The sequence below is a fragment of the Bifidobacterium platyrrhinorum genome (genome assembly GCF_010667645.1).
GTDB lineage: Bacteria > Actinomycetota > Actinomycetes > Actinomycetales > Bifidobacteriaceae > Bifidobacterium > Bifidobacterium platyrrhinorum.
In genome coordinates, this window is record NZ_WHZV01000001.1 from 322,925 (window position 1) to 438,267 (window position 115,343).

Here is a 115,343-nt window from a genome sequence, read left to right on the forward strand (position 1 = left end):
GTGCAGTGGAGCCTCATCCCGGTGACCGCCAGCTCGAACCCGACCTTCACCGAGCTGCTGTTCCCGGCGATGGTGCTGGGATCGGTCTCCATGGCCTACATCATCCGCCTCACCCGTTCCGAGATCTCCTCGAACATCGCGCAGGACTACGTGCGCACCGCGCGCGCCAAGGGCATGTCCAACGGATCCGTGATGACCCGCCACGTGCTGCGCAACTCGCTGATCCCCGTGGTCACGTACCTCGGCCAGGACCTCGGCGCCCTCATGGGCGGCGCCATGATCACCGAGCAGATCTTCAACATCCACGGCGTCGGCTTCCTCACCTACCAGAGCATCCTCAAGGGCGAAGGCAACCTCGTCGTCTCCATCGTCACGCTGCTGCTGCTCGTGTTCGTGATCTGCAACCTGATCGTCGACATGCTGTACGCGGCGCTCGACCCGCGCATCCGCTACGAGTGACGAGGGAGGAAAGGACCATCATGACCGACGAAACCAAGCCTTCCGTCTACGAGACGCTGCCCGGCCAGGAGCGCTACGTCGCCCCGATCGACGAGACCCCGCTGCAGGACGTCGACAAGGTCGACGAATCCGCCCCGGCCACCAGCATGTGGGCCGACGCGTGGCGTACGCTGCGCAAGAACCCGCTGTTCATCATCTCCGGCCTGCTCATCGTGTGCATCGTCTTCGTCGCGCTGTTCCCCGGCGTGATCACCAAGGTCGACCCGAACTACTGCAACCTCGACAACTCGCTCGGCGAGGCCGAGGCCGGCCATCCGTTCGGCTACGACTTCCAGGGCTGCGACGTGTTCGCCCGCACCGTGTACGGCACCCGCACCTCGCTGTCCGTGGGTCTGCTCACCACGATCATCGTCGTGGCCATCGGCACGCTCATCGGCGCCGTCGCCGGCTTCTGCGGCGGCTGGGTCGACGCGCTGCTGAGCCGCATCATCGACATCTTCTACTCGATCCCGTTCCTGCTGGGCGCCATCGTCGTGCTGCAGATGTTCCGCACCTCCAGCTCCATCTGGAAGGTCGTGCTCGTGCTCGCCCTGTTCGGCTGGGTGTCCACCGCGCGCATCGCCCGCGGCTCGGTGATGGAGGCGAAGAACCTCGAGTTCAACACCGCGTCCACCGCGCTCGGCTCCACGCCGATGAGGAACCTGTTCCGCCACATCATCCCGAACGCCCTGGCGCCGATCATCGTCATCGGCACCACCTCCCTCGGCTCCTACATCGTGTCCGAGGCCACGCTGAGCTTCCTCGGCGTCGGCCTGCCGACCACGACCGTCAGCTGGGGCGGCGACATCTCCCAGGCTCAGGTCAACCTGATGACCAACCCGATGGTGCTGTTCTACCCGTCCGTGGCGCTGGCCATAACCGTGCTGAGCTTCATCATGATGGGCGACGCCGTCAAGGACGCCCTCGATCCGAAGAGCCGCACGGCCTGAGTGTGAGGTAGGAAGACAAATGGAAAACACGAACGATGCCAAGATCGTCGAGATGCAGAAGGCCCACGGCCCGCTGCTCGAGGTGAAGAACCTCGCCATCGACTTCACCACCGACGACAAGCGCGCCGTGCACGCCGTGCGCAACGCGTCATTCTCCGTCTACCCCGGCCAGTGGGTGGCCATCGTCGGCGAATCCGGCTCCGGCAAGTCCACGTCCGCCATGGCCGTGCTCGGCCTGCTGCCCGGCACCGGCCACGTGGTCGGCGGCTCCATCAAGCTCGACGGCCAGGAGCTCACGGGCCTGAAGCCCAAGGACTTCGACAAGCTGCGCGGCGACAAGATGGGCCTCGTCCCGCAGGACCCGATGAGCAACCTCAACCCGGTGTACCGCATCGGCACGCAGGTCAAGGAGGCGCTCACCGCCAACAACATGGACGTGGCGCACGAGAAGCGCTCCGCCCTCGCCAAGGCCCTGGCCGGCGAGGAGGCGGACGTCGAGCTCAAGGGCAACGACGACGAGACGTTCATCGGCTCCGCCGAGCTTCCCGCCCTGCTCGACGCCGCCAAGGCCGCGCTGGCCGAGGCCGGCGTGGGCGAGGAGGCGGCCGCCAGGTCCATGGACTACTTCAAGGGCGAGTGGGTGCCCGGCTCCGAAACCCGCTGGCGCGTCGCCGACGACCTCATCAAGGCCGGCGTGGGCGAGGACAAGGCCTGGGCCATCGCCAAGGCCCACGTCACCGGCTCCACCATGGACGACCGCATCGCGGGCCTGCTGAGCGAGGCCGGCCTGCCCGACGCGGCCACCCGCGCCCGCCAGTATCCGCACGAGTTCTCCGGCGGCATGCGCCAGCGCGCGCTCATCGCCATCGGCCTCGCCTGCCGACCCGATCTGCTCATCGCCGACGAGCCGACCTCCGCGCTCGACGTGACCGTGCAGAAGAAGATCCTCGACCACCTGCACATGCTCACCGACTCGCTCGGCACCGCCGTGCTGTTCATCACCCACGACCTGGGCCTCGCCGCCGAGCGCGCCCAGCACATCGTCGTGATGTACAAGGGGCAGGTCGTCGAATCCGGCCCGTCGCTCGAGGTGCTCCAGCACCCGCAGCACCCGTACACCAAGCGCCTGGTCGCGGCCGCCCCGTCGCTCGCCTCCCAGCGCATCATCTCCGCGCACGAGCGCGGCGAGGACGCGGACGCGCTGCTCGAACACCACGTCGTCGGCGAGGACAAGCTCGAGAAGAGCGAGAACGTCATCGTCGTCGACCACCTGACCAAGGAGTTCAAGCTCCCGCGCAGGAAGGAGATGTTCAAGGCCGTCGACGATGTGTCCTTCTCCGTCAAGCGCGGCTCCACGCTGGCCATCGTGGGCGAGTCCGGCTCGGGCAAGTCCACCGTGGCGAACATGGTGCTCAAGCTCCTGACGCCCACCAAGGGCAAGGCGCTCTACGAGGGCAAGGACATCACCGCCCTCACAGGCAAGGAGCTCCTCGAGTTCCGCCGCCACGTGCAGCCGGTGTTCCAGAACCCGTACGGCTCGCTCGACCCGATGTACTCCATCTACCGTTCCATCGAGGAGCCGCTGCGCATCCACGGCATCGGCGACAAGACGAGCCGCGCCAAGCGCGTGCGCGAGCTGCTCGACATGGTCGAACTGCCCGAGTCCGTGATGACCCGCTATCCGAACGAGCTGTCCGGCGGCCAGCGCCAGCGCATCGCCATCGCGCGAGCCATGGCCCTCAACCCGGACGTGATCGTGTGCGACGAGGCGGTCTCCGCCCTCGACGTGCTCGTGCAGGACCAGGTGCTGCGCCTGCTCAACGACCTGCAGGCCGAAAAGGGCCTGAGCTACCTGTTCATCACCCATGATCTGGCCGTCGTGCGCCAGATCGCCGACGAGGTCGTGGTGATGCAGCATGGCCGTCTGGTCGAGCACGCCACCACCGACGAGGTGTTCGACCATCCGAAGATGCAGTACACCCGCGACCTGCTCGACGCCATCCCCGGCGGCAAGCTCAAGCTCGGCCTCGACTGAGCGCGTCCGTCCCGCGACGAAAGGCTCCTTCTCTCCTTGAGAGGGAGCCTTTCCCATATGGCGTATAGTGAGCCGCATGATCACCATCGCGACATCGAACATGAACGGCATCCGCGCGGCCAGGCGCAAGGGCGTGGAGGAATGGGCAAGACGCAACACGCCCGACGTGTGGTGCATGCAGGAGGTGCGCGCCCCGCAGGACGAGCTCGATCCGATTCTCGACGGCCTCGCCGCCGATTACGCCGAGGCGGGGCGCGTCGAGGGCCCCGCGGCGCTCAATCGCGTCAACGAGGTGTGCCGCGTCAAGGGCCGCGCCGGCGTGGCCATGCTTTCGGCGCTCGAGGTCACCGCCGTGAGGCACGGCCTGCCCGGCCTCGACGAGGACGTCGACTCCGGCCGCTGGATCGAGGCGGACGTCGTCACCCCGCAGGGCTATTCGATCACCGTCGCGAGCGTGTACGTGCACGCCGGCAACGCCGACGACGAGACCAAGATGGCGCAGAAGTACCGGTTCCTCGACACGATGCTCACACGCATGGGCGAACTGCGCGACGAGGCGGCGAAGGGCGGGCGCCAGGCCGTGCTGTGCGGCGACTTCAACATCGCCCACACGCCGCTCGACATCAAGAACGCGAAGGGCAACGCGAAGCACGCCGGCTTCCTGCCCGCCGAGCGCGCCTACGTGGACCGCTGGCTCGACGAGTACGAGTTCGTGGACGTCACGCGCGACCTCGCCGGCGGGATCCAGGGACCGTACACGTGGTGGAGCCAGCGCGGCCGCGCCTTCGACAACAACGTCGGCTGGCGCATCGACTACCAGTTCGCCACGCCGGAGCTCGCCGAGACCGCCCGCGGCTTCGTCATCGACAAGGCCCCCACCTATGAGGGCCGCTGGTCCGACCACGCGCCGCTGAGCATCCGCTACGACGTGTGAGACGTATGGGACGTGCGGAGCGTGCGAGGGGACGGCGGGCCGGCCACGCCTCGGGCGCCGGCCGGCGCACGTGGCGCTCACAGGCAAACGCAAGGCCGGGTGCTAGGCTTTTGAGGGTTGCAACCGTAAGCACATGAAACGAGGAACCATGGGACTGTTCGGATTCGGCAAGAAGAAGGACAAGGCCGAGGCGAAGCCCGCCGAGGTCCAGGACGAGGACGCCAAGGCGGCCGCCGCCGCGAACGCCGCCGCCAAGGCGGACAGCGAGACCGCGGAGGAGACCGCGGCCGCCGCGCTGCCCGAGGCCAGCTCCGAATACGAGGGCCGCGGCGAGGAACGCGGCCCGTGGGACGTGAACGACGAGGACGTGCCCGACTACGACGACTACCTCGATCTGGGCGCCTACTACCTGCCGTTCATGCAGCACATCGAGCTGCGCATCAAGGCGAACCGCGCCACCCGAGCCATCCTCGGCTCCACCATCACGTACGGGAACTCCAGCCTGGAGATCGAGGCGTACGCCGCGCCGAAGACCCTCGGCCTGTGGGAGGACTGGCGCGAGGACTTCCTCGCCGCGAACAAAAAGGCTTCCGCGGCCGACGGCGTGTTCGGCACCGAGGTGCGTCTGCCCGTCGAGGTGAAGGGCGGCAAGACCGTGATCACCCGCATCGTCGGCGTGGACGGCCCGCGTTGGATGCTGCGTGGCATCTTCTCCGGCGTGGCCGCCACCGATTCGGACGCCGAGGAGACCAAGGCGCTCAACCGGTTCTTCGCCGACATCGTCGTCGAACGCGGCGAGGAGCCGCTCGCGCCGCGCGACCTCATCCCCATGCACCCGCCGGTCGGCCCCGCCGAGCGCAAGGCCGCGAAGGCCTCCGCCGAAGGCGAAGGCCAGGCGGAAGGCAAGGAGCACCTCAAGGACGTGCCCACCCGCCCGGACGGCCCGCTGAGCCAGGACCAGCAGACCGAGGTCAAGACGACCCTGTCGCGCGGCCCCATGTTCTCCGAAGTCCGCTGACGGTGTCCGACCAGAGGAAACGCACCGGCCTGGGCGCGCTCGCCACGGCCGGCGCCGACGAGGACTTCTCCGTCATCGACGCGATCGGCGGTCCGCGCGGCGTCGTCGAATCGATGCTGCCCGGCGTCGTGTTCGTCGTGCTGTTCATCGCGACGAACGACCTCAACCTCACCATCGGCGTCTCCGCGGCGCTGGCCGTCGTGCAGGTGCTCGCGCGCCTCGTGCAGCGCCAGTCGGTGATGGGCGCGGTCAGCGGCCTGATCGCCGTGGGCATCTGCCTGGTGTGGGCGTGGAAGAGCCACGAGGCCCGCAACTACTACATGCTCGGATTCATCACCAACGCCGTGTACGCGGTGCTGCTCGGCGTCTCGTTGGCGGTGCGCGTGCCCGGCCTGGGACTGGTCATCGAGTTCATCCGCCAACTGCCCACCGAACGCTTCGGCGCATGGTTCCACGGCTGGATGGACGACCGCGACCTCAAACGCGCGTACATGGCGATCACCGGCCTGTGGCTGGGGCTGTTCGTCCTGCGCCTGGCGGTGCAGGTGCCCCTGTACGTCACCGACCACGTCGCCGCCCTGGGCGTGACCCGCCTGATCATGGGCATCCCGTTCTGGGCGCTGGCCATATGGGTCAGCTATCTGGTCATCGCCACGCCGCTGCACCGGCACAAGGCGTCCGCGGCCGCACATGCCGCCGCTTCGCACGAACCGCCGGCCCCGTCCCCATCCGCCGGCTGAGCCCGCAAGCCGACAAGCCGAAAGGAACCCATGGAAGCTGAAGTCCGCATCGAACGATACGCCGACCAGGGCCGTTGCGTGGCCCACATCGACGGGCGCGTCGTCTTCGTGCGGTTCGCCCTGCCCGGCGAACTCGTGCGCGTCAGGCTCGACGAACCCCACGACCGCGACGACCGGTTCTGGACCGGCGAGGTCGTCGAGGTCGTCGAACCGAGCGAGGACCGCGTCGAACCCGCATGGCCGCTCGCCGGGCCCCTCGCCATGGGCGGAGGCGTGGGAGGCGCCGACCTGGTGCATGTCTCCCTGCCCGGCCAGCTTCGATGGAAGGCCGTCACCGTCTCCGAACAGCTCGGCCGCCTCGGCCATGTCGACATCGCCGTGCCCGTCGAGCGCATGGACGGCGACGAGGAACTCGGCGGACTCAACTGGCGCACACGCATCGAGATGATCGCCGACGAGGACGGCAGGCCGTCCATGCGCCGTCGCGGCACGCACGTGCGCGTCCCCCTCGACACGATGCCGTTGGCCACGGGAACGCTGCTCGACGTGGCGTCCTCCCGCGGCGTGTGGGACGGCGGGTTCGAACCGGGGTCGCAGATCCGCCTGTCCGTTCCCGAACCGCGCGGCGGCGAGACCCCGTCCGACGACTACGCCGTCCTCGTCGACGGCGAGCTGAAGGCCGGTTCGCGCACGCTCACCGAACGCGTCACGGTCGGCGGCATCACGTTCACCTACCATGTCGACGCGAACGGCTTCTGGCAGATCCACCGTCAGGCGCCCGTCGCCCTGGCGAACCACGTCATCGACCTGGCGCGCCGCGAACTCGACGGCCGCGACGACGCCGTCATCTGGGACCTCTACTCCGGATCCGGCCTGTTCACGCTGCCGCTGGCCACGCTCGTCGCGGAGCGCACGCGCATGCTCAGCGTCGAGGGAGGCCGCGACGCGGTGTCCAGCCAGCAGCGCAACCTGCGCCGGCTCGGCCTGTCCGAAGTGGACGTGCGCTGCGGCGACGTGGCCAGGACGCTCGCCCGCGTACCCGCGCACCTCGGGCGTCCCGACCTCATCGTGCTCGATCCGCCGCGTGCCGGCGCCCGCGCCAAGGTCTGCCGCCAGATGGAGGCCTCCGGCGCGCGATCGATCATCTACATCGCCTGCGACCCGACCAGTCTCGCCCGCGACACCGGCACGTTGCGCGAACTCGGCTACGAGCCGGTCGACGTGCGCGCCTACGACATCTACCCGATGACCCATCACGTCGAGACGGTCGCCCTGTTCCGCCGCGGCTGAATGGCGTTGTTGACATGGGGACGCGCGGGAACACGTATATCGGAAACCGGATGATGACGACGAAGGGGATGGCCATGACGACGCGACGGCCGCGCCGATGGGTGCGCATGGTCGGCGCCGTGGCATGCGTCGCGTGCTCGCTGTCGCTGGCCGCGTGCACGCCGCAGGGCGCGGCGGTCGGCGACACGCAGGATTATGCGCCGCGCGTCGCCCACACGGGCACCGTGCGCGACGACGTGGTCATCGGCCTCGTCGGGTCGAAGCAGGCCACGGCGGACGGTCCCGTGCTGGACGCGCTCTCTGACGCCGATTTGGAGACGGCGTACGTGTCGGTGAAGGACTCCGGCGGTTCCGGTTCCTCCGAGGCCGCGGCGGTCGCGGCGCACGCCCAGCAGCAGGGCGTGCGCGACATGGTCTCGCGCGTCGTGAGCCTGGTCGTCGTCGCCGACATCGATGCCACGGCCGACAAGGACGGTTGGGATTCCGCATTGAGGGACGCCCGCGAGGCCGGCATCCCCGTCGTGCTGCTTTCGCCCGTGCACGCGCCCGCCGACGCGCGTCTCTACGCGGGCACGTTCACCGTCAACGACCGCGCCGCCGACGCCACGCCCGTGGACGACGCGGTGATGGCGGTCGTCAACGACGAACCTCACGCCCGGGAGATCATGGTCTCCACCGTTCGGTAGGGGATAGGGGAGTCGCGGCGTCGCCCGCGTGCCGTTTTCGTGCCGGCACTGGCCTCAAGCGATGTCAATGGCATGGCCTGGTTGCGGAAGCGTTGCGGACGGGGCCTCCCGGAAGCGCCGCGCCACGCGTATGACCGGCGGCAGCATTGCGATGGTCAGCACGAACGTCATCGCCAGGACCATTCCCGCCGGGAAGGTGCTGTATGCCCAGCCGTATGTGACCTGTCCGAGGGGCTGGGCGCACATGCTCGTGGAGAGCGCGAGCGACATCACCTTGCCGGTCATGTCCTCGGGGCAGCCCAGCTGGACCGCCGGCACGGCGATGAGATTCGCGAGGGTGATGGCGACCATGGTCCCGCAGGTGCCCGCCGTGAGCACCGCAAAGCGCAGATCCGCGCCCATGGGAAGGATCATGGCGAACGCCTGGGGCAGGATGGTGAGTGAGAAGGCGGCGATCGCCGTCGGGAAGCGTCGCATGGCAAGCGATTTCGCGGCCCGTCCGCCGGCGAGTGCGCCGAGCAGCCCGGACGCGCCCACGAGGCCGTATGCGAGTCCGTACGCCGTCGAGCCGAATCCCAGCACGGTCCGTACCATGTAGGGGAAGCCGACCTCCGCGTATCCCGTCACCAGGAAGTTGAGCGCGGCGCAGATCAGCACCAGGTGCAGCATGGAAGGGCGTTCGTGCGTGAGGAAGCGTCCTGCCGCGCGCAGGTCGTCCAGGGCGGAGGCGTGCCCGCCGTCGCCGCGTTCCGGTGCGCCGAGCCGGATGAAGCACTCCACGACGGCGGCCGTGCCGAATCCCGCGATCGCGACGCCCATCATGGGCATCACGCCCACCATCGCGTAGAGCACGCCGCCGAGCATGGCCGGCACGAGCATGCTCGTCTGGTTCACCACGTTCACCATTGCCATGGCGCGGCGCATCACGTCCTCCCCGTGGGAGCGGAACATCTGCGGCAACGCCGCTTGCACTGTGGGCGTCTCCATGGCGTCGAGCACGGCGAGCGCCACCTGCATCATGGCGATCGCCGCCAGGTTGAAGCCAGTGAACGAGAAGACCGCGGCGCAGACGAGCACCGTCGCGGCGGAGAGCGCGTCGAGCGCCACCATGACGGTCCGGCGGTTCGTGCGGTCCGCCACAACGCCGCCGAGGGGCGAGAGCAGGATCGTGGGCAGGATGCTCGCGGTGAGGATGGAGGCGAACGCCGCCGCCGAGCCGGTCTCGTCAAGCACCCACATGGACATGGCGAACCGCAGCATGAGGTTGGCGAAGAGCGATATGCCGAGACCTGCGACAAGCAGATGGAAGTCGCGCGTGCGTAATGGGTTGGTGGCTTGGCCCGTTTGCGGTCGGGCCGTGCATTCGGATGCGTTCGTCATCGTGGATCTCCTTTTCCTGATTCCTGTCGGACAGCTGTTTTCAGACCGACCGTCGGTCTGTATAGGGCAATGAAAAGCGCCCATGCGAATGGATCGGGAACGTCCCCATTGCGTGGGCGCCGTAATCGGTGGGGTATGCCTGGATGCCGGCCTATGCGGACGCTTCACCCTCCGGCGCCAAGGCTGTGAGGCCCTTGACCGCCCGCGAGATGAGGGTCTCGTCGAACACCGGCACGCCGATGGCGTCGAGCATCGTGGCGAGGCAGCGGATGCGGCGCTCCATGTCGGCGCGCTCGGCGGGGTAGAAGCAGGGCATGAGCCAGTAGTTGCCGAGGAGTGAGAGCAGCTGCGCCGCCTCCTCGGGATACGTCGTGGGAATGGAGCCGTCCCGCACCCCCAGGTCGATGAGCGAGCGGAAGGACTTGGGCAGTCCCGTCGACCAGAAGCGCATGTTCGCGGTGAAGAACGCGGGATCCTTGAGCAGCGCCAGCTGGGAGCGGACGAGGTCCAGATGATCGGGGGCGTCCACGGCGGAGACGATGAGCATACGCAGTTTTTCGATCGCGCTCATGTCCTTGCGGCCGATGAGCTCGTCGAGGAGGCGTGCGGTGACGGCCCACTCGTCGGCGTTCAGTTGCTCGAGGATCGCCTCCTTCGATTTGAAATGGTGGTAGAGCCCGCCTTTGGACAGGCCCAGGTCGTTCAGGATGTCCTGGATGGACGTCTTCTCGTAGCCTTTCTCGGCGAAGAGCCTGCGCGCGGAATCGAGAATTCGCCGTTCGGTGTCCTCGTGATGCGGATGGTGCTCCATGGCCTCCTCCTTTCGTGTTCTTCCTCAGAGCATACCGACCGTCGGTCGGTCTGTCAAATGGTCAAAAAGCCGGACGAACGATTTCGCAGAGTCGGCAGACGTGCTCGCGGATCGCGGCGGCCACTGCGTCCACCGGTCAGAAGTCGAAATCGTCCGGGTCGGCGCCGTTGCGGCGTCCCGTGTCGATCGCGTTGATCGCGGCCATGTCGTCGGCCGTGAGATCGAAGTCGAACACGTCGAAGTTCTGGCGGATGCGCTCGGCATGCGTGGACTTCGGCAGGACGACCACGCCACGCTGGATGTGCCAGCGGATGACGACCTGCGCCGGCGACTTGCCGTACTTCGCGCCGATCCCGGTCAGGCGCGGGTCGGCGAGCAGCGTGCCGCCGGTGCCGCCGAGCGGGCTCCACGCCTCGACCGTGATGCCGAGGCCGCGTGCGAAGTCCACGAGCTCCTGGTTCGCGAACTGCGGCGACGATTCGATCTGGTCGGCCGCGGGCGTCACGTCGCTGTCCTTCAACAGCTCCTCGAGGTGATGGCGCTGGAAGTTGCTCACGCCGATCGCCTTCGCGCGGCCGGAGGCGTAGATCTCCTGCAGGTCGTCCCACGCCTGCCTCCAGCCTTCGGCCGGCCAGTGGATGAGATACAGGTCGACGTAGTCGACGCCGAGGCGGTCGAGGCTTTCGGCGAACGCGTCCTTCGCGCGGTGCGCGCGGATGTCGTCGTTCCACAGCTTCGTCGTGAGGAAGATGTCCCCGCGCGGCACGCCGGAACGGCGGATGCCCTCGCCCACGGACCCCTCGTTGCCGTAGATCCTCGCCGTGTCGATGTGACGGTATCCGGCTTCGAGCGCCGCGGTGACCGCGTTCACCGTCGTGTCGCCGTCCGGAGTCTGGAACACGCCCAATCCCACCTGCGGGATGACCGTGCCGTTGTTCAATGTGATCGTCGATTGGATTGCCATGACGCTTCCCTTCGTCGCGATGGTGTTGACGCAACCATTGTATGGGGCGATGCACGGTAGGGTAGTGGACATGAGTGCGATTTCAGCGACCGGCGTGAGGAACGGCGGGAACGACGCAAACGGTTCGGACGGTACGCCCGCCTCCGTCCCCTCCACGCATGCCATGCCGCAGGTGGACGAGACCGGTCTCGAGGCCGCCGAGGTGCGGAAGCGCGTCGCGGCCGGCGCGGTCAACAGGGTGAAGGACTCCACGTCACGGTCCGTGAAGGACATCGTGCGCGCCAACGTGTTCACGCTGTTCAACGGCATCATCCTCGCCGCGATGGTCCTGGTGCTCGCCACCGGCTCGTGGAAGGACGCGGTCTTCGGCTTCGTCATCATCATCAACACCGGCATCGGCATCGTCACCGAACTGCGTGCCAAGCGCACGCTCGACAGGCTCTCCATCCTCGTCGCCTCCGACTATCTCGTGCGCCGTGACGGGCGCGACGTGACCGTGCCGCACGACGGCATCGTCATGGACGACCTGCTGTGGGTGCGCGCCGGCGAACAGGTGCCCGCCGACGCCGAGATCGTGCGCGACTGGGGGCTGGAGCTCGACGAGTCGATGCTCACCGGCGAATCGCGCACCGTCCGCAAGCATGAAGGCGACGACGTCTACTCCGGCTCCACCGCCGTCTCCGGCATGGCGCTCGCACGTGTCACCGCGGTCGGCGCGCGCTCGTACGCGGCCACGCTCACCGCGAAGGCCAAGGTGTACAGGAAGACCGTCTCCGACCTCAACAAAGGCATCAACACGATCCTCAAGTTCATGACGTTCCTCGTCGTGCCGCTGTGCGTGCTGCTCATCCTCTCCCAGATCCATACGGTCGGCGGATGGTCGGTCGCGCTCGCCACCGGGCAGTGGCGGCAGGCGGTCGTCTCCGCCGTGGCCGGCGTCGTCGGCATGATCCCCGAAGGGCTCGTGCTGCTCACCTCGCTCAACTTCGCGGTCGCCGCGATGCGCCTCGCCCGGCACGATACCCTGGTGCAGGAACTCGAATCCGTGGAGACGCTGGCGCGCGTCGACTGCCTGAACCTCGACAAGACCGGCACGATCACCGACGGCGGCATCGCGCTCGACCGGGTGGTCATGCTGGACGGCGATGGTGACGGCGTCGATGGCGGCGACGGCGGAGACGACGTGACTCCCGGGGAACGGGAGGCGACGCAGGCGCTCTACGATCTCGCGAACGAGGAACAACCGAACGCGACCGGCCGCGCCGTGCTCGACGGATTGGCGAAGCGGGGATACACGGCGGGCGAGGTCGTCTCGCGCGTGCCGTTCTCGTCGGCGCGCAAATGGAGCGCGATTACGGACGCCGATGGGGCGACATGGTATCTGGGAGCGCCGGAGGTGCTGCTCGCGGCGTTGGACGGCGACCACGCGGCGCTGCTGGAACGGGTCGGGACGTATGCGAAGGAAGGAAGCCGCGTGCTGCTCGTCGCGCGGGTGCGTGCCGGCGGGGAGCGGGACGTACCGGACGAGCCGACGCCCGACCCGCATGCCGAACCCGTCGCCCTGGTCCTATGCTCCGAACGCGTTCGCGGCGACGCGGCGGCGACGCTCGCATGGTTCCGCGAACAAGGCGTGCGGTGCCGTGTCATCTCGGGCGACAACCCCGTCACCGTCGGCGCGATCGCGCGTAAGGTGCGGCTCGCCGGCGGGAGGGCCCCGCGCATCATGGACGCGCGGCTGCTTCCCGACGATCCGGCCGAACTCGGCCGCGTCCTCGAGGACGTCGACGTGGTCGGCCGGGTCCTGCCCGACCAGAAGAAGCTCATCGTCGACGCGTTGCACGCGCGCGGCTACACGGTCGCGATGACCGGAGACGGCGTCAACGACGCGCTCGCCCTCAAGGAGGCGGACCTCGGCATCGCGATGGGCAACGCCGCGCCCGCCACCAAGGCCGTCGCCCAGGTCGTGCTCGTCGATTCGAGGTTCTCCCACCTGCCCGACGTGGTCGCCCGCGGCCGGCAGGTCATGGCCAACATGGAACGCGTCGCCGGGCTGTTCCTCGTCAAGACCGTGTACTCGGCGCTCATCTCGCTGGGTGTGGTGCTCACGCAGATCCCGTACCCGTACCTGCCTCGCCACATCACCTACATCGGCGCGCTCACCATCGGCATGCCGGCCTTCATCCTTGCGCTCGCACCCAACACGCGCCGCTACATCCCGGGATTCCTCAAACGCGTCGTGCGTTTCGCGCTGCCCGGAGGCGTGGCCACCGCGCTGTCCGTGCTCATCACCGCATGGACGCTGCCCCGCATCATGGGCTGGGACGTGGCCGGCTCGGCGGCGGACCTCGCCTCGCTGCGCGCCACCGAGGCGATCGTCCTGTTCGTCATGGGCGTGTTCGTGCTCGCCCGCGTCGCGCGTCCCCTGAACGGTTGGCGAGGCGCGCTCGTCGCCGTGTTCGCCGCGGCCGGCGTCGTCGGCATGCTCATCCCGTTCGTCGCACGGTTCTTCGCGCTCGTCGTGCCCACCGGCAGGCTCGTCGCGCCCACGCTGATCGCGCTCGCCGGCGCGGCCGCCGTGTTCGCCGTGTGCCTCGCCGTCGTGCCGTGGGCGTCGCGCACGGCGCTCGGCAGGTTGCTCGGCCGTGCCGCGGGAGGCCGGGCGGACGCGCGTCCCGTCGGTCGCGCGGACCGCCGCGACGGGAAGTGAGCGTTCACGGCACGGTTGCCGGCAGGGCGGCGTATTGTCTCACGTTTCAAGCCGACACGCCAGAGGGAAAGTTACGTTCCCGTACCATTCCAAGTGGATAATCGGCGACATCAAGCCGGTCCAATGATTCGGAGGAAGCATGTCCCTACGTGACGACCAACTGGCGACCCTCAACGCCGCCGGCAAGGATTTCGACTACTACAAGATCGCCGACCTGCCCGGCATCGACCACCTGCCCTACTCGCTGAAGGTGCTGGTCGAGAACCTGGTGCGCAACATCGACGGCGCCAACATCACCGACGACCACGTCAGGGCGCTCCTCGACTGGGATCCGAAGGCCGAACCCAGCCATGAGATCCAGTTCACGCCGTCCCGCGTCGTCATGCAGGACTTCACCGGCGTGCCGTGCATCGTCGACCTCGCCACCATGCGCGACGCCGTGAAGAACCTCGGCGGCGACCCCGAGGTCATCAACCCGCAGGTCCAGTCCGACATGGTCATCGACCACTCCGTGCAGATCGACAAGTACGCGCTGCCCAACGCCGTCGAACTCAACATGGACATCGAATACCAGCGCAACGGCGAACGCTACCAGTTCCTGCGCTGGGGACAGCAGGCGTTCCGCAACTTCCGCGTCGTGCCGCCGGGGACCGGCATCATCCACCAGGTCAACATCGAGTACCTCGCCAAGGTCGTCATGACCAAGGCGGGGGAGCGCGGACGCCGGCTCGCCTACCTCGACTCGTGCGTCGGCACCGACTCGCACACCACCACCGAAAACGGCCTCGGCGTGCTCGGCTGGGGCGTCGGCGGCATCGAGGCCGAGGCCGCCATGCTCGGCCAGCCGATCTCCATGCTCGTGCCGCGCGTCGTCGGCTTCAAGCTCACCGGCTCCATCCCCGAAGGCGTCACCGCCACCGACGTGGTGCTCACCATCACCGACATGCTGCGCAAGCACGGCGTCGTCGGCAAGTTCGTCGAATTCTACGGCGAGGGCATCGCCTCCGTGCCGCTCGCCAACCGCGCCACCATCGGCAACATGAGCCCCGAATTCGGCTCCACCTGCGGCATCTTCCCCATCGACGACGTCACGCTCGACTACCTGCGCCTCACCGGCCGCTCCGACGAGCAGGTCGCGCTCGTCGAAGCCTACGCGAAGGCCAACAAGCTGTGGGGCGACGCCAAGGATCCCGACTACGTCGAACCCGAATACTCCGAATACATGGAGCTCGACCTGAGCGACGTCGTGCCGTCCATCGCCGGCCCGAAGCGCCCGCAGGACCGCATCGTCCTGTCCGAGGCGAAGAAGACGTTCGAAGAGACCCTGCCCTCTTACGAGACCGAGAAGACCGTCAAGGAGCCGGTGCCCGTCTCCACCGACTTCCGCGGCGACTTCAAGCTGAACAACGGCGACGTGGCCATCGCCTCGATCACCAGCTGCACGAACACCTCCAACCCGTCCGTCATGATCGCCGCAGGCCTCATCGCCCGCAACGCGCACCTCAAGGGCCTGAGCCCCAAGCCGTGGGTGAAGACCTCGCTCGCGCCCGGCTCGCAGGTCGTCGCCGACTACCTCAAGGCCGCCGGCCTGCAGGACGACCTCGACGCGCTCGGCTACCAGCTCGTCGGCTTCGGCTGCGCCACCTGCATCGGCAACTCCGGCCCGCTGCTGCCCGAGATCAGCGAGGCCATCAACGCGAACGACATGACCGTCACCGCCGTGCTGTCCGGCAACCGCAACTTCGAAGGCCGCATCAGCCCGGACGTCAAGATGAACTACCTCGCCTCGCCGCCGCTCGTCATCGCCTACGCGCTCGCCGGCACGATGGACTTCGACTTCGAATCCCAGCCGCTCGGCGTGGACCCCGATGGCAACGACGTGTACCTCAAGGACATCTGGCCGACCAACGAGGAGGTCGCCGCCGTGGTGAACGGCACGGTGAGCCGCGAGATGTTCCTCAAGGACTACGCCTCCGTGTTCGAGGGCGACCGCCGCTGGAAGGGTCTCGACGTGCCCGAGGGCGAACTGTTCCAATGGGACCCGAAGTCCACGTACGTGCGCCGCCAGACGTTCTTCGACGGCATGAGCGCCGAGCCGGCCCCCGTCGCCGACATCCACGGCGCGCGCGTGCTCGCCCTGCTCGGCGACTCCGTCACCACCGACCACATCTCCCCGGCCGGCGCGTTCAAGGCGTCCAGCCCCGCCGGCAAGTACCTGACCGAGCGCGGCGTGGAGCCGAAGAACTTCAACTCCTACGGTTCGCGCCGCGGCAACCACGAGATCATGGTGCGCGGCACGTTCGGCAACATCCGCCTGCGCAACCTCCTGCTCGCCTCCACGGGCAACGAGGTCACGCCCGGCGGCTACACCTACGACTTCACCACCGGCAAGCCGTCCACGATCTTCGACGCGTCCCTGAACTACAAGGCCGCGGGCACGCCGCTCGTCGTGCTCGCCGGCAAGGAGTACGGCACCGGCTCCTCGCGCGACTGGGCCGCGAAGGGCACGCTGATGCTCGGCGTGAAGGCCGTCATCACCGAAAGCTTCGAGCGCATCCACCGTTCGAACCTCATCGGCATGGGCGTGCTGCCGCTCCAGTTCCCCGAAGGCGAGTCCTACGCGTCGCTCGGCCTCGACGGCACCGAGACCTACGACATCGCCGGCGTCGAGGAGCTCAACTCCGGCGTCACGCCGAAGACCGTGCACGTGACCGCCACGAAGGCCGACGGTTCGACGGTCGAATTCGACGCGGTCGTGCGCATCGACACGCCCGGCGAGGCCGATTACTACCGCAACGGCGGCATCCTCCAGTATGTGCTGAGGAACCTCATGCGCAAGTAGGCGCCCGGCGCCGATCATCCGCGCGAGGGCATGTGAAGAGCCCCGGCCCATATAGGGCCGGGGCTCTTCACATGCCGGGCCGCGGATTATGGCACGGAGATTATGGCACGGAGATGGACGGAAGCCGCCGCATCCCTGAGGAAGGCACGGCACCGGTTCGCATCCGGCCCCGGAAGACCCGGAAGCCACGGCGGACGCAGCGGACCTACGCCGCCTGCTGACGGTACCGCTTCCAGATCTCCGACAGTTTCACGCCGTCGGACGTGCGCTTCCACACATCCAGGCCGCCGCTGGCCTTGCCGCCGGCCGCCGCCTTCGCCGCCGCGGTGGGGGAGGAGTGCTCGGAACCGTCGTCGAGACGGAACCTGCCGGTTTCGGTGACGGTCGCATACCAGCGTTCGCCCTTGCGCGGACGGTCCCATACCAACCGCTCACCCGGAATGAGAAGACCGGCCTTCACCACCTGACGGATCGTCACGCGGCGCGAACCGTGGACCGGCTTCGGTGCGACGTCGGCGATCGGGTCGGCGTCCTGCGCGGTCAGGTCGGTGTGGTTCTCGTCGTAGCGGATGCCCCAATATTCGGCGATGAGCCTGATCGTCTCCTCCTGACGGTGCCTGAGCATCGCCGGCGTGCACTCGTTGAAATCCTTCAGCCCGCCGGTCAGCGGGAACCTGCGCGAATCGGCGCGCATGAGGATGCGGTCGCGGCGTTGCGCGTATTCCGGCATCCTGTCGAGCTGGTCCTGCGCGCCCTGCGCGAGCACCATGTTGCCCAGACGGTACATCCAATAGTCATGATCGTCCTGCGTCCAGTTCGCGAACGACGCGGACCGTTCGACGTCCAACGGCATGATGGTCAGCGCGCTGAGCTTGCGGGGCCGGGCGAGATGCGCCCCCGCCGCCTGTTCGTTCGCGCGGATGAGCAGCAGGCGTATCAGCTCCTCGTCGCCCTGCATCTCCCCGTGGAGGCGGACGAGCGCCCCGGTGCGGTCGTCCGCCCTGATGGACAATCCGCGCACCAGATTCGTCGGATACCCCTTGTCGAGATCGCGGATCGCGGCCGTTGCGTGGCCACGACGGACGAACGAGCCCACACGGTTGAGCGTGTCCACGCCGGTGACGCGTTCCAGGGCCGTGAGCACGTCGACGAGACGCCGCGCGTCGTGGGCCCCCAAGGTCTCGGCCGTGGCGTTCGTCCGCGCGGCGCGGCTGCCGCGCGAGGCGAACGGCGAGACGTCCGGGGAGCCGAGATGACGGTACGAATGGACGAGCACCCACATGGCCACGGCCTTCCACTCGTGGTTGCGGTAGTCGTTCAGCGCTTCCAGCAGCGTCTTCACCTCGTCCGGCAGCACCGTGTCCGGTGCGTGGGCGATGACCTGCCATGCCGCCGCATAGGGTGCGAGCGTCCGGTCGATGAACCCCGGCACCGTGCCGGCGTCGATGTGCCGTTGCAGCACGTCGGAGAGGAACTCCTCGATGAGCTTGTCCGTGGAGTGCTTGTGCGTGAGGATCATATGCAGCGTGGCGAAGAACTCCTCGATGGACTGCGGGTCGTCGCCGAGCGGGTCCATGATGTCGTCCCATCGCGCCGCGTACGCGTCGAGCTCCGCCGGCTTGAGGGCGGAGGTGGCACGGGCCTTGAACACGTCGGAGGCGGTGAGCGGCAGCCCCCGCATGTTCATCACGTCGAAGATGCGGTGCGCGCCGTCCAGATCGTCCGTGGTGACGATCACCAGCGTGACCATCTTGACCATATACGAGGCGAAGGCCCGGCGTTCCTCCTCGCCCAGGGACGACAGCTCGTCGTAGACGCGTTTCGTGTTGCGCGTGATGTTGCGCTGCGCCGTGGTGGTCCAATCCTCGTCGGTCAGATCGAACAGGGCCTCGAGATTGCCTTCCTGCACGTATTCGCGGAAGAACGCCGCGTCCCGCTCGCGCAGGGTGAGCCGCGGCTCGTTGGCGATGCCGCGCAGCTTGTCGCCCGGGTCGACGATGAGCTTGTCCAGCAGGCCCATCCATTCGGGGTCGAGCTCCAGGTCGCGCAGCGCGGCGATGATGATCGACAGCGACACCAGGCGCTGCTGGCCGTCGATCACCTCGAAGCGCGAGTCCCCTTCGCGCACCAGGATGAGCGAACCGAGGAAATACGGGGTCTGCGGCGTCTTGCACGCCTCCAACAGGTCGTTCACCAGCTGCAGGATGTTCTCCGGTTTCCAGATGTAGGCGCGTTGGAACGAGGGGATGGACAGCCGGTATTCCGGCGTGAACACATCGCCCAGCGGCAGTTCCTTGGCGTTGATTCCCATGATGGTTCCTTTTCCCGTGAGGAGGCGCGCGCCCGGCGGGGCGCGTTGCCACCAAGCCTAGCAGCGGCGGACGGAACCGGTAGATATCTACCGGTTCCGGGATCGTGAGGCGTGTCGTGGCGGTTCCGTCCGCCGTGCGCCCCGTCGCACGGGGCGCACGCCACGCATCCTCCCACCCCGGTCAGTCCGCCGCCGGCAGGTCGGCGCGTTCCACCAGACGCGCCATCTGCACGCGTCCCATGGCGAGCTTGTCCGCCGCGGAGGACAGATGCGCCTTCGCCGTGCGCTCGGAAATGAACATGCGCGAGGCTATCTGGGCGTTGGTGAACCCCTCCGCGGCGAGCAGCACCGCCTCACGTTCGCGTTCGGGCAGCGCGTCGAGCATGGCGCGGGCCTCGTCGCGTCGCGAGATCGGGCGTTGCGCGGCGAGGCCTCCGATGAGCTGCCGCTGGCTGGCCGTGTTGAACTGGGGCGCGTCCCCGCATACGCCGAGCACGCGACGGATGATCTCGCCGGGCGCGTCCGTCTTGGACACGAAACCCTCGACCCCCGCCTCCACGGCTCGTTCCACCGTGTTCGAGGGGCTCAGCGAGGTGAGGATCATCACATGGGGCGGGTGGGGCAGCGCGCGCAGGCGGCGTGTGGCCTCGATGCCGTCCATGCCCGGCATGGCGATGTCCATGAGCACCACGTCGGGCCGTTCCGATTCCGCGCGCAGCACCGCGTCGCCGCCGTCGGTGGAGGTGTACGCCACCTCGATGCGCCCGTTGGAATAGTCGGTGAGGATCAACGCCATGGCCTGGCAGATCATCGGGTCGTCGTCCACGACGCAGACCCGCACGATTCCCGCGCCCGCCGTTCCGCGTTCCGGCTTCTTCTCTTCTTCGCTCACAATGCCATCCTATTGGCTCCAACGCCGCCCGATGTCGCCGTGTCACGCCAGCCAGGGCATGGTGACGTCCACGTGGAAGACGCGACGGTCGTCGAACCCGTAGCGGCACACGCCCCCGGCCGACCGTACGCGTGCGGCCAGGCCGGCGAGACCCGCATGCGCACGGTCCGGGTCCATACCCGCTTCGCCGTCCACGCCCACGGCCCCCGAACCGGGCGGCGGCGTGGGGTTGCTCAGATGCACATGCACGCCGGCGACGGGGTTCGCCGTGACCTCCAGGGACACCGGCGCCCCCGGCGCGTGTCTGCGCGCATTGGTCAGCCCCTCCTGGACCGCACGGTATGCGACTTTGGCGCGGACGTCGTCCAACACGCTCAGATCCCGGATGTCGATCCAGGTGTTGATGGTCATGCCGGCGTCGCGCGTCTGGCCGATCAGCGCATCCAACGACTCGCGGGTCAGGGCGGTGTCGTCCGACGGGCCGAGTTGCTCCCACGCGTGCTGGGGATGGCGCAGCATGTCGATGATCTGATGGGCCTCGTCCAGGGCGCCCGCCGCCTGCCTGCGGATGTCCTCCGCCTTACGGGAGATGAGCCGCGACTGGTCGGACGGCGGAAGCTTCATCGTCTCCGCCTGCAGGGCGCTGGCGTTCAACGCGAGCAGGGAAAGCGAGTGGGCGAGCGTGTCGTGGGCCTCGGCCGCGATCGCGTCCGCGAGCTGCTGGCTGTCGAGATCGGATTGCAGCGTGGCCGCATGGGACGTGGCGGCGTTCGCGCGCGCCTGCGCGGTCGTCAGCGTCGCTCGCGAACGGATGTGCAGACCCGTCAGCACGGCGATCAACGAACCGATGAGGCCGGCCGCCGCGGCCGTGGCGATGACCGGCGCCTCGCCGGTGAGCATCACGACGGGCACGCCGTCGACGCCGGTGCCCGGCTCGGCGAAGAACATATGCCATACCGAGGCGTCGGCGGGGTGCAGCGCGTCGCGAAGCTGCGCCCACACCGCGACCGGGGCGCCCGCCGCGACCGCCCGTATGGTCCTCGCCTTGCCGGACCGGCGGGCCAACAGCGACGTCATCGCCATGAGTTCCAGCAACGGATCGTAGGGGAACACCGCCGTCACGGCGCAGCAGAACCAGAACACCGGTTCGGGATGCCGGTCTCGGGCGAGCAGGATGAACGGCACGCCCAGTGCGAACACGGTGGCGAACATCATCCACGCATAGGCCGGGCCATCGGGATCGTCGACGACGCGTTGCGCAGCGAACGAGCACTGCGCCAGGCACATGAAGACGGCGCAGGGGATCATGGCGAACGCGCACCACCGACGGGTGCGCACCGGCACCTCGTCCTTCGGCACGGCGGGGGCCTGATGTGCGAAAGTCATGCATCCCACTGTATTGCCGGTCCCATTCCGGCGCCATTGGACATGCGGGCGGAGGCGCATGCGCCGTACTGCCCGATGGGGCGTACGGAAACGTCCGTTCGTACACTGACGGTCCGAACCATGACCGGATAACGTCGTGACCACAGCGGCATCAGGGCCGCATGGAACAATTAGAAAGGGAGAGGACATGGACAGGACCGGCAGGAAGGGAAAACCTCTGTTCAAAAAATGGTGGTTCTGGGTCGTGGTGGTCGTCGTAGTGCTGGCCGTGGGCGGCGCCATCGGCGGGGGATCGTCGAACGGTTCGGACGGCGCATCCGCCACGTCGACCGCAACGCGGAAGGACGGCCGATCCTCGGATGGTTCGTCGTCGGAATCCTCTACGGACGATAAGGCCTCCGAGGACGGCGCGTCGAAGGCCGCCGGGACGGAAAAGACCATCGAACTGCAGGCCACCGCCACCGGCAACGGCACCGTCATGTGGTTCAAGGACGGTTCGAGCAATACGGAGCAGTTCAGCGGAAGCTGGTCGAAGACCTTCACCGGCGACGAGGCCAAGGACCTGAACAGCGTGAGCGTCTCGGGGGATCTGCTCGGCGACGACGCCCAGAAGGTCACCTGCAAGGTGATCGTCAACGGCGAGGAGAAGGAGTCGAAGGAGGCGAGCGGCGCCTCCGGAAGCGCCTACTGCACCGTACCCTGGCTGTGACCGCGATCCATCGCGTGCGGTCCGGGCGGTGAAGGTGCCGGGCGGCGGCACCGCCCGGCGCGGGGCCGCGCGCGCATGGGGCCGGTGGCTGTGGGCTGAATTCCCAGACAACGCCAATGTTCTCGCGTAGGATGGGCGATACGTCAACGAGAAGGAGCGAACATGACATTCGGTCAGCAGCCCCAGCCCAATCCCAACTACGAGCCGCAGGGCGGCAATACGATGAACGCCGGCTACGGAGCGCAGCCGCAGTACCAGTACGCGGACGCGGGACAGCGTCCCTACGGACAGCCCCAGTACGCCTACGCCGGCGACGGCGCGGGCGCCGCGGCCATCAACGGACAGGTCGCCTACTCCTATGAGGAGGCGCGCCGCGTCTCCATCACCAAGGCCTACGGGGAGATGACCATCGGCCTTGTCGTCACCGCCGTGGTCGCCGTGCTCGCGCAGCTCACCGGCGCCTACTATTACTTCCTCGCCGCCACCGGGACCATCGGCCTGATCGGTCTGTGCGTCGTGCAGGTCGCCATGGCCGTCATCCTCGGCGCACGCATCATGAAGATGGGAGTCGGCGCCGCACGCGTCATGTTCTACGTGTACGCCGCGCTCATGGGCTTCACCCTGAGCTCCATCTTCTGGGTGTACGATCTCGGCTCGATCGGCGTGGCGCTCGGCATCACCGCCGCGTTCTTCTTCGCGCTCACGATGTTCAGCCTGACGACCAAGTTCGACATGCTCAAGCTCGGCCCGATCCTCATGGTCGGCCTGATCGTGCTCATCATCTCCCAGCTGGTGCTCGCCTTCATCCCCGGGGTGAGCGGCATGACCAAGCTCATGTGCGCCGTCGGCCTGATCCTGTTCGCTGGCATGACCATGTACGACGCGCAGTCCACGCGCGCCCTGTTCGAGGCGTATGAGTCGCAGGGCCCGGAGATGATCAAGCGGATTTCCATCCTGTGCGCGCTCAACCTGTACCTCGACTTCGTGAACATGTTCCTCTACATCCTGCAGCTGTTCGGCAGCAGGGATTAACGCGGACACCCGCTCCCGACCGGGGACTCCCGGCGGGGAACGCCGCGGAGGAGTCGCGGAGAGCAGACGCCCCCATGGAAAGGCCCGACCACATGATGGTCGGGCCTTTCCATGTCATGCGCATCCCGCACTAGGTTGGACGCTTATGAGAAGACAGGACATCGTGGGAATGCTGTGCCTCGTCACATGCGCGCTCATCTGGGGATTCGCGTTCGTCGCGCAGGTGCAGGGCATGGACGCGGTGACGCCGCTGTTCTTCAACGCCGCCAGATTCACGCTCGGTGCGGTGTCGCTGCTGCCGATCCTTGCCGTGCGGCGCGCCCGCCGTGCGCGAAAGCCGCGCCGCGAGTCCTCCGGCGCATCGGACGCTCCGGTTCCCGCCGGGGGACCCGGGCGGTCCCGCATCCCCTCGGGCGCACTCGGGGCCCTTGTGGTCGGCGTCATCTGCGGCACGGTCCTGTTCGCCGCGAGCACGTTGCAGCAGTACGGCATCCTCTATGGCAAATCCGCCGGGCGCGCCGGCTTCCTCACCGCCCTGTACATCGTCATGGTGCCGCTGCTCGCCTTCGCCTTCCTGCACCGGCGCATCGGGCCGCTCGTCGGCGTCGCCGTCGTCCTCGCGGTAGCCGGCTTCTACCTGCTGTGCGTCACCGACGGGTTCGGTTCGATAGGGGCGGCGGATCTGCTGCTCCTGTTCACCGCCGTCCTGTTCGCCGTGCATATCCTCGTCATCGACACGTTGGGGGCGAAGGTCGACGCCATCGCATTGTCGTTCGTGCAGTTCTGCACCACCGCCGTGCTCAGCTGGGCTGGTTCCGTCATGGAGGGATCCATCGACTTCTCCGGCGCCGCCGCGGCGTGGGAGCCGATCGTCTACGCCGGCATCGGTTCGGTGGGCATCGCCTACACGTTGCAGGTCGTCGGCCAGCAGTGGGTGCCCCCCACCAGGGCCAGCCTGCTCATGAGTCTCGAATCCTTCTTCTCCGCGGTGGGAGGGGCCGTCTTCCTCGGTGAGATGATGACGCCGCGGGGTTATCTGGGATGCGCGCTGATCTTCGTCGGCACGCTCCTCGCCCAGGCCCCGGCGCGGCTGCCCCGTGTGATGCGCCGCGATCGCGGATCCGACGCGGACGCATAGTCGACGGCCCGTCCGTAGGACCACGGTCCTACGGACGGGCCATACGGATATGGAATCGTCATCGGATGTGGCCGGGACTTACCCCGGCCACATCGTCAGTCGGTGGTCTTGGGGGTCTGCTCGACCACGGGCGCGCCGTTGATGTCGCGGTGGATGTTCTGCATCTGCACCTCGATGTTCTGCAGGCTGCGGGCGCAGTCGAGCAGCGTCTGCGAATGTTCGTTGAGCCGGGCGTCCGGCAGATCGGTCTTGTAGCGCAGCGCATGCTCCAGGCTCGCCCAGTAGTCCATCGCGATGGTGCGGAACTGCACCTCCACCGGCGTGTAGTGGGCGCCGGACGAGAGGAACACCGGCACCGCGTAGATCACGTGCAGGGAACGGTACCCGTTCTGCTTGGGGCGCTTGATGTAGTCCTTCACGCGCAGCACCTGGATGTCCGACTGCGCCGACAGGTAGTTCGACACCGAATACACGTCGTCGCGGTAGTTGCAGATCACGCGGATGCCCGCCACGTCGAACAGGTTGTCCTTGATGGATTCGACGGCGATCGGCAGCCCCTTGCGCTCGAGTTTGCCGATGATGGAGTTCACCGACTTGAGGCGCCGCTCCATGTGATGGATCGGATCGTGGGCGAACCGCACCTGGAACTCGTTGTCGAGGATCTCCAGCTTCGTCGAGATCTCGTACATCGCCCCCTCGTAGACCTGCATGAGATCCACGAACTCGGTGATCTGGTCGGCGGTGAAGATGCTGTCCGACAGATTGAGGCCCTTCAATCGGGCCTTCAGGTCGGCGCTGCTCAATCTGGAATGTCGGTCAAGTATCACGCACTCCAATATACCCGCGGGGCTTTCGGGTTCCCGTGCGTCCCCCGGGGTTCTCCTCACGAATTCTCCCCATGACGCGTCGAGGCCGGCGCCCGCGCGTTCGGGCGGGACGCCGGCCCTCGGCCGCTTACCATGCCGTGACATGCCGTGACCCGGCCGTCCCATAGAATGGAACGCTGTGAACGAAGACATGATGACCGAGGCGGAGCGCGCCTCGCTGGACGTCGAGACCGCCGAGGCCGCCGCCCTTTCCGGGCACCGGGGCAAGGGCGTGTTCCACATCGACACGTTGGGATGCCAGATGAACGTGCACGATTCCGAGCGCATCGCCGGCGTGCTCGAAGCCGACGGCTACGTGCCCGCCACCGAGGAGCAGGTCGCCGCCCGCGACCTCGACCTCATCGTGCTCAACACGTGCGCGGTGCGCGAGAACGCCACCGAGAAGATGTACGGCACGGTGGGGCGCTACAACCGCGTCAAGCTGCACCGCCCGAACCTGCAGATCGCCGTCGGCGGCTGCATGGCGCAGATCGACCGCCGGAAGATCGCCGACAAGGCCCCGTGGGTGTCGGCCGTGTTCGGCACGAAGAACCTCGACGTGCTTCCCAGGCTCCTCGACCAGAACCGCATGACCGGCAAGCCGCAGGTCGAGGTCTCCGACGCGCTCGAAAGCATGCCCAGCGACCTGCCCGCCGCCCGCGCCTCCCGCGTGAGCTCCTGGGTGGCGATCTCCGTGGGCTGCAACAACACGTGCACGTTCTGCATCGTGCCCACCACCCGCGGCAAGGAGCGCGACCGCCGCCCCGGTGACATCCTCGACGAGGTCCGCCGTTGCGTGGAGGCGGGGGCCAAGGAGGTCACGCTGCTCGGCCAGAACGTCAACTCGTTCGGCTACGGCATGGGCGACCGGTACGCGTTCAGCAAGCTGCTGCGGGCCTGCGGCGACATCGAGGGACTGGAGCGCGTGCGCTTCACCTCGCCGCACCCGGCCGCGTTCACCGACGACGTGATCGCCGCGATGGCCGAGACGCCGAACGTCATGCACCAGCTGCACTTCCCGCTGCAGTCCGGCTCCGACCGCATCCTCAAGGCCATGCACCGTTCCTACCGTTCCGCGAGGTTCCTGGACATCCTGGGACGCATCCGCGCGGCCATGCCGGACGCGCAGATCTCCACCGACGTGATCGTCGGCTTCCCCGGCGAGACCGAGGAGGACTTCCAGGCCACGCTGGACGTGATGCGCGAGGCGCGCTTCTCCAGCGCGTTCATGTTCATCTATTCGCCGCGCCCCGGCACGCCCGCGGCCGCCATGGAGCAGCTGCCGCACGACGTCGTGCAGGAGCGGTTCGAGCGCCTCGTCGCGCTTCAGGAACGGATCACCGAGGAGAACCTCGCCACGTTCGAGGGCCGCGACGTCGAGGTGATGGTCACCGGCCAGCAGGGCAAGAAGGACTCCGACACGCATCGCGTCACCGGACGCGAGAGGACCGGCGTGCTCGTCCACATCGGCGTGCCGGAGGGGGAGCCGACGCCTGCCATCGGCGATTTCGTCACCGCCACCGTCACGCATGCGGGCCGCCACAACCTCATCGCCGACCCGGATCCGAGGAAGGGGCAGACCTATCATGTCCGCCACTGAAGCAGGTTCGGCCCCCTCCGCCGAGAACGGAACGTCGGCCGCCGAGCCCCGCGTCGTCTCGATCGTCGGTCCCACCGCCTCCGGCAAGACCGGGCTCGGCATCGCCATCGCCGAACGGCTCGCCGAGGCGGGGCAGAGGGCCGAGATCGTCAACGCCGACGCCTACCAGATGTACCGCGGCATGGACGTCGGCACCGCGAAGGCGACGAAAGAGGAACAGGCGCGCGTGCCGCACCATCTCATCGACATCATCGACCCGGACGACACGATGACCGTCGCACGCTTCCAGAAGCTCGCGCGCGACACGATCGCCGACCTCAAGGCGCGCGGCGTGCGCCCGATCCTCGTCGGAGGCTCCGGCCTGTACGCGCGCGCCGCCATCGACGACATCTCGTTCCCCGGCACCGATCCGGACGTGCGCGGACGACTCGAGGAGCGCGAGAAGGCGGAAGGAGCGACCGCGTTGTTCGAGGAGCTCAAGGAGAAGGACCCGGAGGCGGCCTCGCGCATGGACCCGCGCAACCCGCGCCGCACGATCCGCGCGCTCGAGGTCATCGAACTGACCGGCAGGCCGTATTCGGCCAGCCTGCCGCGTTACCGCTACGTGATCCCGTCCGTGCAGATCGGCCTCGACCTGGACCGTCGCGAACTCGACCGGCGCATCGGCATCCGCACCGCGCGCATGCGCGAGGACGGCTTCCTCGACGAGGTGCGCCGCCTGCGCCCGCACCTGGGCTTCACCGCCGGCCGCGCGCTCGGCTACCAGCAGATGATCGACCTGCTCGACGGCATGTGGGACGAGGAGGAGGACGCCTGGGCGGACATCGCGCAGAAGACGCGCCGCCTCGCCCGCAAGCAGATGGGATGGTTCGGCCGCGATCCGCGCATCCACTGGCTCGAGGCGTCGAACCCGCGGCTCGTCGACAACGCGATGGCCGTCATCGCGCACGCCGATGCCGGCGACTACGACGCGATCGACGCGCATGCGGACGAATACGTCCAGCATCATCTCGGCGACATCGCCTGAACGGCGGGTCCGGCGATACGCGACAAGGGCTTGGGGCCGTCCCTACGGGAACGGCCCCAAGCCCTTTGGACACGGGAACGACCGGGGGCGAATGGACAGGCGCCGCCGCGGCGTCAGTGCGCGGGGCCCTGCTCGAACCCGGCGATGAGGAACACCCGCGTCGGGTTCGCCGGCCGGACGATCGCGGCGAACATGCGCTCGAACCCGGACGTGTCGCCGCGATAGGCCGCATGCTTCGCCGCCTTGTACGTCTCGCGCGTCACCGGGCCCCAATCCAGGTCCCATCCCGCATCGTGCGCGAGCCGTGAGGCGAAGACGCGCAAGGTCATCGCGTTGCCCCCGCGGAACGGGTGCAGATAGCCGAGCTCGTCGTAGATGTGGGCGAGCCGGTGCGTGAACACGTCGCGGTCCAGCGCCTGCAGGTTGCGCTGCTCCGCCAGCTCGGTGGCGATGTTGAGCGCGCCCGTCTCGATGAGACCGGCAGGGAAGAACGCCTCCGGGTTGCGCGCCAGACCGGCCTCGCGCGTGACGCCGCGCGTCGTGTCCGACGTACGCAGCCGGCCCGCGTCGTCGAACACGCCCTCGAACAGCCCGCGGTGGATGGCGGTCAGCTCGTCCAGGTCGCCGCTCGGACGCCACGGGCGCTCGACCAGCAGCACGGTGCGCGCGAACACGCTCGCCGCATGGTCCCGCGCATGGTCGTCGAGCGACCCGTCGGCCAGCCGGTTCGCCCCCACCACGCGCGAGGTCTCCCCGTCCGCCACGTCGATGAGACCGGCCACATCGATGCGCCCCGCCTCATAGTCGGCCGCGGCGCGCATCGTCGCGTCGCCCGGCGTCATCGATTCCAATGCGCAGTTCCTCAGTGCAAATGCGACTGCGCCCGCACGTTCCGCTGGAGTCATACTCCACTATGATAGACCAGCGCCGGCGGCGCGGCGGCGCCGCGACCGGGCACACGCGGGCGGTATGGGGAAACTTCGCGAGGGTCGCGCCCGGCCGCGCGCGCGATACGCGGGATTCGGTAGATTGGATGCGTTATGGCACAGAGAAGAACCAGTGGGGGCGCCGGCGGCGCGAAGGACGGGAACACCCGTCGCATGGATCCGGTGGACGGTATGGACGAGCCGTGGTGGAGGAAGGCGCTGCTCGCCGTGCCACGGGGACTCGGCTCGATGGTCCGGTCCGTCTCCGGGGTGGGGGAGTTCGACCCGGCCTACCGGCGCGACGGCCTGTGCTTCGTCCTGCTCGTGCTCGCCGTCCTGTTCTGCGCGTCCGAATGGTTCCGCGTGCACGGTCCGTTCGGCCTGTTCCTGCACGCCGTGGCCTCCGGCGTGTTCGGCCTGATGAGCGTCATGCTGCCGGTGCTGCTGTTCGTCGTCGCGATCCGCCTGATGCGCAACTCCGGCAAGGGGTCGAACAACCCGCGCGTCGTCACCGGATGGATCCTGCTGCTGTGGTCGGTCTGTTCGATCATCGACGTCGCGCTCGCCGCCGGGACGCCGGGCTTCGACTGGGCCGCCATCCAGGGGGCGGGCGGCCTGATCGGCTTCGCACTCGGATCCCCGCTGGCATGGGGGCTTTCCCGTGCGTTCGCGATCGTGGTGTTCGTGATCGTCGCCCTGTTCTCCCTGCTGCTCATCTCCGGTCTGCACGTCACCGACCTGCCCGGTCTCGCCGAACGCGTCGCGGACCGCGTGCGGGGAGGCGACGGGCATCGGTCCCGTGAAACCGGGCATGACGACGACCAGTTCCCGAACGAGGTGCGTGTGGGCGACGACACGCTCGCCTTCGCCGACGGCGTGCCCGCGCATGACGGCGACGACGAGGAGGACGGAGCCACGCGGACCCCCCGGAAGGGCAACTGGCTCACCCGACTGTTCTCGCGCGCAAGGAAGGACGACGGCCGCGCCCTCGACCGGTACGACGGCGACGATCCGTTCCGCATGGCCGCCAGGCATCACGGCGACGCCGCCGAAACCGCCGTCATCGACCCGGACGAGCTGCACATGCCCGCCGTGTCGGAACCGTTCGGCGCCGTCACGGACATGGCCGCCGGAACGGCCGGGGACGCGGCCCGGACCGCGACCGGATCGTCCGCCGCCGGTGCGGACCCGTGGGCGCCGATCGCCTCCGTCGCGAACGCCGCCACGACCGCCATGCCGTCGCCGGCGGACGTCGAACCACAGCCGGCGACCATCGCCATGGGTGCGGGCTCCGGCGCGTACGGCACCGACACCGGCGAACAGGACGCGACCCCCGCGGTGCAGGTGACCCCGTCCCCGCTCGACCCGAGCGTCGACCCGGATTCCGGCGAGATCGTCGCCGACGGCACGGCCGCGACCGGCGCCCCGCCCGAGGCGGCCGAACCGCCGTACCGCCTGCCCGATCTCAACCTGCTCGTCAAGGGGCAGCCGCACGCCGCGCGCACGCCCGCCAACGATCGTGTGATCCGCGCCCTGACCTCCACCTTCCAGCAGTTCAAGGTGGATGCGAAGGTCGTCGGATTCCTGCGCGGCCCCTCGGTCACCCAGTACGAGGTCGAGCTCGCCCCCGGCGTCAAGGTCGAGAAGGTCACCAACCTGCAGCGCAACATCGCGTACGCGGTGGCCAGCTCGGACGTGCGCATCCTTTCGCCGATCCCCGGCAAGTCCGCCATCGGCATCGAGATCCCGAACGAGGACCGCGAGATCGTGCATCTGGGCGACGTGCTGCGCTCGCCGGGCGCGGTGAACGACCCGAACCCGATGCTCACCGGCATCGGCAAGGACGTGGAGGGCAAGTTCGTCACCGCCGACCTCACCAAGATGCCGCATCTGCTCGTCGCCGGCGCGACCGGCTCCGGCAAGTCGAGCTTCATCAACTCGATGCTCACGTCGATCATCATGCGCGCCACGCCCGATCAGGTGCGACTCATCATGGTCGACCCCAAGCGCGTGGAGCTGTCCGCGTACGCGGGCATCCCGCATCTGCTCACGCCGATCATCACCGATCCGAAGAAGGCCGCGCAGGCGCTCGAATGGGTGGTCAAGGAGATGGACGCGCGCTATTCCGACCTCGAGTACTTCGGCTTCCGCCATGTCAAGGACTTCAACAAGGCGGTGCGCGCCGGGCAGGTGCACGCGCCCGCCGGCTCGAACCGCAAGGTCGCGCCCTACCCCTACATCCTCGTGGTCGTCGACGAGATGGCCGACCTCATGATGGTCGCCAAGAACGACGTGGAAAGCTCGATCCAGCGCATCACGCAGCTGGCGCGAGCCGCCGGCGTGCACCTGGTGCTCGCCACGCAGCGCCCGTCCGTCGACGTGGTCACCGGCCTCATCAAGGCGAACATCCCGTCGCGCCTCGCGTTCGCCACCTCCTCGGCCACCGACTCGCGCGTCATCCTCGACACCACGGGCGCGGAGACGCTCATCGGCCAGGGCGACGCCCTGTTCCTGCCGATGGGCGAGGCGAAGCCGAGACGCGTGCAGGGCTCGTGGGTGTCCGAATCGGAGATCCGCAAGGCCGTGGAATCCGTGCGCACCCAGCGCAAGCCCAAGTACCGCGAGGACATCGAGCAGATGGCCAAGGAGGCGGAGAAGAAGGGCGCCGAGCCGGACGAGGAGATCGGCGACGACATGGACGTGCTGCTGCAGGCCGCCGAACTCGTCGTCACCACGCAGTTCGGTTCCACCTCGATGCTCCAGCGCAAGCTGCGCGTCGGCTTCGCCAAGGCGGGCCGTCTCATGGACCTGCTCGAATCGCGTGGCGTGGTCGGTCCCTCGGAGGGGTCGAAGGCCCGTCAGGTGCTCGTCCAGCCGCAGGACCTGCCCGCCGTGCTCGCGTTCATCCGCGGCGACGGCCCCGCGCCGCAATCGGCGGGCGCGGCGCAGGCGTGACGGTCCCGCAGGCGAGGGCGCGACGCGACGGGAAGACGGAAGACGGCCCGGCCTCTGCGGATTCTCCCAGAAGTCTGTCAGGCCGTTCCCTTTGCGAGGTAGAGCAGTGAGGGTAACGTGAAGACCATGACCGACGAACAGATCGTAGAAAACAAGAAGCCGTCACTGCTGGACGGATGGAACGCCCCGCCGAACCTCGTCACCTATTCGCGCATCGTCCTGGTGGTGGTGTTCCTGGCGCTGTACATCATGGCCGGCGCCTGGGGCGCGGACGACGAGGCCAAGCGCTGGGCCGCGGCGATCATCTTCATCATCGCCGCCTCCACCGATAAGCTCGACGGCTGGATGGCGCGCAAATACAACCAGGTGACCGAGCTCGGCAAGCTCATGGACCCGATCGCCGACAAGCTGCTCACCTGCGGCGCCCTCATCGTCGCCTCCGTGTTCGCCGAATTCCCGTGGTGGGCCACCGCGCTGTTCCTCATCCGCGAGATCGGCATCACGGTGATGCGCTTCTTCGTGATGGAACGCCCCGGCGGCAAGGTGATCGCCGCCGCCTGGCCGGGCAAGCTCAAGACCCTGTTCCAGTGCATCGGCCTGGCCATGCTGCTGCTGCCGCTGTGGGTCTTCGACGAGGGCCAGTCCACCCCCGTGTGGCTGCAGGGCTACTACTTCCTCACCTACGCGCTGCTGTACGTGGCGCTCATCCTGTGCCTCTACTCCGGCGGCGTGTACCTGTACAACACGTTCATCGGCTCGAAGAAGCGCTGATCCGTGCAGCGTGACACCTTCGCCGCCGCGATCCTGAAGACCTGCGAGTCGCATGGCCTGAGGATCGCGTGCGCGGAATCGCTCACCGCGGGGCTCCTCGCGGATGCGTTCGTGCGCATCCCGGGAGCCTCGAACGTGTTCCTCGGCTCGGCCGTCACCTACGACATCCGGGCCAAGGCCTCCATCCTCGGCGTCGACCGGGCGCTGCTCGCCCGTGAAGGGGCGGTGCATCCCGAGGTCGCCCGCCAGATGGCCGTCCTCGCCGCGCGGCTCTACGCGCAGCCGGAGGACGGCGACACGGTGATCGGCCTGTCCACCACGGGCGTGGCCGGTCCCGGGCCCGACGGCGACAAGCCCGCCGGACTCGTCTACGTCGGCATCTCCCTGCCCAGGTCCGCGGCCGTCGTGGCGCCCGATCCGGGGGAGACGTGGATCGGCGCCGAGACGCCGATCGGCACCGTGCGCGTCGACGCCGTGGACGGCGACGGCCGCCGGACGATCGTCGTGGAACTGCGGCTCGACGGCACCCGTCAGCAGGTGCGCGAGCGCACGGTGCTGCGCCTGTTGCAAAACGTGAGCCAGTTCACATCAACTTTCTGACGCGTCCCGGGAATAGAACCACCCCGTCATGTTGTTGATTCCTGCAGATACCTACGGGAACGATGGCACGAAAGGGATGGGATCATGGAGACGATGACCGATATCGAACGGCGGACCGCGATCAAGCCCGCGGCGGCGATGGTCCGCCCCGGCACCGCGCGCATGCGCGAACTCACCCCGGCCCAGCGCCGGGCGGTCATGTTCGCGCAGCAGCAGGTGATTCAGGCCCGTGCGGCCAAAAAGGCCAAGGACGAGGCCGACGAAGCGCGTCGCCGCATGTGGGACGAGGCGGAGAACGCCGAACGTGCGCCCCGTGCGACCGTGTCCGTCAAGACGCAGACGCGCGATTCCGGCGAGCTCACATTGCGCGAGGCCATCGGCCGTGTGCTGCGCGACCTGCGTTCACGCGACCATAAGACGCTTCGCGAGGTGAGCGAGAAGGCGGGCGTGTCGCTGGGCTACCTTTCCGAGGTCGAGCGGGGGCAGAAGGAGGCCAGCTCCGAACTGCTCAGCTCCATCGCCGAGGCTTTGGGCGTGAGCACCGCGCAGCTGCTGCGCATGGTCGCCGACAGGCTGGACATGGTCGGCGAGTAGACCGCGTCGCCTTGGCCGCATACACTGAACCGTCGTGAGGGAACGAGAATTCTGGCAACTGCTCGAAGAGGTCTTCGGACGCGGCTACGGGCGCGCCCTGTCGCGTGACCAGCAGCTGCCGCGGCTGGCGAACATGACGGTGGTCGAGGCGTTGGACGCGGGGGAGGAGCCCCGCGTCGTGTGGAACGTGCTGTGCGACCAGATGGGGATTCCGGACGCCGAACGGTGGGGAAGGGATCATAACGCCCCGCCGTTGCCCGCCGCCTGAGCGGACCGGTTGCATGCCCCGGTCGCGCCGTCCTGCCGATGATGGACGGCGCGACCGGGGCGTTGTCGTACATTCGAACAAATGTTCGCCCTGTGCGTTATGGTTATCCACAGCGATAACGAATCGTCTCGCGCGGGTGGGATGTCCGTTGTGCGGGGCCCGGGGCGTTCTCCCGATTGGGATGGCGGCCCGGTGGCCCGGTCCGGTCCCCGTCGCGGCGCGCCCGGGCGGGGAGTTCCGACCACATGGTCCGGTCGGGCTTGCCGCCATGGGGCCGGCGCCCGTACCGTGGAACGCGACGACCGAAACCCGTCGCAAGCGTGAAGGAGTACATCATGGCACAGAAGACGACCGCCGCGGCGGACAAGGGGCGGCAGGCGCCGGCCTCCGGGCACGAGCTCGACCCACGCCGCAAGGCCGCGCTCGACACGGCGCTGGCGCAAGTGGAGAAGAGCTTCGGCAAGGGATCGGCGATGAGGCTGGGCGACCGTCCCGAGCAGAACGTCGAGGTCATCCCCACGGGGTCCCTCGCGCTGGACATGGCCCTCGGCATCGGGGGGCTTCCCAAGGGGCGCATCATCGAGATCTACGGCCCCGAATCCTCCGGCAAGACCACGCTGGCGCTGCACGTGGTCGCCAACGCGCAGAAGGCCGGCGGCGTGGCCGCGTTCATCGACGCCGAGCACGCCCTCGACCCGGTGTACGCCCGCAAGCTGGGGGTCGACACCGATTCGCTCATCGTCTCCCAGCCGGACAACGGCGAGCAGGCATTGGAGATCGCCGACATGCTCATCCGTTCCGGAGCGCTCGACGTCATCGTCGTCGATTCCGTGGCGGCCCTCGTGCCCAAGGCGGAGATCGAAGGCGAGATGGGCGACAGCCATGTGGGCCTGCAGGCCCGTCTCATGAGCCAGGCGTTGCGCAAGATGACCGGCGCGCTCGCCCAGGCGGGCACCACCGCCATCTTCATCAACCAGCTGCGCGAGAAGATCGGCGTCTTCTTCGGCAGCCCGGAGACCACGACCGGCGGCAAGGCGCTCAAGTTCTATTCCTCGGTGCGTCTCGACATCCGCCGCATCCAGACCATCAAGAACGGCGAGGAGGCCGTGGGCAACCGCACGCGCGTCAAGGTGGTCAAGAACAAGATGGCCCCGCCGTTCAAGTCCGCCGAATTCGACATGCTGTACGGCGAGGGCATCTCCCGTGAAGGCTCGGCGCTCGACATGGCCATCCAGGTGGGGGTCGTCAAGAAGTCCGGGTCCTGGTTCACCTACGACGGCGACCAGCTTGGCCAGGGGCGCGAGAAGGTGCGCCAGTTCCTCAAGGACAACCCGGCCATCACCGAGGAGATCGAGAACAAGGTCAAGGCGGAGTTCGGTCTCATCGAGCCCACCGACCAGTTCGCCGAGGACGAGGCCACCAAGGCCGCCTCCGAGGCGGACGCGAACGTCGAGGACGTCGCCGCGACCGCCTCCAACGGTGCGTCGGCGAAGGCCTCCCGCGCCGCGAAATCCGGGGCGGGCGCTTCGGAGAAGGCCAAGGCATGATCGACGCCGAGGCGTTCCTGCGGGGTCGCTCGCCCATCATCCCCGGAACGGACGGTGATGGACGGGCTTCCGATCGCAACGGATCGACGGTTGTGGCGGGCGCCGTCGGTGATGAGGGCGGAAGGCCTTGCCGCAGGCTGCGGACCCGCGACCGCGGAACCATCGATGACACGGTTCCCGGGGATTCCGCCGGTGATCTGGACGATTGCCGGGAGGCGGCGCTGCGCCTTCTGGACGCGGCGCCGCGATCCTCGGGCGCGTTGCGCGACCGCCTGCTCGGCAAAGGCTTCGACGAGGCGGTCGTCGACGAGGTCCTCGAGCGGCTGCGCCGCGTCGATCTCATCGACGACCGCGCCTACGCCGAATCCGCCGTGCGATATTGCGCGGAACGCATGATGGGCCGGCGCGGCACGGTGATGGAACTGACGCGCAAGGGCGTGGCGCGGGCGCTGGCCGAGGAGACGGCGGCCCGGGCGGAAGCCGACGGCGTCTTCGAGGAGTCCGCATGGGAACTGGGGCGCCGGACGGCGCGCAGAACGGCCGGCATGGACAGGCAGGTCCGCATGCGCCGGTTCTGGGCCGCGGGCGGCCGCAAAGGCCACGATCCCGAAACGCTGCGTCGCGTCGCGGACGAACTGTTCCGATGAGCCGGGACGGCGATTGGGCGGCCCGGTGACGCGGGCCCGGTCGCAATCACACAGGACGGAAAAGGAACAAGAGACGAAGGGGATGAGGTGAGACCCCTTATACCCCGGGTTCTGTCATGCCGTGCGCGAACGCGCGGCACGGATGGCCATCCATCTCGACCTGACGTCGCCGCCAGGCTCTAGCAGCCTACCCGATGGCACGGGCGAGCAGCCCTTACCGCCATCTGCTTGGCCTTGCTCCCGATGAGGCTTGCCATGCGGCCCGCTGTTACCAGGGGCCCGGTGGTCTCTTACACCGCCGTTTCACCCTTACCCGTCGTGGACGGGCGGTCTGTTCTCTGCTGCGCTATCTCTCAGGTCGCCCTGGGCGGACGTTATCCGCCATCGTGCTCTGCGGAGCCCGGAAGTTCCTCAGCCACTCCCAATGAAGATCGTGACCGCGGCCATCAAGGGGTCTCAGCCGCACCACTATACACGACCGCGGGACGACGGCGTTCCCGTGCATGGCGGACGTCGCCCGCGGCGCATGTGGGCTCGGCATGCGCCCGTGGCGCGGTCCCCGGCGTCATGCGGCGATATTTCATGGGACACGACGCAAACTTTCCGCGCGTTCTCCGACCGTTCACGCACGGTTCGTCTACAATGAGTCGTACCCGGACGGTGAAGACGCCGGCCGGCACGCAAATAGCGGGCAACCGCTTGAGTCAAGGGAGGTCCACATGGAAATCGTCGTTACCGGACGTCACACGCAGGTCAAGCCCAGGTTCCGTGATGTCGTAGAGAACAAGATGAATCGTGTGACCGCTATCGCGCCCGATGCGCAGCGCGCCCAGGTGGTGCTGTCGCACGAAGGCAACCCGCGCCAGGCGGACACCGCCAAGCGCGTGGAGATCACCATCATCGCCGGCCGCACCGTGGTGCGCGCCGAGGCCTCGAGCGCGGACGAGTTCAGCGCGCTCGATCTGGCCATGGACAAGCTGACCCTGCGTCTGCGCCGCACCCGCGACCGCCGCAAGGACCACCGCCGCGGCTACACGAACCCGGTCCCGGTGGACATGGGCGTCGTCGAGCCGGCCGTGGAGGAGGAGGCTCCGGAGGAGGAGCCGAACAACAGCCCGGCCGCGGCCGTGGCGTCCGATCTCGGCCCGGGCGAGTCCGTCGAGGTCCAGGTCGGTGACACGCCGATCGTGATCCGCCGCAAGCTGCACATCGCCGAGCCGATGAGCATCGATGAGGCGCTGTACGAGATGGAGCTCATCGGACACGACTTCTTCCTGTTCGTCAACAAGGAGACCGGTCGCCCGTCCGTCGTCTACCACCGCCACGGTTGGAGCTACGGCGTGTTCGAGATCGATACGCCGGAGAACGTGAAGTCCGCCGAGTGACGGACGTGCGGTCGGCCCGATGGCCGCACGACGCACGCAACGCATCATGATGGGGCCCGCGCCCGTGCAAGGCGCGGGCCCCATCATGCGTTCCCGAGCCGCCGCTCCGGCCGCTCGGCCGCGTGGGGGAGCATAGGGGGGTGGAGGGCGTCTCATGGAGGGACGGCGTCCCCTGTTTTTTCTGAGAAATACGCGGCAGCGTCGGCGAGGTCGCGTAAGATAATCGGCAGTGTGTCTCGCGGGGGCGCCATGCGGCGGCCCGCGCGACAGGAACGAACGACACAGGAGCGAACAGTGGTAGATATCGTTGACAAGGCCCTGCGCATGGGCGAAGGCCGACAGATCAAGCGACTCGAGAACGTGGCGAAGGCCGTGAACGCGCTCGAGGACGAGATCTCGGCGCTTTCCGACGAGGAGCTCAAGGCGCAGACCCCGAAGTTCAAGCAGCAGCTGGACAACGGCAGGAAGCTCGACGACATCATGCCCGAGGCGTTCGCCACCGTGCGCGAGGTCTCCAAGCGCACCCTCGGCCAGCGCCACTTCGACGTGCAGCTCATGGGCGGCGCGGCCCTGCACTGGGGCAACATCGCCGAGATGAAGACCGGCGAAGGCAAGACCCTGGTCGCCACCCTGCCGAGCTACCTCAACGCGCTCGAGGGCAAGGGCGTGCACGTCGTCACCGTCAACGACTACCTCGCCAGCTACCAGAGCGAGCTCATGGGCCGCATCTACCGCTTCCTGGGCATGAACGTCGGCTGCATCATCACCGACCAGAAGCCGCCGGAGCGCCGCAAGCAGTACAACGCCGACATCACCTACGGCACGAACAACGAGTTCGGCTTCGACTACCTGCGCGACAACATGGCCTGGGAGAAGAGCGAGCTCGTGCAGCGCGGCCACCACTACGCCATCGTCGACGAGGTCGACTCCATCCTCATCGACGAGGCCCGCACGCCGCTCATCATCTCCGGCCCCGCCGAAGGCGACGTGACCCGCTGGTACCGCACCTTCGCCAAGCTGGTCCTCAAGCTCACCCGCGACGAGGACTACGAGGTCGACGAGAAGAAGAAGGTCGTCGGCATCAAGGACCCGGGCATCACCAAGGTCGAGGACTTCCTCGGCATCGACAACCTGTACGAGCCGGCGAACACCGCGCTCATCGGCTACCTCAACAACGCCATCAAGGCCAAGGAGCTGTTCCTGCGCGACCGCGACTACGTGGTCACCCACGGCGAGGTGCTCATCGTCGACGAGCACACGGGCCGCATCCTGCCGGGCCGCCGCTACAACGAGGGCCTGCACCAGGCCATCGAGGCCAAGGAGGGCGTGGAGGTCAAGGCCGAGAACCAGACCTTCGCGACCATCACCCTGCAGAACTACTTCCGCATGTACGACAAGCTCGCGGGCATGACCGGCACCGCCGAGACCGAGGCGGCCGAGTTCATGAGCACCTACAAGCTGGGCGTGCTGCCGATCCCGACCAACCGCCCGATGATCCGCAAGGACCAGGACGACTTCATCTTCCGCACCAAGAAGGAGAAGCTCGCCGCCATCGTCAAGGACGTGGCCGCCCGCCACGCCAAGGGCCAGCCGGTGCTGCTCGGCACCGCGTCCGTCGAAAGCTCGGAGGTCGTCTCCACGCTGCTCGACGTGGCCAAGATCCCGCATCAGGTGCTCAACGCGAAGCAGCACGAGAAGGAGGCCGCGGTCGTCGCGGTCGCCGGCCGCAAGGGCGCCGTGACCGTGGCCACCAACATGGCCGGCCGTGGTACGGACATCATGCTCGGCGGCAACGTCGAGTTCCTCGCCGACGCCAAGCTCAAGTCCGAGGGCTACTCCCCGGAGGACACCCCGGAGGAGTACGAGAAGCGCTGGCCGGGCACCCTCGCCGAGGTCAAGGCCCAGGTCAAGGACGAGCACGAGGAGGTCAAGAAGCTCGGCGGCCTGTACGTGCTCGGCACCGAACGCCATGAGTCCCGCCGCATCGACAACCAGCTGCGCGGCCGTTCCGGCCGTCAGGGCGATCCGGGCGAGTCCCGCTTCTACCTGTCCCTCGAGGACGACCTCATGCGCCTGTTCAACACGCAGCTCGTGGCCCGCGTCATGGCCAAGGGCATGCCGGAGGGCGAGCCGATCCACGCCAAGAGCGTCTCCAAGGGCGTGCGCACCGCGCAGAAGGCGCGTGAGTCGCAGAACTTCGAGATCCGCAAGAACGTGCTCAAGTACGACGACGTGATGAACAAGCAGCGCACCGTCATCTACGCCGAGCGCCAGGCGGTGCTCAAGGGCGAAGACATCCACGACGACATCCTGCGCTTCATCTCCGACACCGTCGAAAGCTACGTCAAGGGCGCCAACAACGGCTCCGAGAAGCCGAAGGACTGGGACTGGGAGGGCCTGTTCAAGGCGCTCAACACCGTCATCCCCACCGACGTGACCGTCGACGAGGTCAGGAAGGCCGCCGAAGGCAAGAAGGGCGAGAAGGCCGTCGAGGCGGTGCGCGACGTGATCGTCGCCGACGCCAAGGCCAAGTACGCCGAATTCGAGGACCTGCTCGGCGAGGAGGGCCTGCGCCAGCTCGAACGCCGCGTCGTGCTCGCGGTGCTCGACCGCAAGTGGCGTGAGCACCTGTACGAGATGGACTACCTCAAGGACGGCATCGGCCTGCGCGGCATGGGCCAGCGCGATCCGCTGGTCGAATACCAGCGCGAGGGCTACCAGATGTACAACTCCATGATCGAGGCGATCAAGGAGGAGTCCGTCCAGCTGCTCTTCCACGTGGACATCCAGCAGGTCGCCCGCACCGAGGACACCACCACCGAATCCGACGAGGACGCGGCCGTGGACGCCACCGAAACCGAGCTCGGCATCAGCGCCGCCGGCCCGGACGAGGACGGCGAATCCGAGACCGAGGCCGCCGAAGGCGAGGTCGAGGAGGAATCCGAGCAGGACGAGGACGAGAAGGAGGCCATCGCCGAGGCGGCGAAGGCGTCCGAGGCCGGCGAGACCACGTCCGCCATCTCCGGCCCCGCCCCGATCAGCCACGCCGAAGGCAAGGTCCCGGCCAACAAGCGCCCGAAGAACGAGGAGCTCAAGACCCCGTGGGCCGACGGCCGCACCTTCCCGGGCACCGGCCGCAACGCCCCGTGCCCGTGCGGTTCGGGCCGCAAGTACAAGATGTGCCACGGCCAGAACGAGAAGTGAGCGTGACGCCACGGTCCTTCGGCGCCGCGACGGTTGAATGACGCGAAAGGCTCCCCTCCGAATCGAGGGGAGCCTTTCGCGTACGTGGAGCGACGCCGGCCGCGCCCGGGGTTTTCCGTCCGATACCGGACGGTTCTGCAATATGGAAGTTCCGGCGAGAGGAAATCCAAGGCAACTACAATGAGCGGCGTTACTGATGAATCGGGCGCCGTATGCGCCAAGGAGGGACAATGGCCGAGATCACATGGAAGTCGATTCTCACCAAGCTGGTCGGGGGAGACCATCTGAGCGCCGGGGAATCCGAATGGTTCGTCGATGACCTGATGAAGGGCAATGCCGAACCGGCCGCCGTGGGGGCGGCCCTTGCCATGCAGCAGCAGTTGGGACTCACCCCGGAGGAGGTGTCGGGCGCCGCCAAGGCCATGGTGTCGCACGCGGTGCCGCTGAATGTCTCCGGCGAGACCACCGACATCGTCGGCACCGGCGGCGACGGCTTCGCCACCGTGAACCTGTCGACGATGGGCTCCGTCGTGGCCGCGGCGGCCGGCGTGAAGATCGTCAAGCACGGCAACCGCGCCGCCTCCTCGAAGTGCGGCGCCGCGGACGTGCTCGAGGCGCTTGGACTGCCGTTGGGACTCAGCCCCGAAGCGGTGGGGGAGATCGGCGACGAGGTGGGCATCACCTTCGCGTTCGCCCGCACCTTCCACCCGGCCATGCGCTTCGTCGGCCCGATCCGCGCCGCGCTGGGCATCCCGTGCGTGTTCAACGTGCTCGGACCCCTGACCAACCCGGCCAAGCCCGCCCATGTGGCCATCGGCTGCGCCAAGCGCGAGGTGAGCCCGATCATGGCCGCCGTGTACGCCGCCAACGGCCAGTCCGGCATGGTGTACACCTCCCACGAGGGCCTTGACGAGCTTGCGCCCACCGGCCCGGTCTCCGTGTGGGAGATCCGCGACGGCAAGGTCACCGAAACCGAATTCGACCCGACCGTGGAACTGGGCTTGGAGAAGATCGACGTCGCCGAACTCAAGGGCGGCGAGCCCGAGATCAACGCCCGGGCGTTCCGCGACTTCCTCGCCGGCAAGGACGTGCCCGCCCGCACCACCGCGCTGCTCAACGCCGCCTCCGCCATCGTCGCCGACGGCCATCTGGTCTCCGACGGCACGCTGGCCGAGCGCTTCCGCGAGGCGTATGCGATCGCCGAGAAGACCGTGGACTCCGGCAAGGCCGCGGCCCTGCTCGACAAGTGGATCGCCACCGCCCAGGCCAAGGCCTGAGCCTCCCTCGGCGCGATCTTCATGCGCCGGGCCACCGCTTCGCATACGAGAGTCGCGCGGACATCCGTTCCGCGCGACTCTCTTGCGTTTTAGCCTGGATTCACGTACGAAAAAACACGTCTGTCGCAGGCTTGTGCGAAAACGGCCGGAATGTGGAAACCCCTCCGCCTGACGAGGAGCGGAGGGGCATGGGGCAAAGGATTCGGGCCGTGGTAAGTCACATGGCCATAGGGTGGGACGTCACCGAACGATGACGGACGTCGTGCCGGCGGTCAACGGCACCTCAAGCACGTCCCCCTTCTTCTTGGCGGTCGATCCGTCGCCGCCATCGGGGTAGGAGACGGTCACGTCGGCGAGCTTGGCTCCCCTGAGCGGCCAGCGCAGTATGCCGCTCGTATTGCCCGGCATCGTCACCTTCAACGAGGTGCGGTCCTCGACCTGCTCGATGTCCACGGACACCGGGCCGCGCACGGTGATGACGTCGCCCTTGGCGTGCCTGAGATCGGCGGGATGCGGTTCGACGAGAATCTCCGAGGCCCCGGCTTCGACGAGTTTCACACCGAGCAGCCAGCGCGCGATCGCCACGATGGGGCTGGCGCCCCACGGGTGGGAGAACGTGGTGTTCGGCTTGATGTCCGGGCTCCACGCCTCCATCGTCTGCGTGGCGCCCCAACGGTGGATCATCGACCACCAGGAGGTTTCGCTGTGCGAGCGCATGATCTCGAGCGCGGCCTGGTCCTGGCCGGTGCGGTACAGGGCTTCAAGGAACCACGCCACGGCGTTGCAGCTGACCGGCACCCAGTCGAGGCGTCCATCCGAGACCAGCCATTCGCCGATGCGCTTCATCTGGTTCTCCTCCGGCACGCCGAGCGCCGCGGAGTACATGGTCGAATGGGTGGCCGTATGGTCGGTGTCACGGCCGTCGTGATAGGCGCCGAGCCGTTCGTCGAATATCTGGCGGTTCATCGAATCGCGCATGCGTTCGGCCAGCCGACGGAAGCTGCGGGCGTCGTCATGGCGCCCGGACACCTCCGCGGCCTTCGACAGGTAGTCGAGCGCCGCATACTGCCACGCGTTGACGACGGTGTTCACGCGGGTGAACTCGAACCCGTCGATCTCCTTCGGCTGCGGCCAGTCGATGATGTCGTCGTTGAGCGGGGTCTTGCGGTCCTTTTCGATGAGACCGTCCTTGTTCAGCCAGCGCAGTCCCTGCTCGCGCTCGTACAGGGCCCAGTCCTCGGCAAGCGCGTCGGCGTCGCCGGTCTCCAGGTACTCCTCGTATGCCATCTGGATCGGCATGAACTTGTATTCGGTGAACTTGCCGGGGATGCGCACGATATAGCGGCAGGTCTTGCGCAGCAGATCGTAGGAGTGCGAGTACACGACCTCGCCGCGTCCGCGGGTGAGCAGATCGCCCTCGTACGGCATGCGTTCGCGCGTCGGAGTGTCCATGTAAAGGTCGTTGCGGTTCTCGATCATGCTGTTGGCGCACAGCCTCCACACCTCGTCGAGCACGTCGTCGGACGATTCGAACGAACCGACCTGCGCAGGTTCGGGCACCACGTCGTTGAGGAAGGTGATCGCGTCGGACAGGTCGAGGTCCTCGACGGTATCGATCTCCAGATAGCGGAAGCAGCGGTACCCCCAGTGCTCCAGGGTCTGGGCGCCTTCGCGCAGCGTCCAGGTGTCCTCGTAGCGGATGCCGCTGCGCAGTTCGTATCTCGCCGATCCGTTCTCGTTGAGCTCCTCGCCCATGCGCAGTGTCAGTTCGGTGCCGGACAGGCTGCGCGGCACGACGAGATCGGCGCGCACCGAGTAGACGCGTTCCACGCCCGCGTCGAACAGCCAACGTCCTGGGCCGAGCTTCGTGATGGCCGTGGGATGGTATTCGATACGGCCGATGCCGGCGGAGTCGTCGGCATGCAGGTTGTCGATCACGCCGCGAAGTGCGACCGGGTGGAAGTCGACGCCCGCGTAATGCGGGGCCTTCCAGCCGAGCGGCTCGTGGCGTGCGTCGATATCCTCGCGCGGTGCCACGAAATAGTTGACCTTCACGTTCATGTCGCCGGACCAGGGCAACCAGTCGAGCCCCGGACGCCCCTGCCATTCGGGACCTGTGACGATCGTTTCGACGTGACCGTCGGCGTAGTGCACGTCGAGCAGGGCCTGCACGCGTCCGCCGGTCTGCGTCCATGCCTGGAAGGCGATGGTGTTGGTCGCGCCGGCCCTGAGCAGCGGTGTTACGTCGTGGGTCTCGTAGGCGCGTCGGCCGATGTCGCGCGTCGGTCCCTGGCCCGCGTATGCGTCGTTCACCCACACGCGGTACACGTGCTGGCGCGCGCCGAACGGGGAACGGCCGGTGGCGTACAGGTATGCGCCGGTGATTTGTCCGTCGGGCAGGTCGAAGTCGTGGCGGAGCAACGCCCAGTAGTCGCCGGGAAGCACGTCGCCCAGCAGCCCGAACGCGTTTTCGTCGATGGCCATGGCACCGTCGGCCACGTGCGCGTACGGCGGCACCACGGAATCGTCGTCATACGAGGCCTGGAACACCGGCTCGGTCTCGTTGAGGGGGACGATCGTCGCGTTCTTCACGGCGAGGGATTCGCCGGCGACCGTCTTGAACCCGTAGGATGGTCCATCGAAGGCGATGTCGTCATCCGAATCGACGGGGATGTCGTTGATGAACGTGCCCGCGTGGTTACCGTCGACGTTGATCGACAGGTCCACGTAGTCGTGCAGATCGATGCCGTCGGGCAGATCGACCGTTGCGATCGGATTCTCATGGCCGTTGCGCATATGCACCTTGGCCAGTTTGCGTTCGTCGGCGTAGAAACGCCACAGGTAGCCGTCCTGGCAGTCCACGGAGATGCGGAAGAACACGCCGGCGGATTTGCCGGTCACCTTGAACCGGGCGGAGAAGGTGCCGTTCATGCAGAGCGCCGGGCCCGGATCGGCCGGTCGCACGTAGGCACCGCCTTCGGTCCAGATGCCGGTGGCGCCGTCCCAGTCGCGCGGTCCCAATGGCCCGACGACGACTTTGGCCGGTTCGCTCCAGCCGGTGAGCACGGAATCGCCGCCCGGTCGGCCGATGCGCACGCGTACGCGCCAGAAGGCGATCTGGCGGGAGGTGAGCCGTTCGAACGGCCACGGCACGGCGGTGCTCTGCGACGACCTGATCTCGGGCGTGCTCTGGATCGGCGCCCCGTCGGCGAACCCCTCGGGGGAGCGGGACAGCTGGATCTGGTAGGACAGCTGGTCACCGCCCACGCCGGGGACGACCGGCACCTGCCACCACAGGCGCGGACGCGTCTGTGCGATGCCGATCGGCTCGTCGCGCAGCGCGGTCAACAGTTCGTGCGGGCGGTACAGACCGTCGCCTTCATCGTTGGACGCCGCCTGGAACGTCGGCGTGCCCGAAGTCGGTCTGATTGCTACATTCATGGAAGCTCCTTTGCCGCTTGATGCCATATGGATGCGTGGTCCCCATTATGCCGGCGAACGTCGTGGACCGCCGTGATTGCCAAGATTTGCCGTTGCCGTCATTGCCGTCCATTCCGTTCCCTCCGGCCCGGTCGAGCGTGGGCCCGTCCGGCCGTTGCCAAAGTTTGCCCCATCCAAGCGAACATCGGCAATGTGTGTTTGGAAGCGTTCTCCCCGTTGGGTTCCTGTGGTGCCGGCGACGCGTCCGCCACGGCCCGGAGAGGGGGAAGCGGACCATGGCGGTTTGCCGGTCCAACGGCGCGACCTTAGACTGAAGGGCAATTCAACCCATCTGCGTGGATGGTTTGGACGACATCATCGACATGGGCTTTCGACGAGGATTCTATCGCCGATCAGTCGCAAGGTCGCGTGCCAGGACAACAAACAGGCAAGGAGAGCATTCGCATGAGCGAATCCACGAAACTCGGTAAGTACAAGGGGCTGCAGATCGCCAGCGGTCTGGGCGGCATCCTGGGCTCCGGCTGCATCGTCGGTCTGAGCGCCACCATCACCGTCATCAAGGATTATCTGGGATTGAGCCCGGTGCAGGTGGGCGTGGTGTCCAGCGTGATGACGTTCTGCATCGGCTTCGGTTCGCTGTTCGGCGGCCGCATCGCCGACGCCATCGGACGTGTGCGCGTATACAACTACGTGAACTTCATCTACGCCATCGGCACCCTGATCATGGCGTTCACCCCGAACTACCCGTCGCTGCTCGTCGCGGCCGCCATCCTGGGCCTGACCTCCGGCACCGAACTGCCGGTGTCGCTGTCCATCATGTCCACCGACGCTCCGAACGAGGGCATCTCGAACAAACTGGTCTCCAGCCACCAGATCTACTGGCACTTCGGCCAGTTCATCTCCTATCTGGTGACGTTCTTCCTGTCCACCACGGGTATCGTCTCCGCGCGCGTGGTCTTCGTCTTCCTGACGGTCATCGCCCTGATCTCCGCACTGTGGCGCACGTTCAGCAAGTCCCTGGCCGAGATCCACGCCGAGGCCGCGGCCCGTGAACTCGCCTCCGCCAAGGCGGAAGGCGAGAGCGAAACCGTCAAGGTGAGCGTGAGCTCCGTCCTGTTCGGCAAGAACAGCAAGGTCTTCCTGTTCTCCTTCATCGGCATCGGCGTCTACTATGTCGCATGGAACCTGCTGGCCAACACGTGGGGCCAGTTCCAGACCTACCTGCTGGCCGTGAACATCCCGGACGAGGCGCACCGCCAGACCTTCGCCACCGGCATCGGCCTGGTCCTGCTCACCGTCGCCACCATCATGTCGGCCGTGTTCACCGGCATCTCCGCAAGCCATCTGCGCAAGCCGCTGTTCTTCCTCGGCGGCGCCATGCAGGTCGTCGCCATGGCCGTCATGGCCATCGGCATCGGCATGGGCAACGGCTCCCTGTGGTTCATCGTCGCCGGCCTCGCGCTGTTCAACATCTTCAACTCCTTCGCGGGCGAGGCGATGTACAAGCTGTGGACCCAGAACGCCTTCCCGTCCCAGGTCCGCGCCTCCATCCAGGGCTTCCTCAACGGCTTCTCCCGAATCTGCTGCGCCCTGTTCGCCATCGTCACCCCGACGCTCGTCGCGCCGGAGAACATCGGCGTCACCGCGTGGGGCTTCTTCGGCATCATCCTGGTGTCGTTCCTCGCAGGCGTGGTCATGATCAACACCGAGAAATCCCGCAGCGCCGTGCTCACGGAGAACTGAGCCGCGGTGACGACGCAGGGGCGTGCGCGCATCGCCGTATGATGGGCGCACGCCCCGACCGTATGGACACACGATCCAAAGGAGGAGACTGACGTGTCTGACAACAAGAAGGTGAGCCGGTTCTACCGACCCCGCAGAATCACCCTCGGCAGGGGCATCTGCTACGGCATCACCGATTTCGTCGGCGGCGGATCGATGACGATCATCGGCGCGTGGATGATGTTCTTCTACACGCAGTACTGCGGCCTGACCGCCACCCAGGGCGGACTCATCGTCGGCGTCTCGCGCGTGGTGGACGCGTTCACCACGCTGATGATGGGCTCGCTGACCGACCACTTCCACAAGACGCGGCTCGGCAGGCGCTTCGGCCGCCGGCACTTCTTCATGCTGATCGGTTCCCCGCTGCTGCTGAGCTACGTGACCCTGTGGATCGGCGGCATGGACTTCTGGTATTATCTGGCCACCTACATGGCCTTCGAGGTGATTTCCAGCGCCATCATGATCCCGTACGAGACGCTGCCCACCGAGATGACCAAGGACTACACGGAACGCACGAAGCTCTCCGGCTCCCGCATGTTCATCTCCGCCGGCGCCACGTTCCTCGCCACGTTCATCCCCGGCCAGCTGTTCCGCATCCTCGGCCAGGACTCCCCGATCCCGTTCCTCATCAACGGCGCCATCTTCGCCGTCATCTTCTTCGTGTGCTTCTTCGTGACGACGATGACCACGTGGGAGCTGCCGGTCGAGGAGGTCCTGCGCCAGGAGTCGAAGGTCACCGAGGAGAAGGTCTCCCCGCTGGAGATCGTCAAGGAGTATGCGACCACGCTGAAGAACCGCAGCTTCCGCAAGCATCTGGCGATCTACCTGCTGTCGTTCACGGGCAAGGACACGTTCAACACGGTGTTCGCCTACTTCTGCACGTTCTGTCTCGGGCTTACGGCCACGGTCGCGGCGAACATGCTGTCGCTGTCCATCGTCGGACTGCCGGTGACGTTCGTCGCCGGCTATCTCATGATCAAGCGCGGTCCGAAGTTCCTGTACGTGTCCGGATACGGGCTCATGCTCGTCATGCTGGTCGCCTACTTCTGCCTGTTCGTTTTCAAACCCTCGCATCTGATCGCATGGCTGTTCGTCGTCTCGCTGCTCTACCAGATCGGACGCGCCACGCTCGAATTCACGCCATGGAACGTGTTCCCGTTCATCCCGGACATCGACGAGCTGGTGACCGGACGCAATCGCGCCGGCGAGTTCGCCGCGGTCATGACCTTCTGCCGCAAGACCACCGTGGCCGTCGCCTCCATCGCCACCGGCTGGATTCTCGACCGCTCCGGATTCGTGCACGGCGCGCAGACCCAGACCCCGGGCGTGCGGATGGCCATCGCGCTGGTGCTCATGCTGTTCACCGGCACGCTGATCATGCTCGCCCTGCTCGTCGCGCTGACGTTCAAGGTCAATCCCGCGAACCACGAGATCGTGCGCAACGAGCTCGAACGCCTCAAGAACGGCGGCAGCAAGGCCGACGCCGACGCGAGGACCCGCACGATCGTCGAACAGCTCAGCGGCACCCCGTACGACGAGGCGTGGCCCGTCGAACGCTGACGATCCGTCACGCATCCGTCCGCGTATTCATGCGAACACGATGGTCCCCTTTCCCGCCTGCGTGGGGGAGGGGACCATCGTCTGAGGGCACGTCCGCGCGAATGGTGCACGCCTGCCGGCATCACGACGCGTAGGCCGTGAGCCGATCGGCCTCGGCGGTGCTGGTGCGGTTCACCAGTGTCGTCTCGAAGCGGATCGGCACCATCGTGTGGTCGTGCGCGGTGTGCAGAAGGCGCGAGATAAGCTCCTGGACGGCGGCTTCGCCCATCTGCCGGCGGGGCATCCGGATGGTGGTCAGGGCCGGCGTGGTCAGCGCACTGATGGGGGTGTCGTCGATGCCGATCACCGAGACCTGCTGGGGGACGGCTACCTGATGCGCCTTCAACGCGGCGATGAAGCCGATCGCCTCGAGGTCGTTGTATCCGATGACCGCCGTGGTGGGGTTCTTGGCGTACGTGTCATAGCAACGGTATCCGCCGGAGAACGTGGGATTGGGGCACATGATGCGGCGCAGGCGGATGTGGCGCGCCTCGCATGCCGCGGTGAGCGCCCTCCAGCGGACGCCGTCCTGCCATGAGGCCGCGGGGCCGGACAGATACGTGATCGACGCGTGCCCCAGCTCGTCCAGATGTCGCACTGCCTGGGCGATGCCCTCATGCGTGTCGGCGATCACCGACTGCACGCCGCGCACCGAACGGTTGATGGTGACGACGGGTTTCGTCTCCGCCATCTTGCGCACGGCGGAATCGGACAGCCGTGACGAGGCGAGGATGATGCCGTCGATATGCACGTTGGTCTGTCGCAGTGCGTTCTGCTCCAGGGCGCCGCTCTCCTCCGAATCGATGACCAGAAGGCCGAAACCCTTGCGCAGGCACTGATGCTGCGCGCTTTTGACCAGTTCGGCGTATATCGGGTTGGCGAGATCGGCCACGACGAACGCGATCAGCCCGTTGAGATGCCGCCCGTCGCCGGAGACCGGATACGAGTGCACCGTTTCGGACCGGTAGCCGAGTTCGTCGGCGACGGCGAAGATCCGCTTCGCCGTATCCACGTTCACACGGCCGGGGCGGGCGAATGCACGGGAGACGGTGGAAGGGTTGACCCCGGCCGCACGCGCGACGTCCCTGATGGTCACCTTGCCGCTGCTCGTCTTCCGCTCGCCATCCATGACGATCTTCCTTTCCGGGTGGGTCGGTCGCTGCGGGCACCGGAACGGCCGGCCCCGGTGTCGTCTACGAGGACGATTCTATCGCCGTGCCGACCGTCCTGCCTCCGGTCTTGGCAAACGACGGCAACGGGCGGCGCGAGTGCCTCGGAAGGCGTTCCATGGAAGGCATCAACCAACGGCCCGAACGATTTCAAGGAGGAATCATGGCCAACCAGAAGACTCCTGACGCATGCGCGTATTGCGACGAGGGGGAGGCTCTCGACGCGTTCGGCATCAGGATCGCCGAACTGCCCGCGTCCAAGGTCGTGCTGTTCAAGGAGCAGAGCCACAGGGGACGCGTCATCGTCGCCTCGAAGCACCACGTATCCGAAATCGTCGACCTCGACGACGAGGAGAGGAACGCGTTCATCGCCGACGTGAACCATGTGGCGCGCGTCCTGCACGACATCTTCCGGCCGGACAAGATCAACTACGGCGCCTACGGCGACGGCGGCCACCATCTCCACTTCCATTTGGTTCCCAAGTACGCGGACGACGATTTCGAATGGGGGAGCGTGTTCCGGATGAACCCGCGGCGTGTGTACCTGGCGGAATCCGAATACCGTCTCATGGCCGAAGCCATCGCGGCGAGACTCTAAAGACGGCAACGGACGGCAACAACGGCAACGCATGGCAACACCGCCTCCCGACGGACGGTGAAGCCCATAATCAAAGGCATGGAAACAATGAAGAAGTTCATTCTGGACGACGGACGTCTGCTTTCCGGGAACCACGACATCGAAGGCATCGCCAAGGATCTCTACGAGGAGGTCCGCGACCTGCCGATCATCTCGCCCCACGGCCACGTGCCGGTGTCATGGTTCGCGCAGGACCTGCATTTCGACAACCCCACCAGCCTGTTCATCACGCCCGACCACTACGTGACCCGCGTGCTGCACTCGCAGGGCGTGCCGCTGTCCGCGCTCGGCGTCAACCGCACCGACTACACGGACGACGAAGCCAGGAAGGCGTTCCTCCTGCTCGGCGAACACTGGAACGCCTTCGCCGGCACCCCGATGCGCTACTGGTTCGAGGATGCGCTGCAGCGCGTGTTCGGCATCGACGAGAAGTTCGGTCCGGACACCGCAGACCGCATCTACGACGAACTCGCCGAACTGCTCGCCTCCGATGAATTCACCACGCGCGAACTCGCCAAGCGCTTCAACATCGAGTTCATCTCCACCACCGACGATCCGGTCGACGACCTCGCCCTCCACGACAAGGTCAACGCCGACGAGGACTTCCCGGCCCGCGTGGCCCCCTGCTTCCGCCCCGACAAATACCTCGAAGCGGCTCGTGCCGATTGGCCGGAACTGGCCGCCGCGCTGGGCGCCGCCGCCGATGTGGACACCTCCACGTACGAAGGGTTCTACGAGGCGATGCGCCGCCGCCGCCTCTACTTCAAGGAGCATGGCGCCGTCGCCTCCGACCACTCCCACGCCGACGCCGGCACCGCGCGGCTCACTGAGGAGGAGGCGCGCACGCTCTACGCCAAGGCGCTCAAGGGATCCATCGACCCGGACGACGCCACCCGTCTGCGCCGCCACTTCGTCAACGATCAGGCGCGGCTTGCCCAGGACGACGGCCTGGTCATGACCATCCACCCGGCCGTGTACCGCAACTACGACCACCGCAACTTCGTCGAATACGGTCCCGACACCGGTGCCGACATCCCCGACAGGGTGGACTTCGCCGCCGGCCTGCGGCCGCTGCTCAACGAATACGGGAACAACCCGGGCTTCCACTTCGTGGCGTTCACGATGGACGAGACCGAATACTCGCGTTCCCTCGGCCCCCTCGCCGGCTTCTACCCGGCGTTGTACGTCGGAGCCCCTTGGTGGTTCATCGACGCCCCGGAACCGATCCTGCACTACTTCCAATCCACGGTGGTCGCCGCCGGCTTCACCAAACTGTCCGGATTCATCGACGACACGCGCGCCCTGTGCTCCATCCCGTCCCGCCACGACATGAACCGCCGCCTGACCGCGCGCTTCGTCGCCGGCCTCGTCGCCGACCACCGCCTGAGCCTCGACGAAGGACGCGACATCGTGCGCGCTGCCGTGCGCGACCAGCCGCGCAAGGTGTTCAAACTCGACTGACGCGACGGACACCGCGTCCAACGCAACCTCACCACCAATCGCAATACAAGCAGCAAAGGAAAGGAACCATGACCGATTTCACCGCGAAACCGCGTCTGACCCGCGCCGAACACGGTCGTCCGGCCGCCCCCGAACGCATCATCCATCTGGGCGTCGGCAACTTCACCCGCGCCCACCAGGCGTGGTACACCGAACACGCGCCGGACGCCGACGAATGGGGCATCGCCGCGTTCACCGGACGCAGCCGCCGCATGGTCGACAACCTCGACCCGCAGGGAGACGTGTACACGCTCATCACCTCGGCACCCGAAGGCGACTCGTTCGAAGTCATCTCCTCGCTGTCCTCCGTCCACGCGGGAGGCGACGTGGCCGCCCTGCGCCACCGCTTCGCCGACCCGAGCATTGCCATCGTCACCTCCACCGTGACCGAAGCCGGCTACATGCGCGACCACAACGGCGATCTGGACACCGCCAACGAGCTCGTCGCCGCCGACCTCAAGGCGCTCGCCGACGACCCGAACGTGGAGACGCTGAACACGATTCCCGCGAAGATCGTCTCCGGACTGCTCGCCCGCCGCGCCGCGGACGCCGGCGCGATCACCATCCTGCCGTGCGACAACCTCCCCGGCAACGGCCAGGCCTTCCGCCGCGTCGTCGAACAGGCCATCGAAGCCGTGGATCCGACCCTGCTGGACTGGGCGAACGACCATGTCGCCTGGGCATCGTCCATGGTGGACCGCATCACGCCCGCCACCACCGACGACGACCGCGAGACCGTCGCCGAGCAGGAGGGATGGTACGACGCCGCCCCCGTGCGCACCGAACCGTTCCTTGAATGGGTGATCGCCGGCGACTTCCCGAAGGGACGCCCCGCTTGGGACGAGGCCGGCGCCACCATCACCGACGACGTCGCCCCCTACGAGCGGCGCAAGCTGTGGATGCTCAACGGATCGCACACCACGCTCGCCTACGTCGGCCCCCTGTTCGGCTACGAATCCGTGGCCGAGGCGATCCAGGACCCGACCCTGCGCGAATGGGTCAATGAATGGTGGGGCCTGGCGGGCAGCTACCTGTCCATCCCCGCGGACGAATACCGCGAGAAACTGCTCGAACGGTTCTCCAACCCGCGCATCCACCATCACCTCATGCAGATCGCCGCCGACGGATCCCAGAAGATCCCCGTGCGCATCGTTCCTGCCGCCAAGCGCGCCCTGGCCGACGGCAACTCCTTCTGCCCGGCCGCCCGCGCCATCGCCGCATGGATCCTGTTCCTGCGCCGGTTCGGCGACGACGGCGCCAAGGATGTCGACCTCGCCACGGTCAAGACGCTCGCCGACGCGCACGGCGAGCATGCGACGCGCGACGTGGTCGCCTACCTCGACAAGGATCTCGCCGCCGACGAACGCTTCGTGAATGCGGTCGACGTCCAGATCGAAGCCGTCTCCGCGGCCGCCGCGGCCGCCGGGTCCGCAACGGACTGACGTCCGGTTCATCCGGTTCGTCCGGGCCGGAGCGCCATCACAACCAGCAACGTACCCATCCAACCAACAACCAACAACACCTCGGACGTGGAAAGACCCGCGCCGAATCCAAGAAAGGAAACAACCACCATGGCAATCGAAAAGGCTGAAGTCTTCGTCACCAGCCCGGGACGCAACTTCGTCGTCCTCAAGATCACGACCACCGACGGCGTGACCGGTCTCGGCGACGCGACCCTCAACGGCCGCGAGCTCGTCGCCGCCGAATATCTCAAGACGATCGCCCCCTCGCTCATCGGCAAGGACGAGGACAACATCGAGGACATCTGGCAGTACCTGTACAAGGGCGCCTACTGGAAGCGCGGACCGGTGACCATGGCCGCCATCTCCGCCGTCGACGTCGCCCTGTGGGACATCAAGGGCAAGAAGGCCGGCATGCCGGTCTACAAGCTGCTCGGCGGAGCCTCCCGCAAGGGCATCCTCACCTACGCCCACGCCTCCGGCGTGGACCTGCCCAGCCTGTTCGACAGCATCGACATGTACCGCGACCTCGGCTTCAAGGCGACCCGCGTGCAGTACGCGCTGCCCGGCATCCCCTCCACCTACGGCGTCGCCGGCTCCGCCAACGCACAGAAGGGCGAGGGCGAGAAGGGCGTGCGCTACGACTACGAGCCCGCCCGCCGCACCACCGTGCCGGTCGAGGAGGTGTGGGACGCCCGCACCTACCTCAACACGCTGCCCGGCGTGTTCGAGGAAGTGCGCAACAAGTACGGCAAGGACCTCATCCTGCTGCACGATTCCCACCACCGTCTGCGCCCGATCGAGGCCGCCCGCTTCGGCAAGCTCCTCGAACCGTACGACCTCTTCTGGATGGAGGACACCACTCCGGCCGAGGAAAACCAGCAGTTCCTGCGCATCGTGCGCGAGCACACCACCACGCCGATCGCCATCGGCGAGATCATCAACTCCTGGTCCGACTACATCACGCTGATCGAGGAGCAGCTCATCGACTACGTGCGTTCCGCCGTCACCCACACGGGCGGTCTCACCCACATGAAGAAGCTCATGGCCTTCGCCGAGCTCTTCGGCGTCAAGTCCGGCTTCCACGGCCCGACCGACGTCTCCCCGGTCGGCATGGCCGCGAACCTCCACCTGGATCTCGCCATCCCGAACTTCGGCATCCAGGAGTACATGAAGCACTCCGACGAGACGCTCGAGGTGTTCCACACCTCCTACACCTTCAACGACGGCTATCTGCACCCCGGCGACAAGCCCGGCATCGGTGTCGAATTCGACGAGAAGCTCGCCGCCAAGTACCAGTACCAGCCGGCCCCGCTGCCCGTCGACCGTCTGCTCGACGGCACCATGCACGAGTGGTGATCGGGCGCATGGCCACCACCGGCACCCCACAATCCGGGCCGATCCGCCATATCGTCGTCATGGGCGTCGCCGGCACCGGCAAGACCACCATGGCCGAGGAATTGGTGAAGATCCTCGGTTGGCCCTACGCCGAAGCCGACGACTTCCACCCCAAGGCAAACATCGAGAAAATGGCTTCCGGGCACCCGCTGACCGACGAGGACCGCTGGCCTTGGCTGAGGTCCCTGCGGGATTGGATGACCGGACAGGCGCATGAGGGGTATTCGACCATCGTCACCTGCTCCGCGCTCAAACGGGCTTATCGCGACGTGTTGCGCGAAGCCGAAGGCGATGTGCTGTTCGCCGAGCTCGACCTCGACGAAGCCGACCTTGCCGAACGCATGGCGAGCCGCGAGCACTTCATGCCGCTGTCGTTGCTGAAATCCCAATTGGATACGCTTGAGCCGCTTGAAGCGGACGAACACGGACTGCGTATGGTCAACAAGGGCGAAGTGGACGAGCTGGCGCATAGGCTGCTCGAGGGGCTCGGCATCAACGCCGAGTGATCCACCGCATGATGGGTGGCGGATATCCTCCGATACCCGCCACCCATCATGCATATCGGGGTTTCGACCTCTCTCGACGGTGCGGACCTCGTTCCGCGTCATCACCTCATATACGTTTCATGTATACGTCTTGTATACGGCATTCAGAACATTCGAAGGAAAGAGCAATAATGACTGAGCCTACGGCAAACATCGGTGTTATCGGACTTGCGGCGATGGGTTCGAACCTGGCCCGTAATCTCGCGCATCACGGCAATACGGTGGCGTTGTTCAACCGCCATTACTCGCGTACCGAGAAGCTCATGGAGGAGCATGGCACGGAGGGCGCGTTCGTTCCGGCCAGGACGTTGGAGGAGTTCGCCGCGTCGCTGAAGCGTCCGCGCACCGCGATCATCATGGTCAAGGCCGGCGGTCCGACCGACGCGGTCATCGAACAGCTCGAGGAGGTGTTCGAGCCGGGCGACATCATCGTCGACGGCGGCAACTCGTTCTTCAAGGACACGATCCGTCGTGAGAAGGAGGTGCGCGCCAAGGGCTTCCATTTCGTGGGCTGCGGCGTGTCCGGCGGCGAGGAGGGCGCGTTGAACGGCCCGAGCCTGATGCCCGGCGGCACCGCGGAATCCTGGAAGACGTTGGGGCCGATCCTCGAGTCGATCGCGGCGAAGGTGAACGGCGAGCCGTGCGTGACGCATATCGGCACCGATGGCGCCGGCCATTTCGTGAAGATGGTGCACAACGGCATCGAGTACGCGGACATGCAGGTGATCGGCGAGGCGTACGACATCCTGCGCCGTGGCCTGGGCATGACGGCCGAGGAGATCGCCGGCGTGTTCGACGAGTGGGACAAGGGCGACCTCGACTCCTACCTGATCGAGATCACCGCCGAGGTGCTGCACCACAGGGACGCGGCCACCGGCAAGCCGTTCGTGGACGTGGTCGTCGACCACGCGGGCATGAAGGGCACGGGCACGTGGACGGTGCAGACCGGTCTGGAGTTCGGTTCCCCGGTCGCCTCGATCGGCGAGGCCGTGTTCGCCCGCGCGCTCTCCTCGCACGGCGAGCTGCGCGAGGCGGCCCAGCGGGAGAACCTGGCCGGCCCGGACAGGACCATCGACCTGGGCGGCGAGGAGAAGGCCGCGTTCGTCGAGGACGTGCGCCGTGCGCTGTTCGCTTCGAAGGTCGTCGCCTACGCGCAGGGGTTGAACGAGATCCAGGACGGCGCGAAGGAGTACGGTTGGGACATCGACCTGTCCGAGGTGGCGCGCATCTGGCGCGGCGGCTGCATCATCCGCGCCCAGTTCCTGCTCGACCGCATCACCGAGGCGTTCAAGGGCGACAACCCGCCGGCCTCGCTGCTGTTCGACCCGTACTTCGAGAGGATCATCGGCGAATCGCAGGACGCGTGGCGTCGCGTGATCGTCAAGGCCGTGGAGGCGGGCATCCCGACCCCGGTGTTCTCCAGCTCGCTGGCGTACTACGACGGGCTGCGTTCCAAGCGCCTGCCCACCGCCCTGACCCAGTCCCAGCGCGACCTGTTCGGCGCGCACACCTACGGCCGTGTCGACAAGCCCGGCGTGTTCCACACGCTGTGGGCCGAGCCGGGCAAGCCTGAGATTGAGGAGTGACCTCACCGCTCACCATCAAGCCTGTGGCGTCGCATAGGCTGTGTTTTTCCTTCCATTGACGTGTGTCCCCGGGCCCAAAGAGGGCCCGGGGACACACGTTTTCTCCGATTTATCCGTTACGGATCACACGCGGGCGCCGTCGTCGAAGTAGCCGCCGCGGTCGCCGGTCTGCCGCCTGCGGTTCAGCACCTTCACGATGAGACCGCCGAGACCCAGCACGGTGCATATGTTGAAGACGAACCCCAACAGCCATCCGAGTACGGGAACCGCGGAGAACGCCGGCACGAGCACGGTGGCGATCATGCCCAGCAGGCCCACGGCCAGCAGGATCCAGCACACGACGGTCGAATGACGCATCGGTCCGATCTCGGGGTTCGGGGGAGTGAATCCGCCGTCGTCATGGGAATCCATCACGGCGTCCGTGTCCAGCCAGCTGGAACCGGTGAAATCGCGCGGCCCATGGCTGGGACCGGTGCGGGAGAACGCGTTCGGATCGAGGTCGCTCACGTGCAGCAGCGTCTCCTTCTCCTTGCGTTCGGCATGCTTTTGGAAACGCTTCGCGTTGCGTGAGGACGCCACGGCGTCGAGCTCGTCCCGGTGCTCCGCTTCGAACGCCGCCCATGCCTCGTCGAGGTTGCCGAGATCCGCCTTCTTCGCCGGATCGCCGGAACGGCCGCGGGAGGACGCGCCAGCGGCCGCGTCGTCATTCGGCGTGGGGTTTGTGCGCTCGTCGTCCGCGTTGGTATTGTTGAGGTCAGTCATACATACCACTTTAATCTGCCGCAGATGTTCGTGCGGGGAGGGAAACGCCAAGTGCTCTACTGGTTCTTCGTCAAAGTGTTCGGTCCCATCGCGCGCCACCGTCTTGGCCCCACGGCCAAGGGATTGGAGAACATCCCGCGCAAGGGCGGTGCCATCATCGCCGCGAACCATCTGGCCGTCATCGACGACGCCCTCATCCCGATCACCTGCCCGCGCATGGTGCATTTCATGGGCAAGGCCGAATACTTCGAAGGCAAGGGCGTCAAGGGCAAGTTCAAGAAGTGGTGGTTCACGTCCGTGGGCGTGTTCCCCGTCGACCGTTCCGGCGGCAACAAGTCGCTCGGCGCGCTCGAGCACGCGCGTGAGATCATCGAGGACGGCCACCTGTTCGGCATCCACATCGAGGGCACGCGCAGCCCCGACGGCCGCCTGTACAAGGGGCATACCGGCGTGGCGCGCCTCGCGCTCGAGACCGGCTGCCCGATCGTGCCGACCGCGCTCATCGGCTCCGACAAGCTCCAGCCCATCGGCACGTCCATCCCGAAGAAGGGCAGAACCCAGGTGATCTACGGCAAGCCCATCCACGTGGAGCGCAAGCCCGCCGACGAGATCACGCACGACGATCTGCGCTCCCTGACCGACCATCTGACCGCCGAGATCCAGAAGCTCAGCGGCCAGGAGTACGTGCCCGAATACGCGCAGAAGATCAAGGCCGAACTCAAGGCGAAGAAGGAGGCCGAAGCCTCCGGATCCGCCGAGGCCTAGCCGGTCGGGCCCTCCTATCGGGTCGACCGGAACAGACGAACATGGGCTCCTCCTGAAAACGGGAGGAGCCCATGTTCGTCTGTTCCGGTGAATCGGAACCCGGAACCCGTCTCGGCGCGCCGGCTCACACCACGGTGAGGGTGATGACGGTCTTGTTGCCGTTGGCGTCGCGCACCCTCACCTGCTGTCCCGGATCGGGGCTCTGCAGACGCACCGTGTGCGTGACGTCGCCGAGCGGCGCCGACTTCTTGACCTGCAGGCCCAGCGCCTGCAACGTCTTGGACGCCTCCTCGTACGTCTTGCCGCGCACGTCCGGCACGGTCACCATCTCGGGGCCCTTGGAGACGACGACGTCCACCGAATCGCCCCAGTGCAGCTGCGTGTCCTTCGCCACGGACGAGGAGATCACCTTGCCGGACTCCACGGTGTCGCTGTATTCCTCGCTCCAGTTCGCCTTGAGCTTGAGGTCGTCCATGGCCTGGGCGGCCTCGTCCTTCGTGCGCCCCACGATGTCGGGCATCGTCACCGGCATCGGGCCCTTCGACAGGGCCACGGTGATCTCGGCGTTGTGCTTGAGCGTCGTGCCCGGGTCGGGCGTGATGGTCAGCGCCGCGCCCTCGGGCAGCGTCTCCGAATACACGTCCTGGGACTCGTCGTGCTTCACGTTCGTGAAACCGGCGTTTTTGAGCGCGTCGAGCGGCGCCTTGCCGTCCGCGGAGTTCGGGTCGAGGATGTCCTTCGGAATCGTCGCCATCTTCACTCCGCGGGAGACGACCACCCTCAGGGTGGGGGTGTGGCGTTTGCTCACGTGGGCGTTCACTTCGGCGTCCTGCCGGTCCAGCGTCGCGAGGATGATGCGTCCCTTCTCGACGGTGTCGCTGTACGCGGTCGACGTCTTGTACGGGATGCCCGTCACCTTGAGCGTGCTTTCGTACGACTTCCAGACGGCCCCTTCGAGCGTGCAGGCCCGTCCCTCCTCGCAGGTCACGTCGTCCGGCTTCGGCAGCTCCCAGTAGCTGCCCGGACCGAGGTAGTACCACCATGCGCCGCCACCGCCGCCGGCGAGGGCGAGCACCAGCACCGTCACCAGCGCGATGATCAGGGCGCGACGGCCCTTGCGGGATTTGCCCGAAGGAGTCGCCTTGCCGGTCGTCGCGGAGACGGGGGAGCCGGGAGAGGCGGTCGGCAAGGCCGTCCCCTCGACGCCGCCGCCCGCGGCGGGCGTCGAGGGTGGACGACCCACCCCCGTCGTGCCCTGCGTCGCGGGCATCGTCTGCGTCGGCTGGTCCGCCATGGGCATCGACGTCGTACCCGGCAGGGACGACGTAGTGCGCGCGGGCGCGGCGTCGTCCGCGAAGGCGAGCAGATCCAGGGCCTGCGTCGCCGCCGGTTCGGGGGCCGGTCGCATCACCTGCGTCGCCGCGGTGGACATGGCGGTCGTCGGCTGGATGGAGGACGGGGGCGCCGGCGGCGTCGTGGGGGAGGTCTGCGGGCCGGCGGGCGCGGCGACGGGGGATCCGGCGGTCATGCCCGCGACGCCCGACGCATCGGCAACGGTGGCGGGCGCGGCATCGGCCGGGGGCGCCGGCGGCAGCCCCGCGCCGGCGAGACGCGCGCCGATGGGCGGCATCAGGTTGCGCCCGGAGCCGGGAAGCGTGGTCTCGCCCTCCGTCTCGTCGTCCGGGTGCTCGTCGGGTTTGCGGTACTGCCACGCCTGCACCGACAGCCCGCGCATCACCTCGCGCAGTTCGGACAGGGCCGCCGTGGCGTCCGCGGGGCGCGCGTCGATGGAGCGCGCCGTCAGGTGCGCGATGAACCTTGCCACGGACGGGTCGATGCCGGGGCAGGGCACCGCCACGGACGGCACGTCCTCATGCACGTGCTTGAAGACGAGCGTGACCGGGTTGTCGGAGATGAACGGGACCTCCCCGGCGAGCATCTCCCATGCCATGATGCCCACCGCGTACAGGTCGCCCTGTGGGGTGGCCTCGTTGCGTTCGATGGTCTCCGGCGGCAGATAGGCGGCCGTGCCCAGCAGCATGCCGGTGGAGGAGAGCGTCGCCTGCGAGGTGGCCTTCGCCAGACCGAAATCGGTGATCTGCACGCGGCCGCGGTCGTTGAGCATGATGTTCTCGGGCTTGATGTCGCGGTGCACCACGTTCACCTGGTGGGCGGAGGACAGCCCGTCGAGCGTCTCCGACACGATGCGCAGCGTCTCGCGCACCGTGAACGTGCCCTGCTGGTTCATCTCGTGGCGCAGGTTCACGCCGTGCACGTATTCCATCACCAGATAGGCGAGGCCGTTGAACTCGCCCGTGTCGTACACCTGCACGATATGCGGGTTGGCGATGCGCGCCGCGGACCGGGCCTCGCGGCGGAACCGTTCGATGAACTGGTCGCGGTGCGGCCCCTGCGCCAGCTGCGTGTGCATCACCTTGATGGCCACCATGCGGCCGAGCCTCTCGTCCTGGGCCTCGTACACCGTCGCCATGCCCCCCTGCGCGATGCGGCGCACGATACGGTAACGGCCTTCGATCAGCTGGCCTTCGGGGGCGTTTGCGGCTTCACTCATAGCGGTAATCGTCTGCATCCTTGAACGTGTTCGGCAATCTCACCACTCACTCTAGCGTTCGGCCACGTCCGGCACGAACCGCGCGCATGCGGCCTCGAGCGCCGTGCGCGCGCCCGGCGCCAGGCCGGTTCCGGCGATGGCCCCGAGCGTGTCCCGCCACAGCCGCGCGATGCGCGCGTGGGAGCGTTCGACGGCGCCGGTCGAGGAGAACAGCCCGATGGCCCGGCGCACGTCGTCCTCGGTGCGCGACGGCGAGGAGAACATGCCGATGAGTTCGCGGCGTTCCGCGTCGTCCGCGCCGGCGATCGCGTCGGCGAGCAGCACCGTTCGCTTGCCCTCGCGGATGTCGCCGCCGACCGGTTTGCCGCTGGTGCGGCTCGAACCGGTCACGTCGATGAGATCGTCCTCGAGCTGGAATGCCAGTCCCAGCGGTTCGCCCACCGCCAACGCCGTGCGGCGCGCCTCGTCCGGCGCGGCGCCGGCGGCGAGCAGCGCCAGCTGGAGCGGGGCGATGGTCGTGTAGCTGGCGGTCTTCCACCGGAACACGCCCAGCGAAGCCTGGGCCAACGCCTGCGGGTCGTCGAGCGGGGCCCGTTCGACGGCCAGGTCGAGCACCTGTCCGATCTCCACCTCGCGTTGCATGCCGAGGAACGCGGCGACCAGCGCGGACGTGTTCGGCAATCGCCCGGCCGCGTCGTTGGCGATGGACACGCATGCGGTGGCCAGCAGGTCGCCGAGCATCAGGCCGAGCCCGCGGCCGATGGCCGTGTCGCCCGTCCAATCCTCCAGGGCGCGGTGCGCGCTCGGGCGCCCGCGGCGCAGATCCGATTCGTCGATGATGTCGTCGTGCACGAGCGCCGCCGTCTGGAACACCTCGATGGCGCACGCCATGTCGACCATCGCGCCGCGCGCCGCGGCGGGTCCGCCGAACGCGTCGTACGCGGCCAGGGCGAGCAGGGCGCGCAGCCGCTTGCCGCCTTCGCTGGAGGCCACCCCCTGGGCGACGACCGCGTCCATCATCGCGCGGCAGGCCACGGGGATCGCCGGACCTCCCTCGCCCTCGGGGCCTGCGGCGCACGCGGCCACCAGGGCGGCGATGCGGGGTTCGATCAGGGAACGGTCAACGTCGGTTTTGCACATGCCTCTAAGTTATCCACAACGATGGCCTAATACAAGAACCCGGGCTTTCCGGGCCCTCGGAGGGTATTGACCACATGACCCCGTCGGACGTGCGGGGAGCCGGCCCGGTGCGCCATACTGTCGGCACGGGCGGTCCGCGACGTGCGGCCGGCCGGGTGAGGACCATCGAAAACCATCAAGGAGGATGACATGGCATGCAACGAAGGAACGTCGTATGACGGCGCCACGGCACGGGACCGGGCCGGCACGGGGCCTCCGTCGGGTCCGAGGGGGCGTCGCCGCCGCGCGCGGCATGCCGGCGGCGTGCGCTCCGACAGGGCCGGGGACTGCCGCGCGTACCTCGACGGCATCGACGAGCTCGACCCCGCCGTCGTCGCGGATATGGTCCGCCGGCTGCGCGACGACCGTCGCGCCCATGGCCCGGCGGCCGCCAACGCCGACTGGATGGACGGGCCCCTCGACGAATGGCTGGGCCACCTCGAGCGCGGCGTCGTGGACCTCGGGGAGGAGACGCTGGCGGCCCTGGCGGTCGGCATGCATGAGGTGCTGTCGATGCGCGACGCGCTCATCCTGTCGATGATCCTGGACGGGGACGTCTGCGGCAGGGACACGTTGATGGACGTCCTGTCGCGTCCACGCACGGCGGAGGTGTCCGCCCTCGTGCGCGACCTGCTCGTCAAGGCGTTCTCGGACGCGGACCTCCCCGACGCGGACCGGTGCCGCACGGGCATGGTGATGCTCGCCGCGATGACCTGCCTGATGCCGGAGGGCATGGCCGCGCAGCCGTTCGCCGCCATCGCCTACGTGCTGTGGTGGCTGGGCGACGCCAGGGCGCCGGCGTACGCGTTGCGCAGCCTGGCCGCCGACGAACGGTGCACGCTCGCCGCGATCGTGCTCAGGGCGGCCGAACGGGGCCTCGGCCCCGCCTGCGCCTACCCGGAAGCGCAGTGACGGGGCCCCGCGGCCCGCGGCGGCCCGCCGGGCGGGAATAATCGTCCCTATGGAGTGGTTTACTCACATAGTTGACGATTTGCCCTTGCCATAAGTATGCCCTTGTGGTATACGAGGCCGGGCAAGGAACCGCGAGGAGGATAAGTTTGGCTACCAAGAGCACGACGGCCGGCGACAAGACCGAGGACACGAAGGACGAGACCAAGGCCGCCTCCGCCAAGAAAGCCAGCACCGCGCGCAAGGCCACGGGCCGCAGGACCGCAGCGAAGAAGACCACGGCGAAGGAGGGAGGCTCCGCCCGGGGCGCCGCCGCGAAGCGTTCGCGCAGGAAGAAGGAGGAGCCGGCCAAGCCGGTCGACGCCGACGAGGTCGAGGAGCTCGACGATGAGAAGGAGGATCTCGACGTCGACGAGCTCGACGAGCTCGACGAGGACATCGACGACGGCGAGGACGTCGACGATTCGTCCGACGACGAGGACGACGATTCCGACGACGACCTGGACGACGAGGACGATTCCGACGACGATGACGACGACAAGGCCGAGGAGGTCGAGAAGCCCAAGGAGAAGGGCGCCTTCGTCGTACGCGACGACGATGACGACGACTATGAGCCGCGCACGCGCCGCCGCGGCGGCAAGATCGGCAACCCGAAGCGTCGCGTGATCACCGCCGGCGCCACCGCCGATCCGGTCAAGGACTACCTCAAGCAGATCGGCCGCGTCAACCTGCTGAACGCCGAGCAGGAGGTCGACCTCTCCGAACGCATCGAGGCCGGCCTGTACGCCCAGCACCTGCTGGACACCGAGGGCGACAAGATGGACTTCAAGCGCAAGCGCGAGCTCAAGTGGGCGGCGAACGACGGCAAGAAGGCCAAGGACCACCTGCTCGAGGCCAACCTGCGACTCGTCGTCTCGCTCGCCAAGCGCTACACCGGCCGCGGCATGCTCTTCCTCGACCTCATCCAGGAAGGCAACCTGGGCCTGATCCGCGCCGTCGAGAAGTTCGACTGGAAGAAGGGCTTCAAGTTCTCCACCTACGCCACCTGGTGGATTCGTCAGGCCATCACCCGCGCCATGGCCGACCAGGCCCGCACCATCCGTGTGCCCGTGCACATGGTCGAGGTCATCAACAAGCTGAGCCGCGTGCAGCGCCAGATGCTGCAGGACCTCGGCCGCGAGCCCACGCCGGACGAGCTGGCGCGCGAGCTCGACATGCCCGTCGAGAAGGTGCAGGAGGTGCAGAAGTACGGCCGCGAGCCGATCTCGCTGCACACCCCGCTCGGCGAGGACGGCGATTCCGAGTTCGGCGACCTCATCGAGGACACCGATGCCATCGCCCCGTCCGACGCGGTCGCGTTCTCGCTGCTCCAGGAGCAGTTCAAGAGCGTGCTCGAGACCCTCTCGCCGCGCGAATCCGGCGTCATCAAGATGCGCTACGGCCTTGAGGACGGCCAGCCGAAGACGCTCGACGACATCGGCCGTGTGTACGGCGTGACCCGCGAACGCATCCGTCAGATCGAGTCGAAGACCATGTCGAAGCTGCGCCACCCGTCCCGTTCGCAGACGCTGCGCGACTTCCTGGACCAGTGAGGCGTGCCGCTCGGCAGCATGCCTCACGCGAGGAGGGGAACGGTCCGGCGGGCCGTTCCCCGACGGAGCCAACCTTGGTTCCCATTCATTACCTCACTACCGTTCAACACTAGGGGATTATGGCGAAAGAGGAATACGGCGCCAAGGACCTCGCCGTCCTTGAGGGCCTTGACGCGGTGCGCAAGCGTCCGGGCATGTACATCGGCACCACCGACTCGCAGGGCCTCATGCACTGCCTGTGGGAGATCATCGACAATTCCGTCGACGAGGCGCTGGCCGGGTTCTGCGACGACATCGTCGTGACCCTGCACACCGACGGCTCCATCGAGGTCGCGGACAACGGACGAGGCATCCCGGTCGACAAGGAGCCGAAGACCGGCCTGTCGGGCGTGGAGGTCGTGCTCACCAAGCTGCACGCCGGCGCGAAGTTCGGCAACTCGTCCTACAACGCGGTCGGCGGCCTGCACGGCGTCGGCTCGTCGGTCGTCAACGCGCTGAGCTCCCGTCTCGACGTGGAGGTCGACCGTGACGGCCTGACGCACCACATGGCGTTCCATCAGGGCCATCCGGGCGTGTACACGGACGCGGATCCGGCGCACCCATCGCCGGACTCGCCGTTCAAGCGCACGCGCAAGAACCGTCCCACCGAGCTCGAGATCACGGGCAAGGTGCCGGCCAGACGCACCGGCACGCGCATCCGCTACTGGGCCGACCCCGAGATCTTCAACAGCACCGCCGAGTTCTCCTACGAGCAGCTCATCGACCGCGTGCGCCAGACCAGCTTCCTCGTGCCCGGGCTCAAGATCACCGTCATCGACGAGAACGTGCCCGAGACCGGCGACGCCGCCGTCGACGAGATGCGCGAGGTCGACGGCGCGGACATGGCCGCGCACGTCCGGGAGGACGACGTCCGTCCGTCCGACGGTTCCGCGGACTCCGCCGCGACGGTCGCGCAAACCGCCGCCGGCGACGCCGGCGATGCGGCCGTCCCGTCCGGCGTGGCCGTGGCGAAGGCCGACGCCGCCACGCACACGCACGCCCGCGTCGAGGAGTTCCTCCACACCGGCGGCGTGAAGGACTTCGTCGACTTCCTGTCCCACGGCGAGGCCGTCTCCGACATCTGGCGCATCCAGGGCGAGGACACCTACGAGGAGGAGACCCAGGCGGTCGGGGAGAACGGCGAGCTGCATGCGCGCAAGGTGACCCGCACCTGCGGCGTCGACATCGCGCTGCGCTGGGTCAACGGCTACGACACCGTGATGCGCAGCTTCGTCAACATCATCGAGACGCCCGGCGGCGGCATGCACGTCGACGGACTGATGAACTCGATCACCAGGCAGGTGCGCAAGACCGTCGAGGCGAACGCGCGCAGGCTCAAGGTGAACCTCAAGGACTCGCACATGCGCATCGAACGCGACGACATCATGGCCGGCCTCGTGGCCGTCGTCACCGTGCGCATCGCCGAACCGCAGTTCCAGGGGCAGACCAAGGACGTGCTCGGCACCGCGCAGGTCAAGCCGATCGTCACCCGCATGGCCGACAGGCAGTTCGGCGAGATGATCTCCGGTTCCAAGCGTGGCTACAAGGAGCAGTCCGCCCGCGTGCTCGAGAAGATCGTCGGCGAGATGCACGCCCGCGTCCAATCGCGCAAGGCCAAGGAGGTCACGCGCCGCAAGAACGCGCTCGAATCCGCGTCCATGCCGCCGAAGCTGTCCGACTGCCAGCCGGGCAACGACGACGTGGCCGAACTGTTCATCGTCGAGGGCGACTCCGCGCTCGGCACCGCCAAGGCCGCACGCAACTCCGGCTTCCAGGCGCTGCTGCCGATCCGAGGCAAGATCCTCAACGTGCAGAAGGCGTCGATCACGCAGATGCTGTCGAACAAGGAATGCGCGGCCATCATCCAGGTGGTGGGGGCCGGTTCCGGCCAGAGCTTCGACATCGAACAGTCGCGTTACCACAAGGTCATCATGATGACCGATGCCGACGTGGACGGCGCGCACATCCGCATCCTGCTGCTCACGCTGTTCTACCGGTACATGCGGCCGCTCATCGAACACGGCTACGTGTACGCGGCCGTGCCGCCGCTGCATCGCATCGCGCTCGCCGGGTCGCACAAGGGCGAGTTCATCTACACGTATTCGGACGACGAGCTCGCCGGCAAGCTCGCCGACCTGGACCGCCGCCACATCTCCTACAACCCGGACATCCAGCGCTACAAGGGCCTGGGCGAGATGGACGCCGACCAGCTGGCCGACACCACGATGGACCCACGCACGCGCATGCTGCGCCGCATCCGCATGGAGGACGCGGCCGAGGCCAGCGAGATCTTCAGCCTGCTCATGGGCGACGACGTGCCGCCGCGCAAGGCGTTCATCGTCGAGAACGCGGACGATTTCGACCGTTCCAAGATCGACACCTGACCCACGCCCGTCGGGACGACGCCCGGTTGCACACGGTTGCGGCCGGGCGTTCCCGTATCCACGCGCGTATTGGGCGCGACCGATACTATGCTTGTCCGATGTGAATACCGAGATGAGCGCAGAAGAGAGCGAAGACATGCCCGAGGGCATCGAACCTCCCGTGGTACCCTCCGAGGCCGAGGAGGCGCAGGGTGAATCCGAGCCGGGGGCCGACACCGAACGCATCCCCGTGATCTCCCCGGCCGCGGAGCCGATGCCGGCGGCCATCCCCCCGGTGCCCCTGCCGGGCGGGCAGGACGACCGCCTGTCCCAGGAACGTCTCGCCTCCCTCGTGCACTCCGTGGAGGAGTCCGCCCAGATCGCCGTGCCGTCGGCGCTCACCCAGTCGCAGTCCCAGATGCAGCCGCTGGTCGTGCAGGCCCCCACGGCGACGCAACCGGTCGTGCAGGTGCCCGCGGTCGTGCAGCAGGCGGCGTCGAAGTCCGCCGCGGCGTCCGCCCCGCCGTCCCTGGCGCAGGCCGTGGTCCAATCGGTCACGCAGTCCATGCCGGCCATCGTCACCAACGGCACCGGTTCCGGTCTGAAACCCGTGGTCATGACGGGCGTCATCCCGGCCGTCGTATTGGATGGCGGCACCCGGCCGGCCATGCCGCAGGAGGTGCGCGACCGTCTGCTGAGCCTTGAACGCGCGGAGGGTTCCGTGGCCGTCGTCGGTTCGATGAATGCCGACTATACGGTGACCTCCCGCAGATTGCCGCAGCCCGGCGAGACCGTCAAGGGCGGGGCGCTCAGGATCCTGCCCGGCGGCAAAGGCGCGAACCAGGCCGCGGCCGCGGCGCGTCTCGGCGCGAACGTGTGTCTGTACGGCGCCGTCGGCGACGACGCGAACGCCGACTTCCTGCTCGGCCAGCTCGACGCGGCCGGCGTCGACACCAGCGAGATCCTGCACACCGAAGGCGCCACCGGCACCACCGTCATCACCGTCGACGCGAACGGCGAGAACACGATCGTGTATTCGCCCGGTTCGAACGGCAAGGTGAGCGCGGGGTACGTGCAGTCCCACCGCGACGCGCTCGCCGAGGCAAGCGTGCTCGGTCTGTGCCTGGAAAGCCCGATGGCCACCGTGATCGCGGCGGCCGAGGCCGCCCACGCGGACGGCGTGACGGTGCTGCTCAACGAGTCGCCGTTCATCCCCGAACTGCCGCACGAGCTCGTCACCTCCACCGACATCCTGCTCGTCAACGAGCACGAGGCGTCCCAGCTGCTCGAACTGGACGAGCCGTGCGACGGCGACTGGTCGCGGTGCGACTGGAACGACGTGGTCTCCCGCGTCGCCGACTACGGGTTCGAACGCGCCATCATCACATTGGGCGACGAGGGGTCCGTCGTCGTCGAGGACTACCGCTGGCACCGGGTGGAGGCCGCGAAGGTCGTGGCCAAGGACACCACCGGGTGCGGCGACGCGTTCATGGGCACCGTGCTCGCCGGGCTCGCCGCGGGCTATTCGCTGCTGGAATCCGCCCAGGTCGCCTCCTATGTGGCCGGTTACGCGGCGACCAGGTTCGGCGCCCAGTCCTCGTTCGGTTCCGCCGCGGACGTCGCCTCCTACTTCTCCGTGATGTGATTCCGGCGGATGGCTTCGGGCGCGTCGTGCGCCCGCAGTCATCCACCGCCCCCGTTAGTATGTACGAACGTACATAACGTTTGTTCGTCCAACGGAGGAATGCCCATGGCCAGCCTGCTGCTCGCCGTCATCTACATCGCCTTCATCAGCCTTGGCCTGCCCGACGCCCTGCTCGGCGCGGCATGGCCGACGATGAGCCAGGACCTCGGGGCGTCCGTCTCATGGGCGGGCGGCATCTCGATGACCATCTCGGCCGGCACCATCGTCTCCGCCCTGCTCAGCGACCGCATGACGATCAGGTTCGGCGCGGGTCGCGTCACCGCCGTGTCCGTCGGCATGACCGCCGCGGCCCTGTTCGGATTCTCGCTCGCGCCGAACTACTGGACGCTCATCCTCATCGCCGTCCCCTACGGCCTGGGCGCCGGCGGCGTCGACGCGGCGCTCAACAACTACGTGGCCATCCACTACGAGAGCCGCCACATGAGCTGGCTGCACTGCATGTGGGGCGTCGGCGCCTCGCTCGGCCCCTACGTGATGGGCTACGCGCTCGCCGGCGGCCAGGGATGGGCGTGGGGCTACCGCTACATCGCCATCCTGCAGGTCGCGCTCACCGCGATCCTCGTGCTCAGCCTGCCGCTGTGGAAGGGGCGTGGCGCCACGTCGGCCGCCCCGGCCTCCGCCGGCGCGGCCGCGAGCGACGTCTCTTCCGAGGCCGTCGCCCCGCGCAAGCCGCTCGGGTTGAAGGGGGTGCTGGCGATCCGCGGCGCCAAGGAGATCCTCATCATGTTCTTCTGCTACTGCGCCATCGAATCGACCGCCGGCCTGTGGGCCTCCAGCTACATGGTCATGCACGACGGCGTCGACAAGACCACCGCGGCCGACATGGCCAGCCTCTTCTACGTCGGCATCACCGTCGGCCGGGCGTTGAGCGGATTTCTCACCATGCGTTTCGACGACCCCGCGATGATCCGCATCGGACAGGGCGTGCTCCTGGCGGGCGTGGTGCTGGTGGCGCTTCCGCTGCCGGGGTCCGTCGGCACCGTGGTCGGCCTGGTGACGATCGGACTGGGATGCGCGCCCATCTACCCGTGCGTCATCCATTCCACGCCGGCATACTTCGGCGAGGAGAACTCGCAGGCCATCGTCGGCGTGCAGATGGCCAGCGCGTACGTCGGCTCGCTCGTCATGCCGCCCGTGTTCGGCCTCGTGGCGCAATACGCGTCCATCGCGCTTTACCCGTTCTACATGTTCGTGTTGCTGATCCTCATGGTCGCCATGCACGAGGCGCTGCGCCGCAAGCGCGCGTGACGGCCGGACGCGTGTCGCGTGTCCGCGGCCGGGCCGATAATCGAACATATGTACGAAGGATTGGAGCCGTTCTCGGAGCCCACGAGGGCTTGGTTCCGGCACGCCTTCGGCGGGCCGACCGAAGCTCAGCGCGGGGCATGGCCGGCCATCCGCTCCGGAAGGAACGTGCTGGTCGTCGCCCCCACCGGATCCGGCAAGACGCTCGCCGCCTTCCTCTCCGCCATCGACCGTCTGATGACCACCCCGGCCGGGGCGCAAGCCGCCCGCGGCGTGCGCATCCTCTACATCTCCCCGTTGAAGGCGCTCGCCGTCGACGTGGCCCGGAACCTCGAAACACCGCTCGACGGCATCGCCCGCGAATGCGAAACACTCGGCCTGCCCGCACCGCGCATCCGCGTCGCCACGCGCAGCGGCGACACCACCCCCAAGGAACGCCGCGCCATCGCCGCCCATCCGCCGGACATCCTCGTCACCACACCCGAATCGCTCTACCTGCTGCTCACCTCCAAGGCACGGCGCATCCTCAAGACCGTGGACACGGTCATCGTCGACGAAGTGCACGCGCTCGCCGGCACCAAGCGCGGCGCGCACCTCGCCCTGAGCCTCGAACGGCTCGACGACCTCGTCGCCGGAGGAATGCGGTCGCGCAGGGAAAAGACCGACGGCACCGGGAACACGGAGGAGGGTGGAGTCGATACCTCGTGTCGCGTGCAGCGCATCGGCCTGTCCGCCACCGTGAACCCGCCCGCCGAAGCGGCGCGCTTCCTCGGCGGGAACCGGCCCGTCACGATCGTGGACCCCGGTTCGCGTCCCGACATGGATCTGAAGGTCGTCGAGCCGTTGGCCGACATGCGCGACCTGCAATCCGCGAACGTGCCGCGCCGTGCGGGCGGCGCGGATCCGGGGAAGGCGAACGTCCCGCACATCTCCGGCGTGACGCCCGCCATGCGCCGCCTCGCCGAACGTAAGGGCCTCGCCGGTGCCGGCGAGGCGGCGGGCGACGGCGCGCGGGGGAGCGGCGGCCGTGAACCTTCCACGGCGCTCACCGGAGCCGCCGGGGACCGCACGACCGGGTCCATATGGCCGGTGGTCGAGGCGAGCGTGCTCGACGAGATCCTCGCGCACAGGACCACGCTCGTGTTCGTCAACTCGCGCGGGCTCGCCGAAAAGCTCACCGCGCGGTTGAACGATCTGTACGCCGAACGTCGGGGAAGCGGGGCGGGCAGCGCCTCCGCCGTGTTCGCGGACAAGGGCTCGCCCGAAGGCCGTGAACGGTTCGCCGCGCACTACGACGCGGTCGTCGGAGGAACCACGCAGCTCGTCGGCTCGCACACGCCGGACGACGTGATTGCGATGGCGCACCATGGGTCCGTGTCGAAGGACCGGCGCAGGCAGATCGAGGAACGGCTGAAACGTGGCGAACTCAAGTGCGTGGTCGCCACGAGCAGCCTCGAACTCGGCATCGACATGGGATCGGTCGACCTCGTCATCCAGATCGCGCCGCCCTTGTCCGTTGCATCCGGACTGCAGCGCGTCGGCCGCGCCGACCATCACGTCGGCGGCGTCTCGCACGCCCTGCTCTACCCGCTGACGCGTGAGCAGATCATCGGCGTCGCCGCAAGCATCGAAAGCATGCGCGCCGGCGATCTCGAACCATTGCACGTGCCGCGCAATCCGCTCGACATCCTCGCCCAACAGACCGTGGCCGCCGCCGCAATGGACGATCTCGACCCGGACGCATGGTATGCGGCCGTACGTCGCTCGGCCCCGTTCGCCGAACTCGACCGAAGCATGTTCGACGCGGTCATGGGCATGCTCACCGGTGCCTACGACACCGAGGAATTCTCCGCGTTCCGCCCGCCGCTCATGTGGAATCACGACATCGCGTCGGCGAAAGGGACCGTGGCCGCCTCCGGAAGGGGTGCGGACGCGTCCCACGGAACGGGACTCATATCGGCGCGGCCCGGAGCACAGCGGCTCGCCGTCACCTCCGGCGGCACGATACCCGACCGCGGCCTCTACACGGTCGTGCTGCCCGAAGCGGACGGCAACCAGGGGCGGCGGAGGGTCGGCGAACTCGACGAGGAGATGGTGTACGAGTCGCGCGTCGGCGACGTCATCACGCTCGGCACCTCCACCTGGCAGATCCAGGAGATCGACAGGGACCGGGTGGTCGTCACCCCCGCGCCCGGGCGCACCGCGCGACTGCCGTTCTGGCATGGCGAAGAATCGGGACGCGACGCCGGTTTCGGCCGTGCCAAAGGCCGTTTCATCCGCGAGACCGCGAAGGACCTCACCGATTCCCGGGAACCACGGAATCGTGAGGGAGAGTCGACGGCGCAGGGGAAGACGGTCGTTCCGGCGCCCTCTTTCGGACCGCCCACTCTCCGGCGGTTGCGCGCCGACGGCCTCGACGACAACGCCGTCGGCAATCTCGCCCGGCTGCTCGCCGAACAACGGGCGGCGACCGGAACCATACCCTCCGACCGCGAGATCGTCATCGAACGATGCCCGGACGAGCAGGGCGACCAACGCATCATCGTGCATTCGCCATACGGCCGGCGTGTGCACGAGCCATGGGCCATGGCGATCTCCACACGGCTGAAGCAACGCCACGGATTCGACGGGCAGGCGTATGCGGCCGACGATGGCATCGTCATCCGCATCCCCGACGGCGCCGGCGACATTCCCGCGCGGGACCTGCTCCTGTTCGAACCGGACGATCTCACACGCGTCATCGAGACCGAGGTGGGGGAGAGCGTGCTGTACGCGGCGCGGTTCCGCGAATGCGCCGCACGATCGCTCTACCTGCCGCGCACCGAACCGGGCCGCCGCGTGCCGCTGTGGCAGCAGCGTCTGCGCGCGGCCCAGCTGCTCGCCGCCGCGCGCACACGGCGCAACTTCCCGTTGCTGCTCGAAACCGCGCGCGAATGTTTGCAGGACGTGTACGATCTGCCGGCGCTACGGGACCTGATGAACGGGCTCGATGACGGCACCGTCATCATGAGGGACGTGGCGACCGAAACGCCGTCGCCGTTCGCCGAGAACCTGCTGTTCGGCTTCGTCGGATCCGTCATGTACCAGTACGACGTGCCGCAGGCCGAACGCAGCGCCCAACTGCTGTCCATGGACCCCGAAGTGCTGGAACGGCTGCTCGGCACCACCGACATGGCCGCCGTGCTCGACCCGGAGACGATCGCCGACGTGACGCGGGAACTCGCCGGCCGCACATTCTGGAACGAACTCGACGACGCCGACGTGATCGGACGGACGACGCGCTACGCCAAGACGCACGGTCCGTTCACCGCGGACGGACTCGCCTCCGACCTGCGCATCGACGCCGAGACGGCCGTACGCGCTCTCGATGAGCTCGGACGGCGCGGGGAACTGCTGTCCGGGCATTTCGTCGACATGCCATCGCGCGAGGCCGGGGACGCCACGGACCATGCCGGAGGCGGCGCGATCGCGTCGGAATCCGCGGCGGGGGCCACGCAATGGCTTCATCGTGACGTGTTCCGTCGCATCCGTGCCAGATCGCTCGCCAAGGCACGCCGGGAGGTGCGCCCGGTCGATCCGGCCGCATACCAGACCTTCCTGTTCGACCGTCAGGGCGTCGGGCCGGTGGGCGGCGAACGGTACCGGGGCGTGGACGGGCTGCTGGCCGTCATCGAACAACTGGAGGGTGTGACCCTGCCGGCCGCCGTATGGGAATCCTCCGTGTTCCCGGCACGTGTGGCCGATTATGCACCCGCCATGCTCGACGAACTGCTCGCCGGGGGAGACGTCGTCTGGATCGGCTCCAAAACCGGTTCCACCGCGCCCCGCGAACCCGGATCGGTCGCCTTCCATCCCACCGGCTCCCCATTGCAGGGCGGCATCGTCGAGCGATCCGACGTCACCGGCGACCCCTCCCGCGCCGGTGCCGAAATCCAGACCATCCCCGACGCCATTCTCGCCGTCCTGTCCTCGGGAGGCGCCTATCACGCCGCGCAACTGTCCGCCATGACCCGCGAACGATGGGCCGGTGCCGCCGGCGCCATGGACCGGGTCGACCCCCGGACCGGCGAGATCACGGCGGCGCAGGACGGGAGCGCCGCGGGCGACGGGGGAACCCCCTGGTCCGATGCCCAATTCGAGGAGGCGCTGTGGTCGCTAGTATGGCAGGGCAAGGTGACCAACAGCACATTCGCCCCGGTGCGCGCATTGGGAGCGGGCGGGCGCGCCGCACGTCGCCCATCCTCCCGGATCACACGGCGGCGCATCCGGGTTCGGACCGCCATGCCGACGACCATGGGAGGACTGTGGTCCCTAGCCGGGTCGGACGAACCGGACGAACCAGCCGTACCGGCCGCACCGGAACAGCGCATGATCGAACAGGTGGAGATCCTTCTGGACCGCTATGGCGTCGTCGCGCAGCCATTGGTCGACAAGGACGGCATCCCCGGAGGGTTCCCGGCGTTGTATCCGGTGTTGGCGCGCATGGAGGAGCACGGTCGTCTGGTGCGCGGCATGTTCGTCTCCGGCTTCGGAGCGGCCCAATTCGCCGACAGGGACACCGTCGACGCGCTGAGACGCATGGAACATGCGGATGACGGGGGCCAACAGGACGGGCGACGCCGGGAGCGGCGCGACCGGCACATGACCTCGCCGGTGGCGATCGGCGTGCTGGACCCGGCGAACCTGTACGGTTCCGCCATACGATGGCCCGCCACGCCGTCCGGCGCTTCGAAGCCGACCAGACGCGAAGGCGGCATCGTGGCACTGTCCGCCGGCGAACCCGTCGCCTACGCCATGCCGCGCTCCAGACGCCTGACGGTGTTCGATGCCGACGGGAACGACGACGGCACGCGTATGGGACTGACGGAACTGGCGTACGCCCTGCGCCGCGACGGCCCCGGAACGGTGACCTTCGCCGACGTCAACGGAGCACCGTTGAACGCCGGCAACCGGTATGCGCGCGTCCTGCACCAGGCCGGCTTCACGCCGGTGCCGCAGGGCATGCGCCTGTACTGAACCGTCACCCCAGTTTCCTCAACAGCGAATCGACATGGCCCTTCGCGCGCACGTTGTACCGGGCAAGCGTGATGACGCCATCCCCGTCGATGGCGAACGTCGAACGGATCACGCCCACATGCGTCCTGCCGTACAGCTTCTTCTCCCCGTATGCGGCATAACGCCTGTGCACCGTCAGATCGGGGTCGCTCAGCAACGGGAACGACAGATGGTCGCGCTCGCGGAACCGCTGCAGTTTGGCGATCGGATCCTTCGACACCCCGAGTACCGTGTAGCCGAGCGAGGAAAGACGGGCGATGTTGTCGCGGAAATCACACGCCTCGGTGGTGCATCCGGGCGTCATCGCCGCAGGATAGAAGTACAGCAGCACCTTCTTTCCGGCCCCGGTGAGATCGGAAAGCGTGACCTGCGATTCGCCGCCGTCCGGTTCCACCGCGGGCAGCGTGAAATCGGGGGCCTTCAGCCCTGCCTCGAGACGCGCCGGCAATGGTTCGGCCTGCCTCTTTTCGCCGTTCGCCGCGCCCGGCTCCGGACCGTTGGCCGGAGCCGGGGCATCGATGTCCGTATCGGTGTCGTTCGTCGTGGTCATATTCGCTCCTTCCACAGGGATATCGGCTTCCATCGTATTCCCGCATCCGCATGCATCCCCGTGTTCGCCCGGAATTGGCGACGGGGTCATGCCCCGTCAATCCGACGGTGCTATGGTGTGGGCTGATCGAACGAGGGGAAGTGCGTGATCATGAGCGAATCGAAACCAATCACCATCGGGGCGATCGAACCGTTCGCGCCGGGACCGGAGATGAAAGAGGAGCAACCGGCGGTCAGGGTGCTTGAGGAATCCGCGCAATTGCTCGAGGCATACCGGGACTGGGACGAAGGCGGAGAGACCGAATACCTGCGCCTCCGTCTGTTCGACAAAAGCGCGGACGTCATCCAGGCGACGGTGAACCTGCTCGCCTCCATGGGGGCATTGGATTACGAGGTGAACGCCGCCATCAAACGCTGCCGTGAGCGCAACCGCGCCAAGGATCGGTACTGACGAGCGGTACTGACGAGCGGTACTGACCGGTCGCGGATGGGCATTGCGGGCAGCGGGGCGCGGGTGTCATGACCGAGCCCCGCCGCCCGGCCGTCAGCCGATCGCCGGGCGCACATCGAGCGTGCAGACGACGCCCGTCTCCCGGCGCACCCATTCGATGGCCTGCAGCGCGGCGATGTTCCACAGGGCGTGCGGGATGCCGCCCAGATCGGGCTGTTCCGCCCAGAAGGTCACGTCATCGTCGAACACGGTGACGACCGTGCCCTCGTCGGCCGGGGTGATCATCCGGTACAGGCGCTTCGCGAGCGTCGCGACGAACTCGTTCGCGGCGGCGAACGTGTCATTGAGATGCTGGTCGGCCGTCACGGGAGGACCGACCAGCTCCCACGACTCCACGTCGGAGGCGTCCCAGTGCGCGGACTCGCCGCCCACCTTGCGTTCGATGGTCACGAACAGCCGGGCGAACTCGCCCGATGTCAGACCCGTGACCCGTCTGCGCGTCGCCAACTCAATGGGTGTCATGGTCGTGTTCTCCTTCCCGTGATCGCCGCAATCGCCGTGATCGCCGTATCCGGTGCGATTATCGCACGTCCCGGCCGATGAGAAAGCCGCCGGCCGGAGGCAGGGAGCGTCAGTAGAGCTCCTCGAAGATCTTGCGCACGCGGGCCGCGTCGAGCGGCACGTAGTTGTTGCGCATGAGACGCGCCTGCGTGGTCATCACACGGTCCGTGAACTCGGGCAGGTCCTCGCGTGTCACGCCATACTCGTGCAACGCCTTCTTCGGCAGCAGCTGGTCGATGAGCCTCTCCAACTCGTCGTACACGTCGGCCACATCGCAGCCGAGCAGTCCGGCGAGCACGCCGTTGAGCTTCGCGATCTCGCCGTCCGGCCTGATCTCCATGTAGTTGCGCAGCACGCCGGTGAACATCGCATAGTTCGACTCGCCGTGCGGCACATGGTACTTGCCGCCCAGCTGGTAGCTCAGCGCGTGCACGGCCGCGCAGCCGCCCGTGTCGAAGCTGATGCCCGCATAGTCGGAGGCGATGAGGAAGTCGGTCATCAGTTCATTGCGCTTCACGCGGCGCTTCTCGACGTCGCCGTCCGGGCCGCCGGCCTCGACGATCGCCTGATAGCCGCCCACGATCATGCGCATCGCCTCATAGCCGAACAGGCGCGTGTACGGGGTCGCGTTCGGGGAGAGCGTGGACTCGACCGAATGCACAAGCGCGTCGAGCGAGCTGGTCATGAACACGTGATCGGGCAGGCCGTACAGGAGTTCCGGGATGAGCACCGCATGGTCGGCGAACATCTCCGGACCGGCGATGCCCGCCTTGCAGCCGAGACGCGTGCGGTTGATGGCCGCGATCTCCGTGACCTCGCTGCCCGTGCCGCACGTGGTGGGCACGAGCACGAGCCCCACCGTGCGCTTGAAATCGGGCAGATGGTCGATGACCTCGTCGATCGACGCGCCGCCGGCCACGGCCACGATCTTCGACATGTCCATCACGGCGCCGCCGCCGATCGCGACGATGCGGTCGTAGTCGAACGCCTTCGCGTCCGAGATGATCGCGTCGATCATCACGTCGGTCGGCTCCTGGTTGCCGTACTTGTCGACGAGCAGCACGTTCGCGCCGTTGAGGTGGGACTTCAGGAACGCGTCGTGGATCATGCCGATGGTGACCACCAGATCGCGCGGGCCGAGTGCGAACTCCTCGGCGAACTCCTGGACCGTGTCGAACTGGTGGATGTCCTTCGGTCCGACGGTGAGCATCTTCATGATGTTGCCTTCCTTTGCGTTCCGTGTATGTTCCGTATGTTGTATGTTCCGTATGTTGTGGTTTATGCGAATCGCTCCGCTGGCGCGTGATGATAGCCCCGTGACGTATCGGCCATGTTGCATTGACGGCGGGATGCCGTGGCGGGGAGCGATACGCGTACGTCCGCTGCCCCGGTCGTGCCTTGGACGGGTGCCCCCTAATCGGTTCCGGCGCCGTCGTATGCGTTGCGGCGGCAGGCCTTGTCGCCGGCGTCGGCGTTCGGATCATAGGCGTCGGTCATCGGCGTATCCGCGCCGACGAGCCACGGTTCCGCGAAATCCATCATGGTGATATCCGACATGGTCGGCTCCTTTCCGAAGGTGGTCGCCTTGGTGGAGTCCATTCTGCCGGCATCGGATTGGCGTGTGCTCGGCATGGGGTGAGGGTCCGCCGACAATCCCGTGAAGAAACGGGGGTGGGGATGGACCGGTGCGGATATAGCGTCATGCGACGCCTTCTCCAGGGGAGCCTGGGGGCGATGTACATGGTTGCGCCGGTGATGTGCGGAGTTCGGAAGGGTACGTGCGGAGTTTGAGTGCGACGTGCGGAGTTCCGATGACCTCGTGCGGGGTCCGTCGCCGAAGACCTGTGTTGTGATGACAGGCATGTGGTTCGGGATGCTTGGAATTCCGCCATTCCGGCTTGGACGAAGATGATGTGGTTTCCCGGTCTTCATGACCCGGCTCCGCACGTGGTCCTCCGAACTCCGCACGTATTCTTAAAACTCCGCAGATTCATGGCTGGTCGCGGTGTGTATGGTCATGATGGCGGCGTGCATGGGCTCATTCATGTCGGCTGCGCTTTATCCATATGGGATCCATACGGGCCGTTTAGCGGAAACTGATGCCGCCCTTGTGCCCGGTCGCCTTGAACGGCATCGCGCGCCGGCCGGATTTCGCCGCGCCTTGGGCATTCGCATTGACGGGGGATTGAAAGTGGAAGCTGCCGTCGGTGTGTTTAGGCTCGTTCCAGGAACGCCCGTTGCGTTGTGCTGGTCTCGGCCAGCCTGATGCATGCGCCGGCTGGGCGTCTTGTGACTGCGCTGTCGGTTGCATCGAATGGTTGTGATGTGTCATTACTGTCATGGTTTCTGCTGGCGCACGATCAGAATCATCCGCCTGATTCCCGGAATGCCCGTCGTGCTTTCCCGCCGGAGGGGAGATGGTTACGCTACAAGTCGTTCCTGGCCTTTGGGGTACTCGATTCCTTCGTTACCGGCGGCATCCAGCTTGTCCTCGCGTTCTTGGTGGATCCGCAGAAGGGCGACCACCAGCCAGTTGATTGTCGTGATGGCATACATCAGTACGAGTATGTTGTTCCGGTTTTTCTTGGTGAATTCGACAATGGTCGATGCGGCATTCAGCGCCACGTTCACCATGCACAGTGTGGAGATCCTCGGCATTCTCATGACCGTCAGTATATCGGTTGTCGGCATGTGGGAGTGCCGAGTGGTCATCAAGACGGCGTGGCGTCACTATCCCTATCGGTTTATTGTTTCGACACCATGGAAAACAAAAAACCGGTATATATTTACCGGTTTTTGCTATGAGGTTTTACGGTGGACGCATCCGGAACGGAAGCTCATTGGAAGGAGGATGAGTTCATGGATGGCGAGAGGTCCGGCGGATCGGGTCAACGCAAATCGCGGAATCGATTCGCCGGAGAACGGGAGAGGAACATCAGACGATTCCGCATGGAGGAGGAGCGTCGGCGGAAGGCCGGGAGACGGCGGGCGCAGAAACGTGCGGCGACCGAGGGGGTTCGTGAGTACGTCTTGGCGAATACGCCGAAGTCCATCGGTATGGCGATGCCGAGACGCCGGTTCGTCCTGCATGTCGGGCCGACCAATTCGGGCAAGACCCATGACGCATTGGAAACGTTGAAGAAGGCGCGGACGGGTGTGTATCTGGCCCCGCTCCGCTTGTTGGCGTTGGAGGTCGGTGAACGGCTGCGTGATGCGGGCATCCGTTCCAGTATCGTCACCGGCGAGGAGCAGGATATGGCGGATTCCGATACTCATTTCAGCGGAACGGTGGAGATGCTGGACACCCACAGGGAATATGAGGTCGCCGTCATCGACGAGGCGCAGATGATCGCCGATTCTGATCGCGGTGGCGCCTGGACGCGCGCCATTCTGCAAGTGAGGGCTGAGGAGGTGCATGTCTGTATGAGTCCCGAAGCTTTGGGACTCGTCTTCCGATTGCTGGATCTGACCCCCAATGAGGCGGAGGTCGTACAGCACGAACGTGCGAATGAATTGGTGGTCGAAGATGACGTGTGGGATGGTGACTTGCAGACGGGAGACGCTTATATCTGCTTCTCCCGCAGACAAGTACTCGAGGTGGCAGGGCGTTTCGAGCGTGACGGTCATCATCCGGCGGTCATCTATGGAGGATTGCCGTGGAGGGCCCGTCGTCGTGAGGCGGCGAAATTCCTCGAAGGCTCCGCCGATGTGCTGGTGGCGACCGATGCGATAGGCATGGGTCTTAACCTGCCGATTCGACGCATCATCTTCCATCAGCTCCATAAGTACGACGGGCGTTCCGATCGTCCTCTCACCGATTTGGAGATTAGGCAGATAGCCGGTCGAGCGGGTAGATACGGCATGTTCGAGGAGGGCAGAGTGACGGCGGTACGGCATAAGGACATGCTCCGACTGCGTGACTTGCTGGCTCCATTCCCCGTGGAACCCATCGATTATGCGTATCGTTCGTTCGACTTGGCTCTGGGACTGGACGAACGATGGCCGTTGTCGCTGATCATGCGTTGCTGGAGGGAGACACGGCCGGGTGCTTCGTTCTTGCTGACCCAGGACGTGAGCACTCCGATCGAGGCCGCCATTTGGGTGGAACGTAAATATGGGAATGCCGGCATGGAGCGTGATATGGCGTATGATCTCGCGTTTCTGCCGTTCGAATGGGACGATCATGATCTGCGCGACGAATTCCGTTCGTCGGTCAGGAGGTTCATGCGTGGAGACGAGATGACATGGCTCGCGATGTTCGACGCCGATGGGAATGATCTGAAGGAACTGGAACGTGGACTGAAGATTCTTGCATTCCGCTTCGCGTTCGCCCGTGCCGTGGGACTGCTTGACGATGATATGCTCACGGGATTCAACGCGACGCGTGACCATTTGGAACGGATGCTGATCAATCTTCTCGACGGGCCTAAGGGCATTCTCATCAGATAGTCTTTCAAATAACCGCGAATCCGTCGTTCGAGGTCGGCGGGGAAGGAGATGGCCATGACAGTGATGTTGCGGGATGCCGCGTACGGGCAGGCGGTGGGGGACGCGCTCGGCGTGCCTTACGAGTTCAAAAAGCGCGGCAGCTTCCATGCGGAGACCATGACCGGCCATGGCACGCACGACCAACCGGCCGGCACATGGAGCGACGACACGAGCATGGCGCTCGCGATCTGCGATTCCATCCGCGCGAACGACGGGCGCATCGACGTGACCGACATGCGCGCTCGATTCGAGGACTGGTACCGGCATGACGCGTACACCGTCGACGGCCTGTTCGACATCGGCAACACCACGGTCGAGGCGCTGACGACGGGCCGCGGCTGCGACGGCGAGTGGGACAACGGCAACGGTTCGCTGATGCGCACAATTCCGCTCGCGTTCACCGACGCGACTGACGATGAGATCCGTGCGGTGAGCGCGATCACGCACGCCCATCCGACGAGCATGGACGCCTGCGTGCGTCTGGTCGCGTTCGCGCGGCTGCTGATCGCCGGCCGTAAGCCGGTCCAGGCGCTGTCGGAGACGAAGCCGGTGCGCGCCGACGTGGCGTCGCTGCCGGAGACGGAGATCCGTTCCGGCGGGTACGTGCTGAATACGCTGCTTGCCGCGATCTGGTGCCTGCTCACCACGGACTCGTATGCGGCATGCGTGCTGAAGGCCGTGAACCTCGGCGCGGACGCCGACACCACGGCCGCCGTGGCCGGGGGCCTCGCCGGCATCGTCTACGGCGTGGACGGAATCCCCGCCGACTGGATGGCGATGCTGCGCGGCAAACAGGTCATCGAACAATGCCTGTTTTGATCACCGGGTGGGGAAATCGTCACTGCAAGACGAGACGGGTCATCGGTTTTTTCTGTGAGATGGCGTCAATGGTTGTCCTCGTTCGCTGGACCTACGCATGCTGGGGTGATACTCATTATCGTGTAACAATGGCGTAGCCTTCGGATTCGAGCAGTTGCATGAGCGTGAGACCGTATTCGGCGCGGGCAAGTCGGTGCGATGCGTCATCGACGGAGGACACCGGCCATGTCAGCAGGTTGAATCGTGAGGCTTGAATGGAAACGGATGGTGGACGCGACAGGTCGATGGCGATGTAACGTTCGTCCTCTGTCGGCGTGATGACGGCTTTCCTCTTCGACGGGCGGTGCCGGGTTGTGCCGTTGATGGATGCTGCAGAAAGCGACGGTACTTCGCCTGTAAGACCGGTGAGACGCATCATGCCCGACATCGGGGGTACGCCGGTAGAGGTAAGGTTCGTCGGATCGGTCAATCCCAGCAGCAGAGAGGACCGCGTGCCGAGCGGAACCGTATGCCGCGCCGTGCAGCGGTACAGTCCGTTATCGGTTTCGAGGAGATCGCTCACGTCGGTCAGCAACCGCGCGATATCCGACAGATTCCTGCGCATGCCGGCGCCGTGCTCGTACCATTCGAGTATGTCTGGGTACGGTCCCGCCAGATTGCGCAGCCATGCAGCGCTTTTACGCGCGATGGTTGGTCTGCTGATTCCATAGGAGCCGCCGAAGCCATCGTCGAGGCAAAACGCCTGCATCCAGAACCGGAGCGCGGAGTACGAGACTCGGCAGACGAACGACGTATCTTCCTCGCCGTGCATGCGGGGGATACCGAGATCGTCTGCCATGGTTCCCAGCAGATCACCGGCCATTGCGGCCCCGTTCGATGCGTGACAGCAATTCTTTGACGGATGGGGGTTCCTTGCCGTCGATACGGATGGTTCGTGCCCGATCTAAACCGAAGGCGGCATAGGTCTGCAGGGCGAGATGGGCGGACGTCCACTGCCGACCATCTCCGGGAATCGGGAACCGGGCGGAGACGGCTGCCGGAAGCATCAATGAGGACAACGGCAGCGACGTGTGCTCCTGCATGGCGGTGGCGGTGTCGAACGCCATCTGCCATTTGGTTTCGGAACGATGGAAAGCGCTCGCGAACCGCTGCATGGTCGTCGGTGTGGCCGGCAGCTTGACATACCGTTCGGTCGGCAGATAGAACACGTGGTCCCAAACCTCGGCGGCGACGAGCCGCAGATTGCCGTATGCGCCGATCGGCAGGATGATCGTCGACTCGGAACGGAGCCGTGACAGTGCGAACAGCAGACTCTCGTTCACCGTGTCGAAGACGTTGTCCAAGACCAGCACGCCATCGCCAGTATCCGACAGCAAGCGGTCCAATGCTCTGGCGTCGTTCCAATCCACCGGAACCGTCGCATGACGGGCGGGTTCGCCACGCATCGTATAGGACAGAGCATTGGCGAGATCCGCCGCGAACGTGGAATCCACAGCCAGAAGCCGTGCCGGCGACAATATGATCCCACAGGCGCTCGCCAACTCGTTCGGAGACTCCCTGGGCTTGCTTGTGTCAACGATGCCGAAGGCACGCAGATTGTTCGCGAGAACCCGTGTGAACCGTTCATCGCTCCGATTCACTGGAATCTTCGGATAGGGGACTGTCCGCAGGAGATGAGTCACGCTGCCGTCGCCATCAGAGGCGATGGATGTGCCGGAGACGCCGTCAGCGGCGTGCGACGACATCAACGATTCCGCCACCGACTTCAGGCCAAGTCTCAGCGCGACATCCTCATCCAGACGATCCAGTACGGCCTTCCTCTGCTGTTCGAGTTCGGCCAGTTCGGCTTGCTTGTGTTGGTTAAGTTCCGCCAGCTCAGTTGTCTTGCGTCGTTCGAGTTCGGCTAGTTCTGATTCCTTACGACGTGTGAACTCGGCGAGCTCGATTTCCTGTTGCTTATGAATGCTTGTAATCGCGGCACGGGCGGTCTCTAATTTCTTGTTCGTCTCATCGGTTTCGGCTTGTAATGGCAATACGAGCTTGCCGAGCCGCTCATATGATGCGGACCTGTCTCGTATGCGTTCCTCAAGCCGAGTAAGTTCGTCGCGTTTTTCCGTAATAATCGCATCATAATATTGAGATGGCTGAAGTGAGACTCGCCCATGATAACCATGAAGTGTTTTGCTTAAATAAAGATATCGGGTGATTGTGTTTTGGTGCAGAAGGGGAATTTCATGTACATCGCTTTTCTTAAGAATATAACGGTTAAATAATCTGCTGGCGTCAATGATTTTGATTGTTTCGTGGTTGAAGACACAGTTATCGCGTGACACTAATATCGCATTGTAGTACTCGTTATCTTCGTAATATACGACGAGAAGCTGTCTTGTAGGGTTGCCGTTATAGGGAAGTCCCTCTGTAAGTTGTTTGTATACATCTTCGATGGTATTTAGATTCGGGCATATAATAACTTCATATACATTTGGAGTGTGATTGTATCGGTATGTATATGGATCCGCTATTAAGGGACGGTCGGGTCTCGTGGTATTGGCTTCCCATTGCAGACAGATGAAGTCGGTGGTTTTTCGATTTATTTTGTTTATTGTGTTGGGATGATATAGGCTATACGGGTTAATGGCGGGACGCTTATTGCGCTCTGAAGGTTTTGTGTCGTTGTAGACCCAGGTGTATTGATCGTCATTAGATGAATAATCCATCAATCGAACAAAATATGCAAAATCGGATTGCGGCTCTGTATATACCATGCAGACGGAGGCATGGGTGAATTCGGAATCGTTGATCCAGGGCATGATTACATCCTTTCCCTGAGTTGTGTGATGGCGGTGCTTTGCGAGTGCGGTTGCGCGAGCTGTGGGATGCCTAGCCGTCGGCGAGCTATTCGGGCGCCGCCGCTCAGAGGCAGGGGAGAGGTGCCGGTGGCGTCGCCGGGAACGTCATTCCTCGATGGGGTCGTGCCGGGCGTGTAGGGAGCTCTGATTGTGTCCGCCGCGCCCGTATCCGCAGCGGAATCATCCGACGTTTCTTCGATACCGTTCTTATCTTCGGTCTGTCTCCATTCGTCGTACGGATGCAGATCGTCCGGATAGTTGGGGCCGATATACGCCGTGCTCCATGGCATGCGCTTGGTCGGTTTGAAGAACACGCAGTAGGAGTCGTTCTCTTCGGTGATGTCGGGCTTGTCGAATCCGAGCAGCCCTACGGCGCGTGCCCGCGGATCCTTCGGCAGGAATCGTTGTGAGGCGATACGGTCCGGCATCGGTTCGTCCCCGGTCTGATACGGCGCGCGATACGTGGGGGTCGACCATCGGAACAATGGTTCGTCCACGCCCCAGGAGCGTAGGGACGGCGGCCACAAAAGCTGCGCCGAACAGTCGTAGTCCGATATGAAGTAGCCGAAGGCGCCGAGCCAGTTGTTGGCTTTGTCCAGACGCGCCGACGAGGCGCCGATGCGCACCTCATACACGAGGAGCGGCCCATCGTCGACGACGCCCCTGCCGTTCACGAAATCGAAGTAGTTGCCGAGATTCTTGAGACGTCGTTCGCTTCCGATGATGTAATAGTCGACGCCGGTCTGCAATGCGGAACGTTCCGGCAGCCTGCGTCCACCGTTGCCTCCGAACGCGCTGGAGAACACCATCAGGTCGTCGTGCGGTTGAGGGCACCCCACATGGCGTCGCCACCGTTTCGGAATGACGATGCGCGTCTCCGGATCACGCTCGGGCTTCGGGAGCCTGATGGTGTTCGAACGTTTCGAGAGCAGTTCGCGCATGGGGTAGTCGACGCCGTCGACCGTCACGACGTCCGTATCCGTCAGCTTGCGCAGCATGTATTGCAGCCCGCGTCGACGTAGCGAGAACTCGATGTGGAACCGATTGCCTCCACGCTTGTCGCGACGTAGGAACATGAGCAGTGACGGTACCCTGTCGTCCTGCTCGACGGCCGAACCTGGGTGGTATTGTTCGCAGAGCTGCGCCCATTTATCGTTTTTGAGATGACTGAAATACGGGGTTTTCGTGCGACGGTTGCCTTTGCCGCGTGCGCCCGACTGACGTTTGTGATCGTACTTGGGGCCCATGGCTCCGGGAGTGAGCGGACGCCTGCAGTACGGGCAGTTGAACCGGATGGAGGAGGGCGGGTTCCCGAACCGGTCGTTCACGTCCTGCGCGGTGACGAGCGTGGGCGCGGCAGTCTGCACCATCATCACCGCACTGTCCACCATGGCGTCCTCGTCTCCTCATCGCGATCCGAACCGATTCGCCCTACTTTACCGGAGCGTTGCGCGCATGTGGGGAGCCTGCAACACGTGTCGAGGATTCGATGGATTGGTCATTCCGACTGGTCTGGCTGCTCCTTCCGCGCCTCGTCGTAGTACTCGTTGAGGAGTCCTTCGCGTGTGATCCGCAGCGCTTCCTCGCTGCCGCTGATGCGGCGGAAGAGGTCCGTGTTCTCGGCTTGCGTTTTGAAGAAGGCGTTGAGGAACGCGGGACCGAACGGCGTGCGGAAGTCGGAACGGGAGTTGCTGCGTGCCTTCTGGCCGAGTTTGGTGTCGCCCTTCAGGAGCGTCATCACGCCTTCGAAGAACTTGCGGGCGGGGTCGTTGAAATCGGTGCCGAACAGCTGGTTGATCTATTCGATGATCGAGGACAGGTAATCCTCGTCGTCGCCGCTCTTGCCGACGCCGACGGTTCCGGCGTTGTTCTGACCGGTTCCTCTCCGGTGAGTCTGATGTCGACGCGCCCCTTGTTCTCGATGCGCAGTTGTGTCACGGCGATGAGTCCGTCGATGGGTTCCTCCGCCTTGCGTTCCGGCGCAAGCTCACGGTAGAGGAACGTCAGGTACGTGTCGAGTTCGAACAGCGGCCTGTCGTCGAGCCGGATTAGCTGCGTCACATACGTGTACGTGTGCAGGAACTTGCCGACGCGTTTGCGGAACTCCTCCTGACGGTCCTCGTCCAGATCGGCGTACCGGTCCTTGGCCGGTCCGAGTGCCCGCAGCACTTCCGGCATGGTGGATTCGTCCGGCTTGCCGAGCCAGATCCGGCACAATGCCGCGATATCCTCGTTATCGTAGATCTGGAACGCGTCGAGTTCGGTCTTCATGTCGTAGATGACGTTCGGATCGGTGACGCGGTCGAGTTCCGTCTGTGTGTAGTACGGTTCGAATGCGGCTTGGATGGTCGCCGCGCAGCAGGTCCGCCACCGACCAGATGAACGCCACGATCGACTGATGATTCATCGTCACCTTCCATTCTCCTTCGAGTCTCCCGTTACCGTACCAAGGACCGCGCTGTACCGCGCGGCGTTCGCCACCGTGTCGAGCGGGAGCCTGTTGAACGTATGAACGTGTATGGTTCAGATATGAACGTGTATGGTTTCGGGTGATTCCTGTACCTCGAATCAGGCAACCTGCATGGTGTACTGCTGAAGAAGACTGGTCGAAGGTCGGATGGACGTCAGGGTGGCGGTCTGGAATCCTTGGAATTCCGCCATTATGGTCGGGCGCATGTCTGCGTGATTGTCAGGTCTTCGCGAGGGTGCCCTACACGTTCGCCCCGAAATCCTACACAACCACCTCGCAACCATGCACATCCATGCCGGGACTATACACGTTCACGCAGAGGGGCCCTACACTGTGAATCAGGTACGACCTGCGGCACCGAATCCGCCGCGAGTGGACAGCATCGAGGAGAGGGACCAATGAACACGGACACCAACACCAGTCCCAACACCAACCCCACCACAGACCCCACCACCACGACCCCCATCACCATCGCCGGCATGACCGAACTGGTGCATGAGGCCGCGCGACGCTACGTGCTCGCGGATTCCGCGACCGACGCGCGCGAACGCATCACCGTCAAGGGCGTGGCCGACTTCGTCACCGAGGTCGACACGGGCGTGCAGTCCTTCCTCAAGGCCGCGCTCGCCGACCGTTGGCCGCACGTCGCGTTCCTCGGCGAGGAGAACGGCGAACAGCATGCGGACTTCACCGGCCTCACCTGGGTACTCGACCCGATCGACGGCACCACGAACCTCATCCACGACTTCCGTCACAGCGCCATCTCGCTCGCGCTGCTCGACGGCGACAGGACCGTCAAGGCCGTCGTATACCAGCCGTTCAGCGGCGAGACGTTCACCGCAGAGGAAGGCTGCGGTGCCTATCTCGACGGCCGCTGCATCCACGTGTCCGGCGAGACCGAGATGGCGAAAGCGCTCGTCAACGTGGGTACGTCGCCCTACCATCACGAGCTCGCGGCACGCAACTTCGAGATCATGCGCCGCGTGTTCGTCGACTCGGCCGACATCCGCCGCACCGGCTCCGCCGCGCTCGACCTCGCCTATGTGGCGTGCGGCCGCGCCGACGCCTACTTCGAGATGGACATCAAGCTCTGGGATTACGCGGCCGGCCGACTGCTCGTCACCGAGGCGGGCGGCATGGTCGGCGACTGGGAAGGCCATGACCTCGGCCATCGGCTCGAGACCGGCGTGCTCGCCGGAGCGCCAGCCATCTTCGCCGCGCTGCGCGACCGTTACCTTGCGTAGCGCGCACATTGCGCGCAAGCGCGAACACCACATGTCATTCGTGCGGCCTGCGTGGGTCATGTGTTGCCACCTGCAATGCAAAGAATGCAGATGATGCATATGAGGACGGATGCCGGCGCGGGCGATCCGCCTCGCGCCCGTCGCATCACGTGCTACATCACGCGGAACGAATCGTCGTGACGGTTCAGGTTAAGCCCCGCGCGACGCAATTTTCTGTCCAGCGTGTACAACGCGTTGCGGATCAGCTCCTCCCCGGTGAATGAGCCGCCGATGCCACGTTGCAGCTCGTCCAAATCGACGAACCGCCCGTTCGCCTTCACCAATGCCTCCAGCACGTCGTATTCGAGACGGGAGAGCGGCATCGGCCGGTGCGTGCTCGCGAAATAGGCTTTGCGGTTCGCAAGATCCAGCGTCAGATCGCCACGGATGATCATCGATCGCGCGCCGAGCCCGTTCGACTCGCGCGACAGCATCTCCACGTAGGCGAGCAGCTCCGTGTCGGAGAACGGCATGCGCAGCGTCGCGTCGGGGGAGTGTTCGGGCGCGGGTGAGGAGGTCGTCGCCAGCAGCAGCGACCTGACGTGCGGCGTCACGGAGGACGCCGTGGCGAGCGCCTGCGGCGTGTCGACGATGATCGCGTCGAACGGCGCGTTCTCGTCGTCGCGCAGCGCGTCCGTCACCGCCGAGCCGAACGTACCGGCCAACGCCGGCTCCACCGTGGTCACGACGTGACCGGCGCGTTCGAGCGTGTCCGTGATCGCGCGGGACAGGGCCACGCCTTCCACCGCCACAAGCAGTTTCATGATTGTCGCCTCCTGCGCCCCAAGTGTAGTAGCAGTCGGCCGCCTTCGGTTCTGCTTCACGGGTCAGCCCCGACGACGGCGGGCAGGTCGGATCCTGTCACTCCCGCACCGGGCGCAGCGTGTCCGGATAGCGTCTGCGAGCCAGCGCCACGGTGAGCGCGGCCATCGCCAGACCGAACCCGACGGCCAGCGCCGGCGCCCAGCCGAGCGGCAGACTCAGGCACAGGCCGACGAACCCGGTCAGCAGCACCGGCGACACCAGCAGGCCGGCGGTCATGCCCAATGCGCCGCCGCCGATGACGAGCAGCATCTCCTCGAGCGCGAAGGCGGTCGTCAACGGCGCGACGAGCGTGAACAGCACATCGGGGATCGGCATGGTGCCGTGCGCCGTCATCAGCCCGCACCATGCGAGGTACGCCATAATCAGCAGCGTCATCGTTTCGGCGACCGCCATCGGCAGCAGGCTTTTCGCCAGACAATACGTGAGCATCGGCCTGCCGGAGCAGCGGAACAGCTCCATGGTGCCGTCGCCCGCGTGTTCGCCGCCGGCGGCGTTGGCCGATTCGGAGAACATCGACTTGTTGGCGTCCAGCGTGTGCAGCGTGCTGTACGTGGCGGACCAGCCGGTCATCGGCGCGCATATGATCGCGAACATCAGCCCGTCGGAGATGCCGGCGTCGTTGCCGCCGCCCGGCGTCGACGTCAGGAACGCGACCATCAGCAGCATCGTCGTGAGGAACAGGGCGAACGTGCCCCAGCAGAACGGGGACGTGCGGAAGATGCGCCAATCGCGCCACAGTATCGCCTTCATCGTGTCTCCTTTCCCTCCGCCGGATTCGCGTGCAGTCCGAAGTCGACGTGGTCGCGTTCGCGCCCGAGCGTCACCGCATTCCGGAACGCGTCATCGTCGGCGAAACCGGCGACCATGCAATCCCTGACGATCCGCTTGTCGTCGAGGACGACGACGCGGTCGGCCACCTGCCGGCAGTAGTCGAGGTCGTGCGTGATGGTGAGGATCGTGCGGCCGTCCGCCTTGAGCTGCCGCATCAGGTCGATGAGCAGCTGGCGGGTGATCGGGTCCACCGCGTTCGTCGGCTCGTCGAGCAGGATGAGTTTCGGGTCGAGCAGCAGTCCCGCCATGAGCCCCGCGCGTTTGCGCAGTCCGGTGGACAGCTCCTTCGCCTTCTTGTCGAGATGGTCCTGCAGTTCGAACGCGCGCACCATCGGCAGCGTGTCGAGATGTCCGAGGTCGATCGGATGCGGGTCGTCGCGCGTGGCGTAGAGCATCGCGCGGAATCTGAGGTTCTCGCGTATCGTCATGTTCATCGCGAGGTTGCCGGATTCGGTCAGTTGGAACACGTCGCGCATCGAATGGAACACGTCCGCGTTGATCGCGGCGGAACCATGCCATGGGCGCAGCAGTCCGGTGACGAGCGAGAACAGCGTGGTCTTGCCCGCGCCGTTATAGCCGAGGATGCCGAGCGACTGGCCTTCCGGCACGTCCAGATCGACGTGTTCGAGCACCGGCTTGTTGCGTTTGTATCCGAACGTCAGGTCCCGCACGCGGATGGCGAGGGGGATGGCTGTGGGGGAGACGTGTGCAGTGTCCGTGGCGTGTGTGACGTCCGTGGCGTCCGTGTTCGGATCGTCAATGGCCGTCGTGCCGTCATATGTGGCGTCGGCGGCATCCGTCGTACCGTCATCCGATGCGGCATCCGCGGTGCCGTGGCCGAGTGTGTCCGTGGTCATGAATATCGCCTTTCCGTGTGCGATGAGTTGGTAGAGATAGGTCGCGGCGGCGATCGGTATCGGCGTGAGCATCGTCGCCACACCCTGCCCGCCTCCGGCGAGCGGGCGCAGCGACGGGACGAACGACGTCGAAGCGGTCGCGAACAGCAGCGACAGTATGGCGGGCGGCAGCAGCGCGGTGACGAGTTGCGCCAGAGGATACCGCCACGTCGCCTGACCGCTCGCGCGTATCGCCGTGATGACGTCTTCCGCGTAGTCGTCACGGAACGCGTCCACGGTCAGTGGCGCAAGTCCCACGCCGAGAACGACGAATGCGCACCGGTACAACGGCGATGTGAGTCGCGCCGTCAGATCCGTTCCGGCGATGAGCGCGATGATCGCTGCCGAACAGATGACGGTGAGGCCGATGACGAACAACTTCGTCGGATCGTGCCGGAATTGGATGAGATTCTTATAGAAGACCGCGTGCATATATGCCTCGATGATGGAGTGATGGTGGATTTTGGGCAGGCTTGCGCCGACCATGTCGTGTGAAGCGCGATTCCGGGCATGGCTTGCGCCGGATCGATGATGAAAGGCTGGGGCCTCCGACGGGCCGGGCCGTTAGGCAAACACCGGATGCGTTTGCAGGCGGGGTGAACGACAGTGAACTTATAAGGTCTGTCGGCGGTTGTCAGTGTCCCGCGACGATGGCGCGCAATGCGGCGACGTGGGAACGGAACGCGGCCTCGCCTTCCTTGGTGAGTTTCACCCACGTGACCTTGTATGCCTTGCCGCCGTCTCCGGCGCGCTTGTCGAGCGTGACGTAACCGTGGTCGGCGAGCGTCTTCAGATGCTTCGAACAGGTGGCGTCGCTCACGCCGATCGTGTCGCGCAACGTGTCGAAGCGTACGGTGCCGTAGGTGTCGAGCAGCCCGCAGATGCGCAGACGCACCGGCGCATGGATGACCTCGTTGAACACCGGTTCCACGGCGCCCGCCTCATGCGGTTCAGACACGGTCATGGCGCGCCTCCGATTCGTGTGAACCCGCTCCGGTGAAACGCGGTCCGCGCATCAGCCGCATGTATTCGTCGAAATACCGCAGATAGGTCACGGTGGACAGCAGCGTACACAGGAGGATGCCGACCGGGGCGGGCCACCAGGGTGCGCAGAACAGGCCGAGCAACAGCATGCCGACCGGCACGGCCACGCAGCTGCATGTGGTGAAGACGATGAACGCCGTGCGGTACCCGCCATCCCGCAGCGCATGCGGGGCTGGGGAGAGCTGCCGGCGGTTCCACATGCCGATGCCGGTGGCGCGTCGCGCGCGGGCCATCAGCGCCGCATAGCCGCCTACGATCAGCACGGCGACGATGGCGTAGATCCACACGTCGATGATGGTGAACTCGCCGCGACCGGCGAGCAGCGCCCAGCCGATGAACCAATACAGTCCGGCGTTCGCCAGGCCAAGGACGCCGCCGATCAGCGTGTTCGGGATTCTCGCGGCTGCACCCAATCGATTCGCGACAGCGCTTCTGTCCGCGTCCAACGCGTCGAGCGATGTCAGTGCATCCGAGACGTCCGGCATGGCGTCGGCATCCGGGGATGTGCCGGATGCCCCGACGTCCGTGGAGCCGGTGTACTCGTCATTCCCTGCGGATCGGATCATGCCGACTCTGGTCGTCCCGTCGATGCGGCCGTTCTTTTCGCCATTCGGTTCCGCCATGATGACCCCCTTCGTATAAACGGCGATGCGGGATCGAAGCCGGGGCGACGTGTCATGCCTCGAACAGGGTCGACGCGCAGCCCAAACCTCTTTCCGTTATGGAAAACGATATCACTTTCCAATATGGAAACAAGTTTGGGGGCGTGTCTCACGTATGTTCGGTGACGACGCTCATGGGGTGACGACGCCCATGGCGTATGCGGCGTACGTTGTCGGAGAGCTTTCTGCCGGTCATCCGTGGAAGCGTACGCTGGAGAATCCTCAGCGTACGCTTCCACGGATGACCGAGAGCAATGCCCTTCCGGACGTACTCTGACGGTCGGCCGGTCAACCGGTCAGCCGACGAAGGCGATCGCGGCGGAGAGATCCACGCCCGACCCGTCGCGGCGCATATCCGGCTTCGGCAGGTCGACCGGAGCCCCCGAATCGGTGGAGGCATGCAGCGGATAGGGTCCCACGTACGCGGCGATCAGGGTGTTCTGGCCCTTGAGGAACCGCTGCGAGCGCACGCCGCCCGTCGCACGGCCCTTCGTCGGGTACATCTCCAGCGGGGTCACCTTCGCCGCGCCGTTCTCGGTGCCGGGCAGCGCCTCCTCGTCGCCGGCCACGGTGAGCACCACCGCGCCCGACGCGGAGGCCAGGCCGTTCTCGCCCTCCTCGTACGTCCACGCGATCCCGCCGGCCGGCACCACGTTGAACGCGACCACATGCGCGCCCTCGGCCAGACGGATGCCGGCCATGCCGCCGGCCGTGCGTCCCTGCGGTCTCACGTTCTTCGCCTCGAACGTGAGCAGCGACGCATCGGAGGACACGAACACGATGCGGTCCTCATCCGCCGCCGGCGCGGCGAACAGCACCTCGTCGCCGTCCTTCAGGTCGATGACCGACCACGAGTCCATCGTCGTGGGCGCCTCGCGGTTCCAGCGCTTCACGACGCCGCCGCGCGTGCCGATCGCGAGCGGCGGCAGCGCGCCGCCGTCCCCGGGCGTCTCCATCGTGATGGCGGTGACCACATGCTCGCCCGGCAGCGGATCGGTGTTTTCGGTCATGCCGATGAGATCGTCGGCCTTCACGCCGCCGGCCACACTCAACGTCCCCGAGGCGGGCAACGCCGGCAGATCGACCACGTGCGCGAGCACGAGCCGGCCCGCGGAAGTGATCAGCGCGAACGTGGAACGCGTGGACGTGGGGAAGATCGTCCGGATCTGGTCGTCCACCGCCCGCTTGTCGGAGGCGGTGCGCGACAGATACACGTCCATCGCGCTCGACGGGGCCCGTGCTATCAGACCGGTCGCGCTCATCACCACCACGCACGGTTCGTCGTCGATCTGCAACGCCGCGGCGACCGGCGCCTCCTCGCCCGCCTTCTTCGCGGCGGCCGTGGCGGCGGCCACGTCGGCCGCGACCGACGAGACGGTGGCGGCGTTGCGCGCCGCCTCAAGCGCCTCCCGTGAGGATGCGGAGTCGTCGCCCTTCGCGCTCACCGGTACGAGCGAGCCGTCCGGCCCCTCGTCGAGCAGCACCGTGCGCCGCGGCGTACCGTACTTCTCCACGGTCTCGTCCATCTCGCGCACGACCACGCGGTCCAGTTCGGCCGCCGAGGCGAGGATGCGCTCCAGCTCCTCGATGCGCTTCTTCAGATCGTCGCGTTCCGCCTCGAGCTCGATGCGGCTCATGCGCGTGAGCCTGCGCAGACGCAGGTCGAGGATGTACTGCGCCTGCACCTCGTCCAGATCGAACACGGCCATCAGGCGGCCCTTCGCCGCGTCCGCGTCGTCCGAGGTGCGGATCACCTGGATCACCTCGTCGATGTCCACCATCGCGAGCAGCAGGCCCTCCACCAGGTGCAGGCGCTCCAACGCCTTCTTGCGGCGGAACTCGCTGCGGCGGCGCACCACCACGCGCCGGTGCCCCACCCACACGGCGAGCAGTTCCTTCAGGCCCATCGTGTGCGGCCGGCCGTCGACCAGCGCCACGTTGTTGATGGTGAAGTTGTCCTGCAGCGGCGTGTGCTTGAACAGCTGGGCGAGCACCGCGTTCGGCTCGTAGCCGGTCTTGATCTCGATGACGATGCGCGTGCCGTTGTGACGGTCCGTCAGATCGATGGCGCCGGTGATGCCCTCCAGTTTGCGGTTCTTCACACCCTCCGAGATGCGTTCGAGCACGCGTTCGGGCCCCACCATGAACGGCAGTTCGGTCACGACGATCGCCTTCTTGCGGGCGGTCACGTTCTCGATGTGCGTCTTCGAACGCGTGGTGAGCGTGCCGCGTCCCGTCTCGTACGCCTCGCGGATGCCGTTGCGGCCGATGACGATGCCGCCGCCCGGCCAGTCCGGGCCGGGCACGTAGTGCATGAGCTCCTCGAGCGTCGCGTCCGGATGCGCCATGAGATGCTTCGCCGCGGCGACCACCTCGCCGAGATTATGCGTGGCCATGTTCGTCGCCATGCCCACCGCGATGCCCGAACCGCCGTTGACCAGCAGGTTCGGGATGGCCGACGGCAGCACGGTCGGCTCCTTGAGTTTGTTGTCGTAGTTCGGCGTGAAATCGACGGTGTCCTCGTCGATGTCGGCGTTCATCGCCAGCGCGGCCGGGCCGAGACGCGCCTCCGTGTAACGCGAGGCCGCCGGGCCGTCGTCGAGCGAGCCGAAGTTGCCGTGGCCGTCCACCAGCGGCAGTCTCATCGCGAACGGCTGGGCGAGACGCACCATGGCCTCGTAGATCGCGGAATCGCCGTGCGGGTGCAGCTTGCCCATCACCTCGCCGACCACACGCGCCGACTTCATGTACGGGCGGTCCGGCGTGAGGTTCATCTGTCCCATCTGGTAGATGATGCGCCGCTGCACGGGCTTGAGGCCGTCACGCGCGTCGGGCAGCGCACGCGCGTAGATCACCGAATACGCGTATTCGAGGAACGACTTGCTCATCTCCTCGTTCAGCGGCGTTTCGACGATATGCTCCTTCACCGTGCGCGGATCATACGCGGCAGCGGCGGATTTGCGGTGTGATGCCATGTGACGGACTCCCTCGAGAGACTTGAAAACCCGCATCATATTAGCAGGTCGGGTGCGATGAGGCCGATGCGATGCGCGGACGGGCGCGGACGGTCACTACTATGGGCAGGTATGAGTGTCGAAGTGCCGGAAATGGACGAACTGCTGCGATTGGCGCCGACGGCGCGATACGGCGATTGGACGCCCGGGCCGGGGGAGTCTCCTGCGTCCGGGGAAGATGCGTCCGAAGGGCCGCAAGGGGAGCCGCGTCCGTCACGCGGGGGCGCCCTGCACCTGTCGTCGGTGCTGCCCGCGGTCTCCGCCGCGATCGGCCATCCCGTGACCACCCGGATCCACGACGATCCGAAGGCGCTGCAGCGCGCGCTCGGTCTGCCGGACGCCCGCTCCGCCATCGTCGTGCTCGTGGACGGACTCGGATATTGGAACCTCAACATGCGTCTCGGGCACGCGCCCTACCTGCGGGCCCTCATGCGGGACCACGCCAACCGGCGTCCGATCTCCACCTGCGCGCCGAGCACCACCGTCGCCGCGATGGCCGTGTTCGGCACCGGCACCTGTCCGGGGCTCACCGGCATGGCCGGCTACACGCAGATCGCCCCGGACGGCGGACGGCTCGTCCAGCTCATCCAGTTCAAGGACCCGCTCGTATCGAAACCGGCTGGTCCCGCCTCGGCATCCGAACCGATCGTCGACCCGCATGACCTGCAGCGCGAGCCCACCGTGTTCGAACGGCTCGTCGACCAGGGGGTTCCCGTCACCAGCTCCGGTCTCGCCAAGTTCAAGGGGTCCCCGCTCACCGAGGCCGCGCTGCGCGGCGGACGCTACGTGGCCAACGTGACGCCCCGCGACCGCGTGCGCGCCGCCGCGAAGTCCGTCGCCGACAAGCCGGGACTGTCGTACCTGTATATCCGCGACGCCGACAAGATCGGCCACAATCACGGATGGGACTCCGACCAGTGGATCGGCACGTTCGAACGCATCGACGCGCAGCTCGCGCAACTGCGCCGTGAGGCGCCGAAGGACACGCTCATCGTCATCGTCGCCGACCACGGCATGGTCATGTCCGACGAAAACCATCGCATCGATATCGCCGCCGAACCCGAACTGTCGCGGGGCGTGCGGTTCGTCGGAGGGGAGCCGCGCGCGCTGATGCTCTACGCGCAGGACGGCGAAAACCCGGACGATGTGGCGGGACGGTGGCGTGACAGGCTGGGGGAGGACGCCTTGGTGCGCACGAAGGAGGAGGCGATCGCCGACGGTCTGTTCGGACCGGTCGACCCGCGTGTGGAGGCGATGCTCGGCGACGTCATCGTGCAGGCGTCGGGCCGCACCACCCTCGTCGACACGCGCACCCAGTCCGACAAGGCCACGCGCCTACCCAGCGTGCATGGGTCCCAGACCATGCTGGAGATGGACATCCCCTGCATCATCGACATGGCGTGACCGTTCGCGCGATCCGCTCGGTCACTCGCCGAACAGGATCTCGTCCCAACTGGGCACGGCGGAACGGCCCGCACGTCGTTTCGCGGCCTCGGTCCTCTCGGTGCGCGGCTTGGCGTCACGCGGGGACTTCGCATCGGCCTCATGGCCGGCCGCGGCGTCGCGTCCCCCCTGTTCCTCGTCGTCGGCGGGTTCCAGATCGGCGACGGCCGCGAGATCGGTCGCCTCGCCATCGGACGAGGCGGGCTGGACGACGGGGGAGTTCGACATCAACGAACCGTCCGGGGCGGGGATCTCGACGTTCGGGCGGAACACGGGGATGTCGTCGGTGGTGGTGGGCAGCACCGCGCCGTCCGGCGAGGCGGGTTCGCCGGCGCCCGCGGCCGCAGGTGCCGGGACGGGCGCCGTGCCCGGCGCGGGGGAGGACGGTCCGAGATCGACGGGGAAGGACTCCTTCACGTCCATCGCCGGCAATCCCACGTTCGCGCGCGCCTCGGCGGCGGACGGGGTCACCGGCTTCGGCGTGCCCGCGCCGAGGCTTTGCTCGCCGAGCAGCTTGCGGGCGGCGGCGTTGAGGCATACGACGGTGTTGTCGTGCATGTCCCACGTCCATTCGGCGTGGACCTTGCGCCCGGCGGACAGGAAGCGGGCGACGATGTGCCACGGCTCGTGGTTGCGCCGGGTCGCCGACCACGACAGCGTGCCCCGGTCGACGCGTGCCGCGAGCAGCGTCATGTCGATAACCTCCTCGACGGTGTGCAGACGGCTTTCCTTGGGGGCGGGCACCCGCTTGAACTGTTCGATCGCATACTGCTTCTCCGTCTGCACCGATGCGGAGAAGCGACGCACCAGCGCCTCGGCGAGCCCGTAGCGCTGGGCCACCTTCGCGGGGTCCGCTCCCGCGCGGATGAGCTGCTGGATCTGGGAGATCGGCAATGTGTCCGCGGGACGGACCTGACGCTGCTTCAACGACTCCGAACGGATCTGCTTGGCCTCTAGCAGGGCACGTTCGAGCGCCTCGTCCACGGTGACGATGAAACGCTCGCCGCCCGCTTCGAACACCAGGTCACCGGCGTCGGAGACATGGTCGAGACGGGCTCCCCGCGGCGAATTGTCAGGCATGCGCGCACCACTTTCCTCAAAAACTTATGTCGTATTCCAGTATGCCCCACGTGTCGAACTTTACGGGTATTTGAAATCGTGTATTCTATGGCCGAGTAAACCAGTCATAAGGGCAAGACTAGCAAGGTCATGCCCCGATGCAACGAAAGGATCGCGATGGCTCAGGACTATGATTCCCCCCGCAACAAGGATGAGGACGAGGAATCGCTGCAGGCTTTGGGGAAGGGCTCGCAGAATTCATCGAGCGACATCGACGACGACGAGAACGCCATTGCCGAGGACTACGAGCTGCCGGGCGCGGACCTGAGCAACGAGGACTCCTCCGTGACGGTCATCCCGATGCAGGGCGACGAGTTCATCTGCTCCGAGTGCTTCCTGGTCAAGCACCGCAGCCAGCTCGCCTACATGACCGACGACGGCCAGCCCGTGTGCCAGGAGTGCGCCGCCTGATGACCTTCGATCCCGCGTACAACGAGCCGGAGAACACCGAGGTTCTCGTCAAGGCCGTCAACCCGGACCAGCCCGCCGAACTCGCACGGCTGTTCTACGCTCACGCCGGCGACGCCGGTGCCGATCTGAGGGCGGCGGAGGCGTTCGAGCTCAAGCCGTTCCAGCGCGCGCTCGTGCCCACGGGCGTGGCCATCGCCCTGCCCGCGGGCTACGTGGGTCTCGTCCACCCGCGTTCCGGTCTTGCCGTCAAGCAGGGCGTGACCGTGCTCAACGCACCCGGCACCATCGATGCCGGATACCGTGGCGAGATCAAGGTGCCGCTGATCAATCTGGATCCGGAGCGTACCGTGCGTTTCGAGGTCGGGGACCGCATCGCCCAGCTGGTCATCCAGCGGTACGTGGAGGCGAGGTTCGTCCCGGCCGAGACGTTGCCCGGATCGGATCGCGCCGAGCGCGGATTCGGCTCCACTGGGGTCGCCTGAGAAGCGATAGGATGACGCGTGGGAAACGCGTTAGGATGGTGTCCACACGAATCGAGGGAGGTGCCGCCATGGCGGGCGATGATATGGAATTCGATTCCGCGCGCAAATTGGGATGCGAGGTCAGCACCGATCCGATCAACCCGCTTCTGCCGATCATGCAGGCGTGCCGTGTGCATCACCCCGATGAGGACCTGACCATTCTCGAACGCGCCTACCGTCGCGCGGTCATCCAGCATTCCACGCAGCGCCGCAAGTCCGGCGAGCCGTACATCATCCATCCGCTCGCCGTCGCGCAGATCCTCGCCGATCTGGGCATGGGCCCGCTGGTCGTGGCCGCCGGCCTCCTGCACGACACCGTGGAGGACACCGACTATACGCTCGACCAGTGCCGCGCCGAATTCGGCGACACCGTCACCGGTCTGGTGGACGGCGTCACCAAGCTGTCCAAGATGGAATACGGCGATTCGGCGCAGGCCGAGACCATCCGCAAGATGGTCGTGGCGATGAGCCGTGACGTGCGCGTGCTCGTCGTCAAGCTCGCCGACCGCGTGCACAACGCGCGCACGTGGCGCTACGTGAAGACGTCCAGTGCCGTGAAGAAGGCGCACGAGACGCTCGACGTGTACGCGCCGCTCGCCAACCGCCTCGGCATGAACGCCATCAAGACCGAGCTCGAGGAACTGAGCTTCAAGGTCATCTACCCGAAGATCTACAACGAGATCGTCGTGCTCGTGGCCCGTCGCGCGGGCCAGCGCGACGTGTACCTCAAGCAGATCCTCGCCGAGATCAACGAGGACCTCGACGCGCAGCACATCAAGGCGTACGTCACCGGGCGCCCGAAGGACTACTTCTCCATCTACCAGAAGATGATCGTGCGCGGCCATGATTTCGCCAACATCTACGATCTGGTGGGCGTGCGCATCATCGTCGATTCGATCCAGGACTGCTATGCGGCGCTCGGCGCCGTGCATGCGCGGTGGAACCCGGTCCCCGGCCGGTTCAAGGACTACATCGCGATGCCGAAGCTCAACATGTACCAGTCGCTGCACACCACGGTGGTCGGTCCCGGCGGCAAGCCCGTCGAGATCCAGATCCGCACGTGGGACATGCACCGGCGCGCGGAATTCGGCATCGCCGCGCACTGGAAGTACAAGGAGAACGGCCAGGCCGGCCGCGCGCTGAGCTCGCCCGACAAGTCCGACCGCAAGCGCGAGGGCTCCGAGAACCAGGAGCTGAGCGAGGCCGACAACCTCAAGTGGATCCAGCAGCTCGCCGACTGGACCAGCGAGACCCCCGACTCCAACGAGTTCCTCGGCTCGCTCAAGGAGGACCTCGGTTCGGCCGAGGTGTACGTGTTCACGCCGAAGGGCAAGATCATCTCCCTGCCGGCGGCGGCCACCCCCATCGACTTCGCCTACGCGGTGCACACCGAGGTCGGCCACCGCACGATGGGCGCGCGCGTCAACGGCCGTCTCGTCCCGCTCGACACGAAGCTCGAGAACGGCGACACCGTCGAGATCCTCACCTCCAAGTCGGACACCGCCGGTCCGTCGCGCGACTGGCTGAGCTTCGCGAAGAGCCCGAAGGCGCGCAACAAGATCCGCCAATGGTTCTCCAAGGAGCGCCGCTCCGAGGCGATCGAGGAGGGACGTGACGAGCTGACGCGCGCCATGCGCAAGCGCAGCCTGCCGATCAACACGCTGCTCACCCCCGAGGCGCTCATCGGCGTGGCCGACGAACTCAACTTCCCGAACGCGGACGGCCTGTTCGCCGCCATCGGCGACGGTCAGATCTCCACGCAGAACGTCATCTCCCATCTGGTCAAGGATGCGGGCGCCGACGAGGTCGACGAGGAGATCGAGCAGGAGGTCCTGCCGCTCAAGCCGGTCGAGAACCGCCAGAAGACCAACAGCGCGTCCGGCGTGTCCGTCAAGGGCGTGGGCGACGTGTGGGTCAAGCTCGCCCGCTGCTGCATGCCCGTGCCCGGCGACAAGATCATCGGTTTCATCACGCGCAACCAGGGCGTGTCCGTGCACCGCACCGACTGCCAGAACATGATCGACCTGCAGCGCCGACAGCCGGAACGCGTGGTCGAGGTGGAGTGGACCAGCACCAAGGGCGTGTTCATGGTCAAGATCCAGGTCGAGGCGCTTGACCGCCGCAACCTGCTTTCCGATGTGACGCGAGTGCTCTCCGACCATGGCGTGAACATCATCTCCGGTTCGATCTCCACCGGCTCAGACCGTGTGGCCACCAGCCAGTTCAGTTTCGAGATGGCCGATCCGCAGCATCTCAACACGCTGCTCGCCGCCGTGCGCAAGATCGAGGGCGTGTTCGACGTGTACCGCATCACCGGCGCCAAGGACTCCGCCGAACCGCGCCTGCGCAGGATGCAGTGAGCGGGCTATAAGGAACGTCGATTACGGAGCCGCGTTGCGCGCGGCGAACGTTTGTATAGTGGCGAAGCGTTGGGAACGGCGAAAGCCGTTCACCGCCGAAATGAATGATGTGATTGAGAGAGGAACCATCATGCGCTTCACCAAGTCCGCCGCGGCCGCCCTGGCCGTCGCCGCCATCGCCGCGCTCGGCCTGTCCGCCTGCGGCAGCTCGTCCACCGCCGCCAGCCAGGAGGACGACAAGACCATCACCGTGGCCGCCAGCCCCACCCCGCACGCCGAGATCCTGAACAAGGCCGTCAAGCCGCTCGTCGAGAAGGACGGCTACAAGCTCGAGGTGAAGGAGTTCACCGACTACGTGCAGCCGAACACCGCCACCGAGGACGGCGAGGTCGACGCCAACTACTTCCAGCACAAGCCGTACCTCGACAACTTCAACAAGGAGAAGGGCACCCACCTGGTGTCCGTCGAGACCGTCCACTTCGAGCCGTTCGGCCTGTACCCGGGCAAGACCAAGTCCCTCGACGCGCTGCAGGACGGCGCGGTCGTGGCCGTCCCGAACGACGCCACCAACGAGGCCCGCGCGCTCCTGCTCCTGCAGGACGCCGGCCTGATCAAGCTCAAGAACCCCGAGGACATCAACGCCACGCCGAAGGACATCACCTCCAACCCGAAGAACCTGCAGTTCAAGGAGCTTGAGGCCGCGGTCGTGCCGACCGTCATCAAGGACGTGGACATCGCCGCCCTCAACGGCAACTACGCCATCCAGGCCGGCTTCGACGTGACCAAGGACGCCCTGCAGATCGAGAAGGCCGACGGCCTGGCCGCCAAGACCTACGCGAACATCCTGGTCGTCAAGAAGGGCAACGAGAACACCGCGAAGACCAAGGAGCTCAAAAAGGCCCTCAACTCCAGCGAGGTGCGCGACTACATCAACAAGAACTACAAGGGCGCCGTCGTCCCGGTCTTCTGATCCGAGACAGGGCGAAGACATGCCATCCGATACAATGCCGCACGGTACGGGCGCATGCCCGACGTGCGGCATTGCCGTGTCCGGCGGGACGCGGGGCGGCGCCATGATCGCCGGCCCCGCGCGTGTACGGTCCGATTCCATGACAACCACACGGTAAGGAACACTCGATGATCCAATTCGAGCATATGAAGAAAAGCTACGGCGTTGGCGCGGACGCCCATGAGGTCCTGCACGACGTCGACTTCACCATCCACGATGGCGAGGTGTTCGGCATCCTCGGTTCGTCCGGCGCCGGCAAATCCACGCTGGTGCGCACCATCAACCTGCTGGAACGCCCCACCGGCGGCCGCATCCTCATCGACGGCGTCGACATCTCCAACGCCACCGGCAAGGAGCTCAAGGCGCTGCGCGCGAAGATCGGCATGATCTTCCAGAACTTCAACCTGTTCCAGCAGCGCACCGTGCTGCGCAACATCACGTTCCCGCTGGAACTCGCGCACAAGCCGAAGGCGCAGCGCATCGCGCGCGCCGAGCGTCTCCTGAAGCTCGTCGGCCTCGAGGAGTACGCCGACCGCTACCCGAGCCAGCTGTCCGGCGGCCAGCAGCAGCGCGTGGCCATCGCCCGCGCCCTGGCGAACGAGCCGAAGATCATGCTGTGCGACGAGGCGACCAGCGCCCTCGACTCCACCACCACCGTGCAGATCCTCGACCTGCTGCGCCGCATCAACCGCGAACTGGGCGTCACGCTCGTGGTCATCACCCACTCGCTGTCCGTGGCGCGCAACATCTGCGACCGCGTCGCGATGATCGACGGCGGCGACATCGTCGAGATGGGCGAGACCGCGGAACTGTTCGCCCATCCGAAGAGCGACATCCTCAAGGCCCTGATCGCCAGCGCCGAGGAGCAGAACGGCCGCGACGAGGACGAGGACGGCAAGCCGGTCGCGCAGACCGGAGCGGATGCCGCGAAGCAGGGGGAGGAGCGCTGACATGGGACAGACCATCACCGATTTCATCGCCAACTACGGCGAGCTCATGCTCGAAGGCACGCGCGACACGCTCATCATGACCGGCGTCTCCACGTTGCTCGCCTATGTGCTCGGCGTGCCGCTCGGCGTGCTGCTCACCATCACCGGCACGAAGTCCATCTGGCCGAACCGCCCGCTCAACACCGTGCTCGGCTGGATCGTGAACATCGGACGCTCCATCCCGTTCATCATCCTGCTCGTCGCCATCATCCCGTTCACGCGTCTCATCGTCGGCACGTCGCTCGGCGTCGAGGGCGCGATGGTGCCGCTGGTCATCTCCGCCGCGCCGTTTGTGGCGCGCGTCGTCGAACAGTCGCTCGCCGACGTGGACGGAGGCCTCATCGAGGCCGCGCAGAGCTTCGGCGCGAACAACTGGCAGATCGTCACCAAGGTGCTCCTGTTCGAAAGCCTGCCGTCCCTCGTACGCGGCGCAGCCATCACGTTCATCAACCTGTTCGGCTACTCGGCGATGGCCGGCACCGTGGGCGCCGGAGGCCTCGGCGACATCGCCATCCGTTACGGCTACCAGCGCTACGAGTACGACGTGATGCTCGTCGCCGTGGTCCTGAGCGTCATCCTCGTGCAGGTCATCCAGTCGTTCGGCGATTGGTTCGCACGCCGCATCGACCACCACGCGCGCTGACCGTCGCGACGCGGACCCCGTGCGGAGGGCCGTCCGCGTCACGCGCATGAGCGCCACGATCCGTCGGCCCGGTCCGTCGCCTCCTTTCCGGAAAGCGACGGGCCGGGCCGACGCCGTCTTGCGGCTGTGACACACTGAACCGTTATGAGCACTATCACCATGCACACCTCCGAAGGTGACATCACCATCAACCTGTTCGACGACAAGGCGCCGGAGACGGTGAAGAACTTCCTCGGCCTCGCCACCGGCGAGAAGGAGTGGGCGGATCCGTACACCGGCCAGCCCTCCCACGAGAAGTTCTACAACGGACTGACCTTCCACCGCATCATCAAGGACTTCATGATCCAGGGCGGCTGCCCGCTCGGCAACGGCACCGGCGGCCCCGGCTACGACTTCGACGACGAGATCGACCCGTCCCTCAAGTTCGACCGTCCCTACCTGCTGGCCATGGCGAACGCCGGTCTGCGTCGCGGCCGCGACGGCAAGATCCACGGCACCAACGGCTCCCAGTTCTTCATCACCACCGTGCCGACCCCGTGGCTCGACGGCCACCACACGATCTTCGGCGAGGTCGCCGACGACGGGTCCAAGGCCGTGGTCGACAAGCTCGAGGCCCTGCCGACCGACCCGATGGACCGTCCGACCGAACCGGCCGTGATCCTGTCCATCGACGTCGCCGAGTGACATTTCGCATAACGCATCCCCTCATCCCCGGATAGCGGGGGAGACGAAGTGAGGCGGGTTCACGCGTCCTGCACGGTCACGCTGCGGCGGTGTACGTCTTGTCGAACACGGTCTGCGCGTCCGTGTGCACGTACATGCGCATCTGCGCGGTGCCGTTGGTCTTCACCATGCTCGGCAGGGCGTCGGCGAACGGCTGCAGCTGGCTGTCCGCATCCTTGGCGAGCTCCTGGCCAAGAGCCTGGGCGTTCGCGTCGTATTGCGCCGGCAGATGGATGTCGATGACCAGGGTGTCGCCCTCGGCGCGGTAGGAGACCGTGGCGCCCGTGCCGTCGAACGAGGAGCCGATGGACGACTGCATCTCGCTCTGGAAGGTCGAATCGTTGACCATCTCGCTCATCGAAGAGTAACGCAAGTCCAGCGAGCCGCCGTTCGAGTCGCCGTTCTCCAGATCGCTGAGACCCTTGTCGATCTCCTTGTCGAGCTTGTCCGACTTCTTCTTCTCGGCCTGGGCCTTCGCCGCCTGCGCTGCGGCCTGTTTCGCCTGCTGCGTGGCCGCGTTGACGGTGGCCACGCCGATCGCGATGCCGCCGACCATCATGACCACGCTGACGATGATGCCCGCGATCGCGAGCCCACGCCCCTTCTCATGCGTCCGTTTGATCTGGTTCAGGCCCACGATGGACAGGATGAGTCCCACGAGGGAGAAGAGGAAGGCGAAGATGATGCCGAGGATCGCGCAGACGTTCCATTTGCCCTCGCGGGGGTTGGCCGGCCGCTGGGGCTGTGGTGGCAGGTAGCCGGGAACGGGAGGGACGGCGGTGCCGCCCGTCGCCGGTCCCGCCGCGGCGGGCGCGCCGAATCCGGTCGGCGCGCCGGGTTGCGGCGCCGTTCCGGACGGCTGTTGCGGCGGCTGTTGAATCGGCTGTGCGGGATACGTCTGCGGCGACTGTCCCGGAAGCGGTTCCTGCGGCTGTGGCTGCGGATTGGACATGGCTCTGGCCTTCCTCATCATGCCGAACGCATTGCCGTGTTCGGCCGAGGGCCTTCCGCGCGAATCGGACGCGCTACGCCGGGCCTCCCCGGAAGACCGAATACCTCCGGTTCCATTGTCCCATCGTCGGGACGTTCCCCCGGGGAACGACGCGCACTACATTGACGAACGGCATGGAAACGTCAGATTGCGTGCGGATGAATTCGGGGGAGGAGCGCCGTCGCGACGGTCAACGGTCATACGGGGGCCGGGCCGCCGCCGGTGCGACGGGCCGGCCCCTGCGCGTCACAGCACGCCGAAATGCCGCAGCGCGTTCATCACGCCGTCATGGTCGACGTCGTCGGTCACATAGTCGGCCGCCGCCTTCGGCTCGTCGGTCGCGTTGCCCATCGCCACGCCGATGCCGGCGAAACGCAGCATCGTGGTGTCGTTGCCGCCGTCGCCGAACGCCATCACCTGGTCGCGCGTCCAACCGTAATGGCGCATGAACCGCGCGATGCCCTCCGGCTTGCCGCCGTCCGCGGGGATGAGGTCCACGAAATCGGGGTGCCAGCGCACGCCCTGCACGTTGCGGCACAACGAGGTCACCTCACGCTGCTGCGCCTCGTCGATGTACGGGCTGATCTGGAACGTCTCGTGGGTGAGCGGACGCGTATGGGGGTCGTCGATGAACACCTTCGGCGCGGTCTTGCCGAGCTGTCGCCATGTCGCGCGCATCGATTCGGTCACCTGGTTGAAATACACGTAGTCGGATTCGCAGAAGTTCGCCACCACGTCCGGGTGCGCGTCCAGCCATGCGATGATCGTGCGCACGTCGTCCGGATCGAGCGGCTCCTTCTCCAGGAACCCGTGGCCGTCGCAGCAGTACTGGCCGTTGAGGCCCACGATGCCGTCGAAGGAGACCGGGATCATGTCGAGCACGACGGTCATGTGACTGGGCGCGCGGCCCGAGCAGATGAACACCTTCACGCCCTTGGCCTGCAGCATGTGCAGCGCGTCGATCGTGGATTGCGGGATGGTGTGCGTCACGAAGCTGGTGAGCGTGCCGTCGATGTCGAAGAACACGGCGCGGATGTCGGGCGTGGTCATGGTGCCTCCTCGCGGGATCGCCTGGTCTGGTCTGCACACCAGTCTAGGGAGACGAGGGGAGGCGACACCCGAAACGGATGCGGGAATCGTCGCCGGACGTACCGGTTCCGGCCATGCGGGAGCGACCTACAATCGGACGTATGAGCGAACGCAACGACACAGACCACGCAACCGACATCACCATCTCCGCCGTCGTCGGACACGTCGAGGCAGACCCGGACCTCGTCGCGATCCGCCACTACCTGCACGCGCATCCGGAACGCAGCTTCAAGGAATACGACACCGGCATCTACCTCGCCGACCAGCTGAAATCGCACGGCGTGGAGATCCTCGACAACCCGTTGGAGACCGGCGTCGTCGGGCTCGTCCGCGGCGAACAGGGGCCGGGGCCCCGCGTCGCCCTGCGCGCCGACATCGACGGCCTGCCCATCGTGGAGGACACGGGGCTGCCGTTCGCCTCCGTCAACCAGGGCGTCATGCACGGCTGCGGCCATGACCTGCACATGACCGGTCTGCTGGGCGCCGCGTTCTGGCTCGCCGCGCATCGGGACCGGTTCGCCGGCACCGTCAAGATCCTGTTCCAGCCGAGCGAGGAGACCGGGCAGGGCGCCCGCGCGATGATCGACGCCGGGCTTATCGACGACGTGGACGCGATCATCGGCACCCATAACAACCCGAACTACGCGCCCGGTCAGGTCGCCGTCGGCGTGGAGCCGATGATGGCCGGCTGCGTGCGCTTCCAGGTGACGCTCCACGCGGACGGCACGCACGCCGGATACCCGCACAAGGGCACCGGCCCCATCGAGGCGATGGCGTCCATGGTGCTCGAACTGCAGACCATCGTCAGCCGCAACATCAACGCCCTGCATCCGCTCGTGCTGTCCGTCACCGAGGTGCACGGCGGGCGCGTGTGGAACGTGGTGCCCGCCGAGGCCGGCTTCCAGGGCACCGTGCGCTACTTCCACAAGGAGGACAGCCTGCTCGCCGAACGCCGGTTCAGGGCGGTCGTTGAGCACACCGCCGAGGCGTTCGGCATCACGGCCGACATCGAATGGGACGACTTCCAGGCCCCGGTCGTCTCCGACGCCCCGCTCGCCCGTGCCGTCGCGGCCGACGTGCGCGACTACGCCTCGCTCGAGCCGATACGCCCGTCGATGGCGGGGGAGGACTTCTGCGAGTTCGCCGACGTGACCCGTTCCGTGTTCGCGTTCATCGGATCCAACGGCGCGGCGGGATGCGCCGACTGGCACAGCCCCCGGTTCGTCGGGCTCGACGCGTCCATCCCCACGTTCGTCGACTTCTACGTCAACGCGGCGCTGCGCGTGCTCGACGAACTGCGCGCGTCCTGACCGAGGGGGTCGCCGTCCCTCCCGCCCGGCCGGCGTCCCGTCGGCGTCCGTGCGGGAGGGACGGCGACCCCGCGCCCGGATGGGGATAGGATAGGGAACCATGACACAGATTCGCTTCGCACTCGCACAGATCGACACCTGCGTCGGCGCCCTCGACGACAACGCCGCCAAGGTGCTCGACTACAGCCGCCGCGCCGCCGCGGACGACGCCAGGGTCGTCGTCTTCCCCGAGATGACGCTCACCGGATACCCGATCGAGGACCTCGCCCTGCGCCGCACGTTCCGCCAGGCCGCATGGGACAAGGCGAACGAGCTGGCCGCCGCGCTCAAGAAGGAGGGCCTGCGCGACCTGTACGTGGTCGTCGGCACCGTCGGCACCGACCATGAGACCTCCAAGCCGTACAACCGTCTCGTCGTCCTGCACGACGGCGTGGTGTGGGCCGGATACGACAAGCACTTCCTGCCCAACTACGGCGTGTTCGACGAATTCCGCATCTTCAAGGCCGGCGAACGCTCCGTCGTGCTCGACGTGGACGGCGCGCGCCTCGGCGTGGCCATCTGCGAGGACATCTGGCAGGACGGCGGCCCGGTCTCCGAGCTGGCGGGACGCGACATCGACGCGCTGGTGACCATCAACGGCTCCCCGTACGAGGAGGGCAAGACGGACGTGCGCTTCGAACTGGCGAAGCGCCGCGCCGCCGAGGTCGAGGCGCCGCTCATCTACCTCAACCAGGTGGGCGGGCAGGACGATCTCGTCTTCGACGGCGGCAGCTTCGTCGTCGACGCGGACGGCGAACTCGTCGAACGCAGCCCGATGTTCATGGAGGACCTCTCCTACTGGACCCTCGACACCGCCAAGGTGCGCCAGACGCGCACCACCGTCGCCCCGATGCTCGACCCGGACGAGGAGGTGTACACCGCCTGCGTGCTCGGCCTCAAGGACTACATGGCCAAGAACCGGTTCACCGGCGTGACGCTCGGCCTGTCCGGCGGCATTGACTCCGCGCTCGTCGCCGCCATGGCCGCGGACGCCGTCGGCGGCGGCAACGTGCATGGCATCTCGATGCCGTCCATGTACTCCTCCGACGGTTCCAAGGACGATGCGGCCGATCTGGCCGCCAACATCGGCGCCCACTACGACGTGCAGCCCATCGAGCCGCTGTTCAAGGCGTTCCAGGGCCAGCTCGACCTCGACGGCGTGGCCGCCGAGAACCTGCAGGCGCGCATCCGCGGCGTCATCGTCATGGCGTACTCGAACTCGAAGGGCCTGCTCGCCGTCGCCACCGGCAACAAGTCCGAACTCGCCTGCGGCTACTCCACCATCTACGGCGACGCCGTGGGCGGCTACGCTCCGATCAAGGACCTGCTCAAGACCCGCGTGTGGGAGCTCGCCCGCTGGCGCAACAAGGCCGCGGCCGCCGGCGTCGGCATCGGTGGGCTGAAGATCGTCGGCAACGAGGCCGGGAACCCGGGCGCGCCGCTCAAGGACGGCGTGATGATCCCGGTCGCCTCCATCGAGAAGGCGCCTTCCGCCGAGCTGCGCCCCGGCCAGAAGGATTCCGATTCGCTGCCCGAATACGAGCTGCTCGACAAGGTCCTCGCCGCGTACATCGAGCACGCGCACGGCCGTGCCGACCTGCTCGCCGACGGCTTCGACGAGAAGACAGTCGACACGGTGATGAGGCTCGTCGACCGGGCGGAGTGGAAGCGCCGCCAATACCCGTTGGGGCCGAAGGTCACTGCGCTTGCGTTCGGACGCGACCGGCGTCTGCCGATCACCAACGCGTTCAGGGAATAGTTCGAGGTCGCGGCGGCACCCGCCGCGCCGCATCGGAAGGGAAGGACGATTATGGCGAAGGACACCCGATGGTATTTCAACATGGTCACCGGAGAGCCCGAGCAGGGGCCGAAATCCCCGATCGAGCAGCGCATGGGGCCGTACAAGTCCCGTGAGGACGCGATAGACGCATGGAAGATCTTCCAGGACCGCGAGACGCTCTGGAAGGAACAGGACCGCCGGTGGAACCTCGACTGGGACCGCCCGCGCAAGGTGTGACGCCGCCGGGCGCGCGTCGGTCATCCGGCGGCATGCTCGAGGCCTCTCTTGTCGCGCCGCGCCCCGGCGCCGTCTCCGAAGCGATCCGGATGCGGTGCCGGGCGTGCGGCCCGGCGGGGGAGGCCTTCCGTTTTCCGTCGGATGACGGTGCGGACGATGGTGTGAACGATAACGAAATGTGAGATATGTCACGCGCATTTTGCGTTCATTCCAAGTTTCCTGCCACTACACTTGGGAACCAACGACGTCGAAGAAGCGTCGAATGGAAAACAACACCAAGGAGTGGATATGACAGCTGTTGAGTCTGCTGCACTGACCCAGGAGGAGCTCGACGCCAAGGCGTGGGCCGGCTTCGAGGGCGGCAACTGGCAGAAGGACATCGATGTCCGTGACTTCATCCAGAAGAACTACACCCCGTACACCGGCGACGAGAGCTTCCTGGCCCCCGCCACCGAGAAGACCAAGCACCTGTGGAAGTACCTCGACGACAACTACCTGGCCGTCGAGCGCAAGCAGCGCGTCTACGACGTCGACACCCACACCCCCGCGGGCATCGACGCCTTCCCGGCCGGCTACATCGACTCCCCGGAGGTCGACAACGTGATCGTCGGCCTGCAGACCGACGTCCCCTGCAAGCGCGCGATGATGCCGAACGGCGGCTGGCGCATGGTCGAGCAGGCCATCAAGGAGGCCGGCAAGGAGCCGGACCCGGAGATCAAGAAGATCTTCACCAAGTACCGCAAGACCCACAACGACGGCGTCTTCGGCGTGTACACCAAGCAGATCAAGGTCGCCCGCCACAACAAGATCCTCACCGGTCTGCCGGACGCCTACGGCCGCGGCCGCATCATCGGCGACTACCGCCGCGTGGCCCTGTACGGCGTGAACAAGCTGATCGCCTTCAAGAAGCGCGACAAGGACTCCGTGCCGTACCGCAACGACTTCACCGAGCCGGAGATCGAGCACTGGATCCGCTTCCGCGAGGAACACGACGAGCAGATCAAGGCCCTCAAGCAGCTCATCAACCTGGGCAACGAGTACGGCCTCGACCTGACCCGCCCGGCCCAGACCGCCCAGGAGGCCGTGCAGTGGACCTACATGGGCTACCTCGCCTCCATCAAGTCCCAGGACGGCGCCGCCATGTCCTTCGGCCGCAACTCCGCGTTCCTCGACTGCTACATCGAGCGCGACCTCGAGGCCGGCAAGATCACCGAGACCGACGCCCAGGAGCTCATCGACAACATCGTCATGAAGCTGCGCATCGTGCGCTTCCTGCGCACCAAGGACTACGACGCCATCTTCTCCGGCGACCCGTACTGGGCGACTTGGTCCGACGCCGGCTTCGGCGACGACGGCCGTCCGCTGGTCACCAAGACCTCGTTCCGTCTGCTCAACACCCTGACCCTCGAGCACCTCGGACCCGGCCCGGAGCCGAACATCACCATCTTCTGGGACCCGAAGCTGCCGGAAGGCTACAAGCGCTTCTGCGCCAAGATCTCCATCGACACCTCGGCCATCCAGTACGAGTCCGATCGTGAGATCCGCGGCCACTGGGGCGACGACGCGGCCATCGCCTGCTGCGTCTCCCCGATGCGCGTCGGCAAGCAGATGCAGTTCTTCGCCGCCCGCGTGAACTCCGCCAAGGCCCTGCTGTACGCCATCAACGGCGGCCGCGACGAGATGACCGGCATGCAGGTCATCGACAAGGGCGTGATCGACCCGATCACCCCGGAGGCCGACGGCTCCCTCGACTACGAGAAGGTCAAGAACAACTACGAGAAGGCCCTCGAGTGGCTGTCCGAGACCTACGTGATGGCGCTGAACATCATCCACTACATGCACGATAAGTACGCGTACGAGTCCATCGAGATGGCCCTGCACGACAAGGAGGTGTACCGCACCCTCGGTTGCGGCATGTCCGGTCTGTCCATCGCCGCCGACTCCCTCGCCGCGATCAAGTACGCCAAGGTGTACCCGATCACCAACGCCGAGGCCAAGAACCTCGAAGGCCACGAGTACGAGTACGTCGAGGGCGCCGACGACGACCTGGTCGTGGGCTACCGCACCGAGGGCGAGTTCCCGATCTACGGCAACGACGACGACCGCGCCGACGACATCGCCAAGTGGGTCGTCTCCACGGTCATGGGCCAGGTCAAGCGCCTGCCCGTCTACCGCGGTGCCGTCCCGACCCAGTCCATCCTGACGATCACCTCCAATGTGGAGTACGGCAAGAACACCGGTTCCTTCCCGTCCGGCCACAAGAAGGGCACCCCGTACGCCCCGGGCGCGAACCCGGAGAACGGCATGGACTCCCACGGCATGCTGCCGTCGATGTTCTCGGTCGGCAAGATCGACTACAACGACGCCCTTGACGGCATCTCGCTGACCAACACCATCACCCCCGATGGCCTCGGTCGCGACGAGGAGGAGCGCATCGGCAACCTGGTCGGCATCCTCGACGCCGGCAACGGCCACGGCCTCTACCACGCGAACATCAACGTCCTGCGCAAGGAGACCATGGAGGACGCCGTCGAGCACCCGGAGAAGTACCCGCACCTGACCGTGCGCGTCTCCGGCTACGCGGTGAACTTCGTCAAGCTCACCAAGGAGCAGCAGCTCGACGTCATCTCCCGTACCTTCCACCAGGGCGCCGTCACCGACTGATTCCGGCCGGAGACAGACGACCGCGTGAAGCGGTAGAACGATGAGAAGGGGTGGGATTCGTCCCACCCCTTCCCGTTTGCCCGGCGCGGCACGGATCCGGACCGCCCGGCGCCGCACTATATTTGACTTCCGTACAACACCCGCATCACCACTGGAACAGGAGGACGACGATGCCCGACACCCAGTTCCGCACCACCACGCGCCATATGCTGCGCGAATCCAAGACCTACGCCAAGCAGACCCTCATGGGAGGGCTCTCCGGCTTCGAATCGCCGATCGGCCTCGACCGCCGCGACCGCATCGCCGCGTTGAAATCCGGCGACATCGGCTTCGTCCACTCGTGGGACATCAACACCTCCGTGGACGGCCCGGGCACCCGCATGACCGTGTTCATGAGCGGCTGCCCGCTGCGCTGCCAGTACTGCCAGAACCCGGACACCTGGAAGATGCGCGACGGCAAGCCCGTCACCCTCGAGGCGATGATCAAGAAGGTCGACCGCTACAAGGACCTGTTCAAGGCCACGCACGGCGGCATCACGTTCTCCGGCGGCGAGTCGATGATGCAGCCCGCCTTCGTCTCCCGCGTGTTCCGCGCCGCCAAGGAGATGGGCGTGCACACCTGCCTCGACACCTCCGGCTTCCTCAACGCCAACTACACCGACGAGATGCTCGAGGACATCGACCTGTGCCTGCTCGACGTCAAATCCGGGGACGAGGAGACCTACCACAAGGTGACCGGCGGCCTGCTCCAGCCCACCATCGACTTCGGCCAAAGGCTCGCCAAGGCCGGCAAGAAGATCTGGGTGCGTTTCGTGCTCGTGCCCGGCCTGACCGACTCCGAGGAGAACGTCGAGAACGTGGCGCGCATCTGCGAAAGCTTCGACGGCGCCGTCGAGCACATCGACGTGCTCGGGTTCCACCAGCTTGGACGCCCGAAATGGCATGAGCTGCGCATCCCGTACCCGCTGGAGAACCAGAAGGGCCCCAACGCCGCACTGCGCGAGCGCGTCACGAAGCAGTTCGAGGCGCACGGCTTCACCGTCTACTAAATTCCGCGTGCCGATACCCTCGAAACCGCATGAGCGCCCTTAGGCTGGAACCATGGCCGACATCTACGCATTTCCCACGGGCGTGAAATCGCGCACGGGGCGTGACGCCGACCCGGAACTGCCGGGCCGGCCGGTCGGCGTTCCCGATGACGTGTGGCAGGCCGTCGAATCGATACGCGAGATGCCGCACCTCAGGGACGTACGCTATCGCGAGATCCCGGTGCCGTCCACGCTGGCGGACTACGGCATCGGCGTGGAACTCGAATCCGGCGCGCGCGAGGACGCCGCCGACCGGATGTTCGACGGCACCATGCCCACGGGTCTCGCCACCGGATGGATCATGATCCTCTACTCGGTCGAACCCCGTTCCGACTGGGGTTCGAACTGGCGGTGTGTCGCGTTCGCGAGGCTGCCGCTCGACAAGGGGGAGAACGACGCGCTCACCCCGGACATGTACTGGGACATCATGTGCGACCATCTCGACGCCGCGGAACCCGGCAGCATCGGCGGCACCGTCACCGTCACGCGCAACACCGCGTTCGGTTCGCTCGGACGCGACGATTCCGCCGGCTGCGAGATGCGCGTATCGTTCACCCCCACGACGTTCGACGGCATGTCGTATGATGCCGGAGCGAGCGTGTCCGCATGGGCGCGCTTCCTGAGATCCACCATCTTTGACGGGGAAACGGACGTTGACTGAACCCATACAGGAACCACGGCTCCAAACCCAGCCTCGCGGGGGAGTGCCGGCCGTCACCGACACCATTGACGGATACCGGCGCGTATGCGAGGCCCTCGCCTCCGCCACGGGGCCTCTCGCGGCGGACGCCGAGCGGGCATCGGGCTTCCGCTACGGCCATGAGGACTGGCTCATCCAGTTCAAACGCGACGGGGCCGGCATCGCCCTGCTCGACCCGGTGGCGCTCACCCG

At 66.5% G+C, this 115,343-nt stretch carries 91 protein-coding genes and 1 other RNA gene (2 of these 92 running past the window's edge); 59 read left to right on the forward strand and 33 right to left on the reverse strand.

Annotated elements, in window-relative coordinates:
- The 8 genes from GFD21_RS01250 to GFD21_RS01285 all read left to right on the forward strand — a co-directional run.
- Positions 1 to 459: the end of an ABC transporter permease gene (locus GFD21_RS01250; protein WP_163196100.1), read on the forward strand. It extends 468 nt beyond the left edge of the window; the window shows 459 of its 927 coding nt (coding positions 469-927); its start codon lies off the left edge, out of view; it ends in the stop codon at positions 457 to 459.
- Between the two features lie 20 nt (positions 460 to 479).
- Positions 480 to 1,448, forward strand: coding sequence for an ABC transporter permease (locus GFD21_RS01255; protein WP_163196101.1), 969 nt, complete (start codon positions 480 to 482; stop codon positions 1,446 to 1,448).
- Between the two features lie 19 nt (positions 1,449 to 1,467).
- Complete coding sequence (locus GFD21_RS01260) at positions 1,468 to 3,483, forward strand: dipeptide ABC transporter ATP-binding protein (protein WP_163196102.1); 2,016 nt, start codon at positions 1,468 to 1,470, stop codon at positions 3,481 to 3,483.
- A 76-nt stretch (positions 3,484 to 3,559) separates the two neighbouring features.
- Positions 3,560 to 4,417 (forward strand): exodeoxyribonuclease III, encoded by an 858-nt coding sequence (locus GFD21_RS01265; RefSeq protein WP_163196103.1) that lies wholly within the window; start codon positions 3,560 to 3,562, stop codon positions 4,415 to 4,417.
- Between the two features lie 148 nt (positions 4,418 to 4,565).
- Entirely contained in the window at positions 4,566 to 5,435 is an 870-nt protein-coding gene (locus tag GFD21_RS01270) for a DUF3710 domain-containing protein (RefSeq protein WP_163196104.1), read from the forward strand.
- A gap of 2 nt (positions 5,436 to 5,437) precedes the next feature.
- Positions 5,438 to 6,175: a DUF3159 domain-containing protein gene (locus GFD21_RS01275; RefSeq protein ID WP_404801542.1), complete on the forward strand. Its 738-nt coding sequence runs from the start codon at positions 5,438 to 5,440 to the stop codon at positions 6,173 to 6,175.
- A 30-nt stretch (positions 6,176 to 6,205) separates the two neighbouring features.
- On the forward strand, positions 6,206 to 7,465 hold the full coding sequence (locus tag GFD21_RS01280; RefSeq protein ID WP_163196105.1) for a class I SAM-dependent RNA methyltransferase: 1,260 nt from the start codon (positions 6,206 to 6,208) through the stop codon (positions 7,463 to 7,465).
- 74 nt (positions 7,466 to 7,539) lie between these two features.
- Positions 7,540 to 8,151, forward strand: coding sequence for a hypothetical protein (locus GFD21_RS01285; RefSeq protein WP_163196106.1), 612 nt, complete (start codon positions 7,540 to 7,542; stop codon positions 8,149 to 8,151).
- A 54-nt stretch (positions 8,152 to 8,205) separates the two neighbouring features.
- On the opposite strand, the gene GFD21_RS01290 is transcribed toward GFD21_RS01285, so the two are convergent.
- The 3 genes from GFD21_RS01290 to GFD21_RS01300 form a co-directional block, all read right to left on the reverse strand.
- Positions 8,206 to 9,531 (reverse strand): MFS transporter, encoded by a 1,326-nt coding sequence (locus tag GFD21_RS01290; protein WP_163196107.1) that lies wholly within the window; start codon positions 9,529 to 9,531, stop codon positions 8,206 to 8,208.
- 151 nt (positions 9,532 to 9,682) lie between these two features.
- Positions 9,683 to 10,342: a TetR/AcrR family transcriptional regulator gene (locus GFD21_RS01295; protein WP_163196108.1), complete on the reverse strand. Its 660-nt coding sequence runs from the start codon at positions 10,340 to 10,342 to the stop codon at positions 9,683 to 9,685.
- A 136-nt stretch (positions 10,343 to 10,478) separates the two neighbouring features.
- Positions 10,479 to 11,306: an aldo/keto reductase gene (locus GFD21_RS01300; RefSeq protein ID WP_163196109.1), complete on the reverse strand. Its 828-nt coding sequence runs from the start codon at positions 11,304 to 11,306 to the stop codon at positions 10,479 to 10,481.
- Positions 11,307 to 11,469: 163 nt separating this feature from the next.
- Between GFD21_RS01300 and GFD21_RS01305 the strand changes: the two genes are divergently transcribed.
- Together GFD21_RS01305 and acnA are read left to right on the forward strand one after the other, a co-directional pair.
- The gene (locus GFD21_RS01305; protein WP_163196516.1) at positions 11,470 to 14,013 is read left to right on the forward strand and encodes a cation-translocating P-type ATPase; all 2,544 of its coding nucleotides are present in this window, start codon (positions 11,470 to 11,472) and stop codon (positions 14,011 to 14,013) included.
- Between the two features lie 139 nt (positions 14,014 to 14,152).
- Positions 14,153 to 16,855, forward strand: coding sequence for an aconitate hydratase AcnA (gene acnA, locus GFD21_RS01310; protein ID WP_163196110.1), 2,703 nt, complete (start codon positions 14,153 to 14,155; stop codon positions 16,853 to 16,855).
- A 205-nt stretch (positions 16,856 to 17,060) separates the two neighbouring features.
- Here acnA and GFD21_RS01315 read toward each other — a convergent pair whose 3' ends face one another.
- From GFD21_RS01315 to GFD21_RS01325, 3 genes are all read right to left on the reverse strand, one after another.
- Entirely contained in the window at positions 17,061 to 19,166 is a 2,106-nt protein-coding gene (locus tag GFD21_RS01315) for a GmrSD restriction endonuclease domain-containing protein (protein WP_163196111.1), read from the reverse strand.
- Positions 19,167 to 19,347: 181 nt separating this feature from the next.
- A complete protein-coding gene (locus GFD21_RS01320; protein ID WP_163196112.1) occupies positions 19,348 to 20,058 on the reverse strand; it encodes a response regulator in 711 nt (236 codons plus the stop codon).
- A 42-nt stretch (positions 20,059 to 20,100) separates the two neighbouring features.
- Positions 20,101 to 21,366, reverse strand: coding sequence for a sensor histidine kinase (locus tag GFD21_RS01325; protein WP_163196517.1), 1,266 nt, complete (start codon positions 21,364 to 21,366; stop codon positions 20,101 to 20,103).
- Between the two features lie 265 nt (positions 21,367 to 21,631).
- Between GFD21_RS01325 and GFD21_RS01330 the strand changes: the two genes are divergently transcribed.
- The 3 genes from GFD21_RS01330 to GFD21_RS01340 all read left to right on the forward strand — a co-directional run bounded on the left by GFD21_RS01330 (position 21,632) and on the right by GFD21_RS01340 (position 24,323).
- Positions 21,632 to 22,153 (forward strand): hypothetical protein, encoded by a 522-nt coding sequence (locus GFD21_RS01330; protein WP_163196113.1) that lies wholly within the window; start codon positions 21,632 to 21,634, stop codon positions 22,151 to 22,153.
- Between the two features lie 162 nt (positions 22,154 to 22,315).
- The gene (locus GFD21_RS01335; protein ID WP_163196114.1) at positions 22,316 to 23,185 is read left to right on the forward strand and encodes a Bax inhibitor-1/YccA family protein; all 870 of its coding nucleotides are present in this window, start codon (positions 22,316 to 22,318) and stop codon (positions 23,183 to 23,185) included.
- 169 nt (positions 23,186 to 23,354) lie between these two features.
- Positions 23,355 to 24,323: a DMT family transporter gene (locus GFD21_RS01340; RefSeq protein WP_163196518.1), complete on the forward strand. Its 969-nt coding sequence runs from the start codon at positions 23,355 to 23,357 to the stop codon at positions 24,321 to 24,323.
- A 95-nt stretch (positions 24,324 to 24,418) separates the two neighbouring features.
- Here GFD21_RS01340 and GFD21_RS01345 read toward each other — a convergent pair whose 3' ends face one another.
- Complete coding sequence (locus GFD21_RS01345) at positions 24,419 to 25,150, reverse strand: GTP pyrophosphokinase (protein WP_404801543.1); 732 nt, start codon at positions 25,148 to 25,150, stop codon at positions 24,419 to 24,421.
- A gap of 190 nt (positions 25,151 to 25,340) precedes the next feature.
- Between GFD21_RS01345 and miaB the strand changes: the two genes are divergently transcribed.
- Complete coding sequence (miaB, locus tag GFD21_RS01350; protein ID WP_191996828.1) at positions 25,341 to 26,789, forward strand: tRNA (N6-isopentenyl adenosine(37)-C2)-methylthiotransferase MiaB; 1,449 nt, start codon at positions 25,341 to 25,343, stop codon at positions 26,787 to 26,789.
- Positions 26,776 to 27,816 (forward strand): tRNA (adenosine(37)-N6)-dimethylallyltransferase MiaA, encoded by a 1,041-nt coding sequence (gene miaA, locus GFD21_RS01355; RefSeq protein WP_163196117.1) that lies wholly within the window; start codon positions 26,776 to 26,778, stop codon positions 27,814 to 27,816. The genes miaB and miaA overlap by 14 nt, the downstream gene beginning before the upstream one ends.
- Before the next feature lie 113 nt (positions 27,817 to 27,929).
- On the opposite strand, the gene GFD21_RS01360 is transcribed toward miaA, so the two are convergent.
- Positions 27,930 to 28,721, reverse strand: coding sequence for a Fic/DOC family protein (locus GFD21_RS01360; RefSeq protein ID WP_163196118.1), 792 nt, complete (start codon positions 28,719 to 28,721; stop codon positions 27,930 to 27,932).
- A gap of 135 nt (positions 28,722 to 28,856) precedes the next feature.
- Here GFD21_RS01360 and GFD21_RS01365 point away from each other — a divergent pair, with 135 nt between their 5' ends.
- The 7 genes from GFD21_RS01365 (at position 28,857) to GFD21_RS01395 (ending at position 36,124) form a co-directional block, all read left to right on the forward strand.
- Positions 28,857 to 31,697 carry an FtsK/SpoIIIE family DNA translocase gene (locus GFD21_RS01365; RefSeq protein ID WP_163196119.1) on the forward strand — a complete coding sequence of 947 codons (2,841 nt, stop codon included), beginning with the start codon at positions 28,857 to 28,859 and terminating at the stop codon, positions 31,695 to 31,697.
- A 126-nt stretch (positions 31,698 to 31,823) separates the two neighbouring features.
- Entirely contained in the window at positions 31,824 to 32,468 is a 645-nt protein-coding gene (pgsA, locus tag GFD21_RS01370; RefSeq protein WP_163196120.1) for a CDP-diacylglycerol--glycerol-3-phosphate 3-phosphatidyltransferase, read from the forward strand.
- A 3-nt stretch (positions 32,469 to 32,471) separates the two neighbouring features.
- The gene (locus GFD21_RS01375) at positions 32,472 to 33,068 is read left to right on the forward strand and encodes a CinA family protein (RefSeq protein ID WP_163196121.1); all 597 of its coding nucleotides are present in this window, start codon (positions 32,472 to 32,474) and stop codon (positions 33,066 to 33,068) included.
- A gap of 84 nt (positions 33,069 to 33,152) precedes the next feature.
- Complete coding sequence (locus GFD21_RS01380; protein ID WP_163196122.1) at positions 33,153 to 33,662, forward strand: helix-turn-helix domain-containing protein; 510 nt, start codon at positions 33,153 to 33,155, stop codon at positions 33,660 to 33,662.
- A 34-nt stretch (positions 33,663 to 33,696) separates the two neighbouring features.
- The gene (locus GFD21_RS01385; RefSeq protein ID WP_163196123.1) at positions 33,697 to 33,930 is read left to right on the forward strand and encodes a DUF3046 domain-containing protein; all 234 of its coding nucleotides are present in this window, start codon (positions 33,697 to 33,699) and stop codon (positions 33,928 to 33,930) included.
- Between the two features lie 335 nt (positions 33,931 to 34,265).
- Positions 34,266 to 35,477: a recombinase RecA gene (gene recA / locus GFD21_RS01390; protein WP_163196124.1), complete on the forward strand. Its 1,212-nt coding sequence runs from the start codon at positions 34,266 to 34,268 to the stop codon at positions 35,475 to 35,477.
- On the forward strand, positions 35,474 to 36,124 hold the full coding sequence (locus GFD21_RS01395) for a regulatory protein RecX (RefSeq protein WP_163196125.1): 651 nt from the start codon (positions 35,474 to 35,476) through the stop codon (positions 36,122 to 36,124). Before recA ends, GFD21_RS01395 begins: the two co-directional genes overlap by 4 nt.
- Positions 36,125 to 36,208: 84 nt before the next feature.
- On the opposite strand, the gene rnpB is transcribed toward GFD21_RS01395, so the two are convergent.
- An RNA gene (gene rnpB, locus GFD21_RS01400) (RNase P RNA component class A) lies at positions 36,209 to 36,583 on the reverse strand.
- 260 nt (positions 36,584 to 36,843) lie between these two features.
- Here rnpB and hpf point away from each other — a divergent pair.
- The 3 genes from hpf to trpD all read left to right on the forward strand — a co-directional run bounded on the left by hpf (position 36,844) and on the right by trpD (position 41,990).
- The gene (gene hpf, locus GFD21_RS01405) at positions 36,844 to 37,509 is read left to right on the forward strand and encodes a ribosome hibernation-promoting factor, HPF/YfiA family (RefSeq protein ID WP_163196126.1); all 666 of its coding nucleotides are present in this window, start codon (positions 36,844 to 36,846) and stop codon (positions 37,507 to 37,509) included.
- A gap of 294 nt (positions 37,510 to 37,803) precedes the next feature.
- Positions 37,804 to 40,713, forward strand: coding sequence for a preprotein translocase subunit SecA (gene secA / locus GFD21_RS01410; RefSeq protein WP_163196127.1), 2,910 nt, complete (start codon positions 37,804 to 37,806; stop codon positions 40,711 to 40,713).
- 230 nt (positions 40,714 to 40,943) lie between these two features.
- Positions 40,944 to 41,990, forward strand: coding sequence for an anthranilate phosphoribosyltransferase (trpD, locus tag GFD21_RS01415; RefSeq protein ID WP_163196128.1), 1,047 nt, complete (start codon positions 40,944 to 40,946; stop codon positions 41,988 to 41,990).
- A 240-nt stretch (positions 41,991 to 42,230) separates the two neighbouring features.
- Here the strand turns inward: trpD and GFD21_RS01420 are convergent, their stop codons facing one another.
- A complete protein-coding gene (locus tag GFD21_RS01420; protein WP_163196129.1) occupies positions 42,231 to 45,431 on the reverse strand; it encodes a family 78 glycoside hydrolase catalytic domain in 3,201 nt (1,066 codons plus the stop codon).
- Positions 45,432 to 45,875: 444 nt separating this feature from the next.
- On the opposite strand from GFD21_RS01420, the gene GFD21_RS01425 reads away from it, so the two are divergent.
- Together GFD21_RS01425 and GFD21_RS01430 are read left to right on the forward strand one after the other, a co-directional pair.
- Positions 45,876 to 47,174 (forward strand): MFS transporter, encoded by a 1,299-nt coding sequence (locus tag GFD21_RS01425; RefSeq protein WP_163196130.1) that lies wholly within the window; start codon positions 45,876 to 45,878, stop codon positions 47,172 to 47,174.
- Between the two features lie 93 nt (positions 47,175 to 47,267).
- On the forward strand, positions 47,268 to 48,773 hold the full coding sequence (locus GFD21_RS01430; protein WP_318643711.1) for an MFS transporter: 1,506 nt from the start codon (positions 47,268 to 47,270) through the stop codon (positions 48,771 to 48,773).
- Positions 48,774 to 48,894: 121 nt separating this feature from the next.
- Here GFD21_RS01430 and GFD21_RS01435 read toward each other — a convergent pair whose 3' ends face one another.
- Positions 48,895 to 49,941, reverse strand: a complete 1,047-nt coding sequence (locus GFD21_RS01435; protein ID WP_163196131.1) for a LacI family DNA-binding transcriptional regulator — start codon at positions 49,939 to 49,941, stop codon at positions 48,895 to 48,897.
- Positions 49,942 to 50,144: 203 nt separating this feature from the next.
- Between GFD21_RS01435 and GFD21_RS01440 the strand changes: the two genes are divergently transcribed.
- The 6 genes from GFD21_RS01440 to gndA all read left to right on the forward strand — a co-directional run bounded on the left by GFD21_RS01440 (position 50,145) and on the right by gndA (position 57,107).
- Positions 50,145 to 50,579: an HIT family protein gene (locus tag GFD21_RS01440; protein WP_163196132.1), complete on the forward strand. Its 435-nt coding sequence runs from the start codon at positions 50,145 to 50,147 to the stop codon at positions 50,577 to 50,579.
- Between the two features lie 87 nt (positions 50,580 to 50,666).
- The gene (gene uxaC / locus GFD21_RS01445; protein WP_163196133.1) at positions 50,667 to 52,079 is read left to right on the forward strand and encodes a glucuronate isomerase; all 1,413 of its coding nucleotides are present in this window, start codon (positions 50,667 to 50,669) and stop codon (positions 52,077 to 52,079) included.
- Positions 52,080 to 52,147: 68 nt separating this feature from the next.
- Entirely contained in the window at positions 52,148 to 53,560 is a 1,413-nt protein-coding gene (locus tag GFD21_RS01450; protein WP_163196134.1) for a mannitol dehydrogenase family protein, read from the forward strand.
- 129 nt (positions 53,561 to 53,689) lie between these two features.
- Entirely contained in the window at positions 53,690 to 54,937 is a 1,248-nt protein-coding gene (gene manD / locus GFD21_RS01455) for a D-mannonate dehydratase ManD (RefSeq protein WP_163196135.1), read from the forward strand.
- Between the two features lie 8 nt (positions 54,938 to 54,945).
- Positions 54,946 to 55,482: a gluconokinase gene (locus GFD21_RS01460; RefSeq protein ID WP_225431523.1), complete on the forward strand. Its 537-nt coding sequence runs from the start codon at positions 54,946 to 54,948 to the stop codon at positions 55,480 to 55,482.
- Between the two features lie 170 nt (positions 55,483 to 55,652).
- The gene (gene gndA / locus GFD21_RS01465; RefSeq protein ID WP_163196136.1) at positions 55,653 to 57,107 is read left to right on the forward strand and encodes an NADP-dependent phosphogluconate dehydrogenase; all 1,455 of its coding nucleotides are present in this window, start codon (positions 55,653 to 55,655) and stop codon (positions 57,105 to 57,107) included.
- Positions 57,108 to 57,230: 123 nt separating this feature from the next.
- On the opposite strand, the gene GFD21_RS01470 is transcribed toward gndA, so the two are convergent.
- Positions 57,231 to 57,869, reverse strand: coding sequence for a hypothetical protein (locus GFD21_RS01470; RefSeq protein WP_163196137.1), 639 nt, complete (start codon positions 57,867 to 57,869; stop codon positions 57,231 to 57,233).
- A gap of 51 nt (positions 57,870 to 57,920) precedes the next feature.
- On the opposite strand from GFD21_RS01470, the gene GFD21_RS01475 reads away from it, so the two are divergent.
- Positions 57,921 to 58,634 carry a lysophospholipid acyltransferase family protein gene (locus GFD21_RS01475; RefSeq protein WP_163196138.1) on the forward strand — a complete coding sequence of 238 codons (714 nt, stop codon included), beginning with the start codon at positions 57,921 to 57,923 and terminating at the stop codon, positions 58,632 to 58,634.
- 124 nt (positions 58,635 to 58,758) lie between these two features.
- Here the strand turns inward: GFD21_RS01475 and GFD21_RS01480 are convergent, their stop codons facing one another.
- Positions 58,759 to 61,206 carry a protein kinase domain-containing protein gene (locus GFD21_RS01480; RefSeq protein WP_163196139.1) on the reverse strand — a complete coding sequence of 816 codons (2,448 nt, stop codon included), beginning with the start codon at positions 61,204 to 61,206 and terminating at the stop codon, positions 58,759 to 58,761.
- 51 nt (positions 61,207 to 61,257) lie between these two features.
- Entirely contained in the window at positions 61,258 to 62,346 is a 1,089-nt protein-coding gene (locus GFD21_RS01485) for a polyprenyl synthetase family protein (protein WP_163196140.1), read from the reverse strand.
- A gap of 189 nt (positions 62,347 to 62,535) precedes the next feature.
- On the opposite strand from GFD21_RS01485, the gene GFD21_RS01490 reads away from it, so the two are divergent.
- The 6 genes from GFD21_RS01490 to GFD21_RS01515 all read left to right on the forward strand — a co-directional run bounded on the left by GFD21_RS01490 (position 62,536) and on the right by GFD21_RS01515 (position 75,254).
- Positions 62,536 to 63,297: a DUF4192 domain-containing protein gene (locus tag GFD21_RS01490; RefSeq protein WP_163196141.1), complete on the forward strand. Its 762-nt coding sequence runs from the start codon at positions 62,536 to 62,538 to the stop codon at positions 63,295 to 63,297.
- Between the two features lie 146 nt (positions 63,298 to 63,443).
- Positions 63,444 to 64,886 carry an RNA polymerase sigma factor gene (locus tag GFD21_RS01495; protein WP_163196142.1) on the forward strand — a complete coding sequence of 481 codons (1,443 nt, stop codon included), beginning with the start codon at positions 63,444 to 63,446 and terminating at the stop codon, positions 64,884 to 64,886.
- Positions 64,887 to 65,005: 119 nt separating this feature from the next.
- On the forward strand, positions 65,006 to 67,309 hold the full coding sequence (locus GFD21_RS01500) for a DNA gyrase/topoisomerase IV subunit B (RefSeq protein WP_163196143.1): 2,304 nt from the start codon (positions 65,006 to 65,008) through the stop codon (positions 67,307 to 67,309).
- 646 nt (positions 67,310 to 67,955) lie between these two features.
- Complete coding sequence (locus tag GFD21_RS01505) at positions 67,956 to 68,933, forward strand: ribokinase (protein ID WP_163196521.1); 978 nt, start codon at positions 67,956 to 67,958, stop codon at positions 68,931 to 68,933.
- Positions 68,934 to 69,038: 105 nt separating this feature from the next.
- Positions 69,039 to 70,241: an MFS transporter gene (locus tag GFD21_RS01510; RefSeq protein ID WP_163196144.1), complete on the forward strand. Its 1,203-nt coding sequence runs from the start codon at positions 69,039 to 69,041 to the stop codon at positions 70,239 to 70,241.
- A 48-nt stretch (positions 70,242 to 70,289) separates the two neighbouring features.
- A complete protein-coding gene (locus GFD21_RS01515) occupies positions 70,290 to 75,254 on the forward strand; it encodes a DEAD/DEAH box helicase (protein ID WP_163196145.1) in 4,965 nt (1,654 codons plus the stop codon).
- Positions 75,255 to 75,258: 4 nt separating this feature from the next.
- Here GFD21_RS01515 and GFD21_RS01520 read toward each other — a convergent pair whose 3' ends face one another.
- Positions 75,259 to 75,843, reverse strand: a complete 585-nt coding sequence (locus GFD21_RS01520; RefSeq protein WP_163196146.1) for a peroxiredoxin — start codon at positions 75,841 to 75,843, stop codon at positions 75,259 to 75,261.
- Between the two features lie 150 nt (positions 75,844 to 75,993).
- On the opposite strand from GFD21_RS01520, the gene GFD21_RS01525 reads away from it, so the two are divergent.
- Positions 75,994 to 76,293, forward strand: a complete 300-nt coding sequence (locus GFD21_RS01525) for a hypothetical protein (RefSeq protein WP_163196147.1) — start codon at positions 75,994 to 75,996, stop codon at positions 76,291 to 76,293.
- Positions 76,294 to 76,386: 93 nt separating this feature from the next.
- Here the strand turns inward: GFD21_RS01525 and GFD21_RS01530 are convergent, their stop codons facing one another.
- The 4 genes from GFD21_RS01530 to GFD21_RS01545 form a co-directional block, all read right to left on the reverse strand.
- Complete coding sequence (locus GFD21_RS01530; RefSeq protein ID WP_163196148.1) at positions 76,387 to 76,815, reverse strand: hypothetical protein; 429 nt, start codon at positions 76,813 to 76,815, stop codon at positions 76,387 to 76,389.
- 109 nt (positions 76,816 to 76,924) lie between these two features.
- On the reverse strand, positions 76,925 to 78,070 hold the full coding sequence (locus GFD21_RS01535; protein ID WP_163196149.1) for a 4-hydroxybutyrate dehydrogenase: 1,146 nt from the start codon (positions 78,068 to 78,070) through the stop codon (positions 76,925 to 76,927).
- 197 nt (positions 78,071 to 78,267) lie between these two features.
- Positions 78,268 to 78,411 carry a hypothetical protein gene (locus GFD21_RS01540; RefSeq protein WP_163196150.1) on the reverse strand — a complete coding sequence of 48 codons (144 nt, stop codon included), beginning with the start codon at positions 78,409 to 78,411 and terminating at the stop codon, positions 78,268 to 78,270.
- Between the two features lie 864 nt (positions 78,412 to 79,275).
- A complete protein-coding gene (locus GFD21_RS01545) occupies positions 79,276 to 79,488 on the reverse strand; it encodes a hypothetical protein (protein ID WP_163196151.1) in 213 nt (70 codons plus the stop codon).
- 225 nt (positions 79,489 to 79,713) lie between these two features.
- Here GFD21_RS01545 and GFD21_RS01550 point away from each other — a divergent pair, with 225 nt between their 5' ends.
- A complete protein-coding gene (locus tag GFD21_RS01550; RefSeq protein ID WP_163196152.1) occupies positions 79,714 to 81,303 on the forward strand; it encodes a helicase-related protein in 1,590 nt (529 codons plus the stop codon).
- 54 nt (positions 81,304 to 81,357) lie between these two features.
- The gene (locus GFD21_RS01555) at positions 81,358 to 82,161 is read left to right on the forward strand and encodes an ADP-ribosylglycohydrolase family protein (protein ID WP_163196153.1); all 804 of its coding nucleotides are present in this window, start codon (positions 81,358 to 81,360) and stop codon (positions 82,159 to 82,161) included.
- A 115-nt stretch (positions 82,162 to 82,276) separates the two neighbouring features.
- Here GFD21_RS01555 and GFD21_RS01560 read toward each other — a convergent pair whose 3' ends face one another.
- The 5 genes from GFD21_RS01560 to GFD21_RS01580 all read right to left on the reverse strand — a co-directional run bounded on the left by GFD21_RS01560 (position 82,277) and on the right by GFD21_RS01580 (position 87,281).
- Positions 82,277 to 83,023 carry a hypothetical protein gene (locus tag GFD21_RS01560; RefSeq protein WP_163196154.1) on the reverse strand — a complete coding sequence of 249 codons (747 nt, stop codon included), beginning with the start codon at positions 83,021 to 83,023 and terminating at the stop codon, positions 82,277 to 82,279.
- A complete protein-coding gene (locus tag GFD21_RS01565) occupies positions 83,013 to 84,971 on the reverse strand; it encodes a hypothetical protein (protein WP_163196155.1) in 1,959 nt (652 codons plus the stop codon). Before GFD21_RS01565 ends, GFD21_RS01560 begins: the two co-directional genes overlap by 11 nt.
- Positions 84,972 to 84,973: 2 nt before the next feature.
- Positions 84,974 to 86,401 (reverse strand): hypothetical protein, encoded by a 1,428-nt coding sequence (locus GFD21_RS01570; protein ID WP_163196156.1) that lies wholly within the window; start codon positions 86,399 to 86,401, stop codon positions 84,974 to 84,976.
- Positions 86,402 to 86,508: 107 nt separating this feature from the next.
- Entirely contained in the window at positions 86,509 to 86,748 is a 240-nt protein-coding gene (locus GFD21_RS01575) for a hypothetical protein (RefSeq protein WP_163196157.1), read from the reverse strand.
- Positions 86,748 to 87,281, reverse strand: coding sequence for a hypothetical protein (locus tag GFD21_RS01580; protein WP_163196158.1), 534 nt, complete (start codon positions 87,279 to 87,281; stop codon positions 86,748 to 86,750). Before GFD21_RS01580 ends, GFD21_RS01575 begins: the two co-directional genes overlap by 1 nt.
- Before the next feature lie 597 nt (positions 87,282 to 87,878).
- Here GFD21_RS01580 and GFD21_RS01585 point away from each other — a divergent pair.
- A complete protein-coding gene (locus GFD21_RS01585; protein WP_163196159.1) occupies positions 87,879 to 88,724 on the forward strand; it encodes an inositol monophosphatase family protein in 846 nt (281 codons plus the stop codon).
- A 152-nt stretch (positions 88,725 to 88,876) separates the two neighbouring features.
- Here the strand turns inward: GFD21_RS01585 and GFD21_RS01590 are convergent, their stop codons facing one another.
- From GFD21_RS01590 to GFD21_RS01615, 6 genes are all read right to left on the reverse strand, one after another.
- Positions 88,877 to 89,527: a response regulator transcription factor gene (locus GFD21_RS01590; RefSeq protein WP_163196161.1), complete on the reverse strand. Its 651-nt coding sequence runs from the start codon at positions 89,525 to 89,527 to the stop codon at positions 88,877 to 88,879.
- A gap of 97 nt (positions 89,528 to 89,624) precedes the next feature.
- A complete protein-coding gene (locus tag GFD21_RS01595; protein WP_163196162.1) occupies positions 89,625 to 90,338 on the reverse strand; it encodes a hypothetical protein in 714 nt (237 codons plus the stop codon).
- Positions 90,335 to 91,801, reverse strand: a complete 1,467-nt coding sequence (locus tag GFD21_RS11020) for an ATP-binding cassette domain-containing protein (protein WP_225431524.1) — start codon at positions 91,799 to 91,801, stop codon at positions 90,335 to 90,337. The genes GFD21_RS01595 and GFD21_RS11020 overlap by 4 nt, the downstream gene beginning before the upstream one ends.
- A 148-nt stretch (positions 91,802 to 91,949) precedes the next feature.
- Positions 91,950 to 92,279, reverse strand: a complete 330-nt coding sequence (locus tag GFD21_RS01605; protein ID WP_163196164.1) for a transcriptional regulator — start codon at positions 92,277 to 92,279, stop codon at positions 91,950 to 91,952.
- On the reverse strand, positions 92,266 to 92,982 hold the full coding sequence (locus tag GFD21_RS01610) for a hypothetical protein (RefSeq protein ID WP_163196165.1): 717 nt from the start codon (positions 92,980 to 92,982) through the stop codon (positions 92,266 to 92,268). Before GFD21_RS01610 ends, GFD21_RS01605 begins: the two co-directional genes overlap by 14 nt.
- Positions 92,983 to 93,317: 335 nt before the next feature.
- A complete protein-coding gene (locus GFD21_RS01615; protein ID WP_163196167.1) occupies positions 93,318 to 95,996 on the reverse strand; it encodes a DNA gyrase/topoisomerase IV subunit A in 2,679 nt (892 codons plus the stop codon).
- 111 nt (positions 95,997 to 96,107) lie between these two features.
- Between GFD21_RS01615 and GFD21_RS01620 the strand changes: the two genes are divergently transcribed.
- Positions 96,108 to 97,439, forward strand: coding sequence for an alkaline phosphatase family protein (locus tag GFD21_RS01620; RefSeq protein WP_163196169.1), 1,332 nt, complete (start codon positions 96,108 to 96,110; stop codon positions 97,437 to 97,439).
- 21 nt (positions 97,440 to 97,460) lie between these two features.
- Here GFD21_RS01620 and sepH read toward each other — a convergent pair whose 3' ends face one another.
- Positions 97,461 to 98,558, reverse strand: a complete 1,098-nt coding sequence (sepH, locus tag GFD21_RS01625; RefSeq protein WP_163196171.1) for a septation protein SepH — start codon at positions 98,556 to 98,558, stop codon at positions 97,461 to 97,463.
- A 156-nt stretch (positions 98,559 to 98,714) separates the two neighbouring features.
- Between sepH and GFD21_RS01630 the strand changes: the two genes are divergently transcribed.
- The 7 genes from GFD21_RS01630 to GFD21_RS01660 all read left to right on the forward strand — a co-directional run bounded on the left by GFD21_RS01630 (position 98,715) and on the right by GFD21_RS01660 (position 105,214).
- Complete coding sequence (locus GFD21_RS01630) at positions 98,715 to 99,008, forward strand: DUF4193 domain-containing protein (protein WP_034530006.1); 294 nt, start codon at positions 98,715 to 98,717, stop codon at positions 99,006 to 99,008.
- Positions 99,008 to 99,490, forward strand: coding sequence for a dUTP diphosphatase (dut, locus tag GFD21_RS01635; protein WP_163196172.1), 483 nt, complete (start codon positions 99,008 to 99,010; stop codon positions 99,488 to 99,490). Before GFD21_RS01630 ends, dut begins: the two co-directional genes overlap by 1 nt.
- Before the next feature lie 68 nt (positions 99,491 to 99,558).
- Positions 99,559 to 101,889: a RelA/SpoT family protein gene (locus tag GFD21_RS01640; protein WP_163196174.1), complete on the forward strand. Its 2,331-nt coding sequence runs from the start codon at positions 99,559 to 99,561 to the stop codon at positions 101,887 to 101,889.
- A 130-nt stretch (positions 101,890 to 102,019) separates the two neighbouring features.
- Positions 102,020 to 102,859 (forward strand): MetQ/NlpA family ABC transporter substrate-binding protein, encoded by an 840-nt coding sequence (locus GFD21_RS01645; RefSeq protein WP_163196175.1) that lies wholly within the window; start codon positions 102,020 to 102,022, stop codon positions 102,857 to 102,859.
- A 167-nt stretch (positions 102,860 to 103,026) separates the two neighbouring features.
- Entirely contained in the window at positions 103,027 to 103,848 is an 822-nt protein-coding gene (locus GFD21_RS01650) for a methionine ABC transporter ATP-binding protein (RefSeq protein ID WP_163196176.1), read from the forward strand.
- Position 103,849: 1 nt separating this feature from the next.
- Positions 103,850 to 104,530 (forward strand): methionine ABC transporter permease, encoded by a 681-nt coding sequence (locus GFD21_RS01655; protein ID WP_163196178.1) that lies wholly within the window; start codon positions 103,850 to 103,852, stop codon positions 104,528 to 104,530.
- Between the two features lie 144 nt (positions 104,531 to 104,674).
- Positions 104,675 to 105,214, forward strand: a complete 540-nt coding sequence (locus GFD21_RS01660; RefSeq protein WP_163196180.1) for a peptidylprolyl isomerase — start codon at positions 104,675 to 104,677, stop codon at positions 105,212 to 105,214.
- A gap of 76 nt (positions 105,215 to 105,290) precedes the next feature.
- On the opposite strand, the gene GFD21_RS01665 is transcribed toward GFD21_RS01660, so the two are convergent.
- Together GFD21_RS01665 and GFD21_RS01670 are read right to left on the reverse strand one after the other, a co-directional pair.
- A complete protein-coding gene (locus tag GFD21_RS01665; protein WP_163196181.1) occupies positions 105,291 to 106,205 on the reverse strand; it encodes a DUF4190 domain-containing protein in 915 nt (304 codons plus the stop codon).
- A gap of 285 nt (positions 106,206 to 106,490) precedes the next feature.
- Entirely contained in the window at positions 106,491 to 107,294 is an 804-nt protein-coding gene (locus GFD21_RS01670; RefSeq protein WP_163196183.1) for a Cof-type HAD-IIB family hydrolase, read from the reverse strand.
- Positions 107,295 to 107,434: 140 nt separating this feature from the next.
- Here GFD21_RS01670 and GFD21_RS01675 point away from each other — a divergent pair, with 140 nt between their 5' ends.
- The 7 genes from GFD21_RS01675 to GFD21_RS01705 all read left to right on the forward strand — a co-directional run.
- Positions 107,435 to 108,643, forward strand: coding sequence for a M20 metallopeptidase family protein (locus GFD21_RS01675; protein WP_163196184.1), 1,209 nt, complete (start codon positions 107,435 to 107,437; stop codon positions 108,641 to 108,643).
- Positions 108,644 to 108,743: 100 nt separating this feature from the next.
- Positions 108,744 to 110,441 (forward strand): NAD+ synthase, encoded by a 1,698-nt coding sequence (locus GFD21_RS01680; RefSeq protein WP_163196186.1) that lies wholly within the window; start codon positions 108,744 to 108,746, stop codon positions 110,439 to 110,441.
- A gap of 51 nt (positions 110,442 to 110,492) precedes the next feature.
- Positions 110,493 to 110,699, forward strand: a complete 207-nt coding sequence (locus GFD21_RS01685) for a hypothetical protein (protein ID WP_163196187.1) — start codon at positions 110,493 to 110,495, stop codon at positions 110,697 to 110,699.
- Between the two features lie 288 nt (positions 110,700 to 110,987).
- Positions 110,988 to 113,363, forward strand: coding sequence for a formate C-acetyltransferase (gene pflB, locus GFD21_RS01690; protein ID WP_163196188.1), 2,376 nt, complete (start codon positions 110,988 to 110,990; stop codon positions 113,361 to 113,363).
- A 170-nt stretch (positions 113,364 to 113,533) separates the two neighbouring features.
- Positions 113,534 to 114,412, forward strand: a complete 879-nt coding sequence (gene pflA, locus GFD21_RS01695; protein ID WP_163196190.1) for a pyruvate formate-lyase-activating protein — start codon at positions 113,534 to 113,536, stop codon at positions 114,410 to 114,412.
- A gap of 52 nt (positions 114,413 to 114,464) precedes the next feature.
- Positions 114,465 to 115,112 (forward strand): DUF3000 family protein, encoded by a 648-nt coding sequence (locus GFD21_RS01700; RefSeq protein ID WP_163196191.1) that lies wholly within the window; start codon positions 114,465 to 114,467, stop codon positions 115,110 to 115,112.
- Positions 115,105 to 115,343, forward strand: partial view of an HRDC domain-containing protein gene (locus tag GFD21_RS01705; protein ID WP_163196193.1) — the 5' portion only. The gene runs 1,066 nt beyond the window's last position; the window shows 239 of its 1,305 coding nt (coding positions 1-239); the start codon lies at positions 115,105 to 115,107; the stop codon falls past the right edge of the window. Before GFD21_RS01700 ends, GFD21_RS01705 begins: the two co-directional genes overlap by 8 nt.

What these genes read in the sequence shown, in the direction of transcription:
- GFD21_RS01255 (WP_163196101.1), top strand. Translation starts at nt 480, where the DNA reads ATGACCGACGAAACCAAGCCTTCCGTCTACGAGACGCTGCCCGGCCAG.
- GFD21_RS01260 (WP_163196102.1), top strand. Translation starts at nt 1,468, where the DNA reads ATGGAAAACACGAACGATGCCAAGATCGTCGAGATGCAGAAGGCCCAC.
- GFD21_RS01265 (WP_163196103.1), top strand. Translation starts at nt 3,560, where the DNA reads ATGATCACCATCGCGACATCGAACATGAACGGCATCCGCGCGGCCAGG.
- GFD21_RS01270 (WP_163196104.1), top strand. Translation starts at nt 4,566, where the DNA reads ATGGGACTGTTCGGATTCGGCAAGAAGAAGGACAAGGCCGAGGCGAAG.
- GFD21_RS01280 (WP_163196105.1), top strand. Translation starts at nt 6,206, where the DNA reads ATGGAAGCTGAAGTCCGCATCGAACGATACGCCGACCAGGGCCGTTGC.
- GFD21_RS01285 (WP_163196106.1), top strand. Translation starts at nt 7,540, where the DNA reads ATGACGACGCGACGGCCGCGCCGATGGGTGCGCATGGTCGGCGCCGTG.
- GFD21_RS01290 (WP_163196107.1), bottom strand. Translation starts at nt 9,531, where the DNA reads ATGACGAACGCATCCGAATGCACGGCCCGACCGCAAACGGGCCAAGCC.
- GFD21_RS01295 (WP_163196108.1), bottom strand. Translation starts at nt 10,342, where the DNA reads ATGGAGCACCATCCGCATCACGAGGACACCGAACGGCGAATTCTCGAT.
- GFD21_RS01300 (WP_163196109.1), bottom strand. Translation starts at nt 11,306, where the DNA reads ATGGCAATCCAATCGACGATCACATTGAACAACGGCACGGTCATCCCG.
- GFD21_RS01305 (WP_163196516.1), top strand. Translation starts at nt 11,470, where the DNA reads ATGCCGCAGGTGGACGAGACCGGTCTCGAGGCCGCCGAGGTGCGGAAG.
- acnA (WP_163196110.1), top strand. Translation starts at nt 14,153, where the DNA reads ATGTCCCTACGTGACGACCAACTGGCGACCCTCAACGCCGCCGGCAAG.
- GFD21_RS01315 (WP_163196111.1), bottom strand. Translation starts at nt 19,166, where the DNA reads ATGGGAATCAACGCCAAGGAACTGCCGCTGGGCGATGTGTTCACGCCG.
- GFD21_RS01325 (WP_163196517.1), bottom strand. Translation starts at nt 21,366, where the DNA reads ATGATCCCCTGCGCCGTCTTCATGTGCCTGGCGCAGTGCTCGTTCGCT.
- GFD21_RS01330 (WP_163196113.1), top strand. Translation starts at nt 21,632, where the DNA reads ATGGACAGGACCGGCAGGAAGGGAAAACCTCTGTTCAAAAAATGGTGG.
- GFD21_RS01335 (WP_163196114.1), top strand. Translation starts at nt 22,316, where the DNA reads ATGACATTCGGTCAGCAGCCCCAGCCCAATCCCAACTACGAGCCGCAG.
- GFD21_RS01340 (WP_163196518.1), top strand. Translation starts at nt 23,355, where the DNA reads ATGCTGTGCCTCGTCACATGCGCGCTCATCTGGGGATTCGCGTTCGTC.
- miaB (WP_191996828.1), top strand. Translation starts at nt 25,341, where the DNA reads ATGATGACCGAGGCGGAGCGCGCCTCGCTGGACGTCGAGACCGCCGAG.
- miaA (WP_163196117.1), top strand. Translation starts at nt 26,776, where the DNA reads ATGTCCGCCACTGAAGCAGGTTCGGCCCCCTCCGCCGAGAACGGAACG.
- GFD21_RS01360 (WP_163196118.1), bottom strand. Translation starts at nt 28,721, where the DNA reads ATGACTCCAGCGGAACGTGCGGGCGCAGTCGCATTTGCACTGAGGAAC.
- GFD21_RS01365 (WP_163196119.1), top strand. Translation starts at nt 28,857, where the DNA reads ATGGCACAGAGAAGAACCAGTGGGGGCGCCGGCGGCGCGAAGGACGGG.
- pgsA (WP_163196120.1), top strand. Translation starts at nt 31,824, where the DNA reads ATGACCGACGAACAGATCGTAGAAAACAAGAAGCCGTCACTGCTGGAC.
- GFD21_RS01380 (WP_163196122.1), top strand. Translation starts at nt 33,153, where the DNA reads ATGGAGACGATGACCGATATCGAACGGCGGACCGCGATCAAGCCCGCG.
- recA (WP_163196124.1), top strand. Translation starts at nt 34,266, where the DNA reads ATGGCACAGAAGACGACCGCCGCGGCGGACAAGGGGCGGCAGGCGCCG.
- GFD21_RS01395 (WP_163196125.1), top strand. Translation starts at nt 35,474, where the DNA reads ATGATCGACGCCGAGGCGTTCCTGCGGGGTCGCTCGCCCATCATCCCC.
- hpf (WP_163196126.1), top strand. Translation starts at nt 36,844, where the DNA reads ATGGAAATCGTCGTTACCGGACGTCACACGCAGGTCAAGCCCAGGTTC.
- trpD (WP_163196128.1), top strand. Translation starts at nt 40,944, where the DNA reads ATGGCCGAGATCACATGGAAGTCGATTCTCACCAAGCTGGTCGGGGGA.
- GFD21_RS01420 (WP_163196129.1), bottom strand. Translation starts at nt 45,431, where the DNA reads ATGAATGTAGCAATCAGACCGACTTCGGGCACGCCGACGTTCCAGGCG.
- GFD21_RS01425 (WP_163196130.1), top strand. Translation starts at nt 45,876, where the DNA reads ATGAGCGAATCCACGAAACTCGGTAAGTACAAGGGGCTGCAGATCGCC.
- GFD21_RS01435 (WP_163196131.1), bottom strand. Translation starts at nt 49,941, where the DNA reads ATGGATGGCGAGCGGAAGACGAGCAGCGGCAAGGTGACCATCAGGGAC.
- GFD21_RS01440 (WP_163196132.1), top strand. Translation starts at nt 50,145, where the DNA reads ATGGCCAACCAGAAGACTCCTGACGCATGCGCGTATTGCGACGAGGGG.
- uxaC (WP_163196133.1), top strand. Translation starts at nt 50,667, where the DNA reads ATGAAGAAGTTCATTCTGGACGACGGACGTCTGCTTTCCGGGAACCAC.
- GFD21_RS01450 (WP_163196134.1), top strand. Translation starts at nt 52,148, where the DNA reads ATGACCGATTTCACCGCGAAACCGCGTCTGACCCGCGCCGAACACGGT.
- manD (WP_163196135.1), top strand. Translation starts at nt 53,690, where the DNA reads ATGGCAATCGAAAAGGCTGAAGTCTTCGTCACCAGCCCGGGACGCAAC.
- GFD21_RS01460 (WP_225431523.1), top strand. Translation starts at nt 54,946, where the DNA reads ATGGCCACCACCGGCACCCCACAATCCGGGCCGATCCGCCATATCGTC.
- gndA (WP_163196136.1), top strand. Translation starts at nt 55,653, where the DNA reads ATGACTGAGCCTACGGCAAACATCGGTGTTATCGGACTTGCGGCGATG.
- GFD21_RS01470 (WP_163196137.1), bottom strand. Translation starts at nt 57,869, where the DNA reads ATGACTGACCTCAACAATACCAACGCGGACGACGAGCGCACAAACCCC.
- GFD21_RS01480 (WP_163196139.1), bottom strand. Translation starts at nt 61,206, where the DNA reads ATGAGTGAAGCCGCAAACGCCCCCGAAGGCCAGCTGATCGAAGGCCGT.
- GFD21_RS01485 (WP_163196140.1), bottom strand. Translation starts at nt 62,346, where the DNA reads ATGTGCAAAACCGACGTTGACCGTTCCCTGATCGAACCCCGCATCGCC.
- GFD21_RS01490 (WP_163196141.1), top strand. Translation starts at nt 62,536, where the DNA reads ATGGCATGCAACGAAGGAACGTCGTATGACGGCGCCACGGCACGGGAC.
- GFD21_RS01500 (WP_163196143.1), top strand. Translation starts at nt 65,006, where the DNA reads ATGGCGAAAGAGGAATACGGCGCCAAGGACCTCGCCGTCCTTGAGGGC.
- GFD21_RS01505 (WP_163196521.1), top strand. Translation starts at nt 67,956, where the DNA reads ATGCCGCAGGAGGTGCGCGACCGTCTGCTGAGCCTTGAACGCGCGGAG.
- GFD21_RS01510 (WP_163196144.1), top strand. Translation starts at nt 69,039, where the DNA reads ATGGCCAGCCTGCTGCTCGCCGTCATCTACATCGCCTTCATCAGCCTT.
- GFD21_RS01515 (WP_163196145.1), top strand. Translation starts at nt 70,290, where the DNA reads ATGTACGAAGGATTGGAGCCGTTCTCGGAGCCCACGAGGGCTTGGTTC.
- GFD21_RS01520 (WP_163196146.1), bottom strand. Translation starts at nt 75,843, where the DNA reads ATGACCACGACGAACGACACCGATACGGACATCGATGCCCCGGCTCCG.
- GFD21_RS01525 (WP_163196147.1), top strand. Translation starts at nt 75,994, where the DNA reads ATGAGCGAATCGAAACCAATCACCATCGGGGCGATCGAACCGTTCGCG.
- GFD21_RS01530 (WP_163196148.1), bottom strand. Translation starts at nt 76,815, where the DNA reads ATGACACCCATTGAGTTGGCGACGCGCAGACGGGTCACGGGTCTGACA.
- GFD21_RS01535 (WP_163196149.1), bottom strand. Translation starts at nt 78,070, where the DNA reads ATGAAGATGCTCACCGTCGGACCGAAGGACATCCACCAGTTCGACACG.
- GFD21_RS01540 (WP_163196150.1), bottom strand. Translation starts at nt 78,411, where the DNA reads ATGTCGGATATCACCATGATGGATTTCGCGGAACCGTGGCTCGTCGGC.
- GFD21_RS01545 (WP_163196151.1), bottom strand. Translation starts at nt 79,488, where the DNA reads ATGGTGAACGTGGCGCTGAATGCCGCATCGACCATTGTCGAATTCACC.
- GFD21_RS01550 (WP_163196152.1), top strand. Translation starts at nt 79,714, where the DNA reads ATGGATGGCGAGAGGTCCGGCGGATCGGGTCAACGCAAATCGCGGAAT.
- GFD21_RS01555 (WP_163196153.1), top strand. Translation starts at nt 81,358, where the DNA reads ATGACAGTGATGTTGCGGGATGCCGCGTACGGGCAGGCGGTGGGGGAC.
- GFD21_RS01560 (WP_163196154.1), bottom strand. Translation starts at nt 83,023, where the DNA reads ATGGCCGGTGATCTGCTGGGAACCATGGCAGACGATCTCGGTATCCCC.
- GFD21_RS01565 (WP_163196155.1), bottom strand. Translation starts at nt 84,971, where the DNA reads ATGCCCTGGATCAACGATTCCGAATTCACCCATGCCTCCGTCTGCATG.
- GFD21_RS01570 (WP_163196156.1), bottom strand. Translation starts at nt 86,401, where the DNA reads ATGGTGGACAGTGCGGTGATGATGGTGCAGACTGCCGCGCCCACGCTC.
- GFD21_RS01575 (WP_163196157.1), bottom strand. Translation starts at nt 86,748, where the DNA reads ATGACGCTCCTGAAGGGCGACACCAAACTCGGCCAGAAGGCACGCAGC.
- GFD21_RS01580 (WP_163196158.1), bottom strand. Translation starts at nt 87,281, where the DNA reads ATGAAGACCGAACTCGACGCGTTCCAGATCTACGATAACGAGGATATC.
- GFD21_RS01585 (WP_163196159.1), top strand. Translation starts at nt 87,879, where the DNA reads ATGAACACGGACACCAACACCAGTCCCAACACCAACCCCACCACAGAC.
- GFD21_RS01590 (WP_163196161.1), bottom strand. Translation starts at nt 89,527, where the DNA reads ATGAAACTGCTTGTGGCGGTGGAAGGCGTGGCCCTGTCCCGCGCGATC.
- GFD21_RS01595 (WP_163196162.1), bottom strand. Translation starts at nt 90,338, where the DNA reads ATGAAGGCGATACTGTGGCGCGATTGGCGCATCTTCCGCACGTCCCCG.
- GFD21_RS11020 (WP_225431524.1), bottom strand. Translation starts at nt 91,801, where the DNA reads ATGGTCGGCGCAAGCCTGCCCAAAATCCACCATCACTCCATCATCGAG.
- GFD21_RS01605 (WP_163196164.1), bottom strand. Translation starts at nt 92,279, where the DNA reads ATGACCGTGTCTGAACCGCATGAGGCGGGCGCCGTGGAACCGGTGTTC.
- GFD21_RS01610 (WP_163196165.1), bottom strand. Translation starts at nt 92,982, where the DNA reads ATGGCGGAACCGAATGGCGAAAAGAACGGCCGCATCGACGGGACGACC.
- GFD21_RS01615 (WP_163196167.1), bottom strand. Translation starts at nt 95,996, where the DNA reads ATGGCATCACACCGCAAATCCGCCGCTGCCGCGTATGATCCGCGCACG.
- GFD21_RS01620 (WP_163196169.1), top strand. Translation starts at nt 96,108, where the DNA reads ATGAGTGTCGAAGTGCCGGAAATGGACGAACTGCTGCGATTGGCGCCG.
- sepH (WP_163196171.1), bottom strand. Translation starts at nt 98,558, where the DNA reads ATGCCTGACAATTCGCCGCGGGGAGCCCGTCTCGACCATGTCTCCGAC.
- GFD21_RS01630 (WP_034530006.1), top strand. Translation starts at nt 98,715, where the DNA reads ATGGCTCAGGACTATGATTCCCCCCGCAACAAGGATGAGGACGAGGAA.
- dut (WP_163196172.1), top strand. Translation starts at nt 99,008, where the DNA reads ATGACCTTCGATCCCGCGTACAACGAGCCGGAGAACACCGAGGTTCTC.
- GFD21_RS01640 (WP_163196174.1), top strand. Translation starts at nt 99,559, where the DNA reads ATGGCGGGCGATGATATGGAATTCGATTCCGCGCGCAAATTGGGATGC.
- GFD21_RS01645 (WP_163196175.1), top strand. Translation starts at nt 102,020, where the DNA reads ATGCGCTTCACCAAGTCCGCCGCGGCCGCCCTGGCCGTCGCCGCCATC.
- GFD21_RS01650 (WP_163196176.1), top strand. Translation starts at nt 103,027, where the DNA reads ATGATCCAATTCGAGCATATGAAGAAAAGCTACGGCGTTGGCGCGGAC.
- GFD21_RS01655 (WP_163196178.1), top strand. Translation starts at nt 103,850, where the DNA reads ATGGGACAGACCATCACCGATTTCATCGCCAACTACGGCGAGCTCATG.
- GFD21_RS01660 (WP_163196180.1), top strand. Translation starts at nt 104,675, where the DNA reads ATGAGCACTATCACCATGCACACCTCCGAAGGTGACATCACCATCAAC.
- GFD21_RS01665 (WP_163196181.1), bottom strand. Translation starts at nt 106,205, where the DNA reads ATGTCCAATCCGCAGCCACAGCCGCAGGAACCGCTTCCGGGACAGTCG.
- GFD21_RS01670 (WP_163196183.1), bottom strand. Translation starts at nt 107,294, where the DNA reads ATGACCACGCCCGACATCCGCGCCGTGTTCTTCGACATCGACGGCACG.
- GFD21_RS01675 (WP_163196184.1), top strand. Translation starts at nt 107,435, where the DNA reads ATGAGCGAACGCAACGACACAGACCACGCAACCGACATCACCATCTCC.
- GFD21_RS01680 (WP_163196186.1), top strand. Translation starts at nt 108,744, where the DNA reads ATGACACAGATTCGCTTCGCACTCGCACAGATCGACACCTGCGTCGGC.
- GFD21_RS01685 (WP_163196187.1), top strand. Translation starts at nt 110,493, where the DNA reads ATGGCGAAGGACACCCGATGGTATTTCAACATGGTCACCGGAGAGCCC.
- pflB (WP_163196188.1), top strand. Translation starts at nt 110,988, where the DNA reads ATGACAGCTGTTGAGTCTGCTGCACTGACCCAGGAGGAGCTCGACGCC.
- pflA (WP_163196190.1), top strand. Translation starts at nt 113,534, where the DNA reads ATGCCCGACACCCAGTTCCGCACCACCACGCGCCATATGCTGCGCGAA.
- GFD21_RS01700 (WP_163196191.1), top strand. Translation starts at nt 114,465, where the DNA reads ATGGCCGACATCTACGCATTTCCCACGGGCGTGAAATCGCGCACGGGG.